Source organism: Alloprevotella sp. (assembly GCF_057240785.1).
This window is the reverse complement of sequence record NZ_DBHHRH010000030.1, coordinates 115,343-207,418: the sequence shown is the minus strand read 5'-3', so window position 1 is coordinate 207,418 and position 92,076 is coordinate 115,343. Positions and strand designations below refer to the sequence as shown.

Here is a 92,076-nt window from a genome sequence, read left to right as displayed (position 1 = left end):
AATTTCGCTAATCACCAAATTTATAGACACTTATAATTCGTCGAACTCACGTTAAAATATAGTTAGCAACACCTACTTTGTGAAAGGCACCAAAGGTATAATCTAAAGTATTTCACATCAAAGTACAATTAACCCGAAGAAGATAGAGATAATTGTCAATATATAGAAATCGATAAATAAATCACCTTATCGATACGGAACGAGAAATTCGCCACATCGATTCGAGTATTGTAAAATTGCTAAAATAAAGAAGTATGAGAATAATAATGTCAGTAGTCTTGGCGTTTATCGCCATGTTAGCCCCCGCGCAGGAGGTGAAGATGAAGCCGCTCGCCCCCATTGAAGTTGAGGTAAGTTACGAGCTGGATCAATTATGCGATTATTCCCAACAAGTAGGTGAAAGTGATTGGCGTGAGAAATCAACATTGCTACTTGAGATCGGCAAAGGAATGGTACATAGCTATGTTGTAGAGGAACATCATAAGCTGATAGACCAATTCGTCATGCAACGCAGCAAAAACAGATGGAGAGTCACTCTTTTTAATGTTCATGCCTTGTTGGGCGAAACGTTTATGGCATATCCAAAAGTGGGAGAGTTGACCCAGATCGTCAATTTAGATGCCGCAGGCGTGTTTCAATATGTTGAGGACATTCCGGACTTCAAGTGGAAAATACTCTCCAAGTCTAAAGTCATTATGGGCTACAACTGTCAATGTGCCACAACCACGTTTAGAGGACGTGACTATGAGGCTTGGTTTACAACTGATATCCCATTGAGCTGTGGCCCATGGAAGTTCCATGGGTTGCCTGGACTCATTCTTGAAGTGGCAGACGTTAAGAACGAGTTCCACTTCACGGTCAATGGTATTAGTCAGATAAAGGGGGAAAAAAATATCGAGATGTTCGATGAAAAGATACGTAGCATCAAACGTAGTCGTGCTCTCAAAATGGAAACCTTATTGCATAAAAACCATGGTGCTTACGCAGCCGACTATGGCATTAACTATCGTCTGGGCGATGGCATGGAAAATGAAGAACAACCCTATTATCCTATAGAATTGGAATGATGAGAAAAGCCATCTTTATTTTGCTCTATTTTACACTTGCTACTGCCTCGTGGGCTGCCCTATCAGACTCCATTCGCGTTACAGGTCGTGTGTCTTATGCAAACGGCGATGCTGCCTATGCCATTGTAGCAGCGCTCCACCCGACAGACTCTTCTCTGATAGCTTACTGCATAACAGATGACGAGGGAAACTACAACTTGCATTTCACCACTGAAGCTAACAATATCTTAGTTCGCCTTTCAGGTTTTAATGTCAAACGGAAGATACGGAAGGTAAAGGCCGTCAGCCAGTCCCTTGATTTTACTGCCGAAGAGACCAGCATTACATTGCGTGAGGCTAATGTAAAAGCCCAAAAGCTATGGGGAAGTCGTGATACGATTAACTATCTGGTCGCATCCTATATGACTAATTACGACCGCACTATAGGGGATGTGCTGAAGCAACTGCCTGGCATAACGATTGAGGGCGGAACAATAAAATATCAGGGAACTCCCATCAATAATTTTTATGTAGAAGACATGGACATGCTGCAAGGGCGCTATAATATTATTACTGATGCGCTAAAAGCAGAGGATGTGGCCACGGTGCAAGTGCTCGAAAACCACGAGCACATCAAGTCTCTGCAAGATCAGATACGACCCGATGCGGCATCTATCAACCTCAAGCTGAAGACCAAGTCTAAGGGAGTATGGACAAAGGCTGTTGCGCTTGGAGCAGGCTATGACAACGGAATGCTGTGGAACTGCGAAGGGAATGCTATGTATTTTGGCAAGCAACGACAACATATTATCTATTATGGCGCAGACAATACAGGAAAGGGAGCCGACCGCATGTTACAACACTATGGAAGTAGTAAATTAGGAACAATTACCCTGACAGATATTATCTACCCAGGTACGTCGCCCGTAGGGTCCACTCTCTGGAACAACGAACATGCTTTTCATTCCAGCAATCTCAATCGCTTGAGTAAAACGGCACAACTCCACTACAGCCTCACCTATAATCACGACATACAGAAACAAGAATCTTATTCACAAACCACTTATCTGCTCCCTGGCAGTAATTTTCGTGTCGTTAGTGAAGACATTTCCTCCCATCTCACCACTAATAATTCTTTCGTACGACTATCATATGAGAACAATGCCCAAAGGAACTACCTCTCCAATACGCTTGACTTGTCTGGGCAATGGAGAGATGCCAACGGTGCCGTTGTGTCGAACACAAAGGAAATGCAACAACACGCCTTCAATCGCAATATTGGGGTATCCAACTATACTCGTTGGGTACACCGCACCGAAGGCGGTAACGGTGTTGAAATGACAAGCTACAACAGCGCACAAACCAATGCGCAATCGCTCACAGTTTGCGGAGGTCTTGATGCTCGCCAAGATATTGACCTCACAAGAGTAAGTACAGTCAACGAGTTCTCTCTGATAAAAGATCTTAGGAAACATCGCTGGAGTATAGTTCCCACTGCTGCCCTAAAACTCAATTATGTAGGTATGAAGCCTTTACTGCAAAGTACTATTTCGCCCGACAATGGCGATATGCACTATTTGCGGGCAGGAGTTAATGCGAGCGCCACATTGAAGTATGTAAACAACGACTTCAGACTCTCTTTTCTCCTCCCACTCGGACTAACTCATACCCAAATAAAGGATGAGACCCACCGCACACAGTTATGTTTCACACCATTGTTTAACCTGCAGTGGAAAATCAATGACAGCTGGACAATCGCAAGCGGAGGCTCTTATGGCGTGCAACCAACTTCATGGCCACAGCTCATTTCGACCTATATAATGAGTAACTACCGCACCACAAGTCGCTACTTGCCCAGTATTTCAGACAGTCATATAGGTTCAGTAAGTTCTAAACTCAGTTTCAAGGACATTATGAATAGCCTCTTTGTTTACATACAAGGGAAAGCCTCTCGCTCATGGAGCGATGTAATATATGGGACAACCATTGATAATGATGCCCGCACCATTATGCAAGCTGAATATATGCCTCATCATGACGATAGTTACTCTACAACAGGAAATGTCAGCAAGGGATTCGATTGGAAAAAGGCACGCATAGATATTACCGCCAATTATTCCCACCATTATGGCAGTATTCTGCGCCAGGCCGTTAAAACAGATTATCACAGCAATAACTTTTCCTTTAACGTTAACACCTCTGCCGATATCCTCCAGAATTTCCGCATCAGTTACGATTGTAGCTATGCGTTCTCGCGGTCAGTGTCTGGTGAATATGCTCACAAAATCCGCACACTCGAACAAAGCCTGAATCTAAATCTGTCGCTCATTCGCAAAAGTCTGCTGATGAACATAACGGCACGCCATACGCACAATTCCGGTCTTCAGGAAAAAACGGATTATGCTTTTTTGAATTGTTCCCTCACATACCGAACAAAACGGAAGATCGAATTTATTTTAGAGGGCAACAATATATTTAATACACATACTTTTATATCTCGATCTGATACTCAATTAACCCAATATTTTGAGATATATCAACTGCGCCCCCGAAGCATCATGCTAACGGCACGCTTTAATCTTTAATCTAAAGATTATTAGGGATTTTATGGTTTATAATAAGTTCCTCAAAACGGTCATTTATACCAGCAAAAAGTTATGAAGAAATTCATGGAACCATTACACCTGCAGACGCAACAAGGGTAGTACGTCCACATTACGATTACAGTATTCCATTTAAATATAATCCTCACTATCCAGAATTTCGGCAAGGGAAATTAAGATGATCACTATCTCAAGTAAAATTATATAAATGAAAACATACTTTATTCCACAAAATGACAAGATATCATTTTGTGATAATATATTTTATTGGCTTTGGCACAATACACCCAAAAGAGGTTTTCCTGATCGTACTTTTGCTATAATAGCTGTTCTTCAATTTTCTTATATAGTGTTCTTTGTAATAATGCTATTAATTTTACTAAATATAGTAATAGAGAGAAGTATTGCTGATAGTTTTGAACTATTGAGTAGCCCATTGTTCATATTATTTGTATTTTTAATTCTTATCAATATGAAAATATACAATGAAAACAAATATGAAAAACTACAGACACACTTCAATAAACTCTCATTGAAGGAAGTGAAGATTTATAAAAAGAAATTCTTCTACAGTATGCTTATAAGCGTTATAATAATAGTCATAGAATTATTGTTTTTTTTATTATCCTCAAATCCGCAACTAAGCCCTTGAACGTCCTTATTGCGTTTACACGTCCTCTCATTACTGAATTTGCAGATAATTTGAACTTGAAGCACCCACTTCTGCCTACAATATCCCCTTACCCCACAATGTGACTTGAGGCAATACACAATATCATTCCCATAAGTTGTAGGCACTATCCAAAATCAGTCTGGAAAACATCTGCGTAAGCATTATTACAGGTATAAATATTCAGCACATACCGCCTTGATGTCCTGATCCACTTGGCTGGTACAGAGATAAACCTGAAGATAGGACTTTAGCTTATGGTGCAAAACAGACTGGTTCTTGGTTCTGGAGAAGCTATTATTTCCTTCAGATAGATAATGGTGCAAAAGTAGGCGTGCCAGGAGACAAGAAGAATGGCGGCAACTATACAAAGGTTGATTGGTGGAATCCTTGGTTAATGGTTTGGGATTAATTTAAAGATGTAACAAAATGAAGAAGATCTTCTCTTTACAATTGTATGTTTGGCTTTTTCTTACAATATTGTTTTCTCAATGTACAAAGGTTGATTTAGAGGAAGGAGTACACAAAACAACTATTCTTCGGCATAATTATATTGCAATAACCACAAAAGATGATATTCCCGGAGAAGTGGAAGTGCATTATAGTATATTGGGCAATAATGGTCAAAACGAAGTCAAAACAGAGAGGCTTTCTACTCCTTGCGTGATTGGTGGAGAGAACGTCTTGGTCGCCTATGACAGTATTGTTGGTACACATTCGGGGAAAAGCGTTTTTAGCCAGCTTACCTTGAAAAGAGACTATCAAGAAAACGGAGCGGATTTTCTTTCAATCAAAAACTTGTCTTCGACCGTCCTTGAGTATGCCGTAATCGGTAACCAGCCTCTTGTATTCCATAACCCTGCGGATTTAAAAGAGTACCATAATTTCACCAATTTAAATGAGATAGATAAAACCAAGGTTGTAAAAGAAAGTCCAACTCCTATTAATTCGGAAGGTATTCCTGTTTTATATTTACTAAAGCCTGAACTTTCTAAAATTAACCAATACTATATTTTGCTAAGTATTGGAGATTGTGTGAATGGGGAGCTTACAACCGTAGAAAGTACCTATGCTAAGAATATTGGCATTAAACCTACACAGTATACTATTCGAGAAATAATGAATTTCTACAAAGAGGAATATAGCCATGGCAAAACCCTATTTGCAGACTACAACGACTATGATTTAAAATGTCAAAAGTACAAAGGTCTAGCTCGTTTAGACATAAAATTTTATGGAGAAATACAACCTGAGTCTTTTGTAAGGAACTCCGGACAGATTTGGTTTATTAATACAACTTCGGGAATGAAGGGAATTGACACCTTTAAGATATTTCAATAGGAATGATACATACTAAACAGCAATAAATAAAAATGAAGATTACTAAAACGATTCTGATCCTGCTTTTAAGCACAGTGATGTTTGCCGCTTATGCAGACAAACCGAAGAAGCAAGACCCGCTACTTACTGGTCCATTCTTTATCCAACCCTACTTCAATGCCTTCGGTATGCGGGTGCAAGAAGTAGATACTACGGAAGCTCGTCGAGGCTGTGTGGATGTTTGGGAACATCAGAGTGCGCGAGCATACTACTTTGTCTCAAAAAAGAATGCCGAAACCTCAATGGAGTATACAACGGGAGAATCAGGTTTTCTGATCGATAATATCAAATTTCATGTGTACAGAGAATATCCCACTGTTGAAGAAACAGAGGGGTTTATGTGGAATGAAATTCCTAAAGACTGGCAAGAAATTTCAGAAGAAGAGTATATCGAACATACCAAGGAGAAATGTCGCCGCATGGTAGGTATATGTTCCGAAATCTATCGCTCAGATGTGAAATGCTATCGCTTGCCCAAGATAGAAGGCCGCCCAACCATCTATGCCGGAGTATGTGTTTCTGCTTTCCCCGCGAAAAAGAAAGTGGCGGTAAGTGCCAATATCTACTACTGGGAAGACGGTGGCGCAGTAAACAAATAAAACACAGCAAAGCAATTCCTTTATTGAATCTCTGCATTCCCTCCAGGAAACATTGCAAAAAAACTTCAGAAGCTTCACCAAATACAGTTTTGGTGAAGCTTCTAAACTTTTAAGCAAAGATTTAATATATAGGGACTATGCGATGAGTTAGTGACACTTTAAGGCTTGCTGAGTGGATGCTGTGCGACACCGCCGGTGTCGGAAGAGAGGGGGATCACACTACCCACGGGTTCACCCTTCGGGCATCACCCGCGGTTAAGCATTGTGTGTCCCCGCCGGGGACAGTAGGTTCACTCACTGCCGTCGGCCTCATCCCCCAGCATATCAAAACGCAGGAATCCGCCCCTAATAACTCACCCACACACATCGAAAAAAACTGTACACCATCGGAGACTACTTCTCCCTCCCTGCGCCATCACCACTGCCACACATCGAATGAAGTCTGTACACTATATGCTGCACCACTGCCACTCCCCAGTACCATTACCCCCGCAGCAAAACATAACAAACTTACGCCTCCAGCGGAGGCGCACCATGCTTAACCGCGGGTGATGCCCGAGCGGAGCGAGGATGAACCCGTGGACAGAAAGCCACACTAACTTCCGACACCGGCGGTGTCGCACTGAAAGCGTGAAGGGAGTATTCCCTCATCTCTCCTTCCCAGAAAAAACTTATTTTTTGTCGTCACGTTGTCACGCAGGAGGCGAATATGCTGATAAAGAGGAGCTTATGCGCGTGACAACAACTTTTTTGTTGTCACACCGTTGTCACGCGTCGTCACGCCTGCAATAAATACATTATCAAGCGGTTATGCTCAAAGTGTGACAACGTGACGATGTGACAAAAAAAAAACAACTTACAGAGAAGAGGCTTCCTCCTTGCGTTTAGAAATACAATAAGGGCGTCGGCTGACGCAATAAGGATGTGAACTGACAGCCTTATTGTATCTTCAAACGCAATAAGGATATTCACGCTTACCTCTATGACAGGCTTGCGCAGACTCCTTTCTTGAGGCCTCTGCATAGAGGCAGTGATGGACAGCCCTATTCTCCGTCTAAGAGTTGTTGCAAATCTTCGAGATTTTCTACCACGGAAAGCAATTCTTGAGGGCGATCGCGAAGCATTCCTTTATGATGGAGGTCTGCCAAAAGGTCCAACAGAGAGTTCCAAAAGCCATGAGGGTTATAGAGTACTACGGGTTTGCTGGGATAGCCTATGGAGGCCATGGAAAGAGCCGTGAAAACCTCATCGAGTGTGCCCACGCCGCCAGGGAGAGCCAAGAGGATGTCGCTTTTCTCAATGATGATACTCTTTCTGTCGGCTAAATCCACCGTTCGGATGGTGACATCCAGCGTTTCGCTCACTAAATTCCTATTGACCACTATCTCAGGAACAATGCCAAAGATGCGCCCGCCATTTTGCTTTGTGGCCTGTGCCAATTCCTCCATGAGGCCTTTCTTCGCACCGCCATAAATGAGGGTGCGGCGGGTTCTACCAATCCATTCCCCCACTTCGCGCACGGCTTGGTGGCAAATGTCATCGACCTGACTATTGGCCGAGAGAAACACGCCTATTTTTTCGTAGTTCATCATTCAGAATATAGCGTTTCGGTTATAGCTGCACAAACTTCTTCCAGCATCTCGCCTTCGGCAGGTGTGAAGGCGTTGAGTTCTTTACTATCGATGTCAAGCACGCCGACTACTTCGCCCTTGGCATTGCGCAGCGGAACGACGATTTCCGACCGCGAAAGACTGCTACAAGCTATGTGACCGGGGAAGGCCTCCACATCGGGCACAATCAGGGTCTTTGCCTGCTCCCACGCCGTACCGCAAACGCCACGCCCATGGCGGATGCGATAGCAGGCCACAGGACCTTGGAAAGGACCTAAGCGGAGTTCGCCCTCGCGCACCAAATAAAAACCTACCCAGAAATAGCCCATCGAATCGTGCAATTCAGCGGCGACATTGGCCAACACGCTCATTTCTTCCTTTTCGCCCGAAATGAGAGCACGCACTGCACTGATGACATCATTGTATTTTTGTTCCATACTTTCTTTTTATTGCTTTGAACCGAACGTGGGTTCAAAGCATTGATACAATAAGTGCGAAGTTAGTGAAAGCTAAGAAAACGAACGTTCTCCCCTCTCACTAACTTCGCACCTTTAAGCAATTTTCGGTCGGCGCCCTTTTGTTTATCGACAAGCAGCGATGACCTCAATCTCCACCAATCCGCCTTTCGGTAGTGTCTTAACAGCCACAGCACTGCGGGCAGGAGCTGGTGCAGTGAAGTATTCTGCATAGATCTCGTTCATAGCTGCGAAATCGCTCATATCGGCTAAGAATACCGTGGTCTTAACAACATCGGCAAGGGTCAGTCCAGCTTCGGCCAAGATACTTTTCACATTTTCCAAACTTTGGCGTGTCAGTTCGCGAATGCCGCCTTCGGCAAAATTGCCCGTAGCAGGATCGATGGGCAACTGCCCGCTGATGAATAAGAAACCATTGGCAGCGATGGCTTGGCTATAAGGGCCGATGGCTGCAGGAGCTTTGGGGGATGTAATCTGGGTTTTCATAAAGAAAGAATTTAAGAGGTCTCGCCGCAGAACAGAGTTCTGCAACGAGACCTATGATGATTATTTTAGATAGTCGTCGAAATAGCGCGTGATACGTTCGTGGAGATGAATCATATCCTTACCCATCATGTTGTGGCCTTGACCGGGATAAGTGAAAAAGTCGGGCTGTGTTCCAGCATCTTCACAAGCGCGGAGGAACGCGAGGGAGTGCTGCGGCACGCAAACAGGGTCGTTGTAGCCAATGATAATCTGAAGGCGACCTTTGAGGTTCTTAGCCTTGTTGAGCAAGCTTGCTTCTTTGTAGCCCTCAGGGTTGTTTTCAGGCGTTCCCATATAGCGCTCGCCATACATTGCTTCGTAGTATTTCCAGTCGATGACAGGGCCGCCGGCAACAGCCACCTTGAACACATCTGGATAAGAGCAGATGAGGTTTGTCGTCATAAATCCACCGAAGCTCCAACCGTGCACGCCCATGCGATTAGCATCAACATAGGGCAACGACTTGAGGAAATCAACACCTTTAATTTGATCCTTCATTTCTTCTGTGCCAAGATGGTGCCATGTAGCTGTTTCGAAAGCAAAACCGCGCTCTGAAGAGCCACGATTATCGAGCACGAAGAGCAGATAACCTTTCTGAGCCATATAGATTTCCCACGGACGAGCGGTATAGTTCCAAGATTCTTCCACATTGCGCACGCCAGGACCACCATAGACATAAACCACAGTGGGATACTTCTTCGTTGGGTCAAAACCTACGGGCTTCACCATGCGATAATAGAGGTCGGTAGTGCCATCGGCAGCCTTGATAGAGCCTCCCGAAATTTCGGGCACGTTATACTCCTTCCAGGGCGTATCATCAGTGTGGAATTTCTTTATCTTCTGCCCCGTGGTGGAGAGAAGGTCGTATTCACGGAATGTTTTGGGTGAACTCCAACGGTCTATAAGATATTGACCATCGGGAGAAAGCGTGGCGTTGTGTACGCCCACACCGTTGTCCAGCAAAGTGCGCTTGCCCGTTTCGATGTTCACACTGTAATAGTTGTGACGAATGGGTGACGACTCAGTAGATTTGATGATAACGCTCTTTGTCTTCACGTTGAAACCAGCCAGATTGAGTACTACCCAGTTGCCTTGCGTGAGCTGCTTAATTTGACGGCCGTTTGTATCGAAGAGATAGAGATGGTTGTAACCGTCTTTTTCGCTTTGGTAGATAAACTTGCTATTGTCCCAAGGTAGGAAGGTGATGCCGTGCATCGGATGAACGTATTTCTCGTTCGTCTCCGTATAGAGCACACCCTTGCGAGCACCTGTCTGCACGTCATAAGCCACGAGTTCTGCCTTGTCCTGAGTACGCGGCATCTCGATGAGATAAATCGTTTTCTCGTCGGGAGCCCAACTCGGATTGGTGAAATAGCGATCAGTGGGGTCTCCTGCTTGCAGATAAACAGTCTTATCCGTAGCGGGATTAAAGATACCAATGGTCACTTTATGACTGGTCATACCAGCCATGGGGTACTTTTCAGGATCATACGCTGCTATACGTTGCGAAATGTCCACCTGCGGATAGTCGGCCACCATACTTTGATCCATACGCGTGAAAGCCAGGAGTTTTCCGCTGGGACTGAAGAATGTCCCCTTGGAATAACCGAATTCATCGCGGTGTACGCTCGTACCGTAGAGCAACTCTCGCGAACCGTCAGTGCTAACAGTATGCAGGCGACCGTCGGCAGTGCGGAGGTAGAGGTTATAACCTTTTGTGTAGGCTTCGCTGCGAGATGCCGCGTTGAACTCTACATGACCGATACCACGCTCGCGGGGTGCTTGCCAAACAATCTTTTTCTTCTTCCAGTTGTAGAGGAAATTCGTGTCGGAAGTACGGAGCAACACTTCTGTTTTATTGCCATCGGGGAAGGAGGCATTATAGGCCGAGATTCCTTTTCCCTTTGTTGCATCGGAAATGAGGGATTCTATTTCGGCCGTCGTAAAGAGCGGCTTTGCTGCGCCGTACAAACGAGCCGATTCCGCATCGAGCTCTACGAGTTGGTTACCCCACCAGCCCGTGTAGATATTGCGGGGCATGATGTTCCAGTAGTTCTCGCCGCCCCACATAAGATCGTCGAGCGTAAAACTTTTCTTGTTTTGAGCTTGCATACTCATGGTGCAAAGTAGCGCTAAGGCCACGAGCCCCATGCGCTTCATTTTGTTCAATATTGTTATCATAGTCATTGGGGTTATTTCCCTGCTAATCACTCTCTTTTAGCTGCTGGAGAATATTCCTAAGGAGGAACACAACATTCTCTTTCGGCTAAAAGAAAAACAGAGGATGCGGAAAGGCACATAGGCTTTGTCCGTCAACAGACAGCATGCTATGATTTTCCGTATCCTCCGTTTTCAGTATATCTTTAAGTTAAGTAGGCGTCAGAAAAGAACGCCTACATCATTCCTTTATATATAGTCTTAATATCACTTCTTATCTGTCGCCATGCGAATGACGATCGAAGTTCTTACGGCCGCCGAAGCTCTTGCCTCCTTTGCCTTTGGGGCGATCTCCTTGTTCGTTGTGGTCGTTGAAGCGTCCGCCTTTGCGCTCGCCGAAGTTGTTGCGCTCGCCGAACTTGCCACCTTTGCGCTCGCCAAAGTTGCGGCGCGGGCGATCGTTTTCTCCGTCTTCTCCGCGGTGTTTGCGGCCGTAGACACGTTCAAATTCGCGGTGCTTGTTACGCAACTGCATAAACTCGCGGTCTTCTTCGGTCTGTTCGCGGCTGTCGTCATCGAAACGGCGGTGGAAATCCTCGCGGAACTGGCGTCCTTTTCGGCGCTCAGCATTGCGTTGGCGATCCTCCGAGGTTTTTAGTTCTCCGCCGGCAGCGCGGAAGTTTTCGATTTTCCCGTCAAACATTTGATATTTGCGAAACTCGCAATCCAGCGAACCGTTGTAGAGCTGAATCTTCGTACTGGGACGCAATCCGATACTATCGAAAAGTTCCTGTTTGCTACTGATAATCCACGCTTCGTTACCTTTGAACTCATGCTTGAGGCGTTCGCCGATGGCTTTGTACAGTCCTAAAATATCGGCCGGTTGCAAACGCTCACCATAAGGCGGGTTGGTCACAATGATGGCTTTATTCTCCGGTTGGGTAAACTTACGGAAGTCCTGCTGGGAGAACTCTACCACATCGCTCACACCAGCTTGTTTGGCATTGGCCATAGCCCCTTCGAGAGTAGGACGATTGATGTCGTAGGCGTAAATCTTATGGTTGAATTCACGTTCAGCCGAGTCGTCGTTATATATACGATCGAGCAAATCGCGGTCAAAGTCTTTCCATTTCTCGAAGCCGAAACTCTTACGGAAGATACCGGGATAGATATTGCGCGCCATGAGAGCGGCTTCGATAGCTATAGTGCCCGAACCGCAGAAAGGGTCGATCAGGTCGCTTTCCATATCCCATCCACTCAATTTAATGAGACCGGCAGCCAACACTTCATTGATCGGAGCATCACAAGAAGCCACACGATAGCCACGCAGGTGAAGACTCTCGCCGCTCGCATCGAGCGAGAGCGTACATTGGTCTTCAGCGATGTGCATATTCAGCTTGATGTCGGGATTTGTCACACTAATGTTCGGACGTTTTCCCTCTTTCTCGCGAAAATAGTCCACAATGGCGTCCTTCACCTTATAAGCAACAAACTTGGAGTTGCGGAACTCCTGAGAATAGACCACCGAATCGACGGCAAAAGTAGTGTTCAAATCGAGATAGTTAGCCCATTCGATGGACTTCACGGCCTCGTAGACAGCTTCTGCATCGAGAGCCTTGAAATGCTTGATAGGTTTGAGCACTCGGATAGCTGTGCGAAGGCAGAAGTTTGCTCGATAGAGCATTTCCTTGTTTCCAGAAAACGACACCATACGACGACCAATCTGTATGTCGTTAGCACCGAGTTCGGTGAGTTCTTGAGCCAATACTTCTTCCAGTCCTTGAAAGGTTTTGGCAATGAGTTCGAATTCTTCCATAAAGTCAGCCTCGCTGTTGGAGGTTAGAAGCGTAAGTGTATGTATTTTATTGATTGAAAAAACTTTTTTATTGCGCTCAGATATAAAGAGCCATCGAATCAGGTGCCGACGTACCGCGCGTTTGCTTCATCACAGCGCCCGGTTCCACATCGTGCGTTATCCAGAGGTTACCGCCAATCACAGCCCCTTTGCCGATACGTATCCGCCCCAGTATGGTGGCGTTGGAATACACAATTACATCGTCTTCCAACACAGGGTGGCGGGCCACATTCTTGATAGGATTTCCTTCTTCGTCGAGCTTAAAACTCCGTGCGCCCAGCGTGACTCCTTGATAAAGTTTCACATGCGAGCCAATGATACAAGTAGCACCGATGACAACACCCGTACCGTGGTCGATGGTGAAATAGCGGCCAATCTGCGCGGCGGGATGAATATCAATGCCTGTCTCGGAATGGGCAAGTTCTGTCATGATGCGCGGAATGAGTGGCACATTCAAAACCTCCAATTCATGGGCGATGCGGTAGATAGTGAGTGCTTTTACGGCTGGATAACAACTGATTACTTCGCCCCAGTTCTGCGCGGCGGGGTCGCCAAGATAGGCGGCCTCAACATCAGTGGCCAACACATCGCGCACCTCGGGGAGGCGCAGCACAACGCGCTGAGCAATATCGCGCGCGTGTTCGTGGAGGTCGCCATCGCAACAATCATGGTGCGTGCGGTCTGAACAGAAACAAAGACCTGCTTCAATTTGTTCGACAAGCAGATTATAGAGTCGCTCCATATCCACGCCAATGCCATATTTCACCGTATCGCGATTGATCGTTGAACGACCGTAATAACCAGGAAAAAGCACACCTCGGCAGAGGTCTATGATTTCCTGAAGAGCGGGAGTACTGGGAAGCGGATCGCCATGCCGATGCTGATGAAAGAGACCTTTCATCTGACCCACATCTGCAAGGCGCGCCACAGTTTGCTGAAACTGTTCAGTAAAATTATCCAATGTAGATTTGATCGTAGTTAATTAAACTATTGCAAAGATAATGAAATTTTGAATCTCGAAAGATATAGAAACAAAAAAGCTGAACCTCATTGAGATTCAGCCTTGTTTATCTTATGTGCGTAAGTTGCTTATGCCAATGCATTCACGTGTTTAGCAATGCCACTCTTAAGGTTGGCAGCTTTTTTCTTGTGAATAATGTTACGCTTAGCAAGCTTGTCCAGCATCTTCTGTACTTTCGGCAGAAGTTCTGTAGCAGCTGCTTTATCCGTCGTAGCGCGAAGCTTGCGAACAGCATTACGCATTGTCTTAGCGTAATAGCGGTTGTGCAATCTGCGAGTCGCCGTCTGACGAATTCTCTTAACAGATGATTTGTGGTTTGCCATTTTTATATTATTCTTTTAATTGTAGCCTATAGCAGAGTCGAACTGCTCTTTAGAGAATGAAAATCTCTCGTCCTAACCGATAGACGAATAGGCCTGCCTTGCAACGTTTGCCTTTCAAGCGCTCCCGACTGTTGTCGAATGCCCCGCGGCTTAATTGCGAGTGCAAAAGTAGGGCAAAGTTTTGAAACCACCAAACATTTCTCCTACTTTTTTCAAAATTTTTCTTTCTCCCATCCTTTTACACTCTTTTTCGCTACTCTTACCTAACAGTTTCTTTGTATTTTTGTCTCGAAAACAGAAAAGGACCTGTCCGCAGCTCTCATTGCTCAACGCTCAAACTTAACGGACCTACCAGACCGCTCTGAGAATCTCTCTCCTTAGCAAAGTGGCCCTCTCAATAATCTCACACTCCCTTCCTCTATGCATGCCATCGTACTCAATACTATCAAATATTCCGATAAAGACCTCATCGTTGAACTGCTCACGGAAAAGGACGGTTGCCTTTCCTTTATGCAACGCATCAATACTTCCAAACGGGCAAAGATTCGGACGGCGTGGTTTCAGCCGCTGACACGGCTCGATGTGGACTATGACGACCGACCCACACACAAGCTAAAACGCCTCACGGCTGCACAACCGCTGCCGCTGCTGACTATCCCCTACGAGCCGGCAAAGACGACAATGGCGCTTTTCTTAGCCGAATTTCTCCGCGTCACTATGCGGAGCGAACCGGCATCGCCACTGCTTTTCGAGTATGTTTGGAACAGCATAGAATGGTTGGACACTTGCCGAGAGTCGTTTGCTAACTTCCACCTTGTTTTCCTACTCCACTTGGCGCGCTTCTTTGGTTTCGAACCCAATCTGGAGGCGCCGTCACCCAACTGCTACTTCGACCTCGAGAGCGGAACATTCACAACGGTGCGCCCGCTGCATCCCAACGTGCTCTTGCCCGAAGAGGCGCAACTGCTACCTACGTTGATGCGCATGAATCTGGCTACGATGCACCTCTTCAAACTTTCGGGCGAACAACGCTCGCAGTTGCTCCGCTTCATGAATAATTACTACAAACTGCACATCCCTAACTTTGCCGAACTCAAATCGCTGAAAGTTTTGCAGGAGGTATTTGCGTAGATCTTCTTCCTGCTCCTTCTTCCGTGTCACTATTCTTGACAGTGACAGTTGCGCAAGGAGATGTTAAAGAGTCTTTCTTCTTCTCCGCTTCCCTGCTTTTCTTCACCATCCGAAGCCGCCTATCGCTGCTTTTGTGGGAGAAAATCCTGAAAAAGTGGGCTTCTGATACTGATTCCCTCCTTCTTAGTCGTCATTTTCCTTATTCCGTCAGTTGGCTTCCTTATTGTGTCGGCCGACAGCCTTATTGCGTTGGAGAATATCCTTATAGGAATCATGCCTATACCCTGCAAAACCTCCTTTTTCCTTATTCTGCTCATTTTTTTATTCTGCGCTTTCTTCCACCGAAAGGCTTCGCGCTGGATTTCGCGCGACTCTCAGGGCTGTAGAATGAGAGTTTCCTTGACAAAGTAGGAGGAAACGCTTCTTCTGAAAATGTTGCCCACGAATGGGCACAAAGCAGGCGAAAGTTTCACGAAGACAGAAGACGATAGGTCTATTTGTCCCTAAAATTTGCATATTAAAGGCATCGTCTGTAACTTTGGCAACAAGAAATATAACTCCTAAAAATCAGCTAACTACAAACACACTATGACACAGCTCAAAACATGGGGTCTGCTTCTGGCTCTTGCCATGAGCCTCACGGCCTCGGCTCGAAAAGTAAAAATAAATGTGCAACAACCCGGTACGCTGGAACAGCAACTGCCGCCTAAAGTTCGCAAGTCGCTCACAGAGCTAACGCTCCGCGGCTCGCTCAATGGTGCCGATTGGCATTTTCTCCGCTCGCTGATGGGTATCAGTCGCGATACAACTGCCGTGGACGGAAAACTTCAGCGATTGGATCTCAGCGAAGCCACGTTGCATAAAAGTACTGAAACATTTCTCTTCAATTATCAGATTAAGGCCGACTCCATCCTGCCGCAATGGGCTTTTTACCGCTGCAAGGTGGGAGAAGTTATCCTTCCGCGCACACTCCATTTGATCGATTCCAATGCTTTCCGCGAAGCCCGCATTCGCCGCGTAGTCCTACCCGAAAAAGTATCTATCAATGAAGATGCCTTTGCCGATTGTTCGGATTTGGAGGACATCTGTTTTCCGAAAACATTGGGTAGCTTGTCTTCAAACGCCATCGTAGGTTGCGAAAAACTACAAACAGTGCGAATGAACAGCGTCCTCTTCATCAGCGGCGGTGGCTCTATCCGAGATTGTAGCAACTTGCGCAAAATTGAAATCAATGGCACATTGGGACATATAGATGGTTGGCAAACTTTCTCACAGCTTCCCAAACTCACGGAGATTGTCTTCAACGGCCCTGTGCTTTCTACAGGAGGGAGCAAAGAATGGTTGAGCCAATGCCCCGCACTTCAGCAAATCACCTTCAACGGCCCTGTACTTTCAACAGCCTTCGCGAGTATTGCTGATCTCCCCAACTTTCACAACTATGTTTCTCACCCCAACCAAGTGTTTTTAAGCAACTCGGAATGGGTGAAAGGAATCCCCGAACAAGGACCTTATACAGAAGAAACTTTCAAGGCTTTCCGACAATTGCAGCAGAGCTTTGAGGCCTTCCCCGACTTTCGCTGCGAATATCAAGCTTTTGTTACATCCGCCATCTTGAAGAACTTACTTACTGTCTCTGCTATCCTACACGACAAAGCAGGACTATTGAAATATGGACAACTCATCTTAGAAAGCAGTCCGAGGAAACTATATAGTCTCCTTTGCGATAGTATCTTTAACGATTTTGCAGGCCAGCCAGACTTTGACGCCCTAAAAGAAAAGTCACGGCTATTTGGCGACTACATTTATATTCTCAAGACTTCTCCACAATACGAACGTTCGGGACAGACGCAACAGGCCTTTACCTATGCGTTCGACTCTCCCATTCTAAAAAAGGTGCGCGAAGAACTCAAGCTGGACAGTATCGCTGGCAACGGAGATGAGATCAGTCGCATCAAGCGCGTGATGTATTGGCTCCACGATGCTATCCCGCACGATGGTTCGTCCAGTTGGCCACAATGCAAGTATAACGCGCTCGACCTTTTTCGCCACGCCCAGAAGAACAAGCGCGGATACAACTGCCGGTTTCTGGCAGAAATGCTAACCGACTGCTATCTGGCTCTTGGCTACCCTGCTCGCTTCATCACGTGCGAAAGTAAAGAAATAGGAGATCCCGATTGCCATGTCATAGTAATGGTATGGAGCAAGACTCTCAATAAGTGGGTTTGGATGGATCCCAGCTTTGCCGCTTATGTGACGGACGAAAACGGCACATTGCTCCATCCTGGCGAAGTGCGCGAACGGCTCATTGATGGCCGCCCGCTGGTGCTCAATCCGGATGCAAATTGGAATCACAAGTCGAAACGAACCAAGGAAGAATACATTGATAGGTATATGGCCAAGAACCTTTATACCATTCAGTCGCACCTCACCAATCGGCCAGAGATTGAGAATGAAGAAAATTCCTACCAAGACGTGATCACCCTCGTAGGAAAAGGTGTCACCTACAAAGGAGGTGGCCGCACCACTTCCGATGACCAATATTTCTGGCAAGCCCCAAAATTGCCGTAACAAGTACTATAATAATTAAGAAAAGAGAGAATGTTGAGCTTCCCTCCTCTATATTAACTGAGTTGTATATAAGGAACAATCATTATAGAATTAATTTCGCACATTACGCCTCGTAAGCTTTTAGTTTTCCACATAAATTTCTTATTACTTATGAAGAAAAGAACCATACTCCTAACTTTATCAAGTTTATTCTTGAGTACCCTTACATTGGCACAGACAGAAATCTCTGTCGTAAATAACACAAAACAACACTTACTACCAACTACCTCCTACCTGTTGGAGTACAATTCAGAAAAAGCTAACACACTGATAACACTACCCTACTTTGAAACTTTCGATAGTCAGGATGCAGCAGAATCCTACACAATCATAGATGGCAACAAAGACAACAATAGTTGGACTTTCACCAATGGAATGGCAGAATATATGGAAGATATGTTCAACGACAACAGTGGCGATGATTGGTTGATAACTCCACCATTTAAACTTGAAGCAGGAAAGAATTATGAATTTTCTTTGAAGGCCAAAGCTTTCGATAATGAAACTCCCGAATGCTTCGAATCTTTCCTAGGCACAGATACTACCGTAGCATCAATGATCATTCCTCTATTCCAGAAGACTACAGTTGCAAGCAGCAACTTTAACACCTACACTCAAACCATCAAAGTTCCGACAACTGGCACTTATCGATTGGGGATTCATTGCATCAGCGAGCCCGACAAAATGACGCTCAACATAGATGACATTTCTATTAAAGAAGGAGCTAGTGACAGTGCGCCAAAAGAAGTTTCCTCTCTTACAGCCACTGCTGCTGAAGGTGGAGATTTGCGTTCCTTTATCTCCTTTAAGGCTCCGACTACAACCACAGCAGGAACACCTCTCACAAAACTGGATTCTATAACAGTCGTGAGAGGACAGAATCACCTCGTGAGTCGTCTAACCAACGTTGCTCCAGGAGCTTCATATAGTATCACTGACGAACACCCAGAAAATGGTATAAACACCTATACAGTCATAGCTTACAACGCATTTGGAGCTGGACTCTCTGCAAACACAACAGTTTTTATAGGCGTTGATATTCCCCTTGCACCCGAACAAGCAAAGGCTGAAAACGTCGGTAACGATACGCATTTATCCTGGACTATCAGCAACAAGGGATGGAACGGAGAATATGTCAATCCAGACTCCGTCAAATACACCATTTATGAAACTTCAGATGGTATCAACCGTACATTAATAGCTGAAAATCATAAAGGGACAGAACTCAATATTCCTCTCACTAATGCTGCAGGGAAACAAAAGCAGGTTGCTTATCAGATTTATCCCATGACAATCGCAGGGAAAGGGCAGAAGGCCAACACCAACACAATCATTATTGGCAAGGCCTATGAACTACCTTTCAAAGAATCTCTTCCTAATCAAAAGACAGAAAACAGCTATTGGGCTGCAGATGTATCGAGTAAGAAAGTAAAAATACTTGCATCCAACGATGCACAAGACAACGATGGAGGGACTTTCTACTTGTACTCTACCATCCCCAACGATACTCTTTCTCTCCAAAGTGGAAAAATTTCCTTGTCAGATGCACAAGTGCCCACACTGTCTTTTTACTATAAAGGAGATATCGGTAAGGGGGCAAAACTTTCTATAGGAATTGGTAGAAACGGAATACTAACACAGATTTTAAAAGAAGTGTCGTTCACAACTATCGACTGGCAGCAGGCAATAGTAGACCTGACTAGCCTCAAGAATGAAGATTATATTCAATTATTCTTCAATATAAACTTCGGAGTAGGTGCAGCAAAAGTTTTCCTTGATAATATTCGTATAGAAAAGAACGGTTCAGCCACAGGTATTTCAACTGTCTCTCCCACAACTGATGCTTCACAGCCTATTTTTAATATCAGCGGTGTTAGAGTCTTTCCTTCCGAGGCTCAACATGGCATATATATAATAGGAGGAAAGAAAATATATAGATAACATATAGTTATTTCTCCTCTGTATACAGACAACTATACTTATATTTCAACTCTGAACATATATAAAAGACGATTCACAAAGGCTTATAAAGTAATCTTTGTGAGTCGTCTTCTTGGAAAGTTAGATTTCCTATTTCATTATAAATGGGAAAACTTTTTCCGTAATCTTATTCTTTTTATCTTCCTTTTTCCTTAGAATGTCACGCGAAACATTCCGCGTATGCCCCATTTGCGCTTGGTGGGGAGATTCTCCGTATACGTGACACGGCGAACATATTCGATGTGGAAAATCTTGAAAATATTGTGAATACCAGCCACAAGTTCCACATAGGGCTTTTTCTTATCCATCGCGCGGGAGAGATAACGGAATGAGCCGTCGGCTTGGAACTCGCCAGGGAAATAAAAGAGGCGCGCATCGGCAGCATTCTTGGCAAGTAACGGATTATTCTTGTCGGTCAAATCGCCCCAAAGAACGTTGCAGCCAAAGCTTTCGCGCCATTTGAGTTTTTTGAGCAATGGAATGCGATTAAAGAGCTTTCCGTTGAGATCCCAAGAGGCGAAAAGCGAAGCATAACGGTCGTTGAGGAATTCCATATTGTCGATCAAACTAAACATCTCGTCCTGCGAGATATAAGAGAGATTGGCAGCGGGCATAATGAGCAAGGGATAAGGCACTTTATTCCATTGAACGCCCGCTGAAAGGCGCGTGTCGATTTTCCCCCACGAATGGAGCCAAAAGCGTTTGTAGATGCTGGCTTCCGTGAAATTGTAAGCGTAATCTCCTCCGAGGAGATTCTTAAAGCCCATGGTGTGGCTGATGCTAAAGATGGGGAAATCGAGACTGGGCGCATAGCGACGTTGCTTAGTATTGACCCATTTGGCACCTGGACTGTAGATAAAACTCAGCGTAGCATCGAGCGTGGTGAGTTTCTTCTGCCAATTCCCACCCAAAGAGGGCGCAGTAGCACCATTGAGGGGCTGATAGAAAAGTGCGGCCGTGGGCTCGTCCACCTCGTGGCGAAGCTGCACTTTGAAGCGCAGGTTGTTCTCCCACTCCCGATCGAAGGCCAGCGTCCAGCGGCTGAAGTACATCATGTGGTTCACCTTCGTCCATTTGAAGGAGGTGAAAACGTTGTCCTTATCTGTGGGCAAGAATTTATCTGAGGGCGACATCACGTCGTTCGTGTAGTTGAGCGACAGGTTGCTCACAGGAAACTCTCGCGGCAGGTAGGCCTTGGGTAGGAAGCTATAAGTGACCTCTCCAGAGCCCATAATGCGACGGTCCTTAAAGCCGTAAGCTGCATAGCCTTTCAGAAAGAGGTGCTTATTGAGGAAAGCCGTGGTTTGGGCTGATCCGCGGAGGCGGAAACCATTGACAAAGTTCTGGCTAAAAATGGTATTGATAGGGCCAATATCTACTTTTGAACCTTTCTTTGGGTCGGTGGTGGTTTCCACAAAGTTTTCGATAAACGCCTTTGCCACCCACAACACGGGCTTAAAGCCTTTGACCTGGCTCAACTGCGTGACGAGTTGCTCCATCTTCCCCTCCGATTCCGTGAGCGGGTCGCTGCGGTATTTGTCCCAAAAGGCATCATCCTGCATCAAGGCATCGGCGGCCAACTGCGTGTCGCCACGAAACTTAAAAGTCTTTTCGGGAATTGGTTCAAAGGAGAAATTGCTGTACTCTGTCAGACGCTTCACCATGAACTTCTGGAAGAAGTTTACAACTTTTAGTTCAACGAGCATATCATCTCGAACGAGGACTTGCTCCCCTGTGGGCAACTGTTGGAACTGCTGAATGATGCGCATGTTCTCTACGTAGTTGACATCGCTGCGACCAGGAATACCCAGGTCGCACTTGACGACGCGGTAAGAGGAGTCGGTGGCAATGAAGAGGGAGCCGCTGAAGCCGAAGTCCTGCGGATTGTTCGGCGTGAAGTTGACGTGAATGGTTTTGACAGAGTCTACCATCACTGTATCTACTAAAAAATAGCGGTAGAAAGAGATGGCCGTCTTTGAAGATATGGGACTGGTGAACGGATACTGGAGCAAACGGACGTCGTCTTCATAGATATTCACATCGGTGAAGCAGTCCTGAATGACAGTAGTAAAAATGTCGCCAGTATAAAAGAGATCGTTCAACCCCGTTGAGCGTTTGCCTTTGATTATCGTCTTGTCGGAACGCGGCGATTGCCGGAAGATTTCTTGCGACACCGTTTCGTCGACATTGATGGGCAAGATGAGTTTGCCGGTTTCATTATTGGTTTCGATATGGTCTTTGAGAAAAGGAAACTTCTTGAACTTCCCTTCTTGAAGGACCTTATCTGTGACATCGTTGAAAGCAAAGATGGTTTTTGAATACTTATCGATGCTGTAGAATGGATGCCGCTTGAGGTCGTTCTGCTTCTTGGCAGCGATGACTTTCCGCATGAGCTCAACGGCTGGATTATTCTTGCGGTTGTAGCGCTGCTTTGTTCCTGTCACCGTAGCCTCTCCAAGCATTCCATCTTCCCGCGCTTCAAGCTTCACATCAAGAGTCTCGCCCGCTTTCACCTTCAGAACGCGCGTTTTGTAGCCCACCATGGAGAACGTGAGCTTGTTACCACTGTGCGCCACAGAGTAATGGCCGTTGAAGTTTGTTTGCGTTCCGTGGTTTTTATCGAAATAGACATTGACAAACGGGAGCTTTTCGCCCGTCTGTGCATCCGTAACTGTACCACTGATAGTCTGAGCCACAGCGGTCAGTACTAAAAACATCAGGAGGAGAAAGGTAGAGAATCTTTTCAACTTACTATACGTTTATAAAAGAAAGATAGCATTTGACGAACCACGGTTGCTCAGCAACATCTTTAATGCTGTTGGCCCTTGGTGCGCCAAATGCTAAGGTCACATTAGGAAAAATATCGTGTCGTTACTCTCGCAAACGAACACATCGAAGCTGTCTTCGACCACGAGGGAAAAAAGACAGGACTAATCTATTTCTTCGTCGGCTTCATATCCACCCATTTCGCGGATGGCGTTCTTTAGCATGACATACTGCTGGAAGAGATGATTGATAGGTACTTCATTCTGCGTGTAGTCGTGCATGGGGCTCTTGAGGAAGAAGCTCAAGAAACGTTGTGTGCCAAAGCGGCCAGCGCGCGCAGCGGCATCGGAGAGTAACACGAGGTCGAGAACCAGCGGCGCAGCCAGGATGGAGTCGCGGCAAAGGAAGTTGATTTTGATTTGCATAGGGTAGCCCATCCAGCCAAAGATATCTATATTATCCCAGCCTTCCTTGTTGTCGTTGCGCGGTGGGTAGTAGTTGATGCGCACCTTATGATAGTAGTCAGTATAAAGGTCGGGCTGCTCTTCTGGTACGAGGATACTCTCCAGCGTAGAGAGTTTGCTGACTTCCTTGGTGTGGAAGTTGGCAGGTTCATCAAGGACAAGACCGTCGCGATTACCCAAAATGTTGGTAGAGAACCAGCCACTCAAGCCCAAGCAACGTGTGCCGATGATTGGAGCAAAACCTGATTTCACGAGGGTCTGACCTGTTTTGAAGTCTTTACCTGCAATCGGCATCTTTGTTTGTTCGGCCAATTCCCACATAGCAGGAATATCCACCGTAGTATTGGGCGCGCCCATGATAAAGGGACACTGTTCGGCCAGAGCTGCATAAGCGTAGCACATTGAAGGGGCTATGCGCTGGCGGTCGTCGGCTTTCATCGCAGTTTCGAGAGCTGCCAGCGTGCCGTGAACGGCTGTATCCACGGGCACATATATTTCAGTGGAGGCGGCCCATATCACAACGACACGGTTGCAACCTGTGCGCGCTTTGAAGTCGCGGATGTCTTGGCGCAAAGCTTCAACCATTTCCCAGCGAGTGCTGCAACCTTTCACATTTGTTCCATCCAGACGACTGGCGAAGTTGCGATCGAACGCAGCTTTGAGGGGAACAATGGCCTTGAGCTCTTCTGCCACTGGTTCTATGTCGCGTTCGTTCAACACTTGTGCATGAAGGGCCGATTCGTAAGCATTTTCGGGATATACATCCCAACTGCCAAAAACGAGATCGTCAAGACTTGCCAACGATATGATATCGGAATAGTGGAGGTATTTCTTATTCTCTCCTCGACCCACACGAATCTTGTCGTATTGCGTCATTGAACCAACGGGCTTTGCTAGGCCTTTGCGCGCCATCAGGACGCCCGTCATAAAAGTTGTGGTTACGGCACCGAGACCGACAACCATTACGCCTAATTTTCCTTCTGCTGGTTTCATATATAAGACTTATTTTAGAAATGACTGTATAGGTGACGTGTGACAATACATATATCACACGCTGTATAACGAAACCACAAAAGTAACAAAAGTTTCTATATACATTCCCATACCTCTTTTTTTTAGCACATTTTGGGAAAGAAAGAACAGAGTTCTACCCAAAAAGAACAATCTATCTGGGGGATAGCGAAGAAAAGGCGGTTTTCACGCGCGAGTCTCCCGTATGGCCAACGCCTTATTTTCGGCAGCTTCCATGATTTCGCGCTCACCCAGTCCTTTATCGTTGATGCCACAAAGATGAAGAATACCGTGGATGATAACACGATTGAGCTCTTGCTCATAAGGGAGTCCCAACTGCTCGGCATTCGTACGAACTGTGTCGAGAGATATGAAAAGGTCGCCACTGATCACGTCGTCTTCGTCGTAATCAAAGGTAATTATGTCTGTATAATAATCGTGCTGGAGATACTGACGATTAACCCTTAGGATTTCTTCATCATCGCAAAAGATATAGGCCACATCGCCCACCTTGCGCCCATAAGAAGCCGCCACGCGTTTGACCCATGCCGAATTGTCACGGCGGCGAATCTTCGGCATCGCAACGTTGATTGTATTGTATGTTATCATTGTTCAAAATATATACGTTCTCAAAACAAACTCTGCTCCTGCGGCCCACCCGTATAGATGGAACGGCCCAAATGCTGATAGGCTTGTTCGGTCACTTCGCGCCCACGAGGGGTGCGGTGGATAAAGCCTTCCTTGATGAGGAAAGGTTCGTAGACTTCCTCCACCGTTCCGGCATCTTCGCCAATGGCTGTGGCTATCGTGCTGATACCCACAGGGCCACCCTTGAACTTATCAATGATGGTGAGGAGTATCTTATTATCGATCTCATCCAAGCCGTATTTGTCGATATTTAGGGCTTCGAGGGAGAACTTAGCAATGTCCAAATCTATGCGCCCATTACCCTTCACTTGCGCAAAGTCGCGCACGCGACGCAAAAGAGCGTTGGCAATTCGCGGCGTTCCACGACTGCGCCCAGCTATTTCTTCAGCTGCTTCGGCTGTGATGGGGACATTGAGGATAGAAGAGGAACGCTCTATGATACGCTGCAATGTCTCGCTGTCGTAGTATTCAAAATGGAGGTTGATACCAAAACGGGCGCGCAAGGGAGCTGTCAAAAGACCACTACGCGTGGTGGCACCAATGAGAGTGAAAGGATTGAGGTCTATCTGAATACTGCGAGCTGCCGGACCTCGATCTATCATAATATCTATGCGATAGTCCTCCATGGCGGAATAGAGATATTCCTCCACTACAGGTTGCAGACGATGGATTTCATCGATAAAAAGCACGTCGTTAGGCTCTAAACTGGTGAGCAAACCTGCCAAATCACCGGGTTTATCGAGGACGGGGCCACTGGTGAGCTTGAAACCCACGCCCAACTCGTTGGCAATGATATTGGCGAGCGTTGTTTTTCCCAATCCGGGAGGGCCGTGCAACAGAGAATGGTCGAGAGGTTCGCCGCGGTACTTTGCCGCCTCAACGAAAACCCGCAGATTCTCCACCACCTTTTGCTGACCGCTGAAATCATCAAACTGTAGTGGGCGCAGGGCTTTCTCAAACTCTCGCTCCGAGGATGTCGGGGCCATCTGCTCCGACCTGATGTCAAATGTATCTTGTCCCATTATGCCGCAAAGGTACGAAATTCTTATGATAATCAGTTTTATTCAACCAGCACAAAAGAATGGGCAGAAATAGGAGAAGCAGAACCAGCTCCATGGCGTGTATGCTCCACTTTTCATCTGAACTAAAAATCAGAAAACGGTAGCTATCCATCACCACTTTAAGGGGAAATACGCCTCATAACACTTTGATTTTAAACACAATAAAGGAGTCCAAAAATATCCTTATTGCGTTTGAAAATACAATAAGGCTGTCAGCTGACATCCTTATTGCGTCAGCTGACACAATAAGGATATTTACGAACGGCTCTGTTCAAGTTTATCTGCCTGAGAAGCCACTAATTCAGCATAGTATCCTCTTCGTTGCATCAACTCTTTATGCGTGCCTATTTCTGCAATCTCTCCTTGATGCATCACCACAATCTGACCAGCATGACGAATGGTGCTTAGGCGGTGTGCGATTATTAAGGCCACCCACATACACCATCTCGTTGGCATACGTTCAATGATGTCTTGTACTTCTTCGCTACGGTTAGGCATAGAGCTTTTATCTATTCTACACTAAGGGGTTTCCCTTAGTGTAGGTAGAAGTGAATTAGATATTATATTTAAGCGGAAACGCCTTTATAGGATGTATTCAGTCCTTGCTAAACCTTAATGTAGGCCTCTTGTTTTTCTCGATGGGTCGCAACTCTTTGGGAGCAAGATATAATTAGTATACATTTAATGAGCACCCCTCTCATGAATAAGTGTTACATCAGATCTTTCACGAACACAAACTCGCGGCCTTGGGCGCAGGAGTCGCGCTTAAGGGTGGGGATGAGCTTGAAGTCGTAGTAGAAGAGGCCATCGAAGTGCCAGTTGTGTGAGATGTCGAGCGACTGGAGATTGTTCTGCCAGCTCGTCGCATTGACCCTCAAGTATCTCAGGACGTTGTGCGAGACGTTCAGATGCTGCAACCTCAAGGGATAGAGGAGGCTGAAGATCTTGTTGTGAGAAATGTCCAAGGTTGTGAGCCGAGGGAAGATCTCGTTGTGGAACCGCACCTCCGCCTCCTTCTCCTTCGCCCCAATCTGATTGTACGAGAGGTCTAAGACCACGACGTCTTCGGGGAATTGCAGTTCGGCAATCTCTTGCAGCGCATTGTGCGAAAGGTCGAGGGTATCGATGGTGTACATCGAGAGGTTGGGCATCTTCGTGAGCCTGCTATGAGAGAGGTCGCAGTGGCGCACATGCGTTCCTGCCGGGAGCTGATAGAGGGCTTGAAGGCCCTTCACGCGGTCTACATCTGTGGGCGTGGTGCTGCCCGAAGCGAGAGACGTGGAGCATGCCATGGCAATGCCCACGCAGAAGCTCATAAAGCCGAGGAGTCGTTTCTTAATCATTGCGTGCACATCTTTCGGTGATACCTAATTGTTTGGCCAAAGCCATTCCTGCTTCTACGTCGTAAATCCAGCCCTTGCTCGATCCCACAGCGTCGTGCGCAATGTCTTTGAGGTGTTTGGGCCGATAGCTCTTGCCGAAGCAGAGGATTCGGGCGGAGAGGTTGGGATTGCCCCTGACGTCCAAGTATTTCCACGCTGTAGGGGCGAGCAGAAAAGGGCCGTGACCACCGCCCCAAGGCACGATGTCCACGATGTGGCGCAACTGGTTGTTGGATAAGTCCACCGTGTCCATATTTGCGATGATGGGCACAAAGAGCGTCAGTGCATTGTTGGCCAGCGAGAGGGTGCGCAGTTGGGGCGTGAAGATAGCGTCCCAGTAGAGGGTGTCAGCCAGTTGGTTGTGGGAGAAGTTGAGACGCTCAACGCCATGTGGCAGGCGGCGGAAAGCCACCTCCTTGATTTGATTGTGAGAGAGGTTGAGGTTTTTGATGTCGTACATCGAGAGGTGTGGTACCTCCGTGAGACCGTCGTTGGAGAGGTCGACATAGTCGATCTGACTGCCCCAAGGCTTTTCGTAGAGGGCTTTGAGTTTGGGATGTTGTTCGCTCACGGTCGTGCTACTCAGCCCCAAACACAGGGTCGCGAGAGCGAGGGCGGGAAGAAAGTGTTTCATAAATAAAAAATTAGTATAGTACTCCCTATTGGTTCATGGCATTGTTAAACACACCTTGGTTGTACTTCTTTATGTATTCATGCTCTCTGTCATCAAACGTTTCCTTTTCTGTTTTAGACCATTCCCCATTTTTTCTATAAACCCCAATTCGGTTTAAGGTCACCTCTTTTTTTACTCAGCTTATAGTCCATAACGATTCTTTCGACCTTGTCAGCTCCTTTTTCGGCTTACAAAAAAGGGATTATACTTGGAATGAATTTATTGCGGAAGTGTCACGCGGAAGAGTGGACTGTCGGTGTGATCTTGCTTAATAAATTCTTTCATTTTCTTCACCACTTCGGGGTGAGCAGCAGCCACGTCGTGGTCTTCATGCAAATCGTTGGCAAGGTCATAGAGATGCACTTCGCCGCGATTGACAACCATCTTCCAGTTGCCCATGCGCACACCGAGCATATTGGTTTCGTGGAATTCCCAATAGAGATGGTCGTGCTCTTTCTGTGTTCCCTTGCCTGTCAGCGTGGGATAGATGGAAATACCATCAAACCAATCGTTTTTCAGACGTGGGTTGCGATAGCGTTGCTCGTAGTTCTCGATGCCTGCCAAGTCGCAGAATGTTGCCATCAAGTCGTAGAAGGCAAACTGGTGGTCGTTGACGACACCGGCTCTCACTTGTCCCGGCCAGCTAACGATGAAGGGGATGCGGATACCGCCTTCGTAGGTGCTACGCTTCAAGCCGCGGAGTTTTGCATCACGATTGAAGAAAGTGGGGTCTGCCCCGCCCTCCTCGTGAGGACCATTGTCGGAGGTGAAGATCACAACGGTGTTTTCCGCCAGGCCTTTTTCTTCGAGTTTCTTCATGATTTCGCCCACCTGCATATCCAGACGACTGATCATGGCAGCAAACTGCGCGTGAGCAATGTTCGTCGGATTGTAGCGCGAACCTTTGTCGCCACCATACTGACGCTCTGCGCAGAAATGTCCCTTATAGGCTTCGAGGATGGAGTCCTCGGGCTGAATCAGCTCAGCGTGTGGAAGCGTATAGGTAAAGATTCCCAAGAAGGGTTTGTCCTTGCTCTGCTTGTCGAGCCAGTTGAGGGCGTGCTGATGAATAAGGTCGGAAGAATACTGCTGGCGGTTGGTATAGTCGTCGCCAAACATGGCGTGCTGGATGTTCTGATCCAAAACAACGCGTTTCACGGCCTTGTCGCCCGCCGAACGGCTGTAGGAATTGAGGAAGTTGGGATAGTAGAGATGCGCTTGAAACTGGCAGATGTAGCCATAAAACTCATCGATGCCGCGTTTATCGGGCGTAGAAACAGAACCTTCATAGCCGCCAGCCCACTTACCGAACATACCCGTGGTGTAGCCATTGTCTTTGAAGATTTCGGGAATGATAACGTGGGCGGTGTCGTAAGGTTCTTGACCAACAAGGGCATAGTCGGTGTTGTTACCATACTTCATGGTGTTGTTGTTGGACCAATATTCTTTGTTGCCTCTCACGTGGGTGTGTCCCGTATGCTGACCCGTCATGAAACTGGCGCGGGAGGGAGCTGAAACGGGGCTACCAGCGTAGGCCTGCGTGAAGCGCATTCCTTGCTGGGCAAGGCGATCGATATTGGGAGTAGAAATGAGCTGCTGACCGTAGCAACTTAAGTCGCCATAACCCATGTCGTCGCACATGATATAAATGATGTTGGGGCGCTGCTGTGCTCCTGCGGCCAAAGCGGCCAATGTGGATGCGCCAAAGAGGAGATATCGTGGTTGCATTGTATGTTGGTTTTACGATTTATAGTATCAGAATTTATTTCACTACAATTTTAGAGGAAGCTTTGTCTTGTGTGGCATCAACAAGAACAATGTAGCTACCAGCGGGGAGGTGGCTGATATTCAGCGTGTGCCCCTTGCCTTGTGCGGCGAGTTGTCCCGTTGTGGAGTAGATGCTGATGGTCTTCACGCCTTGAGCAGGTTCTACGGTGACACATTGGTTTTGCGCCGTGATAGTGATGAGCGATTTCTGTGTCGTTGCGGTATTGATGCCTGTTGAGATGCTGGTGTTCGGTGAGAAGTAAGCCGTGAGCAAAACGTTGTGGTCGAGCGCGAACGTATATGTGGCGTCGAGCGAAACAACATTATTGTTCTCTTTCCAGCAAAGAAAGCGCGCATTGCCCAGCGGAGTGGCTTTGGCGGTGAGTCCATCAAGAGTGGCCGTGCCGCGCTGGCTGTCGTTGGTGGTCACGCTAGCTGTGAAGGTCTGTCCCTCTTCGGGTACCACCTCGAGGATAAAGTCGAGCGTTTGTCCCGTCACTTCCTCATCGGCTTCCGTCAGTCCGTTGCTGGTGAAACGTATGCGCATACGACTTTTACCTGTAGCAGCATTAGCGGGAATAAGGATGTTTGCTTCCATCTCTTGAGCAGCGGTGAGCTTTTGTGCTGTTTCAAAAACACCGTCGCGGTTCCAGTCGAAATAAACATAAACGGAGTCGCCTGCTTGCGGGGCATCTTTCAGCGCCAGTGCAAGAGTGGCAGTGCGCCCCTTTACGAGGGTTGCTTTAGAAGCGGTATAAATCGTGTACCAGGTATTGGGCTTCGTGTTGGGAGCAATAATTTGTCGGCCGCTCGCCACCTGTGCCGGATAGGTAAGTGGAGTGAGTACGCCCGCACCTTTGAGAGAGGCAGAGAGGACATAGTTGGACGTCAGTGCACCACAAGGAAAATCATAAATCTGCTCTCTGCGAGCAAATTCACTGCGGGCTCCAACAAATGTGACAAGCGAGTCGCCATCAATAGTAAGCGTTGTTTGCGGCGTTGCAACGGAGGTGAAGTAGTAGCCAGCAGGCTTACCAGCACACACCTTATAATGGACGTTTGCTCCCAACACTCTATCGGCAGCCACGTTCACAAGCTGATAGCCGCCCGTGCTGTTGCCCGTTCCAACAAAGTACCATTGTGCAGAATTCTCCATATTCTTACCCCAGCTCAGCGAACCGTCGGCAGCCATAGTAAGATAGAGTCCGTGAGTGTTTTTCAACAAATATTTTCGAGTTGGTTTCCCCACAGCTGTAGAAGGCACAAAGGGGCGCAACTCATAGAGATTCTCGGTTTCCGTAGTGCTCCACCAGGAATTACCATTGGAAGCGCCAGCTTTCCAAACGATGACATTGGAACTTGCTCCGTCCTTGTTCAGCCCGTTAGGCGAAGCACTCGTATTGGCATAGTCGGCACAGTCCGTACTGGTGAAGCGACAGAAATTGCCGTTAGTACCGATATAGTACTCCACGGGCGTACTGCTCGTTTTCATTATCGAAGCTCTCGATTGCGCAATATTGCAACTGGCGATGTAGTTGCCCGAAGCCGAATTGCGAATGTAATAGCAGTTGGCCTTACTGGTTGGGATAAACTGCCAGAAGATGCGCTTCGTTACGTCGTAAGATGTCACAACGAGCGTACCGTCTGATTCTTCGCTGATATAGCTCGAGCTATTGCTCTTCATAGCAATGGTGTAGAACTTGTCGGCACTATAACTGCCGGCGTTTGCTGAGGCGCATAATGTCAAAGGCAACCACAGTAAAAGAAGTAACAAAGAGGTATATTTTCTCATGATGGTGTGTTAAGTCGAAACTTGCTTCGCAAAACTACTACTTTTTTACATATTTTCTCACCATTTTTCCGTTTTTTCGATATATACCTTTTGAAAAACACTTTTATGAGAATACTCATTACCTTTCTTTTACACAAAAAAGAGTGGAAAAAACATAGGAAGAGGAAAAGAAAAGCCCCTCCCTCTTCTGCATGCAGAGAGGGAGGGGGATTGGATTGTGAAACCAAAGTAGTGAGCAATATGGAGTGCCGAACTAATTAGGTACTGTCAGCATTACCGTTTTTGCCCAGTGTCGAGAGGTATGCTCCTTTAGCTTAGGCGTTTGATTTGAGTTGCTTAAGCACTCGGCCGGCTGAGTCGGACAGCAGGGTGATGGCACCGGCAAGGATGACGGTATCTTTTATGACCAGTCGGCCAGCCCCCGACAACAGCGGGAAACCATGCTCGCCACTACCGAGGTCGGGCACCCAGCATTCAGGCGTAGTGATAAGGAACGACAGCGTGCCTATGGTCATGATGATGGCTAAGGTGTCGCCCACGATGCCGGCTTTGGAGGAGAAAATGCCAAGGAATACCAGGATACCGATGCTCATGATGAGTACGCCCAAGCCGCGAGAGAATACGTAGGTGCGGTTGCTCTCGTGCCATTCACGGTTTTTCTGAACGAATTCGCCTTCCTTGTTCTTATATTCCTTGTATTCGGGAGCTTCCTTAGCATAGAAGAAGCTCATGAAGGGGCTATTGGCCACAAACGGAACAATGCCGTCGGCTTCGTAGTGGGTGAACTTCAAAGCGCCAATCCATACGAACACGATGAGGATGGCCAGGCGGATGAGTTTTAAGCCTACATTCTTGAGATTGGCTGCAAAAGACAATAGGGTGATAAATGTTTCTTTCATAAAAAATAAAGTGCTTTGTTGTGATAAATACTTAGTTCACTCTGCGAACAGAGTTTCGTAGTCAAAGATACACACCTATCCTAGGTTTTAACAAATAAAAAAGCATAAAAAAAGAAAAAACAGAAAAGTTTTTCTATAAAATAGCTCTTTTCTGTTTTTTCTTTATATTGAAATGATAAGGCAAGTTTGCTTTTCTGCATAGAAAACATGCTGATTTCCCAACTTGCTATTTAGCGGATAAGTTCTGCCTCAGGGCTTAATGTTTCTTAGGAGCTAAGAGACGGTGGTAGCGCGCATCATCGCAGAGTACTTTGAGAGCAAGTTTGAAATCCTTGTCGTTGCGCAGATTATATTCGGCCACACCTTTTTGGTAGTAGTAGCGCGTCACGAGTTCGGATTCCACAAGCGACTTAATATCTTTGCGCCAATAGTCGAAATCGTACTCAAAATTATGGGAGAGCTTTTTCTCCAGCGCATTCAACTCATCTTTGGCCATTTGTTCGTAACCTTCTGCTGCTACAATGCTGCGCAGGATATTGAGTGCAGATTTCGATTGCGTATCATAAGTGAAATTCTCCTTTTTCAGGAATTGCAGAAAGTCGTTGTACTCCTGATCAGAAAGAGAAAAAGTACTGGGACGAGCAATGGTGCGATGATGATTCTGGTAGTCGGAGCAATAGTTGCGCAGGGCATCGCTCGCTGAAAGATAGGAGAAGAGCGAGGGCAAGGAGTCGGGCACGGTTACGATATCGGGCGTGATACCTCCCCCATCGCGAACAGGACGTCCGTTGGCAGTATGGAAAACTTTAGAAAGCGAGTCGGGCAGGTGTTGCGGTTGTCCGTTTTTATAGCTATACGCTTGAATGCAACGCCCTGAAGGGATGTAGTACTTACTTGTGGTGAGTTTGAGAATTGCCTTATAGGGCAGTTGTCGCGTCTGCTGTACCAGACCTTTACCATACGTGCGCTGACCGATGATGACGGCTCGATCGTAGTCCTGCAAAGCTCCGCTCGTGATTTCGGCCGAAGAAGCTGTACCGTTATCGGTCAGAACAACGATGGGCATTGTTAAATCGGCTGGTTCATTCTTTGTCTTGAAAGTGGAATTTACTTCTTTCAACTTCCCCTTCATACGCACCACTTCCTTTCCGCGAGGCACGAAGAGCCCCACCACATTGACGGCCTGATCCAACAGACCTCCGCCATTTCCGCGCAGGTCGAGGATGAAACGCCGCATACCTTTTTGCTTCAGCTCAGCAAAGGCCATCTGGAGTTCGTGGGTTGTTTGCTCTGTGAAACCTGTTAGCAAGGCATACCCAACGGTGTCGTTCACCATTGTATAGAACTGAACGCTGGGCATCGTTACGGTGCGCCGCGTTAGTCGGAAAGTGAGCGGTTTTTCCACACCATAGCGTTTCACCTTTAGTTCAAAATGGGTACCAACATCGCCACGAAGCGATTCGCTAACACGGCTGGAGTATTCACTTTCTTTACCTTTTTCTGCTTCACCATAATCCTTTCCATCGATGGAAAGAAGGATGTCGCCAGCGCGAAGACCGGCCAGAGCAGCAGGCATTCCCTCATAGGGTTCTTCTATGATGCAGCGACGTGCTTTGTTGAGAAAAGAAATGACAGATCCAATACCGGCATACTTACCCGTGGTGAGTTGTTTGAGTTCTTGCGTCTTATTCTCAGCATAGTACTGCGTATAGGGATCAAGCTGATTGAGCATATAGAGCAATGCGTTGTTGATATTTTTCTCCGCACTCAGTGTGTCCACATAATAAGTGTCCAATTCCTTATAAAGGGAATTGAAAATATCGAGGTTTTTAGAAATCTCAAAATTGTGGTCGGAATTGCTTTGCGCCACGCCTTCCATCGAGAAGACAAGGGCAAAAAGAAAAAGCAGCTTTTTCATGTTCAAAATGTTGATAAGAAGAAAGAGGCAGAAAAGAAAGAGGAGAAAAGGAAGAAAAGGGTGCAAAACGTTACTTTCACAAGAGAGCAGAAAGCAATCATCGGAAAATCATCGCTTGCTTTGCACCTTTTTCTCGTTATCTCATTTCAGTTTCTCACAAATTTCGTCCCAAACTTCGTCGGGAAGGGTTGTGCCTACCACCTGGATGACCTTGCTCGCCAGGAGAGCACCTTTCTGAAGACAGGTTTCCAAAGATTCGCCACGGCTCAAGCCATAGAGGAAACCAGCGGCGAAATAATCGCCAGCTCCCGTGGTATCTACCACTTTGTGGACTTTCTCTGCTGCCGCGCGAGCCACTTCCTCTCCACGTTTTACCAAAGATCCTTCAGCGCCTATCTTGACAATCGCGATTTCGCATTTTTCGGCCAACACATTGAGAGCCTCAACGGGATCGGACTTACCGGTGAAGGATCTGGCCTCATCTTCGTTGGCAAAAATAATATCGACTTTCTGAAGAAGTTGTTCGAAGAAGGGGCGATCATCCTCCACAATATTATAGCTACCAAAGTCGAGACCAATCTTCAGCCCTTTCGATTTGGCAATATCTGCGGCGCGCATCACCATTTCGTGGTTCTGCACGAGATAACCTTCAATATAGAAAATATCGGCATTGTCGAACCATTCCGTTTGCAAATCATCAGCCGTCAGTGTGGCCGCTGCGCCCAAATAGTCGTCGAAGGTGCGCTGTCCGTCGGGGGTAATAAAAGCCGAACAAACACCCGTGGGGAGATCACCAATCAAGAAATGAGGAATACCGCCATGCTGCAAAAAATTATCTTTATAGAACTCGCCATAGCGATCATCGCCCACTTTCCCGATAAATTCGGGCTTTGCGCCGAGATTGGCCAGTGCCAACATCGTATTTCCCACAGAGCCACCAGTAGCAAAGCTGGTTTGAAGTTTCTCCAGCTTCTCATTGAGCTTTTTATACCCCTCGAAGTCCACAAACTGCGTAGAACCTTTCGGGAGTCCCAATTCCTTGAGAACAGAGTCGTCAATCTGTGTCAAAACATCGCAAAGAGCGTTGCCAATGCCTAAAATCTTCTTCATTTCAACTTTTTTTTCAAAATTCTATGCAAAGGTATTGCTTATTTCGGAAATAGACATTACTTTTGCACCGCAATTCTGAGAGAAACCTCATTATCCTGCTTCAGTAGCTCAGTTGGTTAGAGCACCTGACTGTTAATCAGGGGGTCGTTGGTTCAAGCCCATCCTGAAGCGCAAATATCTCAGAAGAGCACTGCTTCAGTAGCTCAGTTGGTTAGAGCACCTGACTGTTAATCAGGGGGTCGTTGGTTCAAGCCCATCCTGAAGCGCCATGGAGGAATCACTAAGAAGTGGTTCCTCTTTTTTTGTTTATTGCAAAACGTGATGAAGAGAGGAAAGCTGTGCGTAGTGATGGGAATGTTCGCACTTATGCTGTGCGCCCAAACGCCAAAGAAAAACAAAACGACGACTGCAGTTGCCCACGCAACGGTGGCGGAAACGGACGATGCGGTGCTGCAACGCTGGGATGCTGGACGGAAGGTGTCGGCCAAAGCTGTGGAGAAATTCGGACGAAACCATTGCTTCGTTGCTCAGCGCATCCCCGACAAGGTGTTTCAGAGAATGTTGGGAAAATCATTTCCTAAAACAAATGCTATCGAGCGTGAAGAACTGCGCTATCTGCGCCTACTCCATTACAACAAAGAGGGCGAAATACGGCTGGGAGAAATGGTGTGTAACAAGCGCATTGCTGGCACACTGGTTACTATCTTTAGCAAACTTTTCGATGCGCACTACCCCATCGAGCGAATGGTGCTCATCGACAATTACAACGCCAACGACGAAAACTCTATGCGTGCTAACAACACCAGCTGCTTCTGCTTCCGCTCCGTGAGAGGTACGAAAAAACTATCAGCCCACTCCCGTGGAATGGCTGTCGACATCAACCCGCTCTATAATCCCCATTGCAAAAGGCAAAAAGGAAAACTCTCCGTTGCACCCACAACGGCTCTACCCTACGCTGATCGCTCCAAAAAATTTGCTTACAAGATTGAGCATGGCGACATCTGCCACCGCCTCTTCCTTGAGCATGGCTTCAGATGGGGCGGCGCGTGGCGTCACTCGAAGGATTATCAACACTTCGAAAAATAGAATATACAAAAACGGTATCTTCACCACGGAAAGCTTCAAACAGGAAGCTTTCTCTGCAATTTCCCCAAAAGAGAGTTGCACTTATTTATCTACACAGGCAAAAATATCCTTATTGCGTTTGAAGATACAATAAGGCTGTCAGCTGACATCCTTATTGCGTCAGCCCACGCTCTTATTGTATTTACGAGTTCAACAAATAGAACCACAACTACAAGAAAACACACTTCTCCACAGAATTTTGTTTTTTGCGTTTTTGTCGTCACGTTGTCACACTATGAACATAAACGACTGAAAATGTATAGATTGAGCGCGTGACAACAAGGTGGCAACAAATATTTTGTTGTCACACCCTCAAGCATCTATTTATCAACGTGTTTACTCCTCCGTGACAACGTGACAACAAAAAATGAGTTTTCTTGGTAGGAGTACTAATAGAAGTCATAGCTCCCTATCCACTGTCCCCTGCGGGGACACACCATGCTTAACCGCGGGTGATGCCCGAAGGGTGAACCCGTGGGAGATGTAGCAAAACTCACCTCCGACACCAGCGGTGTCGCACTGCACCCTTTTCTACTCGTATGTCTCTTTACTCATATACTCTTGCAATGCTATGCTTCTAACAAAAAACCGCCATACCGACTTAAGGGTATTGCGGAAAGGGAATCGGGTTTATCCCCGAATTATACTGGTATTCATAGACAAAGAAAACCACCAATGCAATTCGGGGATGAACCTCAAAAAAAGAGGGAAGTAAACACTCCCCTCTTTCATTAAGAGATATTAGACTTATTCAATGGTTTCGGCTCCATTACCATCTATCATAGGCCAACCTGGATTCTGATAAACAACAGATGTTTTCAGATCTGCCTTATTGGTTGCCGTCTTGCGGAAAACAGATTGTGGCAGCGGCATGAGATAGTGAGCCGGAGTGAAGTTTAGACCATTATAGAGCAGGTTGTGGTCAGCAGGCTTGATCTGGTAGGGACGAATATAGTTGCTCAAAGTTTTGGCAGACATATTACCCTTTTCACCTGTTAAGTCGACAACAGCTTTATCATTACCGTCTTTGTCGCGGAATGCACCTTCGTAAACAGTGCCCCAATAGCGGAAACCTTCAACCTGGTAGTTCTTCACCTGGTCGCAAGCGCGCCAGCGTTGCAAATCGGCCCAGCGGAAGCCTTCGCCAATCAGCTCATTGCGGCGTTCACGGCGGATATTATAGAGCGTTGCATTGATGAGCTTACCGTGAGAGTAAGCAGCAAAGTCGCCCTTAGCTTCCTCGTTCATATCGGTGGCAGCAATTGTTATATTGTAGTTCTCATTCACCTTTGCACGGCGACGGATAGCCTTCCAATAGCTTTCAGCTGTAGCATCAATTGTTCCATTGAGTTCATAAGATGCTTCTATATAGTTGAGCAGAGCTTCAACGCCACGGAACAAGAGACTACCATTCACACTGTGGAAGTGGGTCAGATACATGGTGGGGTCGTAGTGCTTACCCTTCTTAATCATATAGCCCGTTACCGCACGCTTTTCTGTTTCTTCGAAAATGCTGCTCCCCAACTGAACGTTGGCGGTGGTACCATCAGCAAAGTAGCTCTCAACACTGTTGTCGCCCTTTGTGAAGATGCGGATACGTGAGTCGCGGTTTGCCAATGTAGCACTAATACCATTCAGCTCTTGAGAGTCATTGTAGCCAGAAGCTGCGGCATAGATGGGATAACCGTTCTCCATCACGAAGGAATTGACAAGGCCACGTGTCCAACCCGTGTTGCAACCGTTCTTCTGGAAATATTGCTGCGTGTTGTGACCTGTGCCTTTCGCAACGCTATATTCGCGCCACATCAGCACCTCGGGATAAGTGGACATATCCGCATCGCAGAACATTGTATAGTAGGCATTAATGGACTTATACTTATTATCCATACCTTCGTCTGTGGCAGTATTTTCGGCCAGTTTGCTAACCATCTTGTCGCCCACCATCTTGGCACTCTTCATGGCTTCACCGAGGAAGTATTTCACTTCGGCAGCGTTGTCATAGCCAGCGGCATCTTCAGCAGCACCGGGCCAATCCTTACCACCTGGAACAAAAGCTGTTCCGGCATGATACTTCTCGAATGTACCTTCGTAGAGAGCTACGCGACTGCGAAGCAGATAAGCCACATCGCGAGAAACGCGTTCTTTCTTGCCGTCGGGAGAAACCTCTTTGAGTAGACTGATAGCTTTGTCGAGGTCTTCAAGGATGAAGCGAGCCACTTTGTTACGCGGATCACGATGAGAGGCTTTGAGAAGAACGCTTTCTTCATCGGGAAGTGCAGTAGTGATGATAGGGCAGTCGCCGATATTCTTCAGGAGATTGAAGTAGGCGTATGCACGGAGAAGATACATTTCGCCAATGTAGTGCTTAATGTTATCCGCATTGCCTTGAATCTTACCAGCTTCGTACTTGGGAAGAACCTGCTCGAAGAAGTAGTTGCAATGGCGCACTTGGGTGAAGTTCCACGGATTGCTACTACCCACCTTGTATTGTCCTGGAATCCATAGGTTAGAACCTCCAGCATTCACCTGGTTGTCTGTACCGTTATCATCGGCGAAAGTACCAATGCCGTAAGAACCAGGTTGGATGGAATTGAAATTATAGTATTGGATACTATATGCAGCAAGGTCTGCTTCGGCTGTAAAGTACTTACTGGGAGTAAGGCTATCTTCTGGTTCACGATCCAGAAAGTCATTACAGCTTGTCAGTGTTAACGCACCACACAGCAGCAGTGAAAAATATTTTAGTTTCATAATGTCTTTTTTATTAAAGAGTACATTTAGATTGATGCGGAATAGAACTTTTCCGCTCTTTTCTCAGCGAATTATGAGAGTTAGAAAGTGACACTTACACCAACAGACCATGTCTTAGAGAGCGGATAAGTCTTGCTGAAGCCCCAACCACCGGCGTCGATGAGTTCGGGATCGCCCATCTTGGTGAACTTAGTGAAAGTGAGGAGATTCTCAGCCGAAACAAAGAAGCGAACTTTCTGAACATAGAAACGCTGTGTTAGTGCTTCTGGGAGAGTGTAGCCCAACGTAACGTTCTTCAGACGGCAGTAAGCTGCATTCTGCAAGTAGCGAGTTTGTGCTTGCTGGTTCTTCTGTGTGCTCCAATCAGGTTCGGGATAGTAAGCGTTGAGGTTCTGTCCGAGCGGATCGTTTGCATCGGCACGGAAGTAGTCGAGATGCTCCTTGAAAGCAACGCTCTGCCACTTGCCACCGCTGGCACCCCAGAACATAACACCGCCACCACCTGCACCAGGCCAATAATCGCGCTTCAGAACGCCTTGGAAGAATACCTTCAAGTCGAAGCCTTTATAGCTGGCTGTGAGGTTCAGACCGAAGTTGTAGCGCGGAGTGGAGTTACCAATAATCTTGCGGTCACCAGAATCGTTCGCCGTATTCTGACCAGTATTGATATTCTTATCACCATTAAGGTCTTTGTACATAATGTCACCAGCGCGCCAATTAGAACCGAGCGCATCTTGGTTAGCATTCTTCAGGTGAGCATCCATCTCTTCCTGAGTCTTAGCCATACCTTCTGTAACATAACCCCAAATATCGCCTAAGTGAGCACCCTTATAGTATGTCTGAGAGAGATCTTTCGCTGCATTGGGATAACGATCTATAACCACTTGATTGTCGCTCAGCATGAGGTCGGCACCATAGAAGAAATCGTTGATATGATCGCGCCATCCGAGCGTGAGTTCCCAACCCTTTGAGGTCATATCGAGGTTGTTCACCTTAGGAACAGCCGTACCGAGTACATCAGGAAGCTCAGGAGCAGGACCTACCATGTCCAAAGTTTTGCGTTGGAAGTAAGTGAAGCTGGTTGTCAAGCGGTTGTTGAAAGCACCGAAGTCAACACCGAGATCCCATGTGCGGGTCTTTTCCCATGTGAGCAATGCACTGACGAGAGCTGGTTCGGAAGCCAGATTCTGCTTCTCTCCATTGAGCAACCAGTTACCGGCATTAGCACTATAACCAATCGTAGAATAGAAGGGATACCAGTTGTCCGTGTTTTGGTTACCGAGCTTACCCCAAGTGAAACGGAGCTTCAAGTTATTGATCTTATCTTCGATAGGTTTCCAGAAGTTTTCCTTAGAAACATTCCAACCTAAAGAGAAGCTGGGGAAGAGATTCCAACGCTTTGATCTGATGAAGCGAGAAGAACCGTCGTAGCGAAGACTTGCTTCTACCAAGTAGCGTTCAGCATAGTTGTAGTTCAAACGACCAAAGAAACCTGCTGTTGACCAACTTGCCAAACCACCTGCTACGCGCGGATTGGTGGAAGTAGTGTTCAGTGTAGGCACTCTAGAAAGAATACCATCACGAGAACCTGTCACATTGCGATAGTGGAACCATTCGCTTTGGAAACCGGCCATCACCTTGAAATTGTGATCACCAAAGCTGTGAAGGTAAGTTGAATAGATATTCGGATTGAAATAGTTAGACTTGTAAGCGTATTCCGTTACGGAAGAAGTCTGATTGTCTGTTGCGTATGGATTGTTATTAACATCCCAAGCGTAAACCGTCTGATAATCTTCGTGACGGAAAGTGGTGCTTGCGCGATAGTTCAATTCAGTATTGATCGTCCAGTTCTTGATAGGTTCAAGAATGAGTGAGAACTGCTGATCCAGATTATCCTGCTGAATATTGTAAAGACCACCACGATTAAGCATTTCGTAGTAAGATTCGCGTACGGGGTGTCCATTTGGGTCAATAGTCGGAACAATCGGCCAGTAACGGCAAGCATTGTGATAGAAGAGAGGAGTAACAAACGACGGACGTTCAAAATCCTCACGGTTGAAGCGAGTTGTATAACCGAAGTGCGCCCACGGAGCCAGCTCACTATTGATGCGCCCTGTGAAGGCATAGCGGTTGCGGTCGTCCTTAGCTTGCTTAAGCATACCATTGCGCTGTAGGTAGTTAGCAGAGAAGTAGTATTGCATCTTTTGACTACCGCCTGAAATACTCAGCGTGTGCTCTTGTGAGAAACTATTGCCGAAGTGGTATTTCAGCCAATCGGTGTTGCCTGATGGGAGCAGATCAAGATTGTCCCAAACCTCCCAACGGTTAGTCTTTGGGTTGGCGTACATTGTGGGGCCACCTTTTCCCGCAAGATTGTCTTTGATTTGCTGCAACTTAGCATCTGTAAACATGGTGCTATGTCCAGCTGCATTAAAGAAGAGAGCATACTCATAGGAGTTCATCATCTCCGGCATATTAAGTGGAGAGTTGAAACGGAATGAGTTGTTGTAGTTGATCGATACCTTACCCTCTTTACCTTTCTTCGTTGTAACGAGAACAACACCACCTGCTGCGCGTGAACCATAAATAGAGGAGGTACTCGCATCTTTCAGGATAGAGATGTTTTGAATGTCTTGAGGGTTGAGGGTTGAGATGTCGCCCTCCATACCGTCGATGAGGACAAGCGGAGTTACGGAAGAACCAGAACCGATAGTTCCTTTACCACGAATATTGAAGTTTAAATCAGAATCGAGCGCACCACCGCCTGAACCTACGGCGAAGTTCATACCAGGCACAACACCTTGCAGTGCTTCAACAGTGCTATTAACAGGACGAGCTTGGATTTCTTTTGCGCTAACGGTAGAAATAGAACCTGTCATATTGACACGTTTCTGCGTACCGAAGCCCACTACTACAGCTTCGCCCAGTGTATTGTCTTTTTCTTGAAGAGTGACTTTTAGTGGACCACCATTCCACGTCACCTCTTGTGTGTCATAGCCCAAGAAGGAGATGACTACAACAGAGCCTTTTTTCACTCCTGGAATAGAGAAAGAACCGTCGCCCTTAGTGACGGAAACACGGCCCGAATTCTTAACTCGCACAGCGGCGCCCATTACAGGTTCGCCATTAGCGTCTGTTACTACGCCTTGTAGCGCATCTTGCTGCTGCGTGATAGTCATCGTTGGTCGGACACTTGACGCCAAAACTTCTGGTGCCAATCCACCACCCATAACCGTCAGAAGCAAAAACGCTCCGAATGAATTTGAGAGATGAGACATAGATGAAGATGATTAAAAGGTTTGTTACTTTATTTTGTTTGATTAGGTTTTTGTTTTGTTTCTTGTCAGGTCTCTTCGTCTTAGTGAAATAACTATGCTAGAGAGTCATCCTTCTTTGAGTTTTGTATTTTCTATAACTCGCCTCGTAACGAAGATTTGTTAACTTGACTTTGCAAATATATATCTTTATCTAAATCTCTTGCATATTTTTTGTAGAATTTTTCATTTTATTTTGCACAAAGCCCTTTTCTCTGTGAAATCAGGTCAGTTTTATACCCTCCCCAAGCTTTTTTATTCTTAATAGTAATAGATTAAGCTATAGAGTGTTTTTTCACACAAAAAAAGGTCGCCCAGTTTTGGACGACCTTATAAGAAACTTTGTGTGCTGTGAATTACTTCACGAGGACTTTCTTACCGTTGATGATGAAGAGACCCTTCTCAGCCTTCTGCACGCGGCGACCCTGGAGGTCGTAAACAACAACCTTCTGAGCTTCCTGAATAGTGCTGATACCAGTAGCAGTAGCTTCTGTTACCTTCGTAGGAGCGATTTCAGGCGTTGTACCTTTGAAGATTTGGTTGAAGATAGCCACTACGTCGTACTTCTTACCATTCACGTAATCCTTCACATCGACACCGCCGAAGAGCTGGATGCGTTCGCTACCAGAAACAGCGTAGTAGTTAGTGTACTTACCGCTCTGTTCTGATTCGATAGTGACACCCTTCAGGACAACGAGGTCTGCCAAGTGGTTCTTAGCATTGAGTTCAGCGATAGTTGTTTCAACAGGCATTGCTTCTTCTGTGCTTTCAGTAACAGTCAGATTGCTTGCAGAGGTCTGAGCATTCTTTACCACCTCAGGCATACCATTATAAACCTTGAAATCAACATCAACATAACCGTTGAGCACTGCATTATCGTTCAGTTCAAGACCAGTATTGAAAAGGATGATAGCCTTGTCGCCTTCGCGAACATAGATAGACTTAGCACCTTTCTTCGTAGTGTGAGAACCGAGCACCTTAGCATTTGTAAACTTCAGACGAACGTTTGCTTGATCAGCTGTCAGAGCGTTGAGACTAGCAATCGTCATTTCTGTAGCAGTCTGAGTTCCGCCAGTTTCACCACTGCTAGAAGTTCCGTTTGCTGTGATTTCAGCCTTGATAAAGCGGAACTGACCATTTTTAGTGCTCTGACGACCATAAGTAGCCTTATCGCCAACAGTGAGAACCACGTTGTTAGCATCGCCAGTCCAAGTCACAGTCATTGCTGTTGTATCAACAGTTACAGTACCCGTTGAAGCAGACATATCTGCTTGAGTGTAGATACCAGTCTTAGCAATATTGAACACGATAGACTTCATGTTAGCGCCCGTAGTCGTAACGGTCAATGTACCTTTGGCATACACACGAATATCGCCATCCTTGTGATGCATGGGAACAGTCTTACCTTCTGCCTTTGATGCAGTAAGAGTGTAGGTACCTGAAGTCAGCGTGAGAGCACCATTAGCAGAGGCTGTCCATGTAGCTGTTTTGTTGTCAATCGTTTCTGCTCCTGCAAACAGGGCCGTAAACAATGTAACTAAAAGAAGTAGAGATTTCTTCATAAAAAAGATATTTAATTGATAATGTAAGTAATGATGCCACAAAGGTAACGATTCTTTTGTGCTTTTGCAAAAGATTGTTTAAAGTATCTGCCTCACAATGAGTTTTTTGCTATCATTCTTCGTTCTCAACCGCTCACAAAGACTCTTTTCACACATAATAAACACACAAAAAGTCCTGCGCAAAAGCACAGGACTCTAACTGCGTTGTCCTACTCCGATTCGAACGAAGACTGAGAGAACCAAAAACTCTAGTGCTGCCATTACACCATAGGACAATCCTTGCTCCTCGTTAAAGAAGCGGTGCAAAGATAGTACTTACCGATAATACAGCAAAATTTTTTCTCCGAAAAATCATTTTTTAATAGCAAAAGAAGCTAAATGATGCGCCATAGATTGTATAAACGCACGAGTTTTGCTTTCTTTGCAATCTAATTTTAGAGTGTATGCAAACCTTTTTCCGATCTGTCCGCCCTTCTGATTTTGATACGGTATTTCGCATCCTTCGTGAAGCTGCACAAACTATGGTGGAAAAGGGGCGACAGCAGTGGGATGAAAACTACCCTGCTAAAACTGACTTACAAGCCGACTTCGATTCGGGCGTGGGCTATGTTATAGAGGAAGACGCGGAAATAGTGGCTTATGCAGCCATCTCTTTTCGCGGCGAACCAGCTTACGATGCACTCGAAGGAAGTTGGCTCTCTGCGGCGCCTTATGCTGTTGTTCATCGCGTGGCCGTTCTGCATTCCGCACTGGGACGCGGTCTCGCGCGGCGCATCTTTTCCGAAGCAGAACGCCTTTGCCGAGAACGCGGAGTGCAGAGCATCCGCATAGACACCAACTACGATAACGCTGAGATGCTCTCTCTCGTACGCCACCTTGGCTTCATTTATTGCGGAAAAGTCTACTATCAGCGCGGTACCACCGAAAAAACAGAACGCTTAGCATTTGAAAAAATATTGTAACCCTCTCCCCCACTAAAAAATAACTTATAGGAAAGAGCGAATCCTTCTCCACTCATATTTTTCCTTATTGCGTTTAGAAACACTATAAGCGCGTCAGCTGACAGTCTTATTCTCTCAGCTGACGCAATAAGGATATTCACGCGCATATACACAATAATTGCCTTTCAAAACATCCCTGCACATTTTTTCATGCGGTTATAGTCTGAAGCTATAGGATGTATAGAGAGTTTAGTAGGAACAACCTCAATATTCTTGCAATACTCATTTAGTGATATAGGAAATTCTGTATCTTTGCCAGAGAGGACCTTCCTTTTATATACTTGTATTTTATTCACATAATACTATAAACATCAGCAATATCACCAACTTTTTAGAGAACATTCTTACCCTCTACAGCACAAATCATAAACATGTAATCAAAAAAAACTGCACATGAAAACAGATAAAGAATATCCTGCAACGCATTCCATGTCTACATCATGGTATATGGTAGACGATGAGGGGAATATTGCTATTATGCAATTCGATGATAATGGCCCGATTCCACTTGGTGTACACCAGGATTGCAATTTTGCTAACAATCTAATTTTTGGAGAAGGCTTTCACAATGGCAAGATAGACGATTCAATCCAACTTACCAAAGAACAGATTGAAGAATTGTTGGGAAAACCTCATTCAGTTAGTGAGCAAGACGCTTGGTTTGAGGTCGTTGTAAAAATAGACAAGAGTCAGAAAGAACGATTCTTGAATATCGTAAATAATTCAAAGATAGAATATGAAGGGTGTATATCAGAAGAGTTGGGCCTTTACAAGATTGATGCTTGGAACTGTACTAAGTCAAATGACAATTCAATAATAAAAGGTTCAGGTCTTGACCAAATCATAAAGGCAGGAATTATTGAGTATGTCTATGACTATCCTGAACTTAATATGGATGCCAACTATAACCCTACTGAGGGTAAGATGGACTTCGTAAAGGACTTCAATCAAGCGCCATATTATATTTACTTGCAGCCCTATTGGCCTGATACAGTGCAAAAGCGCATGAATATCCCTTCTCATCCTGTGAAAATCTCACAGATTAAGAAGATTTATCACGACAAAATTCTGAAAATACCTGGAAAATTTAAGGAGCTCGAAGATTTGCAGATTGCCCGATGGTTTCCATCTGTCGTGCTTTCATGTAAAAACATAATGCACGTTGAAAACAATGAGTATGCTCTATTGCCGATGGTTGATGGAAAAGACAGGTGGGTACTTACCGACAGTTGGGTTTTTGATTTTTACGACTTCTGTCCCATCAAATCAGATAACGGATGTAAGAAGTGTGATTTTAAATGTACACTTACTTTCTCTAAAACAGACGTGTTAGAACCTACGATTCTTTTTATTGTTCCTATCACCTTTGAATACACGGATTTTTGGAATGATGAAGAATTATGTGCGTTGGAGGATAAAATGATAGCTCTGAGCTATATACCCAATGTTCCCACAAAAAACAATTGTAAGCACATGCCGATGGATAAAGAGGAGATAAAAGCAAAAATAAAGTATAAAGCTCTCTGTGAACTTTTCAAAAAATCCAGCGGCTGGCTTGAGAACATCATCTCAACCTTACGCCCTAATGTTATCATCATAGAAGATAGTGCGTGCTGCGTAGTTCAAACAGTCTTCCCAATCAGTCAGCACTGCATAGAAATCAACAAAAATTTATACCCCATATACCGAAGGTCTGAACTAGATACTCATAAGGAAGAAATTATCAGATTATCTAAAAAGCCATATCAAGGGCCCATATCGCCATATTCATATTCTATAGAGGAAATGGAAGAACTCAAAAAACAGGGGAAAGCTCATGATTGAAATATTATCTATAGATCTTAGTAACTATTGCTCCAAACAATGTCCGTTTTGTTATAACCATAGTAGTAGAAACAGTCGCGGGCTAAGGTGGAAACCACAAGAGGTGATTGACTTCACTTCTGATTGTGTTGCACATGGTATCAAAGCTGTTTCGCTTGGTGGCGGGGAGCCTTTTGAATATGAAGGTATCTTTGAAGTCATTGACGCATTGTACAATAGATGTTATCTGTCAGTAACAACGAATGGACTTCCACTACTGGATGAGTCTATCTGGAACGAACTCATGCTTCACCAGCCCGATAAGGTTCATTTCACCATACACTATCCCAATGAAGAGCATGAGGTTGCTAGAGTTCTGAGCCAGATACAAAAAATGATGCAGACGAATATTAAACCTGGCGTTAACCTCCTTGTTGGGAAGGATAAAATTGATGCAGCACAATCTGTGTATAAAAGATTAAGCGAGATCATCCCTACAGATCAAATTATTATCATTCCCCAAAGATACAGCAATACGCCAACTCCTAAACAGATTTCGATAGTAGCAGAAGGGAAGCCATTTCAAAGCCCTTCGTGCCTGTTAGAATGTAAACGCCCGCAAAACTTTGTTTCTGTATCATGGGATAAGAAAGTAAACTCATGTAGCTACGCTCCAGGAAAACAACCACTAAAAACCTTAGATTTTGCTGGAATGATGGAAGCACTTAATAACGTTGAATGGAGAACATGCAAAGCCCTTTGAGCATATTTGCCATCATCAGTATGATGAGATAGTTCTAAAGAAAACGAAGCTTCATCAGCTTTTTTCTGGCAACACTTGTTGTAATAAAAAGCCAGCGTGATGACTGTATTACACTTCTTGTACCTGACTACAAAGGCGCTCCACAGAGAGGCAGTGAAACAAAAAAACCATTCCCGAGCCACAAAGATTCGGGAATGGTTGGTATATGAAGGTATAGGTACTTACTTCTTAATGAGTTCGAGACCTTTCTTGACAATATCGCTGCGGCGATTGACGAATTGGAAGTATTCGTTGCGATCCCACACATCATAAATAATGAGGCTCTTTAGCGTGAAACGCAAGTCGGGGAGCGTTTTTTGCATTTCCTTATCGTCCTTGGCTTCTATCTTTTTCTGCTTGCCGGCTTCGATAATCTCATCGATGAGCGTTTGCGGTACTTCGTAAGTGTCCATAAACTTTTTGAATTCGGGATACTGGCGTTTGATTTCCTTGCGGTGGTTGTCGATGAATTTCAAACTTTTCTCATTGATGATATTGGCACGGCGCAGAGCGAGGTAGTATTTGGAGTAGGTTGTAGTATCGAGCGGTACGAAGACATCGGGCATGATGCCACCGCCACCATAAACGATACGTTGCTTCTCCAATGTGCGATACACTTTAGTAGAATCGAGATGGATGCTGTCTTTACATACGAGTTCGCCGTGCTTATAGCGCTGCTCGAGGTCTTGGTTGTACTCGTCCTTCTGTCCTTTGACGTATGGCTTCTGAATACAACGCCCAGAGGGCGTGTAGTAGTGGGCCGTAGTCAGGCGAATCATAGAGCCATCGGGGAGAGGTATGGGGCGTTGTACAAGGCCTTTGCCAAAGGTGCGACGTCCAACAATGGTGCCGCGGTCGTGGTCTTGGATAGCTCCCGAAACGATTTCGGCAGCTGAAGCGGTGTATTCATCAACGAGTACCACTAATTTACCATTTTGCATGAGTCCGCCACCTTCGGCCGTGAGCACCTGCTTGGGCTGTTTGCGGCCTTCAGTATAGACCACGAGTGCACCTGGTTTCAAAAACTCATTTGCCACCTCAACAGCAGAACCTAAATATCCGCCGCCATTCATCTGAAGATCGAGAATGAGATGCTTCATACCTTGTTTCTGTAGGGCTTTGATGGCATCGTTCATTTCTTTACCACTGGTGGCACCAAACTGCTCGAGATGGATATAGCCAATACCGGGTTCTATCATGTAGTAAGCGTCGAGCGTGTTAAGGGGGATTTTGTCGCGCGTAACAGTGAAGTAGAGCGTCTCCTTCACGCCGCGGCGCACAATGCCGAGTTTCACTTTCGTTCCCTTCGGGCCGCGCAGCTTTGTCATGATGCTATCGCGGCTCATTTTCACGCCGGCAATGGGGAGGCCATCAACGCTCACGATGCGGTCGCCAGAGAGGATTCCGACTTTCTCGCTCGGTCCTTTGCGCACGGTTTGGATGACCACGAGTGTATCTTCCAGCATATTGAACTGTACACCGATGCCTTCGAAGTTGCCATCGAGCGGCTCTGTGAGCTGCTTGGTTTCTTTCGCGTTAGAGTAAGAGGAATGAGGATCGAGCTTGTCGAGCATGCCTCGAATGGCATCTTCGGCCAACTTCTTTTGATCAACACTGTCCACATAGAGACTGGTGATGGCCATTTGCGCCATCTGCAATTTGCGAAGCTGCTCAACGTCGATGTCGCCGAAATCGTGCTGCGCATGAAGACCGTTCGCGCAAAGCAGGGCGAACAGTAGGAATATGTACTTTTTCATTGTTCTATTTTATTTTCTGTTTTTTTAGGGAGAAAGTCGGAGACGTCTTTGCCAAAGGCAATGAGTTCGCGCACAACGCTCGAACTGATATAGGCGTGGCGTTCTTCGCAGAAAAGCATCACTGTTTCGACTCCTCCGAGGCGTTGGTTCATAGATGCCACGTCGCGCTCGTATTCGAAGTCCTTCACACTACGCAGTCCGCGCACAATGAACTGTGCATTGTGGCGGCGCGCCAAATCAATGGTCAAATCATTGTAGCTAACAACACTGATGCGTGGCTCATCTTTATAGAGTTCGCTGATTTCTTGTACGCGTTGTTCTGGCGTGTAGAGCGGACGTTTGCTTCCATTCACACCCACACCAATGATGATTTTATCAAACATGGGCAGGGCGCGCTCCACGATGCTGGCGTGGCCAACAGTGAAGGGATCAAACGACCCTGGGAACACGGCTATCTTCATAATGTCTGTTCTTTTTATTAGAGCGCGAAGTTACGATTTTCCTAACTTTTTGCCTCTGTTTTCACATCTTTTTGATATAAACAACTGAACAATAAAAACCGCAACAAAGGCAGCGGACTGACTGATTGTTGCGGTTTTATTACTGAATAGGACAAAAAATTATTCGTCCAATATGTCGTTATCAACATCTCCTTCTGCGAGATCTTCTTCCACCACAAGGTTATCAATGATGAAGTTCTGTCGCTCAATGGTGTTCTTACCCATATAGTAGCTCAAGAGATCGCTCACCTTATCGCTTTTGTGGAGATGAACTTGTTCGAGACGGATGTCGGGCCCTATGAAGTGGCGGAACTCATCGGGGGAAATCTCGCCAAGACCTTTGAAACGGGTAATCTCAGGGTCGGGACTTAGTTTCTCAATCGCTGCCAAGCGTTCGGCTTCTGTATAACAGTAGATAGTTTCATATTCGGAACGATCGCTGTTCTGGGCTTTTTTCAGAATGGCAGCTCCCGCACTTTTATCTGTTACGGTCTTCACTTTTGCCGCCTTCACTTTTTTCTTCTTATTGCGTACGCGGAAGAGCGGCGTCTGAAGGATGTAGACGTGGCCCGTCTTGACAAGTTCGGGGAAGAACTGGAGGAAGAAAGTCAGCATCAGCAGGCGGATGTGCATTCCGTCCACGTCGGCATCCGTGGCTATAATAACTTTGTTGTAGCGCAAGCCGTCGAGCCCGTCTTCAATGTTGAGTGCCGACTGCAAGAGATAGAATTCACGGTTGGTATAGACCACTTCTTTCGTCTTTCCGAAGCAGTTGAGCGGTTTTCCGATAAGGCTGAACACTGCTTGCGTGTTGGCATCGCGGCTCTTGGTGATGCTACCGCTGGCAGAGTCGCCCTCGGTGATGAAGAGGCTCGTGTCCTCGCGCAGGTCGTGGTCGTCCTCTTCGCGGTTCTTGCTGCCGGCTCGCTTACCTTTGATGGTATCGTTGAGGTGCAGGCGGCAGTCGCGGAGCTTCTCGTTGTGGAGATTGGCTTTCTTAGCGCGCTCACGAGCCACCTTGGTTACTCCCGCAATGGCTTTGCGTTCTTTTTCGCTGTCTTGTATCTTTTGCTGAATAATTTCAGCAATGTCGAGATGCTTGTGTAGATAGTTGTCGACGTGCTCCTTGATGAAATCTCCAACAAATTTATTCACGCTAATGCCTGAAAGGGGGAAAGGACGACCATTCTTATCTTTATCGGGCGCCATTGAAAGAGAACCAAGTTTTATTTTAGTTTGACTCTCAAACATAGGCTCTATCACGCGAATCGCAATAGCTGCAACGAGTCCGTTGCGCACATCTTGCACGTCGAAGTTCTTTCCGAAAAATTCTTTGAACGTTCGTGCTATATGCTCTTTGAAGGCACTCTGATGCGTACCGCCTTGCGTGGTGTGCTGGCCGTTGACGAAGGAGTAGTATTCCTCACCATACTGATTGGTATGCGTGAACGCAATGTCGATTCCCTCACCTTGCAGATGCACGATGGGATAGAGACTTTGCTCCGTCATATTGTCGTTGAGCAAATCCTCAAGACCATTGCGAGAGATGATGCGGCGGCCGTTGTGGAAGATGGCGAGACCCGTATTCAGATAGGTGTAGTTGCGCAGCATATTGCTGACAAATTCATCGTGGAACTTGAAATGGAGGAACAGCGTAGGGTCGGGTTCAAAATAAATATATGTACCGTTCTCCTCCTCTGTGTCGCCCTCGTTTTCGCTAACGAGTTTGCCACGTTCGAAGGAGGCTTCGTGGAATCGGCCATCGCGATGACTACGCGCTATAAACTTCTGGCTGAGTGCGTTGACAGCTTTCAAACCCACACCATTCAGACCCACACTGGCAGTGAAGACAGCTGTATCGTACTTAGCACCGGTGTTCAACTGCGACACGGCAGCCACCAGCGAACCCAAGGGAATGCCGCGACCGTAGTCGCGAATGGAGGCTCCCTTTTCGTTCTCCACTTCCACTTCTATACGCTTACCGAAACCTTCGTTGAATTCGTCGACGGAATTGTCTATCGTTTCTTTCAACAGCACATAGATACCGTCTTCGGCATGGCTACCATCGCCCAATCGGCCGATATACATACCAGGACGCGTACGGATATGGTCCGTATCGTCCAAGTGGCGGATTTTACTTTCATCGTATTCTTCGCGCTGATGATATTCAACTGCGGGCGTCAGTTCTGCTTCCTTTTCTTCTGCCATTATATGGTTGGGACTTTGTCGTTATGCTGTATTTAGATATCTGCTTTGTAGCAGCGGCGGCGCTTGTGTTGCTCTGTTTTGAAATATTGCCACTGGCTTTGCACCTTCTCATTGATTTCCAACTCGGGGTTGCTCTCTGCATATTCAAAGCCCATTTGCTGATAAATGGGGATGAGATCCGTGAAGAGCAGTGCGTTCACACCTTTACCCTGATAGTCTGGACGAACGGCAACAAGCAGCAAATCCAACACTTTGTCGTGTTTCCATTTCAGCGCCTTCACCAGATGGAACCACCCGAAGGGGAAGAGTTTGCCTTTCGCCTTCTGCATGGCGCGCGAAAGAGACCCCATGGAGATTCCAACGCAGACAAGCTCGTTGTTCTCATTTTCAATGAGCGTCACCATTCGCAAATCGAGCAGAGGAATGTACATATTTACATAGCCGTCAATCTGCCGATCGGTCATACGAGAGAAACCAAACAGGGGGGCGTAAGCTTCGTTGATAAGCTCAAAGATGCGGCGACCCAAATTGTTTTCCTCTACATCCTTACGGTTTTTCAGCTTACGGATGTGAAGATTATAGCGCTCTTGGATAATCTTAGAAATGCGTGCATGCTTTTCAGGAATGGCTTCGGGGATATAAATTTTCTTCTCTACCCAATCCACTGCTTTCTCCATACCCAGTGCTTCAAAATGCTCGGGATAATAGGGATAGTTATAGATAGTGGCAATGGTGGACAACTGGTCGAAGCCTTCAATCAAAGCCCCTTCTGCATCCATATCGGTGAAGCCTAAAGGCCCTTGCAATTCAGTCATTCCGCGCTCCTTGCCCCACGATTTTACCGTATCGATGAGTGCTTGGCTCACTTCTTTGTCGTCGATGAAGTCGATCCAACCAAAGCGAACCACTTTTTGATTCCAAGTGCTATTAGCACGATTGTTAATGATAGCAGCTACGCGACCTACAATTTTTCCATCTTGCAAAGCCAAGAAATATTCGGCTTCACAAAATTCGAAAGCAGGATTTTTCGTTGTGGAGAAAGTGTTGAGCATATCCTCGTACAGATCAGGCACGCTGTACGCATTGTCTTTGTATAGCTCATAGTTGAAACGAATGAACTTTTTCAGGTCACTTTTTGTTTCAACCTTTTTGATTTCTACTGACATATAAATGTATTGAGACTTATTAGCTTGCAAAGATATGGAAAAACTAATGAAAAGCAAACTTGCAACAGGGGAAGGCGCATATCAAAAGTAGCCCACACATCTCTCCTTGGAGAGATTGTAGTTCACAAAGAGTAGAGTATAAATAAAAACACGATACCAGAACCAATAAACAGTTAATAAACAACAAATTATCATCTATTCCACTTACAAAGCAAACAAAGAATACGATTTAACGCACACAGCAACACTTCTATCTGAATATCAGAAGAATTCATTAAGGATATAACAGGTTTAATTGAACAAAAAAGATGGCCTCCCCTACTGCTTTTAATACATTCTTATTCCAGCCGTTGGCTTCCTTATTGCCTCAACTGACACAATAAGCGCGTCAGCTGATAGCCTTATTGCATTTTCAAACGCTATAAGGATATTTCCGGCCACATTTGAAAAATAAGAAGAAAAGACAGAGAAACACATTCTCACCTACTTTCCTCACAAGAGTACAACTAATTATAAAATAACATATTGTAGAGAAAAATTTTATTCAGAAACCTTTTCTTTTTGCAAAAACCGATAGAATAAAGGCTTTGCGGGGATCCTCTGTCAAACTGATTCTGACAAATAAGAAAAATAGAGAGAAAAAAGATTTGGAGACAATGAAAGTAATACATATCTTTGGAGAGGGAATTATTCTCTCTCAATAAATTATAGTACTCAATATGGCTAACACTAGGTCACTCGAAGCTAAGGTTGTGCGGCTTGCTCGCAAACTGGGCTATGCTTCTGCCAAGTACTTAAAAGTATGGCGAGGCTATGATGTCTACAGAGCTTTTGATGATGAGTCAATGGCCGATGTAGAGTCTCCCATGGATGGTCCTACTTTCATTCTTGCGAAAGATGGCTATCTGCGGTATGCATCTCTTGACGAGACAGCAGTGCTCCAATGAAAACCAGCAGGTGTTTCAGGCTGCTGGACTGATGTAAACTTAGTCCTGTTCGTTGGAATAGAGATGAAGAACAACGGAAAAAAAGGAAACCGCCTCAATGACGGTTTCCTTTATTTATGATCAAAGATATACGGATTTAGTATTTGTGATCTTCTTCTTCCATTTCCTTGCGCGTGATGGAGCGTAAGTCAATAGCGCGCCAGCAATAGATGATATAGGCAAGGACGAAGGGAATAACTAACGAAACTATTGCCATCGTGCGAAGCGTGAATTCGCTTGAACAACTGTTTTCAATGGTCAAAGAGCTTTGCAAATCGGCCGTAGAGGGATAGTAGCTCGTTCCATTGAGACCAGCAATGAGGAACAATGCCATAACGGTCAGTACCGTACCTATACCTGCTGCCCAAATACCGCGCTTGAACGCGGGGCGAAGGAGGGTCAAGATAATCCCTGCCAAAACTCCTACTACACCAACGAGGAAAAGCAACAGAATATAGATATTGCCAAACAGATTGGCGGCATATTTTCCACTCTCTAAACTAACAACGCCGTTGGCATCGACAGCGAAACCTTCTCCCAGCAAGAGTTTGCCCACAAAAGCCAAGAAGAAAATCAAGAATGGAACAACATCAATGAGCAACTGACGGCGGAAGCGAGGGAGCAGTACTTCATCATCAATATTATTGATGAGGTAGAGCGAACCCAGCAAGCGCGCCAAGAAGAACACAGCAAAACCTAAACACCAGTTCCATGGATTGGCCAACGCCTCAAGTCCATGCCAATTGTTAGCCCAGCTACTGATGACTGGCATCAGATCAGCACCTCCGATGGCATTCTTTTCTACAATAAATTCTGAACCCGTAAAGAATGTGGCTACTGCTGCACCCAAAAGGAAAGGGCCGAAAAAGCCGTTGAAACCAAGAAAAGCGCGAAAAACATTACGCCCGTAAACATTTCCAGGTTTGTTCTGGTATTCGTATGCCACAGCTTGCAGAACAAAAGAGGCCAAAATGAGCATCCACACCCAATAGGCACCACCAAACGAGGTGCTATAAAATAAGGGGAAGGAGGCAAAGAAAGCTCCACCAAAGGTGACGAGCGTGGTGAAAGTAAACTCCCATTTACGGCCCGTGGAATTAACGATGAGCTCGCGCTCTTCTTCTGTATGACCAATGCGAAAGATGAGGGTGTTTGCTCCTTGTACGAAAAGAAGGAATACGAGCAAACCACCCAGCAGACTGATGAGGAACCACCAGTATTGTTGCAAAAATTGATAAGTTATCATAGAGATTCGGAATTATGGTTCTTGATGGCCTTTGTGAGGATGCTAACTTCAGCAATGAGCAACACTGTGAAGATAGCAGCAAAAAGGAAGAATGTGATGATGACACTGGAGCTTTGCAAATTAGAAATACCAGCGTTGATAGGGAGCATATCTTGAATGATCCATGGCTGACGGCCCACTTCCGCTACAGTCCAACCTGCTTGACCTGCAATGTAAACGCACGGAATTGACCAAAGACCGGCCTTCAAGAGCCAGCGCGTATCGGCCAACTTACCCTTGCGATCGTACCAAGCAAAGAGAAGAACAATCAGCATGAGCAATCCACCTAAGCCCACCATTAAACGGAACGACCAGAATACAATGTCAACGGGGGGCACAAGGTCTTCCGCTTTCTGAATATGACCATAGCCAAAATAAGGCATGTTGGCTTTAAGGCGTTGCGCAGCAGCGGCAGCAGCCACACTATCTTTTCCAACAGCGGCACGGTAAGCTTGGAAATCGGCCAAAGCTTGCTTGCCCAGCACCATTTTCTCTTTACCACCCAGCTGCTTAGTGCCATCGGGGAGTGTATAACCATTGATGAGATCGTTAATTCCTGGCACATAACCATCGAGGTCGTGTGTTGCCAAAACAGAGAGAACGCCTGGAACTTCAACACCTGGTACAATAGAGAAATGAGCGCGCTGACCGCCATTCTGCAAACCTTCTGCAGCAGCCAGTTTCATCGGTTGATTCTTAGCAATATCTACACCGCTTTGGTCACCTGTACCCATCACAACGAGAGTGCTAATAATACCTACCCACGTTGCCACGCGGATACTGCGGAGCGCCATTTCCTTGTTGCGCTTTTTCAGCAAGAACCAGCAGCTCACACCCAACACGAAAAACGCGCCAGTCATCCAGCCGCTTGATACTGTGTGGAGGAACTTAACGACAGCTGTTGGACTAAGAGCTACCTCTACGAAACTTACCATTTCGTTGCGCACCGTAAGCGGGTTGAACTCCATACCAACGGGATGTTGCATCCAAGCATTTGCTACAAGAATCCACCATGCAGAGAGAGTGGCGCCGATGCCCGTCAACCAAGTGGATGCCAAGTGAAAGCCTTTGCTCACCTTGTTCCAGCCGAAAAACATTACAGCAATGAACGTAGACTCCATAAAGAAAGCCACGATACCTTCAATAGCCAGTGGCGCACCGAAGATGTCGCCCACAAACCAAGAATAGTTGGACCAGTTGGTTCCAAATTCAAATTCCAGAATCAAACCAGTAGCAACGCCAATGGCAAAGTTAATACCAAAAAGCTTCATCCAGAATTGCGCCGTTCGCTTCCAGAATTCGTCTTTCTTCACATAGTAGAGGGTTTCCATAATGGCCATGATAAGGGCCAATCCCAGTGTGAGTGGCACGAACAGCCAGTGATAGCAGGCTGTCAGCGCAAATTGCGCACGTGACCAATCAACAAGAATAGATAAAAGTTCCATTGATAGATTTTATTTTAATTGAGTTTTCATTTCATTAGTTTTCTTCCTACCATCTCTGCTTTTTCTTTGTCGTTAAGACCTTTATAGTAGGGTTGAAAAAAGAAAATACGCAGAACTACAAAGAAAACAAATAATTTCAGAATTATGATAAGCCACAGGGTACGTCCCCATGTCATGTTCCGAAATCCTTCTATATAGAATCGGAAGATTCTCTTAAATATATTGGTGTTCTGTTCCATATTTCTTTAGCTAAAAGAAGAAAGGAGACAAAGATAAAACATTTTATAATCTCTGCAAAAAGCGTTAAATATTTTTTAAGAACTCTGCACCAGGATTCTTTCTACAAAATATTCCACACAAAGACAAATGTTGTTTAGGACAAACAAAACAGCGTACTCCTCAATCCAGAAGAATACGCCGTAAATTGTTTTGAATCTTTAGAGGTACTAAAAGTTGAATAAATCCTCTTACACAATCAATTTGATTCAAGGATATTGCGCGTCAACTCTATAAAGAATTTTGTACGCTCAATCTATTTTATTCACCGTCCTAATTACTTCTTCAGCGCGTCCAGTGCTGCTTCGTAATTGGGTTCATGAGTGATTTCGCTCACCACCTCTTCGTAGACAATCGTACCTTCTTCGTCAATCACGATAACGGCACGAGCTTCAAGCCCCTTCAGTGGACCGTCGGTAATCTCTAAGCCATATTTCTCTGAAAAGCATCCGCAGCGGAACACGCTTACAGGAACTACATTTTCAAGCCCTTCTGTTGAGCAGAAACGCTGCTGAGCAAAGGGGAGATCCTTGCTGACACAGAGCACAACGGTATTCTCTAATTCGGAAGCTTCTTTATTGAAACGGCGCACGGACATGGCGCAAACTTCGGTATCGAGACTGGGGAAAATATTCAGCACAACACGTTTGCCGAGCAGTTCGGGCAGATGAAGAACACTAAGATCACCACGAACACCGCCAAACTTGGGGGCTTTTTCACCTACTTTGGGAGGCTCACCCACTAATGTAACGGGGTTGCCAAGAAATGTTACTTGCATAAAAGTCTGTTTTTTTAATTATTGATTATCTTCGCAGACAAAGATACTTCTTTTTTATATGATACACCCTCTCGCTAAGTTTCTTTTTTGTCCTTGTTGCGGTTCTGCACACTTCGAGGTGAACGATTTCAAATCGAAGCGTTGCACAGACTGTGGTTTCACTTTCTACCACAATGCAGCAGCGGCCACTGTGGCTGTTATTCTCAATTCGCGCAACGAACTCCTTGTCACTCGCCGCGCCTTCAATCCAACGGCAGGAACTCTCGATCTTCCTGGAGGCTTTGTGGATGCGGGGGAAACTGCTGAGGAGGGCATCGTGCGCGAAGTGGAGGAAGAAACAGGCGGAAAGGCTGTGGTGGAAAAGTTTTTATTTTCCTTGCCCAACGAATACGTTTATTCCGATTTCATCGTACACACCACAGATCTTTTCTTTTTATGCCAATTACTCGATGAAACGGCACTTATTGCACATGATGATGCCGCAGCACTTTTCTGGATCCCTTTGGCGGACATACGCCCCAGCAACTTTGGGTTAGCATCTATTGCGGCAGGGGTTCAAAAGCTATTGGATAGCAACATCAGTTATACACCAACGTAGTAAGACGATTTACGTCGTACACCTCTGCCGCAATCTCTTGGAGCTGTTGAGGCGTGAGTTCGCGGAGATGCTCCACCACTTCACGACTACCTTGGTATCGGCCATAATGAGCAAAGCTTTTTCCGAGCCCGATGGCGTGTTGTTCTAAATTTTCATCCGAAATTCCTATTTGGCCAATTACTTGCTTGAGAGCGGCATTGAGCTGATTCTGCGTTAAAGGCTTCTCCACCATTCGGCGAAGCTCTTTGTTGATGAGTCTGCGACAGCGCTCCACATCGGCCACATCACAACCAAAATAAACTTCCCACAGACCTTCGTCGGGATAGGTTGCCAAATAGGAATCAACAGAGTAAACCAATCCAGCATGCTCGCGCAAACTCAGATTAAAGCGAGAGTTCATACCAGGACCACCTAAGATATTATTCAAAAGAAAAAGGCCGTAGCGACGCGGATCCCGCCCACCAAAAGTTCTATTACCTATAAGAACGTGTGCTTGATGAGTGTCGTGGTGACGAAAAAGGGTAACGGCTTCGCGCGGCTTTTCAATCGGTGCAGTAGTTTGTTGCAAACGTGGGGCACTATTAGTGGACACAGAACCAATCCCCTCTGTAAGTTTTTCGAGCGTACGCACAATGCGGTTGAAGTCCACATTACCATAAACAAAGAACACACAGTTGTTCGGTTGATAATAGCGATGTGTAAAAAGTAGCGCGTCTGCAGTACGATATTCATGAAGTCGTTCTTTCGAGCCCAAGATATCACGCCCTAAAGGATGGTTTGGAAAAATAAGACTCTCAAACTCATCAAAGATAAGTTCGGAAGGGCTATCTTTATAACTATCGATTTCATCGCAGATAACCTCTACTTCTTTATCTATTTCATGCTGCGGAAAAGTACTATTAAAAACTATATCTGTGAGCAAATCAGCAGCGCGCCGAAAGTCTTGGCGCAGGATTGTAGCATAATAAACCGTTTCTTGTTTGGTTGTATATGCGTTTAGGTCTCCACCCACACGCTCCAATCCATTGGTGATTTGCCACGCCTTGCGATGAGTAGTCCCTTTAAAGGTCAGATGCTCGATGAAATGGGCCATTCCAGAATCTTTTTCATCCTCGTGGCGTGTGCCTGCACAGACAACGTAGCCACAATAGAGCACTTCTGAACGAGAAGGTTCATGAATGATTCGTAGACCGTTAGAGAGAGTATGTGTTTGATGCATTATTTTTAGTTTCTTATCGGATAGGACAAGAGCTGTCTCCATCTATTTTACCACATTATGCCTTGCGGTGTTTCTTGGGTAAATCCCAATACATAAAATGTCCGATGAAAGCAAGGATAAGTGCAGTGTTGATACCCACACGTACCCATACATTCCACGTTTCTGGCTCCTGTTGCATGATGAAGAAGAAAAGAGCCGTAATGGCAACGTAGACAAAGATACTCTTCAAGGGATAGTTGATGGGATAGTATTTCTGCCCCACAAAATAGCTCAGGAGCATCGCCGTTCCGTAACCAGCAAAACCGGCCCAGGCGCAAGCCATGTAGTGGTATTGCGGAATGAAAAGAACATTAACCGCGATGAGAACCGAGCAACCAACGCCTGAAAATACTGCCCCCCAAATGGTGCGATCGGTGAGTTTGTACCAAAAACTCAAGTTGAAATAGACACCCATCATTATTTCTGCTGCCATAACGATAGGCACCACGCGAAGCCCTTCCCAATAGCCCCGACCGATGACATGGCGCAAGATATCCATATATCCCATAACGATGAGGAAAGCTAAGAGGGTGAAGATAATAAAATACTTCATTGCCTTGGCGTATGTTTCTCTGTTATCTTTGTCTCTACTTTTACCAAACACGAAAGGCTCATAGGCATAACGGAAAGCTTGGGTAATCATCGCCATAATCATAGCAATTTTTACGGCTGCACCATATATACCTAATTCAACGTGTCCCTGCCGTCCGCTGCGAATCATCGGGTAAATAATCTTATCGGCTGTTTGGTTCAAGATACCTGCAACACCCAAAATAAGTATGGGCCAAGAATAGCTCAACATACGTTTGAGCAAGGGGCGATCCAGTGTCCAGCGGAAGCCCGTCAACTCTTTCCAGAAACAGAACGTGACGCTCCCCGTGCAGAGCAAGTTGATATAGAACACATAGCTCACATCTACCACGTCGCCTTCTGCCAGCAGCGGAGCCACCGCACAATCAGGCCCTGTATAAAGCGTTGGAACAACGAGGAAGTAAATCAGATTGAGCGAGATATTAAGGAAGATAAAGAGCAATTTCAACACCGCAAACTTATATGGGCGACGCTTGTAGCGCAGATATGCAAAGGGTATGCACTGAAATGCGTCAATTGCCACACAGACTGCCATAACCCAAACATACTGTGGCGTTGAAGCATATCCCAACGCAGATGAAATGGGAGTTAAAAAGCCCAACACGAGGGCCACAAAGAGCACTCCCACCAACGCCACAGCGATGAGCGTTGTGGAATAAACCCGTTCAGGGTTCTCACCTTCTTTGTTCACATAGCGAAAGAAGGTGGTTTCCATGCCAAAGGTCAAGATAACCAAGAGCAGGGCTGTGTAGGCATAAATGTTTGTAACAACACCATAGCCTCCCGATGCCACTGCCATCTTTATCGTATAAAGCGGCACGAGCAGATAGTTGAGGAATCGTCCGAGGATACTGCTCATACCATAGATAACAGTATCTTTTACTAAAGACTTTAAGTTTGCCATTTTATCTATTTTTTATTGCCCTGCAATCTTGAAAGAGATCTTATAAGGCCATGTATATTTTAGCGATTTCATCGAGGTTCTTTGCATGCTTAAAAGCTAAGGTTTATAGCGTGCATGCTTACCCAAAGAAAAGATAACAAACACCTATGGCAGCAACCACGCCTGCTAAGTCGGCCAACAATCCGCAGACTACGGCGTGGCGCGTACGACTCACACCGATACTACCAAAATAAACGGCCAAGATGTAGAATGTAGTATCTGTTGAACCTTGAAAAATACAACTCAAGCGCCCAATAAAGGAATCCGCACCATAAGTATTCATCGCGTCTACCATCATACCTCGCGCGCCAGAACCAGAAAGAGGCTTCATGATGGCTGTTGGCAACGCGCCCACCCAGTCGGCATTGGCCCCGGTCAATTCCACACACCAGCGAATGCCACCAATGAGCCAATCCATAGCACCCGAAGCACGAAAAACTCCGATGGCAACGAGGATGGCGATGAGATAGGGAATAATACGCACGGCGGTGGAGAAACCCTCCTTTGCTCCTTCGATGAAAGCATCGTAAACATTGATGCGCTTTCTCATTCCGGCTACTATAAAAGTAATAATAACCGTGAACAGCAACACATTGGCAGCAGTACTACTAATGGCGTTCATCTGCTCTGGCTTCATTTGCATAAACACACCTATCAAAGCTACAATCAAGGCAATTGCTCCACCGAGCGTGAGCAGAAGGGTGCGGTTCAGCAGATTGATATGTTGATAAAGAGCAGTGATGATAATACCTGCAATCGTGGCTATAAAAGTTGCAATCAGTATTGGCACAAAAATATCCGTTGGTTGAGCTGCTCCACATTGGAAACGGTAGGTCATGATACTGACAGGAATTAGCGTCAACCCACTCGTATTCAGTACAAGGAACATAATCATAGGGTTGGTTGCCGTGTCTTTCTTCGCATTCAGCTCCTGCATTCCTTCCATTGCTTTTAGTCCGAGCGGCGTTGCCGCATTGTCGAGACCAAGCATATTGGCAGCAATGTTCATAAAGATATTGCCGTAAACAGGATGATTCTTCGGAATATCGGGGAAGAGGCGTGTAAAGAGCGGACTCAGAAAGCGCGCCAACACATTGACAACTCCACCCTTCTCGCCAATTTTCATAACACCCATCCAGAGTGAGAGCACTCCCGTCAGTCCCAACGAAATCTCGAATCCTTGCTTCGCCGTTTCAAAAGTAGAGTTCATGATATTGGGAAATACTTCCACATCGCCGAAGAAAATAAGTCTCACAACGGCAATCACAAAAGCAATGAGAAAAAATGCGATCCAGATATAATTTAGTACCATCTTAAATATTATAGTGTGCTAATGGCTGCAAAGATACAAAAATGCAAGCGACATACTAAAGATTATAGAGTCTCTCTTCTTTCAGTGAGCCTCATAAAAAAGAAGTAACGCTTTTATACTACGCCAATTTATACTCATAAACAAAGACTTATAAATCAGCCCAAAGCTTCTAAAGCCTTTTCTAAACATTTCTCTTTAGAGTAGACTTATTAAAGTAGGAACATAAGTTTCAAACAAAGGTTTACGATTAAAAAGGCCTAAAACACAATTGATTCTGAAAGAAACTATTATCTTTGCACGATTTTAAGACGAAAATATATTTTTAATAGATCTATTTATAACGATGAACGTAATTACAAAAACCGTCGAACTGCCTGATGGACGCACCATCAGCATTGAGACTGGTAAGCTTGCTAAGCAAGCCGATGGTGCTGTGATGCTCCGTATGAACAATACGATGCTGCTTGCCACCGTCACTGCCGCTAAAGACGCTGTTCCTGGTACTGACTTCATGCCCTTGCAGTGTGACTACAAAGAGAAGTATTCTGCTGCTGGTCGCTTCCCCGGAGGTTTCACAAAGCGCGAAGGTCGTGCTGGCGACTATGAGATTCTGACGAGTCGCCTTGTTGATCGCGCTCTCCGTCCCCTCTTCCCCAGCAACTACCACGCTGAGGTTTATGTCAACATCATCCTTTTCTCTGCTGACGGTGTAGATATGCCCGACGCTTTGGCTGGTTTCGCAGCTTCAGCCGCTTTGGCTGCCAGCGATATTCCTTTCGATGGTCCTATCTCTGAATGCCGCGTGGCTCGCATTAATGGAGAATTCGTCATCAACCCAACTTTCGAACAGCTCAAGCAAGCCGATATGGATTTGATGGTGGGTGCTACGGAAGACAACATCATGATGGTGGAAGGCGAAATGAAAGAAGTGCCCGAAAGCGCACTCCTCGCTGCTCTCAAAGCTGCCCACGAAGCCATCAAGCCCATGTGCCGCATCCAGAAAGAACTGATGAAGGAACTCGGCACCGACGTGAAGCGCGAATACTGTCACGAAGTGAATGATGAAGAGTTGCGTCAAGAAATTCGCAACGAACTTTATCAGCCCGCTTACAACATCATCGGTAAGGCTCTGCCTAAGCACGATCGCATGGATGCTTTCGATGCTCTCCGCGAGAACTTCAAAGAGAAATATGCTGAAGCACATGCCGACCTGACAGCTGACGAACTCGAAGAAAAGAATACGCTCATCGACAGATACTATAACGACGTAGAACGCGACGCAATGCGCCGTTGCATTCTCGACGAAGGCAAGCGCCTCGACGGACGTAAGACAACGGAAATTCGCCCCATCTGGTGCGAAGTAAGTCCGCTCCCCGCTCCTCACGGCTCTGCCATCTTCACCCGCGGTGAAACGCAAGCTCTCGCCACTACCACTCTCGGCACGAAACTCGATGAGAAAATGGTGGACGACGTGCTGGACAAGAGCTACCAGCGTTTCCTGCTCCACTACAACTTCCCTCCTTTCTCCACTGGCGAGGCTAAGGCGCAGCGCGGCGTAGGTCGTCGCGAAATCGGTCACGGCCACTTGGCATGGCGCGGTATTAAGGGGCAGATTCCTGAGGATTTCCCCTACACCGTTCGTGTTGTGAGCGATATTCTCGAATCAAATGGTTCGAGCTCTATGGCTACTGTCTGCGCTGGTACATTGTCTTTGATGGACGCTGGTGTGCCTCTCAACAATCCCGTCAGCGGTATTGCTATGGGTCTTATTAAGAATCCAGGCGAAGAGAAATATGCTGTTCTCTCCGACATCCTTGGCGATGAGGACCACTTGGGCGATATGGACTTCAAGACTACAGGTACTGTAAACGGTCTGACTGCAACGCAGATGGACATCAAGTGTGATGGTCTGAGCTACGAGATCCTCGAAAAGGCTCTCGAACAAGCTAAACAAGGTCGCGAACATATCCTGGGAGAGATGCTTAAAACGCTTCCGGCTCCTCGTGAAGACTTCAAGCCACAAGTTCCTCGCATCGTGCAGTTTACTATTCCTAGAGAATTTATCGGAGCTGTCATTGGCCCGGGTGGAAAAATCATCCAGGGCATGCAGGAAGAAACTGGCGCCACTATCACTATCGACGAAGACGAAAGAGGTGGTGTCGTACAGGTTAGCGCTCCCAACAAGGAAAGTATCGATGCAGCAGTTGGTAAGATCAAAGCCATTGTTGCTATTCCCGAAGTGGGCGAAGTTTACGATGCAAAAGTTATTAGCATCATGCCTTACGGCTGCTTCGTAGCATTCATGCCGGGCAAGGAAGGTTTGCTCCACATCTCTGAGATTGCTTGGAAGCGTCTCGAGACTGTTGAGGAAGCTGGCATCAAAGAAGGCGACACAATCAAAGTAAAGCTCCTCGAAATCGATCCAAAAACGGGCAAGTTCCGCCTCTCTCATCGTGTGCTCGAAGAGAAACCCGAAGGCTGGGAGGATCGCCCACAGCGCCGTCCGCGCCGCGATGGTGACAACCACGGTGAACGTCGTCCGCGCCGCGAAGGCGGTTTCCGTGACCACCACGAGCGTCGCAACTTTGGCGAAGAGCAGCAAAAGCCGGAAGGCAGCAGCTTCGATTTCTAATCAGAAAATTTATATGATTAAATAGCCATAGGCACTTTGGAATCCCCCGCAGGTCTAACCACCAGCGGGGGATTTTTGTTGTTTGCTTTCTCTTTTGAGTTTTCCTCCTATCAGCTGAGCCAATCTAAACAGTCCGATCTGTCCGTGCCCGAAGCTCTACGACACAAAAAAGTATAAAACTTTTGTTATGCAGGGATATTGGCGTAATTTTGCCACTCAAACCTCTATAAACATCAACGTTATGAAACTCTTGCTTTTAGGGAGCGGCGGACGCGAACATGCTTTAGCATGGAAAATAGCACAAAGTCCCAAAGTCGAAAAACTCTACATCGGTCCTGGTAATGCCGGCACGGCGGCCGTTGGAGAAAATGTGGAGATGACACCAACTGATTTCGATGAGGTGGCAGACTTTGTCATCAACTACGAAATTGACATGGTGGTTGTTGGACCAGAAGTGCCGCTTGTTAAAGGTATCACAGATTATTTCCAGAATCATAGTTTGCTCCGCGATGTGAAGATCATCGGTCCTTCTAAGGTGGGTGCACAATTGGAAGGTTCGAAGGATTTTGCCAAAGGCTTCATGAAACGCCACAATATCCCCACGGCCGCTTACGCCACCTTCGACGGCGACCACGTGGAAGAAGGTTGCCGATTCTTAGAGACACTCTCAGCACCTTACGTCCTTAAAGCCGACGGGCTTGCAGCAGGAAAAGGCGTTCTGATTGTCCCAACACTGGAAGAAGCCAAGAAAGAACTCCGCGAAATGCTCGGCGGAATGTTTGGCAACGCCAGTAGCCGAGTGGTCATCGAAGAATTCCTGAGTGGCGTTGAATGTAGCGTCTTCGTTCTGACCGACGGTAAGAACTATCAGTTGCTCCCCGAAGCCAAAGACTACAAACGTATTGGCGAAGGCGACACAGGATTGAATACAGGCGGTATGGGAAGTGTCACTCCCGTTCCTTTTGCCTCTCGCGAATGGATGCAAAAAGTGGAAAAAGAGATTATACGTCCAACTGTAAATGGGCTTGCAGAAGAAGGCATCGACTATAAGGGTTTTATCTTTTTCGGCCTCATCAACTGCGATGGGCAACCGAAAGTTATCGAATACAACTGCCGCATGGGCGATCCCGAAACAGAGAGCGTCATGCTTCGCCTGAAGAGTGACATCGTAGACCTTTTTGAAGGTGTGGCCGAAGGTAACCTCGACCAGCGCAAAGTGGAATTCGATGAGCGTGCGGCAGTCTGCGTGATGCTTGTCAGTGGTGGCTATCCAGGCGATTATCAGAAAGGATTCCCCATTACGGGAGCAGCCGTTGAAGGAAGCGTTGTGTTCCATGCTGGAACAAGCATCAAGAATGGACAACTCGTTACAAATGGTGGCCGCGTTATTGCCGTTAGCTCTTATGGTAAGACACAGCAAGAAGCTCTGGCACAGAGCATGAAGGGGGCAGAACAAATCCAATATAAGGGTAAATACTACCGTCGAGATATCGGAAAAGATGTACTGTAAGTAGGGATAAAGGAATAGGCACAAGAAAGTTGCTACTTCGCTCATCTCTTCGCGCAGTCAGAATCTTTGGGGAGTTTCCCAACAGCCCCCTCGCAACTTTATTCATAAGAATGATTGATAAAAGTTTCAGAAACAAAGTAGTCACTGGGCCGCTCACGTTGCCCATCATGGTCGTCATCGCCAGTATTCTCTGGTTTGTATTCGACCCCATAACTATTTGGAGTGTCGGAGGTTTGGCTTCGACACTCTTCATGGCTTATTTGCTGATGGAGCTCAACAATCGCAACCAACTGCTGCGCATTCGTTCGCGCATGGTGAGCTGTACTTTTTTGATGCTCTCCGTAGCTTGTACATTCACACATTCGCTCAGTTGGCAGATGGTTCCCGCCTATTGTTTAGTGGTGTCCTACCTTCTTCTCTTCAACTCCTATCAAAAGTCGCGTCCAGAAGGCATCATTTTCCACACTTTCTTTTTCCTCGGTCTCGGAAGCCTTGCTTTCCCTCCGATGCTTCTACTCCCCATCCTTTTCTACCTCGAAATGGTTGTTCAACTACGTTCGCTCACTTGGCGCACGTTTTTAGCAGGCATTTTCGGACTTATTATCCCCTATTGGTTTCTTGCCGGCTGGGCTGTATGGAAGAACCAGCTCGATACAGCTTTTCTCTATTTCCTCCCCTACTTTGAATATCAAATTCCCGACTACAAGAGCATTCCTCTCTGGCAGTATGTCAACTTTGGCTTTATTCTGGCACTCGTCTTGTTGGGACTCATCCACTACTATCGCACGAACTTCAACGACAAGATTCGTGTGAGAATGTGTTTCTACATATTTATCATACAAGAACTGGCCTTTATTGGCGGCATGGTGGCTTATCCTTGTTTCTTCAATTATCTTTTCCCTCTTCTGATCGTCAATAGTTCTCCACTCATTGCCCACTATTTCACCCTTGCAAAGGGGCGAGTGCTCATGAACATCTGGTTCATCTTTTGGTTAGTCCTCACCTTCGCACTCTATTGTTATAATTCAGGATTACTACCCTTGGAGAGTTGGTTGAAAGACCTACTCCCTCTATAAACAGACTCACACTATGCTTGACTCCCTCCAACAGCTCCTGATCGAAAATGGTGCCCTCGGAATGTTCCTTGCAGCATTTTTGGCTGGAAGTTTCCTCCCATTCAGCTCCGAAGTTGTGATGATTGCTCTGCTCACAGCAGGTACTCCCGCCACAGAACTTCTCATTTGGGGAACGCTGGGAAATGTTCTTGGTGCACTCTTCAACTATTTCATCGGTTCCTTGGGAAAAGAAGAATGGATACAGCAATGGACGAAGGTTTCACCTGAAAAATTAGAAAAGGGAAAGCAAAAAGTACGCAAATATGGCTCTTGGGCAGGACTCTTAGCATGGATTCCTATCTTGGGAAGTGTCATTACTGTGGCCATGGGCTACCTTCGCACCAATCTTCTCTACTCTGTGTTCAACATTGCCGTAGGGAAATTTGCCCGTTATGCCATACTTATCTCCGCCTACAAAGCACTATAAAGAAATGAAAATAACTCGTTTTGCCATTCTACTTATCATCAGCGTTCTTCTCACGAGTTGTGCTGGCGAATTGACGGACACCCGTCCGCGCATAGCCGTCAGTATCGAACCGCTGCGCTACTTCACAGAACAGATTGCGGGCGACCACTACAAGGTCACTACACTCATGCCAACAGGAGGAAGCCCTGAGACTTACGAACCAACGCCGCACCAAATAGTGGAGCTCAGTCAGAGTCAACTCTACTTTTCAGTGGGTACGCTGGGGTTCGAACAAACTCAACTGGAGAAAATGGCAGAGACTGCTCCTGAGCTGAGAATCGTTTCACTCATGAAGGGCGTTAATCTCTTGGCAGCACAACATAGTGAAAATAGTTCCAACTCGGCCGACCCACATGTATGGATGTCGACAAGTAATGCCCGCATCTTAGCCAGCAACATTTGCAACGCTTTGTGCGAAGCCGACTCCGCCAATGCTGAGATATACAAAGACAACCTCAAACGTTTCGATGCTCGTGTCGATAGCATTGATGCCGCAATCCGTACCGAACTCAAAGATGTGAGCCATCGCAGTTTTCTCATCTACCACCCCGCTCTCGGCTATTTTGCTCGCGATTACGGTTTGCGCCAACTGGCGGTGGAACAAGACGGCAAAGAACCTTCTGCTGCACGAATGCAACAACTCATCAGAACATGTAAGAACGAAAACGTCAGAGTGGTGTTCATAGAAAAGGAATACAGCGGAAAATCTGCCCGCCGCATAGCGGAGCACTTAGGCGCAAAGGTAAGTATTATCAATCCGCTCGGCTACGACTGGCCAACGGAGCTTTCCATCATTTCAAAGGCTTTGAAAAATGAAGGAACTACTCAAGTTCGATAACCTCTGCCTTACTTACGGGCGGAATACCATTCTCGACCATGTCAGCGCATCCATATCTGAGCGCGACTTTATCGTTCTGACGGGGCCCAACGGTGGGGGTAAAACCACATTGCTACAAATCATTGCAGGACTGTTGCCCCCTACCGCAGGAAGCATCGTTTGCCGACCAGGACTCACGCTGGGCTATCTACCACAGTATAGAGGCATCGATCGCGACTTCCCTATCACCGTGGGCGAGGTAGTACTGAGCGGACTGCAAAACCGCAAACGTCTCTTTACAAGCTTTTCGCGCCAACAAAAAGAACAGGTCGACCGTGTGCTCGAACGCCTACAAATCAGTCAGTTCAAGGAGCGGCCCATCAAAGGGCTTAGTGGCGGGCAGTGGCAACGCGTTTTGCTGGGGCGCGCCATCGTTTCCCAACCCGATCTCCTTCTCCTCGACGAGCCCGACACCCATCTCGACCTCGAAGGGAAGGATTTTCTCTACAATCTCTTGCGCGAAGAAAACAACCACAGTGCTGTGCTCCTTGTTAGCCATGATGCCACAGTCAGCAACACCACTATATGGGAAGTCAAAGACGGCCTGCTCCGCCCCGTTCGCGAGATAGTGTGATAAGCCCTTATTTTTACCCTCAAAATTCCCCTCTTCCTTTCGCCCAAACCGCGCACACAATAAGGCTGTCGGCTCAATAATCCCGGCTTCCTTATTGGAATGCCGAAAAATCTTTCTACTTTTGTAAATTGTATTAGATTGCAAATCAAAAACTATCATAACATATTCAAACACATCAATGAAGCAGTACAAAATTACCAACAACATCATCGGTTGGATTGTTTTTGCTATCGCCGCCTTTACCTACTGCATGACAGTAGAACCTTCGGCGAGCTTCTGGGATTGTCCTGAGTTTATCTCTACGGCAACAAAACTGGAAGTAGGTCACCCGCCCGGTGCACCATTCTTTATGTTAACGGGTAACTTCTTTACCCACTTCACAGGCGACCCTGCCAAGGCGGCTTTTTGCGTCAATATCATGTCGGCGCTCCTTTCTGCCTTGTGTATTTTGTTCCTCTTCTGGACCATCACCCACCTCACGCGGATGCTCATCTGCAAGGACGGGACGGTCACCACTTGGGGACAAATCATCACCATTATGGGTTCGGGCGTTGTGGGCGCTTTGGCTTACACTTGGAGCGACACTTTCTGGTTTTCAGCCGAGGAAGGCGAGGTTTACGCCTACTCCTCCATGTTCACCGCCTTGGTGTTCTGGCTCATCCTTAAGTGGGAAGACCACGCCGACGAGCCACACAGCGACCGCTGGATTGTACTGATTTTCTATCTTACCGGCTTGAGCATTGGCGTTCACTTGCTCAACCTTCTTTGCCTCCCTGCCATCGCTTTGGTTTACTACTACAAGCGCCATCCGCAAGCCCAGACAAAAGGCTCTTTGGTGGCTCTGCTCGTAGGCTTCTTGCTGGTAGCCGCCGTGCTCTATGGCGTTGTCCCGGGCATTGTAAAGGTGGGCGGCTGGTTTGAGCTGTTCTTTGTCAACACCCTCGGAATGCCGTTCAATACAGGTATGGTGGTCTACATCCTCGCCCTCATCGCCGTTGTTTTAACGGCCATTTGGAGCACCACAAAGACCAACCGCACGCTCACCAACGGGCTCTACCTCGCCAGTGTCGGCATGCTCGGTATCCCGTTCTTCGGAACAGGCTTTATGTCCGTGCTCATCGGCATCGTACTCTTAGCTACGCTCTACTTCTTGCTCAACATGAAGCGAAAGGACGGAAAGATGCTGCTGCGCAAGCGCATTCTCAACACGAGCCTCCTCTGTATGCTCATGCTGATGATTGGCTACAGTTCTTATGCTGTCATCGTGATTCGCTCCGTTGCCAATCCGCCAATGGATCAGAACTCCCCCGAGGACATCTTCTCGCTGGGTAGCTACCTCAGTCGTGACCAATACGGCCAAACACCGCTCTTCTTCGGCCAAGCCTTCACTTCTCAGCCCGACTTTGATGCCAACGGACAGGCCATTTATAATACTACAACGGAGCACCACCGCAAGGAAAAAACGCAAGCTAACGAAGCCGACACTTATGAAGATGTTGAGAGTCTCGAATCTCTGCAATATCCTTCGGGTATGAAGATGCTCTTCCCACGTATGTATTCCAGCGCACATGCGCAGGCTTACAACGACTGGTTGGGAGGAAACATCCAGCTCCGTGATGTCAACTACACCACCTCTGGTGGCGACTTCCAGTATGGCCAAATGCCCTCGCAGTGGGACAATCTGAACTTCTTCATGTCCTATCAGATCAACTTCATGTACTGGCGCTATTTCATGTGGAACTTTGCCGGCCGTCAGAACGGCTATCAAAGCAATGGCGAGAAGGAACACGGCAACTGGCTCACTGGTATCCCCTTCATCGACAATGCCATGTATGGCAACCAGAAAGAGCTGCCCAACGAATTGCAGCAGGATAAGGCTCACAACGTGTTCTATATGCTGCCGCTCCTCCTCGGCTTGCTCGGCCTTTTCTGGCAAGCTTTCCGCGGCGACAAGGGCGTGAAGCAATTCTGGGTGGTATTCTTCCTCTTCTTCATGACAGGTCTTGCCATCGTGCTCTATCTGAATCAGACCCCGATGCAACCGCGTGAGCGCGACTATGCTTATGCTGGTTCGTTCTATGCCTTTGCCATCTGGATTGGTATGGGCGTGGCTGCTTTGGCCGATCTCTTGGGTCGTGCGTTAAAGGCAAGAAAGAAAGTCACGGAAGAGTTTGGCGTACTGCCAGCAGCTGTAGCCTCTGTGCTTTGTGTACTCGTGCCGCTTCAAATGGTGAGTCAGACGTGGGACGACCACGACCGTTCTGGCCGCTATGCTTGTCGCGACTTCGGTTTGAACTATCTCGACACTATGCCCGAGAAGTTGGCCGACGGAACACCTGCCAACCCCATCATTTTCTCAAATGGTGACAACGACACCTTCCCCCTCTGGTACAACCAAGAGACCGAAGGTAAGCGTACGGATGCCCGTGTCTGCAATTTGGAATACCTCCAGACGGAATGGTACACCGACCAGATGGTGCGCCCTGCCTACAATTCTCCATCGCTCCCCATTGCGTGGAAGCGTGCCGAATACGTGGACGACGGCAAGCATGGCTACTTCGCCATCGTGGATCGCAAGGCCGAACTCGATGCTTTCAAGAAGGCTCATCCCAATGGTCCTGACCCCTACGAACTCACTTACATCATGGACAACTATGTCCGCACGAAGCAGATCTTCCCTACTGACTCTGTAGTGGTGAAAGTGAACAAGCAGAACGTTATCAATCAGGGTATCACCGTGCCAGCAGGAATGGAAATCCCCGACCATATCAGTCTTTCACTGAAATGGGCTGGAAGAGGAATGTCTCGCAAGCAGGTGATGATTTACGAAATGTTGGCGCGCAACAATTGGAAGCGACCCATCTATATGAGCGTAACGCTTGGAGCTGAGAACTATGCTGGCTTGCAGGACTACTTCTGCCTCGAGGGTTTGGCTTATCGTCTCACACCGTTCAAGCTCGGCCAAAGCCGCATTGATACGGACAAGATGTACACCAACCTCATGAAGCGCTTCAAATATGGTAACGTAGCTATGCCGGGCATTTTCCTCGACGAGACCAACCTACGCATGGCACAGACCCACCGCCGCATGTTCTCTATCCTCGTGGAGCGCCTGCTCAACGAAGGCAAGAAGGACAAGGCGCTCGCCGCTCTGCGCATGTGTGAGAAAGTGTTGCCAGAAGCCACCGTGCCTTACGAATATGCGGATGTTGATCTTGCTACGCTCTGGTTCCATGCTGGCGATAAGGCCAATGCAGCAAGAGTGGCAAAAGAGGTGGCGCGCCAAAACTGGCAGTATCTCAACTGGGCCAACACGCTGCCACAGGAAACAGCGTATGCCTATGCCAACAGTTGCACAAAGACCTTCCTCTACCTCTACCGCTGCGTAGCCCTCCTTCAGGACATGAAGGACAAGGACTTCGCCCTGTGGAACAACCGCGTCAATGCACTGAGTCACACCACGGCAGGTAGCATCGGTTCGCAAGGTGTGATGAAAATGATGCAACAGCAGCAAGCTCCGCAATCGGATGCTAATGCTGACGAGAATAGCTATAATCTTGCAGATTAACCCCATACTCATGGAGAGAAACGGCCCTTATGGAGTCGTTTCTCTCTTTTTCTTTTTAGCACAACACTCATAAAATCTCTCGCGAAATATGTTTATCGAACAACCCACCAAATGGCTCCGATGGCTCTACCCGCTGGCTCTCTGGCGAATGGACAAGAACGTTCGTGCCGTTTATCTCACCTTCGACGATGGACCTATCCCTGAAGTGACGCCGTGGGTGCTCGACGTATTGGACCATTACGGTATCAAGGCCACCTTTTTCATGGTGGGCGACAATGTGCGGAAGCATCCCGAGATTTACGAGATGGTCAAGCAGCGCGGACACCGCATAGGAAACCATACTTTCAACCATATCGGTTCGCTACGTCATGGCATCAACAGCTATATGCGCAACGTGGAGAAGGCCAACGCCTACCTCCGCACCGACCTCTTCCGGCCGCCTCACGGTTGGATGAAACCCGCTCTCTATGTAGCGGCCCGTTTGAAGTATCGCGTGGTGATGTGGGACCTCGTGACGCGCGACTACAGTAAGCGCCTCAACGGTCGCGACGTGTTGCGCAACGTGCAGCGTTATGCACGCAACGGGAGTATCATCACTTTCCACGATTCGCTCAAATCCCACGACAAAATTCTCTATGCCCTCCCTCGCGCCATCGAATGGCTCCGCGATCAGGGCTATGAATTCAAAGTGTTCGATTAGGGAACGGCAAACGGCAAAAGTTCTCGCATTCCTTGACATTATTCTACACACAAAGAGATGGCAAAAAATCTCCATTCAGTGCCATCTGCGGCTTTCTGCGCACATTTTCCCCTTTGAGGTGATTGTTGCAACACGCCAAAAGTCACAGATGGCACTGATTTTCTTATTTTTCCACTGTTTTTCTTCAAAACAAGGAAAAATTAGAGAGAACATAGCAACAGTTTTCCTTATTGTATCGGCCAAAGCAATAAGGGCATCAGCTGGCGCGATAAGGATGTCAGCCGATTGCCTTATTGTAACTATCTACAGCCTTATCCTCCCTCTCCTTCAGCAAGCCTCATCCAAGGATCTACTTACTCCGTGATGGATTTCAACCGATTCTCAGAGCTTAGAAAATAAGAAGTAGATTGACAGGAGGAGGCTCTCCAAGAGATTCTCCCAACCGTTAAGGAAGCCATACCTGCTAAACTTTCCTAAGAGCCACTACAGCTTAAAGAGAAAGGAGCCAACTTTCAGTATTTCAAGTTTTTTAAGAGGAAAAAGTTGCAAGAGAGGCAAAGAAAAGCATAAATTTGCCTTATCCTTCCAAAGAGGGAATAACATCTAAAAACTATTGCTATGGATTACGGTAGAGAAGACTACAACGAACGCGACGGACGCTATCGTGAAGAGGCTGAAACGGACAACATGAAACTCCAAACTGCCTACGAACGCCGGCGACGCATGCAAGAGAAAGACGACTGGTATTCGATTCATGACGAAGACAACCCTTGATGAGCCTTCATTTCTGACAGAAGGCATACTGAACACATCACTCATCAAAGCCGAGGCACTGCGTCTCGGCTTTTCGGCATGTGGACTGGCGCCGGCAGAACCGGTGGATAAGGTTCATGCCGAAAGAAGGCTACAGTGGATCAGCGAGGGACGACATGCCGATATGCAGTATCTGGAGCGCAACATGGACAAACGGCTTGACCCGCGATTGTTGGTGGAGGGGGCGCGAACGATACTTTCCATGGCGCTCAACTACTATCCGGCTGAAAAACTCAGCGGGTGGGCGCTCTCGCGCTACGTTTATGGGCAGGACTACCACGAAGTGATGAAAGCACGCCTCCGACAACTGGCAGAGCATATCCCGCCCAAAGAGGGGTATGAAACGCGCGTGTTTGTGGACACCGCACCGCTGGATGAGCGCTACTGGGCGTGGCGGTGCGGACTGGGCTGGCAGGGACGCTCGGGACAGCTTATCCTGCCGAAAGGTGGGACGTATTTTTTCTTAGGAGAAATCGTTCTGCCCTATGAAGCCGATGTCTACGATACGCCCATAGAAAACCGCTGCGGCACGTGCCATGCGTGTGTCGACGCCTGCCCCGGCCAAGCTCTTCGGGGCGATGGTACGCTCGATGCCAACCGCTGCTTGAGCTATCTGACCATAGAAAATCGTGGCGACCTACCACCGGGGACGGGACAGAAAATGGGGACGTGCTTCTACGGTTGCGACCGCTGCGCCGAAGTTTGCCCGTGGAATCGATTTGCCAAACCCACCGATGTAGAGGAATTTCGCCCCAGCGAACAACTACTGAAAATGACACCCGAAGACTGGAAGCAGCTCACCGTCGAACAGTACCGCGCCATTTTCAAAGGGTCGGCAGTGAAGCGCGCCAAGTTTGAAGGATTGAAAAGAAATATAAAAGCTTTGGATAAGAAAAAATAAAAATTATTTTTCATTGTGTTTCAACGTATTACAAACGATATACAGAAAAATATGAGAAAAAACATTCGTGGGAGTGTAACTTTTGTCGGAGTCCTCCGTCAGTATAGCAGAGAGTGATTATGCAAGACATTGACTTCAGATATGATTTGTTGCCTCTGAAGAATAAACTCTTCAGACTTGCCCTGCGCATCACGCTCGATTCGGCAGAGGCCGAAGATGTTACGTCTGACACACTGATAAAAGTTTGGAACAAACGGGAAGAGCTAAGAGGCGTTGAGAGCATCGAAGCTTACTGCATGACCGTTTGCCGAAACCTTGCTCTCGACCGCCACGAAAAGAAGGAAGCACAAAACCTTTCGCTCGAGGCCAACGAGATAGACGCCGCCGACAATTCCTTTACGCCAGATGAGCAACTGGAACGCGACGAAAAGCTACGCAAGGTGCACGAACTCTTCAACCAACTCCCTGAGCGACAGCGCACCATCATGCAGCTCCGCGACATTGAGGAAAAATCCTACCGCGAGATAGCAACCATCATGGGAGTGAGCGAAGAAGTGGTCAAAGTGACACTCTTCAGAGCACGCCAAGCCATCAGAAAGCAATACGATAAAATTGAGAATTATGGATTATAAGTATATAGAACAACTCCTGGAACGCTACTGGATCGCCGAAACGACCGAGAAAGAGGAAAGTATCCTCCGCGCGTTCTTTAGCCAGCCCGATGTGCCCGCACATCTGCTGCCATACAAGGAATTGTTCTCCTACGAACAATCCCAAGCTGAAATATCATTGAGCGACGATTTCGACGAAAAGATTCTCCAAAAGATTGGTGCAACAGAACCTCAGACAATCGTGGTCCGCGCAAAGCGAGAGAGCATTTTCCGCTCTCTGCGCCCGCTCTACGAGGCTGCCGCAGCCATCGCCATCGTTGCCATGGTGGGCTACAGTGCAAGCAGCTATCTCAACAAGCAGAATAGCCAAAGTCCGTGGGACTACAATCCCGCAAGCTATCAGGACTCCTACCAGTCGGCCCAACAATCCTATAAGGTAGTGCAGGACGGTTTGGAAATGTTCCAAAAAACGGCCAGCGCTGACTCTACAAAACAAAACGACAACCCAAACAGCGCACACGAAGAATGAAACGCCTTCTCAGCATCCTACTGCTGGCGCTGACCTCCCTGACAGTTGCGGCACAGCACGAAACAGACTTTGCTCTTCATTTCATGAAGACATACGCCCAAGGCACAAGCCTTACGTGCAAAACAGTAAGCCCAACCATGATGTCCGCAATGTTGCAGTCCGACGCCATCAACAAAGACAAGGACACAGAGAGCCTCCTACGACAAATTCGCAGCGTTCGCATCATCTCTAACGACAAAATCTCGGAAACGCAGACTCTCCACGAAAAGGCCGAGGCACTCATCAAAGCCAACAAAGGACGCTACCAGCTCTACGATACCTTCGACGGGAAAAATCTCTACACACGCAAACGCGGTGATACCTTCGTGGAAATGGTACTCATAACAAAACAAGAAGGACATCTCTACATCATCGACCTGACAGGAAGCATGACGGAGGCCTTCATCAAGGAGATTACAAATTCATAAAAGATATACATTGGTTTGCCTCGAACCGCGGGGCTTTGAAGAAACAAACATCGCCGCTCAATTATTAAAACAATCAATCACAACCCAGCCCCCACGGCGACAACGGTTGGACGAAATCCGATGGGATTACAAAAAAGGGAGACTCTAACGAGCCTCCTTTTTTCGTGTATTCAGACAGGTTATTACAGCATCTTCATTAAAAAAAACTTCACCTTGTTACTTGAAAAGATCCTCTAAATCAATATCCTCTAAAGAAAACTGACTAACAACTTTTGATTCTTTCATAACTTGCCTTTTTGTACGATATATTTGCAAAATAAACTGATTCTCTTGAAGAGAAAAAAAGAAAACAAGAAGAATCGTACAAAAAGGGAAATATATCAGTGTAAAGTATAATTATATAATATAAAATCACCGTACTTTTGCCACAATAAAACACTTTAGAGAAATGGAAAAGAAAATAATGACCTTCGCCCTAATAATGATGGCTATCATCAGCCAAGCACAGACATTAGAAGAATGTCAGCAAGCTGCAAAGAAAAACTATCCTTGTATCAAAAAGTATGATCTAATTGATCAGACAACAGAACTAACGGTTAAAAACATAAAAAAAGGATGGTTGCCACACTTTACTGCTTCAGCACAAACCACCTACCAAAGTGAAGTTGCATCCTGGCCTCAAAGTATGCAAAGTATGTTTCAGCAAATGGGGCTTAAGATGAAAGGGTTGACCAAGGAACAATATAAAGTGGGAATAGAACTGCAACAAACCATTTATGATGGTGGCATAATTAGCAATCAAAGCCAGATAGCACAACAAGAAGGAAAAATTCAAGCAGCACAAAACGAATCGGACCTGTATCAGGTGCGAAAAAGAATCAATGAGATGTATTTTTCGCTCTTACTATTGGACGAACAAATTAAGCTAAATGAAAATCTTAATGCACTGCTACTTTCGAGTGAAAACAAACTTGCAGCCTGGGTCAAAGTCGGAACAGCTTCCATCAGCGATTTTGATAATGTAAAGGCAGAACGCTTAAGCACAGAGCAACAAATGGCAAATTTGAAATCGCAACGCAAAATATTACAGCATGTATTAAGTACTTTTTGTGGCATAGAAGTAAGTCAGCCTCAGAAGCCAAGTATCCTCCACTCTACAATATCTACGAACAATCGTCCAGAACTAAGAATTTTCGACAATCAGCTAAAACTTACAGAGATACAAGAGAGAGCCTTAAATGCACAAATAAGACCCAAGTTCGGTCTTTTTGCCCAAGGTTATTATGGTTATCCAGGATTGAACATTTTTGAGGACATGATGAGTAATAAGTGGAGACTGAATGGCATTGTAGGGCTAAAGCTTTCGTGGAATATAGGAGCTCTCTATACTCGAAAAAACGACAAGGAGAAGTTGAAGAAACAACGAGCCATGATTGAAAACACACGTGACGTCTTTCTCTTCAACAATAATATAGAACAGATACAACAGACAGAAAATATTAGCAGGTACCACAGTTTGATGCAAAGTGATGATGAAATAATTGTACTGCGCACCAATGTTCGAAAGGCTGCTGAATCGAAGCTCACCCATGGAATCATCGATGTCAATAGTTTGCTGCGAGAAATATATAACGAGAATTCGGCAAAGACACAACGAGCAATACATGAGATTGAGATGCTCCAGGAAATGTATAATCTGAAATATACCAACAACGAATAAAAACAACCGACAAATATGAAAAAGATTTTTCTATTAGCCAGTATTACTTTTCTGCTGGCATCGTGTAGCGACCATAAAAAAGATTATGATGCAACAGGAACGTTTGAAGCTACGGAGGTGACGGTTGCAGCAAAGTCTTCGGGAGAACTTAAAAGTTTCAATCTATCAGAAGGACAAAACGTACAAGCAAACCAAGTTGTAGGAAAGATAGACGACTTTCAGCTACAACAAAAACAAGAAGAACTAACAGCAACAGAACAACAATTGGACGAAAACGCCTCAGCAACAAGTAGTCGCCAATTGAATATACAAGAACAGTTAGCATCACTGTCGCAGCAAATAACCAATGAAGAAAAAGAACAAAAGAGATACGCCGAATTGGTAAAGGATGGTGCTGTTCCACGCAAGCAACTCGATGACATTAGCAATCACATAAAAGTATTACAACGACAATATGATGCCACACGCAATCAAATTAATAGTAACAACACTTCACTTAAAAAGCAAGTTCTTGCTATCAATGCACAAAAGCAGGGAATAAAAGCGCAGAAACGTCAGATAGAAGATCAAATCAACAACACACAAATATCCTCACCCATATCAGGTGTAGTTTTGGAGAAATATGTAGAAAAAGGCGAATTCATTTCCATGAGCAAGCCGCTCTTTAAGGTTGCAGATACAAAAACAATGTTCATTCGAGCCTATGTTACCTCTAAACAGCTAAAAAATATCAAACTGGGACAAAAGGCGACAGTCATGGCAGACTACGGAAATGGACAAAAGAAACAATACAATGGCATTATCACATGGATTTCAAGCCGCTCAGAATTCACGCCCAAAACTATTCTCACTGATGATGAGAGAGCCGATTTGGTTTATGCAGTCAAAATACAATTCCAAAACGATGATTATGTAAAGATAGGAATGTATGGAGAAGTGAAGTTTTAAGCCTTTGTCAAAGCAATGAAAGCAATCGAAGTAAATAATATATCTAAGCACTATAATAAGGTACAGGCACTACGCAATGTCAGTTTTTCTGTGAACAAAGGCGAGGTGTTTGGAGTTATAGGTCCTGATGGAGCTGGCAAGACATCTATGTACAGAATTCTTTGCTCGTTGCTTCTTCCCGAATCAGGTACGGCTACGGTTGACGGTTTTGACGTTGTGCGACAAATGAACGAGATACGCAAGCGAGTGGGATACATGCCAGGCAAATTTTCACTTTATCAAGACTTGACGGTAGAAGAAAATCTTCGCTTCTTTGCAACGCTCTTTAATACGACAGTAGAAGAAAGCTACGACTCAATCAAAACCATCTATTCACAGATTGAACAATTTAAGGATCGCAAGGCAGGAGCGCTCTCTGGCGGTATGAAACAAAAGTTGGCGCTCTGTTGTGCACTTGTACATCAGCCGAGTGTTCTATTTCTCGACGAACCTACGACAGGTGTTGATCCTGTCAGTCGTAAAGACTTCTGGGAAATACTTGCACAACTAAAAGAGCGCAATATAACAATCGTTGCATCCACACCTTATCTCGATGAAGTGAGAAATTGTGAGCGTGTAGCTTTTCTTTCAGAAGGCATTATAAAGGGAATTGGAACTCCTGAGGAAATTCTTACAGAGTTTAGAGATATCTTTAATCCTCCTGGTATCGAACATAGAGAAAGCTATAACATCAACAAGACGTCTGAAAATGTCATTGAAGTAGAACATCTCGTCAAAGCCTTTGGTACTTTCCATGCAGTAGACAATATTTCCTTCACCGTCAAGAAGGGAGAAATCTTTGGTTTCCTTGGTGCTAACGGAGCAGGCAAGACCACGGCAATGCACATGCTCACGGGGCTCAACCAACCAACAAGTGGAACAGGCAGAGTGGTAGGTTTTGACATACGAACCGAGTATGAACAGATAAAGAAACACATCGGGTACATGAGTCAGAAGTTCTCGCTCTATGAAGACCTTACTGTTGCAGAAAATATCTCTCTCTTTGCAGGCATCTACGGTATGACAGATAAGGAGATTCGACGCAAGACAGATAGGTTATTGCAGAAATTGGATTTTTCCGAGCATCGCAACACCTTGGTAGCCAGTTTACCTTTAGGATGGAAACAGAAATTGGCTTTCTCTGTCAGCATCTTTCATGAACCAGGAGTTGTATTTCTCGACGAACCAACGGGAGGAGTTGATCCGGCAACGCGCCGCCAGTTTTGGGAGCTTATCTACGATGCTGCTAAGCAAGGAATAACGGTCTTTGTTACTACTCACTATATGGACGAAGCTGAATACTGTGATCGTATTTCTATTATGGTAGATGGTAAAATCAAAGCCTTAGGTACACCCAACGAACTTAAGCAAAAGCTCAATCAGCCTGATATGGACCACGTATTCACTTATCTGGCACGCCAGGCAACAAGAAGTTCCGACTAACGATTATATTCATAAAATAATGCCCAACATAGAATGAAGCAGTTTATTTCATTTGTCATCAAGGAAGCCAAACACATTGTTCGCGATAAGCGCACAATGCTGATACTATTTGGAATGCCTATTGTCATGATGCTTCTCTTTGGCTTTGCTATCACCAACGACATAAAGAACGTACGAATAATTATAGTCACGAGCAATGCTGACTACGCCACCCAACAAGCAACAGATCGCTTAGCTGCATCTGAGTTTTTTACGATTGCAAAAGTCGTTGCCACACCTGCCGAAGCAGAACAATCCATTCGAAACCAAGAGGCTGATATGGCAATTGTCTTTTCTCAAGACTTTGCAAGCAAGAAGTCGGGTTTTCAACTCATTGTTGATGGTGCAGACCCTAACATGGCGCAGCAATGGTCAAACTATGCAAGTGCAGTTCTTATGAATCCGAAAGAAAACAGCATAAACACAAAGCTGCTATACAATCCGCATATGAAATCCGCCTACAACTTCGTACCTGCAATTATGGGTATGCTCCTAATGCTGATTTGTGCCATGATGACTTCTATTTCCATCGTCCGCGAAAAAGAAAAAGGAACAATGGAAGTATTACTGGTTTCACCCACGCGCCCCCTGATGATTATCATTGCTAAAGTAGTACCCTATTTAGTGCTTGCTTTCGTCATCTTGATAGCAATACTTCTTATGGCCACTTTTGTATTAGGCGTACCGATACAAGGTTCTCTATTTTGGATATTCCTTATTTCCACCATATACATTCTCTTAGCTCTTTCGTTGGGTTTACTTGTTTCTACTGTTGCTCAAACTCAACTTGTGGCATTGTTGCTATCAGCGATGGTATTACTAATGCCCATTGTCATGCTCTCAGGCATGATCTTTCCTGTTGAATCAATGCCTCAAATTTTGCAGTACGCTTCGGTCATTATCCCCACACGCTACTATATTAGTGCTATGCGAAAACTAATGATAATGGGAGTTGGAGTGGAGCAAGTATATCATGAAATAATTATCCTTACAAGTATGCTTGTTGTATTACTGTTTCTCTCACTCGCTAAGTTTAACAAAAGATTAGAATAGAATTCTATGACACTGAAATATCTCTTACGAAAGGAGTTCACTCAGATTCGTCGAAACTCGTTTATTCCAAGGCTCATCATAGTTTTCCCCATTATAATTATGTGTGTGATGCCGTGGGTGATGAACATGGAGGTAAAGAATATTCTGGTTGATGTAGTAGATAACGATCGCTCAACTCTTTCGCAACAATTAGTACACGAAATAGAAGCAAGCAAATACTTCATCTTCCATGGGCAACAACCCACATACGCGGCAGCACTCAACAATATAGAACATTCCGAGGCTGATATAGCAATGGTAATCCCGGAACACTATAGTCGCGACATCACCTTAGGGCGCATGCCGCAAGTTCTCATTGCTGCTAACGCTGTTAATGGCACAAAAGGTTCAATGGGAGCAGCTTATCTTTCCCAAATTGTGTCTACCAATGCTTCACCTTCTGCTGCTGCCATACAATCTAAAATATCTACACTATACCTCTACAACAAACACTTAAACTTCAAACTATTCATGATTCCTGCCCTCTTTGCCATCGTGATGATGCTAATGACAGGATTCCTACCAACACTCAACATTGTGAGCGAAAAAGAAGCAGGCACAATCGAACAAATAAACGTAACCCCTATAAGCAAATGGACATTTATCCTTGCCAAACTCATTCCTTATTGGGTTATTGCCTTCTTCATCATTACAGTCTGTCTGTTCATAGCATGGGCTGTATATGGTATAACCCCAAAAGGAAATATTGCCCTTATCTATTTACTGGCAATGTTGCTGGCTCTATTCTTCTCATCTTTCGGACTGATCATTTCCAACTACTCCGACACCATGCAGCAAGCTATCTTCGTGATGTGGTTTTTCGTGGTCATCCTCCTTCTACTTTCAGGTCTTTTCACGCCTACTCGCTCTATGCCTTCTTTAGCTTATCTCACAACATACATCAATCCTGTAAGCTATTTCATAGAAGCAATGCGCACTGTCTTTATTCGTGGTGGTAATTTTAGCAGTATTATTCACCAAGTATTTGCACTCCTCAGTATAGGCATGTTTATGGGAAGTTGGGCTGTAATAAGCTATAAGAAGAACAATTAATCTAAGTGCGCTTTTTACAATCATTGCATATATGAACATAAATATCCTTATTGCATTTCTAAATACAATAAGGCTGTCAGCTCATATCCTTATTGTATCAGCCGACGCGCTTATTGTAGGTGCACATAGAAATAAGAGAAGAAGAAAGAGGGAGTACATACGCTTCTCTCCTGTGTTGTTTTTTTGTTGTCACGTCGTCACGTTGTCACACACTGCCATTATCTCTCTGAAAAACAGCCAACTACAAGCGTGACAACAAGGTGACAACAAAATCATGGTCAAAAAGTGTTGTCACACAGTTAAGCATTTAGTTATCAGAATATTTCCAACATCTGTGACAATGTGACAACAAAATACAACTTTTTTAATGGGTGTCAGAAGGAGAGCATACAAGCACCTAATAAGTTAACTATGAAATTGTCAAAGCATTCATGTCTGGAGTGCTCCACTTATGCAATGTTCTTAAGTTCTTCTTTCTCCGTTTTCTATTTTACTCAAACCAAGCTCTTTTTCAGCACTATGCGCGATTCGGGACCCATATTGAACAAAAGATCTACGATGCTCAAATTGGGGAGAAAGCCTAAACGGGACTGGAAAACTTGATAGTATGGCACAACACGGAAACGCGCATCTTCCTCAAAGCTGGCCTTCGGACGGATAAGATCGCGGCAGTCTTCAATCTCTGGCCCAGGAGTCTTGACATATTCCGTGGTGGGACGTATATCGGGCGTCAGCATGAGCAGTTCACAAATCTTGGCTTGCAAAGCATCGTTGAAATCAATCAGATATTCGTAGGGCTCTTCATAGAACTGGCGAAAATCGTCCTCATAATAAGGGAAATAAGGACTTTGCTCGTAGGCCGACACCAGAGCTGTCCAATGCAGACGGCGCCAACGACCGTGGTCGCTAATACGTAGGTCGCGCATGGGCTGATTGTTCTCACCCGTACGAACGATTGGGATGGTCAGTGCCAGCGGCCCATTGCTCGACGCGATAACAGCTCGGTTGCGATAAGTTTGCTTAACATAATAATCGCAACGTTCGGTCAGTATTTGATCGGCAGCATACAGGCGCGCGAAATACTGAATGGGAGGAAGGTATGCGGAGGAGAGTAAGACTGTGTTCAAGGGAAAAACGAAGAATAAAAAGAAGCTATCAGAGAGGGCGCAGGAAACGATTCCAGCGCGGCTGCCAATTGCGACTGCTATAAGTGATGCAGAGCGCAGGGCCAAGGATAAAACTCTCGGGAAGAAGGCCTACGTTCTCCAGCCAATAATAGTTCTGACTGAAATGTAGGCGCGTTGTGGGAACACCGCCGATAAGCAAACGTTTTCCAACTATCTGTACCGCTCGCGCCTTTTCATAGTGACGAAGCACATAGTACAGCAATCGAGCACTCTGCGGCTGTACATCAACAGGTTCGCAATGGCCGGGCACCATAAAAGAATTCTCCATGCCTGCTCGCTTCAGAAAAGAAACTCTCTGCTGCTGATTGTCCACCCAAAGGGAGTCGCCAGGACGTGCAATGATGCGAGCCAACTCTACCCTCGCTGTTGAGGGATGACGGAAAGCTACTATCGTTCCTCGCTTCATTCCTGCCGAAACATATCGCCCCACCAGCAAGCGGTCGCCCTCTTGCAAACTTAGCTCAGGTAGAGCTGTTTGCACCTCGTAGTGAGTCACAAAGCAGCAGCGCACGAGCAAGAGCAGGGAGATGGCTACAACAAGAGGCAATATGTAGACTTTCAGTAGACGCAAACTTTGGAGAAATGAAAAAAGTGCAAAAGATGAAATATGCTAACAGGCTAAGACCTGAGCGCCTTACGAGGCTGATTAGCACATTCCATCTTTGGTAGATTTACTTTATGTTGCTGACATTTTTGAAGAAGCGATTCCAGCGAATCTTACCACTCAGCCAGCCATAGTCTTGGTCGAGCGACAACCAAACAAAGAGAGGCTTACCCACAACATGGTCTTCTGGAACGAAACCCCAGAAACGGGAATCGGCAGAATTGTCTCGATTGTCACCCATCATCCAGTAGTAGTCCATCTTGAAGGTGTAGCGATCCGTTTGGCGCCCGTTGATATAGATTTTCCCATTGCGAACTTCCAGCGTGTTACCTTCGTAGACACGGATGCAGCGTTCATAGAGGGGCAACGTTGAGAGCGACAGCAGTTTGGTGGCTCCGCGCTTCGGAATCCAAATAGGACCGTAGTTTGAAGTAGACCAATTTTTGGCCATATTCTGCGGGAAGAGCCAGTCCGTTGCGCTGGGGAAAGGTTCTATTTTTGCAACCATCCCCTTCTGGCTTGTGAGGTATTGCTTCACAGCCTTCGTAAGCGGCATGACATAGGTGTTCGTTTGCGGAACATTAGAGGAGAGATCCTCAGCTGTTATACCCAAATCTTTTATCTCATCGGCACTCGGCAGAGAGTTGAACGTCACACTATAGCTATACTGTACATTTTCGGGTTCGGGATTCGGTTTACCATCAAGATAGATGCGATTGTTGATGATTTGGAGCGTCTGTCCTGGCAGTCCGACACAGCGTTTCACATAGTTCTCACGGCGATCCGTGGGACGGCTCAACACTTCACCAAATTCAGGTTCGTTAGCATCTATATAAGCTCGTCCGGCAGCATATATCTTACGATAAACGGCTTGCTGCTCTGCGTAGGGCGTTGTCGGGGTAAGCGTGCTCGAGAAAGGCTTCTGAAGTCCCATTTGCTGCGTAAGCATTTGGTCGCCCAACTGATATGCCAAACGGTAGAAATCTTGCTGCTGCACATTGGCCACCACCGTGTCGCCAGCGGGATAGTTGAACACGACAATATCATTCACCTGCACGTGGCCCAATCCCTTCACGCGGCGGTAATCCCAATGCGGATGTTCCAGATAGCTCTTACAGCCCAAAATCGGGAACGTGTGCTGCATAAGAGGCATAGAGAGCGGCGTTTGCGGAATGCGCGGACCGTAGCTCAACTTACTCACGAGGAGATAGTCGCCCGTCAGAAGCGTCTTTTCCAAAGAGGAAGACGGAATGACAAAATTCTGGAAGAAGAATTGGTTTAAGAAATAAACGGCCACCAAGGCAAAGACGATGGCGTCGACCCATGCCATAACGGAGCGAGCTGTCTTGTTCTTGAGTTGCTTCCACCAACTCCAATTTATCTTACGAGTCACATAAGCATCGAAGAGGAAAGGGAGAACGATAAGTCCCCACCAACTGCCCACCCAATAAAGGAAAGCGAGGTAGAGAACGGTGTAGATGCTAAACTTTATCCAGTTGGGCTTTTTCTGTGTGGCTTCCACCTGAGTTTGTGTTTTTTCTGTCGTCATCTTTCTTAAAATTTAAAAAGGTCGTCAGTAGTGAGCAAACCTGTATGAGTAGCAGTGAATTCAGCAGCTAAGACGGCACCGAGCGCAAAACCTTTGCGACTGTGAGCATCGTGCGTAATGGTGATGCTATCTGCCTCGCTGTCGTAGGTGATGCTATGGATGCCAGGCACTTCATCACGGCGAATGGCATCGATGCGCAACTTGTCGGCTGCTACGTCCTTCGTGCCTTCCACTGTTCCATCAGCTTTATGAAATTCGCCCAGCACCCAATCGGTTTTGCGATCAAGGCGCGCCACAATATCTTCGGCCAACGTGATGGCAGTACCGCTGGGCGCATCGAGTTTATGGACATGGTGCACCTCTTCCATACTCACCCCATAGCCAGGATAAGCGTTCATGATACGAGCTAAATACTTATTGACAGCACTAAAGATGGCCACACCCAGCGAGAAGTTGGACGCCCAAAAGAGCGTATTGCCCTCGGCAATCAGCGCCTCAACCTCGTGGAGATGGTCTTTGCGCCAACCCGTAGAACCACTCACCACCTTCACACCCTGCGCAAAAGCTTTCTTATAATTGCCAAAAGCTGCAGTAGGATTGGTGAATTCGATGGCTACCTCGGCCGAACGGAAAGCGTCAGTATCAAAATCTTCGGGGTTATTGATATCGATGATAGAAACTATTTCGTGACCACGATTGCGAGCTATCTCTTCAATCATGTGTCCCATCTTGCCGTAACCAATCAAAGCAAATTTCATGTCTTCCTTATTTTATAATGCCACAAATATAATTATTTCTCAAATGATAGCGAAACATCGTCCAAGATAAGTAGCGGACAATGAATTGCTTTCGTCTTATTCGTCCACTTCTACTTTCATATCTTCTGGCCGCTTACCATCGTAGCGTCTCACCAAGGGGCGCACCTGCTCCATTAGGTTGAAGAGCTCGTCTTGTGTAGTGGCGCGAAGAATAGCTATGCGGGTGTCGCGAAAATTGGGGATTCCCTTGAAAATCGGACTTGCAGCCAGATGGCGACGAACATGGAGTATGCCGCGATATTCATCGATGCGGGCAATGCTCTGCCGCACCTGTTCTTTGAGCACATCGAGTTTCCAATCAGCGGACAAAGGAGCGTAGTCGCTCTCCAAAGCGTGTTCCAGCAGGTGTTCGCCAGAATGAACGGTGTCCACCATCTCTTTGAAAATCCAAGGCTGACCGAAGGTGGCACGTCCCACCATGACGGCATCAACGCCATAGTCTTCGAAAGCGCGACGGGCTTCTTCACCCGTACAAATATCGCCGTTACCAATAATGGGAATGTGCATACGGGGATTCCGTTTCACTTCTCCAATCAGCGACCAATCGGCATCACCTTTATACATCTGTGCGCGGGTTCGTCCATGAATAGTGAGGGCTTGAATACCGCAATCTTGCAACTGCTCCGCGAGGTCTACGATAATCTCATGTTCACTGTCCCAGCCCAGGCGTGTCTTTGCGGTTACAGGTATCTTCACGGCGTCCACCACGCGGCGAGTGATTTCTAACATCAGTGGAACGTTTTGCAAAAGGCCAGCGCCAGCGCCTTTCCCTGCTACGCGCTTCACGGGGCAACCGAAATTCATGTCGAGAACGTCGGGATGGGCCACTTCCTCAACGATTTTGGCAGCTTCGGCCATTGCATCGGGATTTTTCCCATAGATCTGGATGGCCGTAGGGCGTTCATCGTCGCTAATCTTTAGTTTCTCGAACGACCGCTTCACGCTGCGCACCAGCGCATCGGAGGCCACAAATTCCGAATAGACCATAGCTGCTCCCATGCGGTGACAAAGCAAGCGGAAGCCTGCATCCGTCACATCTTCCATCGGAGCGAGCAAAAGGGGGCGTTCGCCTAAATCTATCTTTCCTATTTTCATCCTATCGTGGGGGTATTGTTCTGAGGCTCACTCCTCTTCCACCAATAACTGAAGAGGAAAATGCCGGAGATTAACAGTACTGAACTAACGATTATCAAGGGATAAACTCCAACTATTTTCGTCAGGTCGTCGGCTTCCGATACTTGGAACAAGAGTACTGCCAATGTATTGTTCAGCACATGAGCAGCGGCCGACAAACGGATGTCGCCCGTTCGAGCATAAAGTATGCCCAAAGCGTAGCCCAAGAAGAAGGCGGGCACAGATTGTGCAAGATTCAGGTGAGCCACACTAAAGAGGGCAGCCGATATAATTATGGCCCATTTCATCGGCACTTTTGAAGCCACCAAATGGCGCTGAATGCCCTCGCGGAAAACAAACTCTTCGGCAATGGGGCCTATCAGCGTTAGCGACAGAAAGCAGATGGGATTATCTGCCATTCCTTGAAACATTTGCGTTGTCCCACCATCACTCAAATCAAGAGGAGAGAACACTCCGTTTACCCCAAAAACAACGAGGAAGAAGGCGACAATGCCCCAGCCCCAGCCATGTAAGGTTCCAGCGGGAGGAGTGGGGAGCAAATTGCGCCGCACTAAGCGGAAAGCCCACATTAGGACCATCATGATGAGATTACCACAAAACAAGGCAATGCCTACCCAACGCGCATCGCCCATCAAGGCATTCTTGTCTAAAGGCTGACCTGCCATCAGATTGTTCCAATTTCCAGCAACCAGAGCTACGGCACCAGCCAGCACCTGGACTATCAAATAAAGACCTATAATAATAGCAATCTTTGCCACACAGGATTGTTTTTCTGTCATTTTAGTATTTCTTTAGCAGCTTCTGCATCCTGCTGAAGCTGGAGTTTGAGTTCATTGAGAGAATCAAATTTCTGTTCGTTGCGCAAACGGCTTTCGAAACTCACCGTAAGGTATTTGTCGTAGAGATCTCCATCGTAGTCGAAGATATTAACTTCCACCGTGGTATCTTCTCCATTGTTCAGCGTGGGGCGCGAACCGATATTGAGCATTCCTTTATGTTGCTCACCGTCCCAATAGACATAAACGGCGTAAGCTCCGCGAGCGGGCAACAGCTTGTTGGGGTTGTCCACTTCTATGTTGGCTGTGGGGAATCCCAGTTCACGCCCTACACGATGCCCTTCCACCACTCGACCAGAAAGGGAATAGGATCTACCGAGACACGCACGAGCCATCTCCACATTTCCGCCTTCGAGGAAACGACGCACAGCACTCGAACTGACGTGTAAGTCGCGTCCTTCAAATTCTTTCGCCCGCACCACGTCGATTCCAAGTTCTTTGCCGTAGAGCTTGTACTGCTGAAAACCATTCTGCACATCAGAACCAAAATGATGGTCATAGCCAATAACCAGACACGTCACGCCCATCTTGTCGCGCAGATACAGTTCCATAAACTCACGACTGGTGCGCATGGCCATAAGTGGTGAGAAATCGAGCACCACGCAAACGTCTATGCCCGCCGCCTCAATGAGTTCGAGTTTTTCATCTAAAGTGGTGAGCAACAGTGGGCGATAGTCCGTTTCCACCACCGAGCGCGGATGTTCGGCAAAGGTCACCACCATTGATAGGCAGCCTCTGCGCGTGGCTTCCTCCTTCACTTGGTCGAGCAGGAAGCGATGACCACGGTGCATTCCGTCGAAAACGCCAATCGTCCCTACGGCATCTTGCAACGTCCGCAAGATGTAATTCTGTTTGCTGTGTTTGGTATATTCTCTTATAATGAGCATAATCGTTTATTTTTCTTTTTGCTTCGGCTTCTCAATGCTGTTGTAAGCGAGGTATAATCGGTCTACACATTGAGACTATTCTCCAATAAAAATTCCGTTTTCATCGAAGAATTTCAACCATTCTCCATCTTTCTTTGCCTCAACGGCTTGAAAGCCTAAGGCGCGAGCAGCAGCACAATTGACAGGAGAATCGTCGAAAAACAACACTTCACTGGGCGCAAAAGGTAGCCCGTTGCGCACTTTCTCAAAGATGAGCGGTGAGGGTTTCTCAACGCCGAGTTCGTAAGAAAGGAAGATTTCATCGAAGAAATCGTGTACTTCATGGCCGTTATATCGAAAATAACGCTCACGCCCCAACGCCCAATGCACGGGATTGGTATTGCTCAGCAAAGACAAGTGGTAGTGCTGCTTTGCTTTAAGAAGCAACTGCAGGCGATTCTCTGGAACGTCCACCAAGAACTGCTCCCAAGCGGCCACAATCGTTTCATCGGCCAGCTCAGGCTTTGCAAAAGTTGAGCGAATAGCACTGCAAAATTCGTGGGTATTGACCTGCCCTCTTTCAAAAGCTGACAAAATGCCCGATTGCTTATAAGTACCTATAAATGGGCGCATATTTATACCCAATTCATCGAAGGCTCGGAAACAGCGGTCCATATCGAGATCAACGAGCACTCCGCCGAAATCGAACAGCAGTGCGCGCACTTCTCGGGGGGTCACTTGCAGTTTTTCTCCCATGATAGTTGTATTTATTTGTTCTCTACGGGGCAAATGCGGTAGAGCTTATCGGAAGGACGGACTTTCTCGGGCACGGGCAGCGAAACATTTCTGCCTTTCTCACCAACTTCAACGGGGTCGAGGTCGTAACGGATTTCTTCCGCGGTGAAATAGAGTGCACCCGTGGTAGGTCCTGTGACGAGCAGTTTGTCGCCTTTGCGAATTTCGCCGGCTTCCAACTTAAACTCGGCCACGCCCAATTTGGAAAAATATTTCACGCCTTTACCAACATAGGCCTTCTTTTCTGTTGCCATC

At 46.4% G+C, this 92,076-nt stretch carries 74 protein-coding genes, 2 tRNA genes and 2 pseudogenes (1 of these 78 running past the window's edge); 34 read left to right on the top strand and 44 right to left on the bottom strand.

Going from position 1 to position 92,076, the window contains the following annotated elements:
* Positions 1 to 254 precede the first annotated feature (254 nt).
* Positions 255 to 1,067: a GLPGLI family protein gene (locus ACO4R2_RS07115; protein WP_484769715.1), complete on the top strand. Its 813-nt coding sequence runs from the start codon at positions 255 to 257 to the stop codon at positions 1,065 to 1,067.
* Between the two features lie 20 nt (positions 1,068 to 1,087).
* Positions 1,088 to 3,631: a TonB-dependent receptor gene (locus ACO4R2_RS07110; protein WP_484769714.1), complete on the top strand. Its 2,544-nt coding sequence runs from the start codon at positions 1,088 to 1,090 to the stop codon at positions 3,629 to 3,631.
* A 617-nt stretch (positions 3,632 to 4,248) separates the two neighbouring features.
* Here ACO4R2_RS07110 and ACO4R2_RS07105 read toward each other — a convergent pair.
* Positions 4,249 to 4,434: pseudogene (locus tag ACO4R2_RS07105) on the bottom strand (hypothetical protein).
* Between the two features lie 314 nt (positions 4,435 to 4,748).
* On the opposite strand from ACO4R2_RS07105, the gene ACO4R2_RS07100 reads away from it, so the two are divergent.
* The 3 genes from ACO4R2_RS07100 (at position 4,749) to ACO4R2_RS07090 (ending at position 6,840) form a co-directional block, all read left to right on the top strand.
* Positions 4,749 to 5,660, top strand: a complete 912-nt coding sequence (locus ACO4R2_RS07100) for a hypothetical protein (RefSeq protein WP_311490085.1) — start codon at positions 4,749 to 4,751, stop codon at positions 5,658 to 5,660.
* 32 nt (positions 5,661 to 5,692) lie between these two features.
* Complete coding sequence (locus ACO4R2_RS07095) at positions 5,693 to 6,298, top strand: hypothetical protein (protein WP_484769713.1); 606 nt, start codon at positions 5,693 to 5,695, stop codon at positions 6,296 to 6,298.
* Between the two features lie 266 nt (positions 6,299 to 6,564).
* Entirely contained in the window at positions 6,565 to 6,840 is a 276-nt protein-coding gene (locus ACO4R2_RS07090) for a hypothetical protein (RefSeq protein WP_484769712.1), read from the top strand.
* 501 nt (positions 6,841 to 7,341) lie between these two features.
* Here the strand turns inward: ACO4R2_RS07090 and ACO4R2_RS07085 are convergent.
* The 7 genes from ACO4R2_RS07085 to rpsT all read right to left on the bottom strand — a co-directional run bounded on the left by ACO4R2_RS07085 (position 7,342) and on the right by rpsT (position 14,265).
* Positions 7,342 to 7,890 carry an LOG family protein gene (locus tag ACO4R2_RS07085; RefSeq protein ID WP_484769711.1) on the bottom strand — a complete coding sequence of 183 codons (549 nt, stop codon included), beginning with the start codon at positions 7,888 to 7,890 and terminating at the stop codon, positions 7,342 to 7,344.
* The gene (locus ACO4R2_RS07080) at positions 7,887 to 8,345 is read right to left on the bottom strand and encodes a GAF domain-containing protein (RefSeq protein ID WP_484769710.1); all 459 of its coding nucleotides are present in this window, start codon (positions 8,343 to 8,345) and stop codon (positions 7,887 to 7,889) included. Before ACO4R2_RS07080 ends, ACO4R2_RS07085 begins: the two co-directional genes overlap by 4 nt.
* Positions 8,346 to 8,489: 144 nt before the next feature.
* Positions 8,490 to 8,870 (bottom strand): RidA family protein, encoded by a 381-nt coding sequence (locus ACO4R2_RS07075; protein ID WP_484769709.1) that lies wholly within the window; start codon positions 8,868 to 8,870, stop codon positions 8,490 to 8,492.
* Positions 8,871 to 8,930: 60 nt separating this feature from the next.
* Positions 8,931 to 11,090: a S9 family peptidase gene (locus tag ACO4R2_RS07070; RefSeq protein ID WP_484769708.1), complete on the bottom strand. Its 2,160-nt coding sequence runs from the start codon at positions 11,088 to 11,090 to the stop codon at positions 8,931 to 8,933.
* 250 nt (positions 11,091 to 11,340) lie between these two features.
* The gene (locus ACO4R2_RS07065) at positions 11,341 to 12,882 is read right to left on the bottom strand and encodes a THUMP domain-containing class I SAM-dependent RNA methyltransferase (protein ID WP_484769707.1); all 1,542 of its coding nucleotides are present in this window, start codon (positions 12,880 to 12,882) and stop codon (positions 11,341 to 11,343) included.
* 76 nt (positions 12,883 to 12,958) lie between these two features.
* A complete protein-coding gene (locus ACO4R2_RS07060) occupies positions 12,959 to 13,822 on the bottom strand; it encodes a serine O-acetyltransferase (protein WP_347719629.1) in 864 nt (287 codons plus the stop codon).
* 188 nt (positions 13,823 to 14,010) lie between these two features.
* On the bottom strand, positions 14,011 to 14,265 hold the full coding sequence (rpsT, locus tag ACO4R2_RS07055; protein ID WP_009347704.1) for a 30S ribosomal protein S20: 255 nt from the start codon (positions 14,263 to 14,265) through the stop codon (positions 14,011 to 14,013).
* A gap of 420 nt (positions 14,266 to 14,685) precedes the next feature.
* Here rpsT and recO point away from each other — a divergent pair, with 420 nt between their 5' ends.
* The 3 genes from recO to ACO4R2_RS07040 all read left to right on the top strand — a co-directional run bounded on the left by recO (position 14,686) and on the right by ACO4R2_RS07040 (position 19,944).
* Positions 14,686 to 15,396 (top strand): DNA repair protein RecO, encoded by a 711-nt coding sequence (gene recO / locus ACO4R2_RS07050; RefSeq protein WP_484769706.1) that lies wholly within the window; start codon positions 14,686 to 14,688, stop codon positions 15,394 to 15,396.
* Positions 15,397 to 15,984: 588 nt separating this feature from the next.
* Positions 15,985 to 17,964 carry a leucine-rich repeat protein gene (locus ACO4R2_RS07045; RefSeq protein ID WP_484769705.1) on the top strand — a complete coding sequence of 660 codons (1,980 nt, stop codon included), beginning with the start codon at positions 15,985 to 15,987 and terminating at the stop codon, positions 17,962 to 17,964.
* Between the two features lie 150 nt (positions 17,965 to 18,114).
* Positions 18,115 to 19,944, top strand: coding sequence for a choice-of-anchor J domain-containing protein (locus ACO4R2_RS07040; protein ID WP_484769704.1), 1,830 nt, complete (start codon positions 18,115 to 18,117; stop codon positions 19,942 to 19,944).
* A 191-nt stretch (positions 19,945 to 20,135) separates the two neighbouring features.
* Here ACO4R2_RS07040 and ACO4R2_RS07035 read toward each other — a convergent pair whose 3' ends face one another.
* The 12 genes from ACO4R2_RS07035 to ACO4R2_RS06980 form a co-directional block, all read right to left on the bottom strand.
* A complete protein-coding gene (locus tag ACO4R2_RS07035; RefSeq protein ID WP_484769717.1) occupies positions 20,136 to 22,700 on the bottom strand; it encodes a DUF5686 and carboxypeptidase-like regulatory domain-containing protein in 2,565 nt (854 codons plus the stop codon).
* A gap of 213 nt (positions 22,701 to 22,913) precedes the next feature.
* Entirely contained in the window at positions 22,914 to 24,206 is a 1,293-nt protein-coding gene (locus ACO4R2_RS07030) for an inositol-3-phosphate synthase (protein ID WP_484769703.1), read from the bottom strand.
* Between the two features lie 204 nt (positions 24,207 to 24,410).
* Positions 24,411 to 24,833, bottom strand: coding sequence for an rRNA maturation RNase YbeY (gene ybeY, locus ACO4R2_RS07025; RefSeq protein ID WP_484769702.1), 423 nt, complete (start codon positions 24,831 to 24,833; stop codon positions 24,411 to 24,413).
* 20 nt (positions 24,834 to 24,853) lie between these two features.
* Positions 24,854 to 25,894: a Holliday junction branch migration DNA helicase RuvB gene (gene ruvB, locus ACO4R2_RS07020; protein WP_484769701.1), complete on the bottom strand. Its 1,041-nt coding sequence runs from the start codon at positions 25,892 to 25,894 to the stop codon at positions 24,854 to 24,856.
* A 294-nt stretch (positions 25,895 to 26,188) separates the two neighbouring features.
* Positions 26,189 to 26,431, bottom strand: a complete 243-nt coding sequence (locus tag ACO4R2_RS07015) for a hypothetical protein (RefSeq protein WP_484769700.1) — start codon at positions 26,429 to 26,431, stop codon at positions 26,189 to 26,191.
* A 212-nt stretch (positions 26,432 to 26,643) separates the two neighbouring features.
* Positions 26,644 to 27,276, bottom strand: coding sequence for a leucine-rich repeat domain-containing protein (locus ACO4R2_RS07010; protein ID WP_484769699.1), 633 nt, complete (start codon positions 27,274 to 27,276; stop codon positions 26,644 to 26,646).
* Positions 27,269 to 27,949, bottom strand: coding sequence for a hypothetical protein (locus ACO4R2_RS07005; protein WP_484769698.1), 681 nt, complete (start codon positions 27,947 to 27,949; stop codon positions 27,269 to 27,271). The genes ACO4R2_RS07010 and ACO4R2_RS07005 overlap by 8 nt, the downstream gene beginning before the upstream one ends.
* Before the next feature lie 258 nt (positions 27,950 to 28,207).
* On the bottom strand, positions 28,208 to 29,716 hold the full coding sequence (locus tag ACO4R2_RS07000) for an arylsulfatase (RefSeq protein WP_484769697.1): 1,509 nt from the start codon (positions 29,714 to 29,716) through the stop codon (positions 28,208 to 28,210).
* Between the two features lie 34 nt (positions 29,717 to 29,750).
* Positions 29,751 to 31,529, bottom strand: coding sequence for a GEVED domain-containing protein (locus ACO4R2_RS06995; protein ID WP_484769696.1), 1,779 nt, complete (start codon positions 31,527 to 31,529; stop codon positions 29,751 to 29,753).
* Positions 31,530 to 31,861: 332 nt separating this feature from the next.
* A complete protein-coding gene (locus ACO4R2_RS06990) occupies positions 31,862 to 32,446 on the bottom strand; it encodes a DUF417 family protein (RefSeq protein ID WP_315091431.1) in 585 nt (194 codons plus the stop codon).
* A 256-nt stretch (positions 32,447 to 32,702) separates the two neighbouring features.
* Positions 32,703 to 34,364: a S41 family peptidase gene (locus tag ACO4R2_RS06985; protein ID WP_484769695.1), complete on the bottom strand. Its 1,662-nt coding sequence runs from the start codon at positions 34,362 to 34,364 to the stop codon at positions 32,703 to 32,705.
* A 141-nt stretch (positions 34,365 to 34,505) separates the two neighbouring features.
* Complete coding sequence (locus ACO4R2_RS06980) at positions 34,506 to 35,474, bottom strand: adenosine kinase (protein ID WP_484769694.1); 969 nt, start codon at positions 35,472 to 35,474, stop codon at positions 34,506 to 34,508.
* A 97-nt stretch (positions 35,475 to 35,571) separates the two neighbouring features.
* Here ACO4R2_RS06980 and ACO4R2_RS06975 point away from each other — a divergent pair.
* From ACO4R2_RS06975 to ACO4R2_RS06965, 3 genes are all read left to right on the top strand, one after another.
* Positions 35,572 to 35,645: transfer RNA gene (locus ACO4R2_RS06975), tRNA-Asn, on the top strand.
* 21 nt (positions 35,646 to 35,666) lie between these two features.
* Positions 35,667 to 35,743: transfer RNA gene (locus ACO4R2_RS06970), tRNA-Asn, on the top strand.
* Between the two features lie 52 nt (positions 35,744 to 35,795).
* Positions 35,796 to 36,560 carry a M15 family metallopeptidase gene (locus tag ACO4R2_RS06965; RefSeq protein ID WP_484769693.1) on the top strand — a complete coding sequence of 255 codons (765 nt, stop codon included), beginning with the start codon at positions 35,796 to 35,798 and terminating at the stop codon, positions 36,558 to 36,560.
* 786 nt (positions 36,561 to 37,346) lie between these two features.
* On the opposite strand, the gene ACO4R2_RS06960 is transcribed toward ACO4R2_RS06965, so the two are convergent.
* From ACO4R2_RS06960 to ACO4R2_RS06950, 3 genes are all read right to left on the bottom strand, one after another.
* A complete protein-coding gene (locus tag ACO4R2_RS06960) occupies positions 37,347 to 39,350 on the bottom strand; it encodes a RagB/SusD family nutrient uptake outer membrane protein (RefSeq protein ID WP_484769692.1) in 2,004 nt (667 codons plus the stop codon).
* 80 nt (positions 39,351 to 39,430) lie between these two features.
* Positions 39,431 to 42,628, bottom strand: a complete 3,198-nt coding sequence (locus ACO4R2_RS06955; RefSeq protein ID WP_484769691.1) for a SusC/RagA family TonB-linked outer membrane protein — start codon at positions 42,626 to 42,628, stop codon at positions 39,431 to 39,433.
* A gap of 392 nt (positions 42,629 to 43,020) precedes the next feature.
* Positions 43,021 to 44,226, bottom strand: coding sequence for a hypothetical protein (locus ACO4R2_RS06950; RefSeq protein WP_484769690.1), 1,206 nt, complete (start codon positions 44,224 to 44,226; stop codon positions 43,021 to 43,023).
* Positions 44,227 to 44,669: 443 nt separating this feature from the next.
* Between ACO4R2_RS06950 and ACO4R2_RS06945 the strand changes: the two genes are divergently transcribed.
* From ACO4R2_RS06945 to ACO4R2_RS06935, 3 genes are all read left to right on the top strand, one after another.
* On the top strand, positions 44,670 to 45,188 hold the full coding sequence (locus tag ACO4R2_RS06945; RefSeq protein WP_484769689.1) for a GNAT family N-acetyltransferase: 519 nt from the start codon (positions 44,670 to 44,672) through the stop codon (positions 45,186 to 45,188).
* Positions 45,189 to 45,620: 432 nt separating this feature from the next.
* Positions 45,621 to 47,051, top strand: coding sequence for a hypothetical protein (locus tag ACO4R2_RS06940; protein WP_484769688.1), 1,431 nt, complete (start codon positions 45,621 to 45,623; stop codon positions 47,049 to 47,051).
* A complete protein-coding gene (locus tag ACO4R2_RS06935) occupies positions 47,044 to 47,793 on the top strand; it encodes a radical SAM protein (protein ID WP_484769687.1) in 750 nt (249 codons plus the stop codon). The genes ACO4R2_RS06940 and ACO4R2_RS06935 overlap by 8 nt, the downstream gene beginning before the upstream one ends.
* A gap of 221 nt (positions 47,794 to 48,014) precedes the next feature.
* Here the strand turns inward: ACO4R2_RS06935 and ACO4R2_RS06930 are convergent, their stop codons facing one another.
* The 4 genes from ACO4R2_RS06930 to ACO4R2_RS06915 all read right to left on the bottom strand — a co-directional run bounded on the left by ACO4R2_RS06930 (position 48,015) and on the right by ACO4R2_RS06915 (position 53,463).
* Complete coding sequence (locus ACO4R2_RS06930) at positions 48,015 to 49,589, bottom strand: S41 family peptidase (protein WP_484769686.1); 1,575 nt, start codon at positions 49,587 to 49,589, stop codon at positions 48,015 to 48,017.
* Complete coding sequence (gene coaD / locus ACO4R2_RS06925) at positions 49,586 to 50,050, bottom strand: pantetheine-phosphate adenylyltransferase (RefSeq protein WP_484769685.1); 465 nt, start codon at positions 50,048 to 50,050, stop codon at positions 49,586 to 49,588. Before coaD ends, ACO4R2_RS06930 begins: the two co-directional genes overlap by 4 nt.
* 159 nt (positions 50,051 to 50,209) lie before the next feature.
* Complete coding sequence (locus ACO4R2_RS06920) at positions 50,210 to 52,297, bottom strand: toprim domain-containing protein (RefSeq protein ID WP_484769684.1); 2,088 nt, start codon at positions 52,295 to 52,297, stop codon at positions 50,210 to 50,212.
* A gap of 32 nt (positions 52,298 to 52,329) precedes the next feature.
* The gene (locus tag ACO4R2_RS06915; RefSeq protein ID WP_484769683.1) at positions 52,330 to 53,463 is read right to left on the bottom strand and encodes an N-acetyltransferase; all 1,134 of its coding nucleotides are present in this window, start codon (positions 53,461 to 53,463) and stop codon (positions 52,330 to 52,332) included.
* Positions 53,464 to 54,182: 719 nt separating this feature from the next.
* Here ACO4R2_RS06915 and ACO4R2_RS06910 point away from each other — a divergent pair.
* Positions 54,183 to 54,410, top strand: coding sequence for a hypothetical protein (locus ACO4R2_RS06910; protein WP_311490058.1), 228 nt, complete (start codon positions 54,183 to 54,185; stop codon positions 54,408 to 54,410).
* 136 nt (positions 54,411 to 54,546) lie between these two features.
* On the opposite strand, the gene ACO4R2_RS06905 is transcribed toward ACO4R2_RS06910, so the two are convergent.
* From ACO4R2_RS06905 to tpx, 4 genes are all read right to left on the bottom strand, one after another.
* Positions 54,547 to 55,695 carry a cytochrome d ubiquinol oxidase subunit II gene (locus ACO4R2_RS06905; RefSeq protein WP_484769682.1) on the bottom strand — a complete coding sequence of 383 codons (1,149 nt, stop codon included), beginning with the start codon at positions 55,693 to 55,695 and terminating at the stop codon, positions 54,547 to 54,549.
* A complete protein-coding gene (locus ACO4R2_RS06900) occupies positions 55,692 to 57,179 on the bottom strand; it encodes a cytochrome ubiquinol oxidase subunit I (RefSeq protein WP_484769681.1) in 1,488 nt (495 codons plus the stop codon). Before ACO4R2_RS06900 ends, ACO4R2_RS06905 begins: the two co-directional genes overlap by 4 nt.
* Positions 57,180 to 57,205: 26 nt before the next feature.
* Positions 57,206 to 57,418, bottom strand: a complete 213-nt coding sequence (locus tag ACO4R2_RS06895; RefSeq protein WP_484769680.1) for a DUF4492 domain-containing protein — start codon at positions 57,416 to 57,418, stop codon at positions 57,206 to 57,208.
* 314 nt (positions 57,419 to 57,732) lie between these two features.
* Positions 57,733 to 58,233, bottom strand: coding sequence for a thiol peroxidase (tpx, locus tag ACO4R2_RS06890; RefSeq protein ID WP_484769679.1), 501 nt, complete (start codon positions 58,231 to 58,233; stop codon positions 57,733 to 57,735).
* A gap of 58 nt (positions 58,234 to 58,291) precedes the next feature.
* On the opposite strand from tpx, the gene ACO4R2_RS06885 reads away from it, so the two are divergent.
* Positions 58,292 to 58,831, top strand: coding sequence for an NUDIX hydrolase (locus tag ACO4R2_RS06885; protein WP_484769678.1), 540 nt, complete (start codon positions 58,292 to 58,294; stop codon positions 58,829 to 58,831).
* On the opposite strand, the gene ACO4R2_RS06880 is transcribed toward ACO4R2_RS06885, so the two are convergent.
* The 3 genes from ACO4R2_RS06880 to ACO4R2_RS06870 form a co-directional block, all read right to left on the bottom strand.
* Complete coding sequence (locus ACO4R2_RS06880; protein WP_484769677.1) at positions 58,812 to 60,050, bottom strand: M16 family metallopeptidase; 1,239 nt, start codon at positions 60,048 to 60,050, stop codon at positions 58,812 to 58,814. The two genes, ACO4R2_RS06885 and ACO4R2_RS06880, sit on opposite strands and share 20 nt — an antisense overlap.
* A gap of 55 nt (positions 60,051 to 60,105) precedes the next feature.
* Positions 60,106 to 61,584: an oligosaccharide flippase family protein gene (locus tag ACO4R2_RS06875; RefSeq protein ID WP_484769676.1), complete on the bottom strand. Its 1,479-nt coding sequence runs from the start codon at positions 61,582 to 61,584 to the stop codon at positions 60,106 to 60,108.
* A gap of 118 nt (positions 61,585 to 61,702) precedes the next feature.
* Positions 61,703 to 62,935: a nucleoside recognition domain-containing protein gene (locus ACO4R2_RS06870; RefSeq protein WP_484769675.1), complete on the bottom strand. Its 1,233-nt coding sequence runs from the start codon at positions 62,933 to 62,935 to the stop codon at positions 61,703 to 61,705.
* Between the two features lie 343 nt (positions 62,936 to 63,278).
* Between ACO4R2_RS06870 and pnp the strand changes: the two genes are divergently transcribed.
* The 18 genes from pnp (at position 63,279) to ACO4R2_RS06780 (ending at position 84,032) form a co-directional block, all read left to right on the top strand.
* Positions 63,279 to 65,567 (top strand): polyribonucleotide nucleotidyltransferase, encoded by a 2,289-nt coding sequence (gene pnp, locus ACO4R2_RS06865; protein ID WP_484769674.1) that lies wholly within the window; start codon positions 63,279 to 63,281, stop codon positions 65,565 to 65,567.
* Between the two features lie 241 nt (positions 65,568 to 65,808).
* Positions 65,809 to 67,077 (top strand): phosphoribosylamine--glycine ligase, encoded by a 1,269-nt coding sequence (gene purD / locus ACO4R2_RS06860; RefSeq protein ID WP_484769673.1) that lies wholly within the window; start codon positions 65,809 to 65,811, stop codon positions 67,075 to 67,077.
* A 110-nt stretch (positions 67,078 to 67,187) separates the two neighbouring features.
* The gene (locus ACO4R2_RS06855) at positions 67,188 to 68,153 is read left to right on the top strand and encodes a hypothetical protein (RefSeq protein WP_484769672.1); all 966 of its coding nucleotides are present in this window, start codon (positions 67,188 to 67,190) and stop codon (positions 68,151 to 68,153) included.
* 13 nt (positions 68,154 to 68,166) lie between these two features.
* On the top strand, positions 68,167 to 68,619 hold the full coding sequence (locus ACO4R2_RS06850; RefSeq protein ID WP_484769671.1) for a YqaA family protein: 453 nt from the start codon (positions 68,167 to 68,169) through the stop codon (positions 68,617 to 68,619).
* Positions 68,620 to 68,623: 4 nt separating this feature from the next.
* Positions 68,624 to 69,496, top strand: a complete 873-nt coding sequence (locus ACO4R2_RS06845; RefSeq protein WP_484769670.1) for a metal ABC transporter solute-binding protein, Zn/Mn family — start codon at positions 68,624 to 68,626, stop codon at positions 69,494 to 69,496.
* The gene (locus ACO4R2_RS06840) at positions 69,471 to 70,109 is read left to right on the top strand and encodes an ATP-binding cassette domain-containing protein (RefSeq protein ID WP_311490044.1); all 639 of its coding nucleotides are present in this window, start codon (positions 69,471 to 69,473) and stop codon (positions 70,107 to 70,109) included. Before ACO4R2_RS06845 ends, ACO4R2_RS06840 begins: the two co-directional genes overlap by 26 nt.
* Before the next feature lie 178 nt (positions 70,110 to 70,287).
* Positions 70,288 to 73,677: a glycosyltransferase family 117 protein gene (locus tag ACO4R2_RS06835; RefSeq protein WP_484769669.1), complete on the top strand. Its 3,390-nt coding sequence runs from the start codon at positions 70,288 to 70,290 to the stop codon at positions 73,675 to 73,677.
* A gap of 88 nt (positions 73,678 to 73,765) precedes the next feature.
* Positions 73,766 to 74,377 (top strand): polysaccharide deacetylase family protein, encoded by a 612-nt coding sequence (locus ACO4R2_RS06830; RefSeq protein WP_009347653.1) that lies wholly within the window; start codon positions 73,766 to 73,768, stop codon positions 74,375 to 74,377.
* A gap of 618 nt (positions 74,378 to 74,995) precedes the next feature.
* Positions 74,996 to 75,151, top strand: a complete 156-nt coding sequence (locus ACO4R2_RS06825) for a hypothetical protein (protein ID WP_315090981.1) — start codon at positions 74,996 to 74,998, stop codon at positions 75,149 to 75,151.
* Positions 75,132 to 76,091 (top strand): tRNA epoxyqueuosine(34) reductase QueG, encoded by a 960-nt coding sequence (gene queG, locus ACO4R2_RS06820; protein ID WP_484769668.1) that lies wholly within the window; start codon positions 75,132 to 75,134, stop codon positions 76,089 to 76,091. The genes ACO4R2_RS06825 and queG overlap by 20 nt, the downstream gene beginning before the upstream one ends.
* 119 nt (positions 76,092 to 76,210) lie before the next feature.
* Positions 76,211 to 76,723, top strand: coding sequence for an RNA polymerase sigma factor (locus ACO4R2_RS06815; RefSeq protein ID WP_311490040.1), 513 nt, complete (start codon positions 76,211 to 76,213; stop codon positions 76,721 to 76,723).
* Complete coding sequence (locus ACO4R2_RS06810) at positions 76,713 to 77,231, top strand: hypothetical protein (RefSeq protein WP_311490039.1); 519 nt, start codon at positions 76,713 to 76,715, stop codon at positions 77,229 to 77,231. Before ACO4R2_RS06815 ends, ACO4R2_RS06810 begins: the two co-directional genes overlap by 11 nt.
* Positions 77,228 to 77,698, top strand: coding sequence for a DUF4252 domain-containing protein (locus ACO4R2_RS06805; RefSeq protein WP_484769667.1), 471 nt, complete (start codon positions 77,228 to 77,230; stop codon positions 77,696 to 77,698). Before ACO4R2_RS06810 ends, ACO4R2_RS06805 begins: the two co-directional genes overlap by 4 nt.
* A gap of 448 nt (positions 77,699 to 78,146) precedes the next feature.
* Positions 78,147 to 79,418: a TolC family protein gene (locus ACO4R2_RS06800; RefSeq protein ID WP_484769666.1), complete on the top strand. Its 1,272-nt coding sequence runs from the start codon at positions 78,147 to 78,149 to the stop codon at positions 79,416 to 79,418.
* 15 nt (positions 79,419 to 79,433) lie between these two features.
* Positions 79,434 to 80,366, top strand: coding sequence for an HlyD family secretion protein (locus ACO4R2_RS06795; RefSeq protein WP_484769665.1), 933 nt, complete (start codon positions 79,434 to 79,436; stop codon positions 80,364 to 80,366).
* 15 nt (positions 80,367 to 80,381) lie between these two features.
* A complete protein-coding gene (locus ACO4R2_RS06790) occupies positions 80,382 to 81,848 on the top strand; it encodes an ATP-binding cassette domain-containing protein (RefSeq protein WP_484769664.1) in 1,467 nt (488 codons plus the stop codon).
* 33 nt (positions 81,849 to 81,881) lie between these two features.
* On the top strand, positions 81,882 to 82,940 hold the full coding sequence (locus tag ACO4R2_RS06785; protein ID WP_484769663.1) for an ABC transporter permease: 1,059 nt from the start codon (positions 81,882 to 81,884) through the stop codon (positions 82,938 to 82,940).
* Between the two features lie 6 nt (positions 82,941 to 82,946).
* Complete coding sequence (locus ACO4R2_RS06780; protein ID WP_484769662.1) at positions 82,947 to 84,032, top strand: ABC transporter permease; 1,086 nt, start codon at positions 82,947 to 82,949, stop codon at positions 84,030 to 84,032.
* Positions 84,033 to 84,424: 392 nt separating this feature from the next.
* Here the strand turns inward: ACO4R2_RS06780 and ACO4R2_RS06775 are convergent.
* The 10 genes and pseudogenes from ACO4R2_RS06775 to ACO4R2_RS06730 form a co-directional block, all read right to left on the bottom strand.
* Positions 84,425 to 84,517: pseudogene (locus ACO4R2_RS06775) on the bottom strand (IS982 family transposase); the annotation flags it as partial.
* A gap of 9 nt (positions 84,518 to 84,526) precedes the next feature.
* Positions 84,527 to 85,159, bottom strand: a complete 633-nt coding sequence (locus ACO4R2_RS06770; RefSeq protein WP_484769661.1) for a WbqC family protein — start codon at positions 85,157 to 85,159, stop codon at positions 84,527 to 84,529.
* 28 nt (positions 85,160 to 85,187) lie between these two features.
* Positions 85,188 to 85,790 carry a S26 family signal peptidase gene (locus ACO4R2_RS06765; RefSeq protein ID WP_484769660.1) on the bottom strand — a complete coding sequence of 201 codons (603 nt, stop codon included), beginning with the start codon at positions 85,788 to 85,790 and terminating at the stop codon, positions 85,188 to 85,190.
* Positions 85,791 to 85,890: 100 nt separating this feature from the next.
* On the bottom strand, positions 85,891 to 87,372 hold the full coding sequence (lepB, locus tag ACO4R2_RS06760) for a signal peptidase I (RefSeq protein WP_484769659.1): 1,482 nt from the start codon (positions 87,370 to 87,372) through the stop codon (positions 85,891 to 85,893).
* Positions 87,373 to 87,377: 5 nt separating this feature from the next.
* Positions 87,378 to 88,130 carry a 4-hydroxy-tetrahydrodipicolinate reductase gene (gene dapB / locus ACO4R2_RS06755; RefSeq protein ID WP_484769658.1) on the bottom strand — a complete coding sequence of 251 codons (753 nt, stop codon included), beginning with the start codon at positions 88,128 to 88,130 and terminating at the stop codon, positions 87,378 to 87,380.
* A 96-nt stretch (positions 88,131 to 88,226) separates the two neighbouring features.
* Positions 88,227 to 89,285 (bottom strand): tRNA dihydrouridine synthase DusB, encoded by a 1,059-nt coding sequence (gene dusB / locus ACO4R2_RS06750; protein WP_484769657.1) that lies wholly within the window; start codon positions 89,283 to 89,285, stop codon positions 88,227 to 88,229.
* Positions 89,282 to 90,103, bottom strand: a complete 822-nt coding sequence (locus ACO4R2_RS06745) for a CPBP family intramembrane glutamic endopeptidase (RefSeq protein ID WP_484769656.1) — start codon at positions 90,101 to 90,103, stop codon at positions 89,282 to 89,284. The genes dusB and ACO4R2_RS06745 overlap by 4 nt, the downstream gene beginning before the upstream one ends.
* Positions 90,100 to 91,047, bottom strand: coding sequence for a riboflavin biosynthesis protein RibF (ribF, locus tag ACO4R2_RS06740; protein WP_484769655.1), 948 nt, complete (start codon positions 91,045 to 91,047; stop codon positions 90,100 to 90,102). Before ribF ends, ACO4R2_RS06745 begins: the two co-directional genes overlap by 4 nt.
* A 75-nt stretch (positions 91,048 to 91,122) precedes the next feature.
* Positions 91,123 to 91,782 carry an HAD family hydrolase gene (locus ACO4R2_RS06735; RefSeq protein WP_484769654.1) on the bottom strand — a complete coding sequence of 220 codons (660 nt, stop codon included), beginning with the start codon at positions 91,780 to 91,782 and terminating at the stop codon, positions 91,123 to 91,125.
* A gap of 11 nt (positions 91,783 to 91,793) precedes the next feature.
* Positions 91,794 to 92,076, bottom strand: partial view of a peptidase U32 family protein gene (locus tag ACO4R2_RS06730; protein WP_484769653.1) — the 3' portion only. It continues 962 nt past the right edge of the window; the window shows 283 of its 1,245 coding nt (coding positions 963-1,245); the start codon falls outside the window, past its right edge; its stop codon occupies positions 91,794 to 91,796.

Bases quoted from the DNA above. Each gene is read 5' to 3' on its own strand.
- ACO4R2_RS07080 (WP_484769710.1), bottom strand. From the start codon at position 8,345: ATGGAACAAAAATACAATGATGTCATCAGTGCAGTGCGTGCTCTCATT.
- ACO4R2_RS06935 (WP_484769687.1), top strand. From the start codon at position 47,044: ATGATTGAAATATTATCTATAGATCTTAGTAACTATTGCTCCAAACAA.
- ACO4R2_RS07075 (WP_484769709.1), bottom strand. From the start codon at position 8,870: ATGAAAACCCAGATTACATCCCCCAAAGCTCCTGCAGCCATCGGCCCT.
- ACO4R2_RS06840 (WP_311490044.1), top strand. From the start codon at position 69,471: ATGAAGGAACTACTCAAGTTCGATAACCTCTGCCTTACTTACGGGCGG.
- ACO4R2_RS06880 (WP_484769677.1), bottom strand. From the start codon at position 60,050: ATGCATCAAACACATACTCTCTCTAACGGTCTACGAATCATTCATGAA.
- ACO4R2_RS06930 (WP_484769686.1), bottom strand. From the start codon at position 49,589: ATGAAAAAGTACATATTCCTACTGTTCGCCCTGCTTTGCGCGAACGGT.
- ACO4R2_RS07005 (WP_484769698.1), bottom strand. From the start codon at position 27,949: ATGAAACACTTTCTTCCCGCCCTCGCTCTCGCGACCCTGTGTTTGGGG.
- ACO4R2_RS06985 (WP_484769695.1), bottom strand. From the start codon at position 34,364: ATGAAAAAGCTGCTTTTTCTTTTTGCCCTTGTCTTCTCGATGGAAGGC.
- recO (WP_484769706.1), top strand. From the start codon at position 14,686: ATGCATGCCATCGTACTCAATACTATCAAATATTCCGATAAAGACCTC.
- ACO4R2_RS06790 (WP_484769664.1), top strand. From the start codon at position 80,382: ATGAAAGCAATCGAAGTAAATAATATATCTAAGCACTATAATAAGGTA.
- ACO4R2_RS07035 (WP_484769717.1), bottom strand. From the start codon at position 22,700: ATGTTTTTAGTACTGACCGCTGTGGCTCAGACTATCAGTGGTACAGTT.
- pnp (WP_484769674.1), top strand. From the start codon at position 63,279: ATGAACGTAATTACAAAAACCGTCGAACTGCCTGATGGACGCACCATC.
- ACO4R2_RS06885 (WP_484769678.1), top strand. From the start codon at position 58,292: ATGATACACCCTCTCGCTAAGTTTCTTTTTTGTCCTTGTTGCGGTTCT.
- ACO4R2_RS06855 (WP_484769672.1), top strand. From the start codon at position 67,188: ATGATTGATAAAAGTTTCAGAAACAAAGTAGTCACTGGGCCGCTCACG.
- ACO4R2_RS06945 (WP_484769689.1), top strand. From the start codon at position 44,670: ATGCAAACCTTTTTCCGATCTGTCCGCCCTTCTGATTTTGATACGGTA.
- ACO4R2_RS06960 (WP_484769692.1), bottom strand. From the start codon at position 39,350: ATGAAACTAAAATATTTTTCACTGCTGCTGTGTGGTGCGTTAACACTG.
- ACO4R2_RS07015 (WP_484769700.1), bottom strand. From the start codon at position 26,431: ATGCCTAACCGTAGCGAAGAAGTACAAGACATCATTGAACGTATGCCA.
- ACO4R2_RS06900 (WP_484769681.1), bottom strand. From the start codon at position 57,179: ATGGAACTTTTATCTATTCTTGTTGATTGGTCACGTGCGCAATTTGCG.
- ACO4R2_RS06810 (WP_311490039.1), top strand. From the start codon at position 76,713: ATGGATTATAAGTATATAGAACAACTCCTGGAACGCTACTGGATCGCC.
- ruvB (WP_484769701.1), bottom strand. From the start codon at position 25,894: ATGGGACAAGATACATTTGACATCAGGTCGGAGCAGATGGCCCCGACA.
- ACO4R2_RS06950 (WP_484769690.1), bottom strand. From the start codon at position 44,226: ATGAAGAAATCTCTACTTCTTTTAGTTACATTGTTTACGGCCCTGTTT.
- ACO4R2_RS06745 (WP_484769656.1), bottom strand. From the start codon at position 90,103: ATGACAGAAAAACAATCCTGTGTGGCAAAGATTGCTATTATTATAGGT.
- ACO4R2_RS07065 (WP_484769707.1), bottom strand. From the start codon at position 12,882: ATGGAAGAATTCGAACTCATTGCCAAAACCTTTCAAGGACTGGAAGAA.
- ACO4R2_RS06965 (WP_484769693.1), top strand. From the start codon at position 35,796: ATGAAGAGAGGAAAGCTGTGCGTAGTGATGGGAATGTTCGCACTTATG.
- ACO4R2_RS07115 (WP_484769715.1), top strand. From the start codon at position 255: ATGAGAATAATAATGTCAGTAGTCTTGGCGTTTATCGCCATGTTAGCC.
- ACO4R2_RS07045 (WP_484769705.1), top strand. From the start codon at position 15,985: ATGACACAGCTCAAAACATGGGGTCTGCTTCTGGCTCTTGCCATGAGC.
- ACO4R2_RS07095 (WP_484769713.1), top strand. From the start codon at position 5,693: ATGAAGATTACTAAAACGATTCTGATCCTGCTTTTAAGCACAGTGATG.
- ACO4R2_RS06780 (WP_484769662.1), top strand. From the start codon at position 82,947: ATGACACTGAAATATCTCTTACGAAAGGAGTTCACTCAGATTCGTCGA.
- ACO4R2_RS06845 (WP_484769670.1), top strand. From the start codon at position 68,624: ATGAAAATAACTCGTTTTGCCATTCTACTTATCATCAGCGTTCTTCTC.
- ACO4R2_RS07060 (WP_347719629.1), bottom strand. From the start codon at position 13,822: ATGAAAGGTCTCTTTCATCAGCATCGGCATGGCGATCCGCTTCCCAGT.
- ACO4R2_RS06800 (WP_484769666.1), top strand. From the start codon at position 78,147: ATGGAAAAGAAAATAATGACCTTCGCCCTAATAATGATGGCTATCATC.
- rpsT (WP_009347704.1), bottom strand. From the start codon at position 14,265: ATGGCAAACCACAAATCATCTGTTAAGAGAATTCGTCAGACGGCGACT.
- ACO4R2_RS06825 (WP_315090981.1), top strand. From the start codon at position 74,996: ATGGATTACGGTAGAGAAGACTACAACGAACGCGACGGACGCTATCGT.
- ACO4R2_RS06805 (WP_484769667.1), top strand. From the start codon at position 77,228: ATGAAACGCCTTCTCAGCATCCTACTGCTGGCGCTGACCTCCCTGACA.
- ybeY (WP_484769702.1), bottom strand. From the start codon at position 24,833: ATGATAACATACAATACAATCAACGTTGCGATGCCGAAGATTCGCCGC.
- ACO4R2_RS07085 (WP_484769711.1), bottom strand. From the start codon at position 7,890: ATGATGAACTACGAAAAAATAGGCGTGTTTCTCTCGGCCAATAGTCAG.
- tpx (WP_484769679.1), bottom strand. From the start codon at position 58,233: ATGCAAGTAACATTTCTTGGCAACCCCGTTACATTAGTGGGTGAGCCT.
- ACO4R2_RS07100 (WP_311490085.1), top strand. From the start codon at position 4,749: ATGAAGAAGATCTTCTCTTTACAATTGTATGTTTGGCTTTTTCTTACA.
- ACO4R2_RS06795 (WP_484769665.1), top strand. From the start codon at position 79,434: ATGAAAAAGATTTTTCTATTAGCCAGTATTACTTTTCTGCTGGCATCG.
- ACO4R2_RS07040 (WP_484769704.1), top strand. From the start codon at position 18,115: ATGAAGAAAAGAACCATACTCCTAACTTTATCAAGTTTATTCTTGAGT.
- ACO4R2_RS07070 (WP_484769708.1), bottom strand. From the start codon at position 11,090: ATGATAACAATATTGAACAAAATGAAGCGCATGGGGCTCGTGGCCTTA.
- ACO4R2_RS06905 (WP_484769682.1), bottom strand. From the start codon at position 55,695: ATGATAACTTATCAATTTTTGCAACAATACTGGTGGTTCCTCATCAGT.
- ACO4R2_RS06735 (WP_484769654.1), bottom strand. From the start codon at position 91,782: ATGGGAGAAAAACTGCAAGTGACCCCCCGAGAAGTGCGCGCACTGCTG.
- ACO4R2_RS06895 (WP_484769680.1), bottom strand. From the start codon at position 57,418: ATGGAACAGAACACCAATATATTTAAGAGAATCTTCCGATTCTATATA.
- ACO4R2_RS07010 (WP_484769699.1), bottom strand. From the start codon at position 27,276: ATGATTAAGAAACGACTCCTCGGCTTTATGAGCTTCTGCGTGGGCATT.
- ACO4R2_RS07000 (WP_484769697.1), bottom strand. From the start codon at position 29,716: ATGCAACCACGATATCTCCTCTTTGGCGCATCCACATTGGCCGCTTTG.
- ACO4R2_RS06815 (WP_311490040.1), top strand. From the start codon at position 76,211: ATGCAAGACATTGACTTCAGATATGATTTGTTGCCTCTGAAGAATAAA.
- lepB (WP_484769659.1), bottom strand. From the start codon at position 87,372: ATGACGACAGAAAAAACACAAACTCAGGTGGAAGCCACACAGAAAAAG.
- ACO4R2_RS06980 (WP_484769694.1), bottom strand. From the start codon at position 35,474: ATGAAGAAGATTTTAGGCATTGGCAACGCTCTTTGCGATGTTTTGACA.
- ACO4R2_RS06940 (WP_484769688.1), top strand. From the start codon at position 45,621: ATGAAAACAGATAAAGAATATCCTGCAACGCATTCCATGTCTACATCA.
- ACO4R2_RS07030 (WP_484769703.1), bottom strand. From the start codon at position 24,206: ATGAAACCAGCAGAAGGAAAATTAGGCGTAATGGTTGTCGGTCTCGGT.
- ACO4R2_RS06990 (WP_315091431.1), bottom strand. From the start codon at position 32,446: ATGAAAGAAACATTTATCACCCTATTGTCTTTTGCAGCCAATCTCAAG.
- queG (WP_484769668.1), top strand. From the start codon at position 75,132: ATGACGAAGACAACCCTTGATGAGCCTTCATTTCTGACAGAAGGCATA.
- ACO4R2_RS06850 (WP_484769671.1), top strand. From the start codon at position 68,167: ATGCTTGACTCCCTCCAACAGCTCCTGATCGAAAATGGTGCCCTCGGA.
- ACO4R2_RS06915 (WP_484769683.1), bottom strand. From the start codon at position 53,463: ATGTCAGTAGAAATCAAAAAGGTTGAAACAAAAAGTGACCTGAAAAAG.
- ACO4R2_RS06785 (WP_484769663.1), top strand. From the start codon at position 81,882: ATGAAGCAGTTTATTTCATTTGTCATCAAGGAAGCCAAACACATTGTT.
- ACO4R2_RS06870 (WP_484769675.1), bottom strand. From the start codon at position 62,935: ATGGTACTAAATTATATCTGGATCGCATTTTTTCTCATTGCTTTTGTG.
- ribF (WP_484769655.1), bottom strand. From the start codon at position 91,047: ATGCTCATTATAAGAGAATATACCAAACACAGCAAACAGAATTACATC.
- ACO4R2_RS06955 (WP_484769691.1), bottom strand. From the start codon at position 42,628: ATGTCTCATCTCTCAAATTCATTCGGAGCGTTTTTGCTTCTGACGGTT.
- ACO4R2_RS06910 (WP_311490058.1), top strand. From the start codon at position 54,183: ATGGCTAACACTAGGTCACTCGAAGCTAAGGTTGTGCGGCTTGCTCGC.
- ACO4R2_RS06830 (WP_009347653.1), top strand. From the start codon at position 73,766: ATGTTTATCGAACAACCCACCAAATGGCTCCGATGGCTCTACCCGCTG.
- coaD (WP_484769685.1), bottom strand. From the start codon at position 50,050: ATGAAGATAGCCGTGTTCCCAGGGTCGTTTGATCCCTTCACTGTTGGC.
- ACO4R2_RS06920 (WP_484769684.1), bottom strand. From the start codon at position 52,297: ATGGCAGAAGAAAAGGAAGCAGAACTGACGCCCGCAGTTGAATATCAT.
- ACO4R2_RS06835 (WP_484769669.1), top strand. From the start codon at position 70,288: ATGAAGCAGTACAAAATTACCAACAACATCATCGGTTGGATTGTTTTT.
- ACO4R2_RS06875 (WP_484769676.1), bottom strand. From the start codon at position 61,584: ATGGCAAACTTAAAGTCTTTAGTAAAAGATACTGTTATCTATGGTATG.
- dapB (WP_484769658.1), bottom strand. From the start codon at position 88,130: ATGAAATTTGCTTTGATTGGTTACGGCAAGATGGGACACATGATTGAA.
- dusB (WP_484769657.1), bottom strand. From the start codon at position 89,285: ATGAAAATAGGAAAGATAGATTTAGGCGAACGCCCCCTTTTGCTCGCT.
- purD (WP_484769673.1), top strand. From the start codon at position 65,809: ATGAAACTCTTGCTTTTAGGGAGCGGCGGACGCGAACATGCTTTAGCA.